We start from the raw sequence: 112856 nt of genomic DNA on the forward strand, positions 1-112856 counted from the left end.
CAAGCCAGCTCCCACAAGGATTTGAGGTGCGCTGCAAATTTTTGTCTCACCCGTAAACCTGTGGGAGCTGGCTTGCCAGCGATGAGGCCGGTGCAGACAAAGCAAAAATCACAGGTATAAAAAAAGGCCATCCGAGGATGGCCTTCAAAAAACTAGAGAGGTTTTTTACTTACACCGCCGCAACCGGGCGCATGTAAGAGATTGGTGCGGTGCTGGCGTCTTCGAACGTCACCACTTCCCACGCATCTGTCTGCTCAATCAATTTGCGCAGCAGCTGGTTGTTCAGTGCATGACCGGACTTGAAGCCTTTGAACTCACCAATCAGGCTGTTGCCCAGCAGGTACAGGTCGCCAATCGCGTCGAGGATCTTGTGTTTGACGAATTCGTCTTCATAACGAAGACCGTCTTCGTTCAACACGCCATCAGCGTCGACCACGATCGCGTTTTCCACGCTGCCGCCGAGTGCGAGGTTGTGCTTGCGCAGGTACTCGATATCACTCATGAAGCCAAAGGTACGGGCGCGGCTGACTTCTTTTACGAACGAAGTGCTGGAAAAATCCACGCTTGCACTCTGGGTGCGGTCCCGGAATACCGGGTGATCGAAATCGATCTCGAAGCTCACCTTGAAGCCTTCGAAAGGGACGAAAGTGGCGCGCTTGTCGCCATCTTCCACTGTCACTTCACGCAGGATGCGGATGAATTTCTTGGCGGCGTCCTGTTCTTCCAGGCCTGCCGATTGAATCAGGAATACGAAGGGTCCAGCGCTGCCATCCATGATCGGGACTTCGGACGCGGAGAGCTCGACGTAGGCGTTATCGATGCCCAGGCCAGCCATGGCCGAGAGCAAGTGCTCTACCGTGTCCACTTTGACGTCGCCATTGATCAGCGTCGTCGACATAGTGGTTTCACCGACGTTTTCCGCGCGGGCAGGAATCTGCACCACAGGGTCGAGGTCAGCGCGACAAAACACAATGCCAGTGTCGACAGGCGCAGGCTTGAGGGTCAGATAGACCTTCTCACCGGAGTGCAGGCCTACACCTGTGGCACGGATAATATTTTTCAGTGTGCGTTGTTTAATCATGGCTTGGGCCGCTTCAGCGCAAATTGCGAACTGGTATCAACAAAGGCTGGCGATGATAGCAGACCATGCCTTTGCTGAACACCAATCACCTTCATAGCCCTGATACATTCCATCAATCGGCCTGACGACGCAGGAATGCCGGAATGTCCAGGTAATCCAGGTCATCCTGCGGATTCATCTTCGCGGCAGCCGCAGCACCGGCCTGAGCCTGGTTGCGCATGACGGTCGGACGGTCCAGATCACGGTAGTTCACCGCTGGCTGCTCCTGACGGGCCGGAGCCGGTTGTTGCACCTGCGCCGAGGCCATGGAGGTGTGAACGGTGTTGTCGATGACCTTCACAGGCTTCTCGATTTTCGCGCCCAGACCGGTGGCAACCACGGTTACGTGCAGCTCGTCGCGCATGTCCGGATCGATAACGGTACCGACCTTGACCATCGCGTGCTCGGAAGCAAAGGCTTCGATGATCGAACCAACGTCGGAGTACTCACCCAGAGACAGGTCAGGACCGGCGGTGATGTTCACCAGAATACCGCGCGCGCCTTGCAGGTTGACGTCTTCCAGCAACGGGTTGCGGATTGCCGCTTCGGTGGCTTCACGTGCACGGTTCGGACCGCTGGCGCAGCCAGTGCCCATCATCGCCATGCCCATTTCGCTCATCACGGTGCGCACGTCGGCGAAGTCGACGTTGATCATGCCCGGACGCTTGATGATGTCGGAGATACCGCGAACGGCACCGGCCAGTACATCGTCAGCCTTGGCGAAAGCCGACAAGAGGCTTGCGTCTTTGCCGAGGATGGTCAGCAGTTTTTCGTTCGGAATGGTGATCAGCGAGTCGACGCTTTCGGAAAGCATGCGAATGCCTTCGTCGGCGATCTGCATACGCTTGCGGCCTTCGAACGGGAACGGACGGGTCACGACCGCAACGGTCAGGATGCCCATTTCCTTGGCCACTTCGGCGATGATCGGCGCTGCACCGGTACCGGTACCGCCGCCCATGCCGGTGGTGATGAACACCATGTTGGTGCCGGCCAGCACTTCAGCGATGCGCTCGCGGTCTTCCAGAGCGGCTTGACGGCCGACTTCAGGATTGGCGCCGGCACCCAGGCCCTTGGTCACGCCAGTGCCCAGTTGCAGGATGGTCCGCGCGCCGATGTTTTTCAGCGCTTGAGCATCGGTGTTGGCGCAGATGAACTCAACGCCTTCGATGTTGCTCTTGACCATGTGATTGACAGCGTTGCCGCCGCCACCGCCGACACCGATAACTTTGATTACCGGGCTTGCGGGGATGTTGTCTACGAGTTCGAACATTTTCCCTCTCCTTACATTCTCTAGTTTTTTCGCCTACTGCTGTTTGTTGCGGTGTATCTACTGCAGTTGCTTGCCGCTTGAAGCTTGTCGCTCCAGGCTGCTTTTAAAAATTGCCCTGAACCCACTTTTTCAGTCGGTCCAGCAGCGGCGCCTGAGGCTCTTCGCTGCTGTAGCTGTCGCGGCTGCCGATGCCGGAGAACGAAACTCCGTCGGACTGCTTCTGCAGGCCGTACATCAACAAGCCGACGCCAGTGGAATAAATCGGGTTGCGCACCACGTCATCCAGACCTTTCACGCCATGTGGCACACCGAGGCGCACCGGCATGTGAAAGATTTCTTCGGCCAGTTCAGTGGCGCCTTCCATTTTCGAAGTACCACCGGTGAGCACGATGCCCGCCGGGATCAGGTCTTCGTAGCCGCTGCGACGCAGCTCGGCCTGGATCAGGGTGAACAGTTCGTCGTAACGCGGCTCGACCACTTCGGCCAGGGCCTGACGCGACAGCTCACGCGGTGGACGGTCGCCGACGCTCGGCACCTTGATGGTTTCACCGGCACCGGCCAGTTTGGCCAGGGCGCAGGCGTAACGGATCTTGATCTCTTCGGCGTACTGGGTCGGAGTGCGCAACGCCATGGCGATGTCGTTGGTCACTTGATCACCGGCAATCGGGATCACCGCGGTGTGACGGATCGCGCCTTCGGTGAAGATCGCGATGTCGGTGGTGCCGCCGCCGATGTCGACCAGGCACACGCCCAGTTCTTTCTCGTCGTCGGTCAGCACCGAGTAGGCCGAGGCCAGTTGCTCGAGAATGATGTCGTCGATTTCCAGACCGCAGCGACGCACGCATTTTTCAATGTTCTGAGCAGCGTTGACGGCGCAGGTAACCACGTGAACCTTGGCTTCCAGACGCACGCCGGACATGCCCAATGGCTCACGCACGCCTTCCTGGTTATCGATCACGTAATCCTGCGGCAGGGTGTGCAGCACGCGCTGGTCAGCCGGGATCGCTACGGCCTGAGCGGCGTCGAGCACACGCTCAAGGTCAGCCGAGCTGACTTCGCGATCACGGATCGCAACGATGCCGTGGGAATTCAGGCTGCGGATGTGATTGCCAGCCACGCCGACGAACGCCGAGTGAATGCGGCAGCCGGCCATCAGTTGGGCTTCTTCGATCGCGCGCTGGATCGACTGCACGGTGGATTCGATGTTGACCACCACGCCCTTCTTCAGGCCGCGGGACGGATGCGTGCCGATCCCGACGATTTCCAGCTGGCCGTCGTCCGCGACCTCGCCTACCAGAGCCACCACTTTGGAGGTGCCGATATCCAGACCGACGATCATTTTGCCGCTTTGCACGTTTGCCATGGGTCCTGCCTCTTCTTAATTCTTTGCGACAGCGGGTTGGGCTGTCGTCGGCGCTACGGGTTCCCGCCAGCCAACAGCGAGGCCGTTGGCGTAGCGCAGATCGATGCGCGCAATGTTCGTAATCTGCTCTTTCAGCGTCTTGTCATAGATGGCGATGAAGCGGCGCATCTTTTCCACCAGGTTGCCGCGTCCCAGCAGCAACTCGATGCCGGGGCCGGAACTGCCGGCACCGGTGGTCAGGAACCAGCTGCCGCGTTCACGCAATTCCAGGCGTGCGATCGAAAAACCCAGCGGCCGCAGCATCTGGCTCAGCACCTGATACTGCTGCATCACCTGCTGCTGAGCCCGTTGTGGGCCGAACAGCTGCGGCAGGTGTTCATAATTCGCCAGTTCCTTGGGCGTGAACGCCTGGCCCTGGTTGTTGAGCAACGACTCGTCGCCCCAACGCGCCACCGGCAATTGCTCTTCGAGGCGGATCACTACCTGATCCGGCCACACCCGACGCACTTCGGCGTGGGCGATCCAGGGCATCTGCTCGAGCTCGGTACGCATACCGGCGAGGTCGATGGTGAAGAAACTCGACGCCACGAACGGCGCGATCCGCTGCTGCACCGCCTGCTGGCTGATGTAGCTGAGGTCGCCCTGCACCGCGATCTTGCTGATCGGCCGGTCGGCGTACGGCAGCAAACGCTGCGCGCCTTCGTACGTACCAAAGCCCAGCGCCACCAGCAGCACCGGCCAGAACAGGCTTTTCAGAAAGCCGAAATTGGCTTTCGGCAGGCGCGCGGACATCGGCTCTTTCGCCACCATTCGGCTGGCACCCCGCGGCACCGGCTTGCGGCCGGGTGCGGGTGGCTGATGTCTGAGATGAGCGCCTTGCATGGTCTTAACCTCGCGCCTCTGTTGCGCCTGCGTCTTCAACGCTGGCGGCCAGAATGGCCAGAACCAGTTGCTGGAAATCCAGACCGGCAGCCCGCGCCGCCATCGGCACCAGGCTGTGATCGGTCATGCCCGGTGCGGTATTGACTTCGAGGAACCAGAACTGCCCGTCGGCGTCCTGCATCACGTCCGCCCGGCCCCAACCGGCGATACCCAGCGCCTCACAGGCCTTGGCCGTGAGTTCCATGAGTTCCTGTTCCTTGGCCGCGTCGAGCCCGCACGGAATGCGGTACTGGGTATCGTTGGCGATGTACTTGGCGTCGTAGTCGTAGAACGTGTGCGGTGTACCCAGGGCGATAGGAGGCAACACCTGGTCACGCAGGGTGGCGATGGTGAACTCCGGACCTTGAATCCATTGCTCGACCAACACTTGCGAATCGTAGGTACTGGCCGCTTTCCATGCGTCGATCAACTCGGACGCAGAATTCACTTTGGCCATCCCGATACTTGAACCTTCATGCGCCGGTTTGACGATCAAAGGCAAGCCCAGTTCCGTCGCTGCCGAAATACAATCGGCTTCGCTGCACAGCACGGCGTGACGCGGCGTCGGAATCCCGAGGCTGTGCCAGACCTGCTTGGTGCGCAGCTTGTCCATCGCCAGTGCCGAGGCGAGGATGCCGCTGCCGGTGTACGGGATGCCGGCGCACTCGAGCAGGCCCTGCATGCTGCCGTCTTCACCGCCGCGACCGTGGAGAATGATGAACGCGCGGTCGATCTTTTCGCTGAGCAGACGCTGCAGGAAGTCTTCGCCCACATCGATGCCGAACGCGTCGACGCCAGCGCTTTGCAGCGCTTCGAGCACGGCGTTGCCGGATTTCAGCGAAACCTCACGCTCGGCACTCAGGCCGCCGAAGAGCACGGCGACGCGGCCGAAGTCTTTCGGCGCGATGGTGGAGAACAGCTTGGCGTAGGCAGCAGTCATTTCAACTTCCCCTCGACCGACGCCGCCACGGCGCCGGCGAACAATTCACTTTTCAACAGCTTCGGCGCGAGACCGCCGATATCACCCGCGCCCTGGCACAGCAGAATGTCGCCCGCGCGCAGCAGCGGCTTGACCAACGGCGCCAGGTCAACGCCACGCTCGATGTAGATCGGGTCGAGCTGACCGCGCTGACGGATGCTGTTGCACAGCTTGCGGCTGTCGGCGCCCGGGATCGGCTCTTCGCCGGCCGGATAGACTTCCATCAGCAGCAGCACGTTGGCGTCGGCCAGTACATTGACGAAGTCGTCGTACAGATCACGGGTGCGGCTGTAGCGATGCGGCTGGTAGACCATCACCAGACGACGCTCCGGCCAGCCACCGCGCACGGCTTTGATCACCGCAGCGACCTCGGTCGGGTGGTGCCCGTAGTCGTCGACCAGCATCACGTTGCCGCCGTCCACCGGCAGTTCGCCATAGACCTGGAAGCGTCGGCCAACGCCCTGGAAGCCCGACAGGCCCTGAACGATGGCTTCATCGCTGACGCCTTCATCGGTGGCGATGCAGATGGTCGCCAGCGAGTTGAGCACGTTGTGGTTGCCGGGCATGTTCACCGACACGTCCAGCGGCTCGCGATCCGGGCGCAGCACGGTGAAGAAGGTCTGCATGCCCTGCTGACGGACATTGATTGCGCGTACGTCGGCGTCTTCGCTGAAGCCGTAGGTCACGGTCGGACGTTTCACCAGCGGCAGGATTTCGCGCACCACCGGATCGTCCAGGCACATCACCGCCAAACCGTAGAACGGCAGGTTGTGCAGGAACTCGACGAAGGTTTTCTTCAGTTTGTTGAAGTCACCGTCGTAGGTCGCCATGTGGTCGGCGTCGATGTTGGTGACCACGGCCACCAGCGGCTGCAGATGCAGGAAGCTCGCATCGCTTTCGTCGGCTTCGGCGATCAGGTAACGGCTGGTGCCGAGCTGGGCATTGGTGCCCGCAGCATTCAGGCGACCACCGATCACGAATGTCGGGTCCAGACCACCGGCCGCGAACACCGAAGCGATCAGGCTGGTGGTGGTGGTTTTGCCATGGGTACCGGCGACGGCGATGCCGTGGCGATAGCGCATCAGCTCGGCGAGCATTTCTGCGCGCGGCACCACTGGAATGCGGCGTTCAAGGGCAGTCGCCACTTCCGGGTTGGACGTGTTCACTGCGCTCGACACCACCAGCACGTCGGCGGTAGCGGAGTTCTCAGCACGGTGACCGATGAAGATCTGCGCGCCAAACGATTCCAGGCGCTCGGTGACCGGCGAGGCTTTCAGGTCGGAACCGGAGACTTGATAGCCCAGGTTCAACAACACTTCAGCGATACCGCACATGCCCACGCCGCCGATGCCGACGAAGTGGATGCGACGGATGCGGCGCATTTCCGGTTGTGGCATGGCTTTCTGATTCTCAACCATGGGCCACCTCCAGACAGGTATCGACCACGCTACGGGTGGCATCGGGTTTGGCCAGTCGGCGGGCCGCTTGGGCCATTGCTTCGAGTCGTTGCGGTTGCATCAAGACCTCTGTCAGGCGCGCGGCAAGATCCGCGGCACCAGTCGTTCTTTGCGGCATCAGGAAGGCAGCGCCTTCGCGGGCCAAATAATCGGCGTTGCGGGTCTGGTGATCGTCGATCGCGTGGGGCAAAGGCACCAGCATCGAGGGCAGACCGGCGGCCGCCAGCTCACTGATGGTCAACGCGCCAGCGCGGCACACCACCAGGTCAGCCCAGCCATAGGCCTGGGCCATGTCTTTGATGAACGGCTGCACCTGCGCTTCCACACCCACGGCGCGGTAACGCTCGGCAGTCACTTCATCGTGATTTTTGCCGGCCTGATGAAACACTTCCGGGCGCAGGTCGGCAGCGACTTGGGCCAGGGCTTCAGGCAGCAATTTGTTCAACGGTTCTGCGCCCAGGCTGCCGCCAAGGATCAGCAAACGCGCTTTGCGCCCGGCCAGTGCCGGCCGCGATGTGTCGAGGAACAGCTCGCTGCGCACCGGATTACCGGTGGTACGGCGGCTGTCCGACAGAGTAAAGGTGTCGGGGAACGCTTCACACACTCGGGCGGCGAACGGCACCAGCAACCGATTGGCGGTGCCGGCGACAGCGTTCTGCTCGTGAACGATCACCGGCACGCCGGCCAGTTTTGCGGCAAGACCGCCGGGGCCGGTCACGTAACCGCCGAAGCCAACCACGCACACCGGTTTCAGACGGCGCATGATCGCCCGCGCCTGCCACACCGATTTCAGCAGCATCAGCGGCGCCTTGAGCAGCGACAGCTTGCCCTTGCCGCGCAAACCGCTGGCGTTGATCCGGTGCAGTTCAAGCCCTGCCGCCGGGACCAGTTCGTTTTCGATCCCGCGTGGCGTGCCGAGCCAGTGCACGGTGTAGCCGCGCGCCTGAAACTCGCGGGCACAGGCCAGCGCCGGGAACACGTGGCCGCCGGTACCGCCGGCCATGATCAATACGTTAGCGCCCATGAGTCGGCTCCTCGGCGAAGTCGCTCTCCTGGAATTCCATCTCTTCGCTGCCCAGGTGGGTTCGACTCTCCCACTCGATGCGCAGCAACAGGCCCAGACAGGCGCAGCAGATCACCAGCGAGCTGCCGCCGTAACTGAGGAACGGCAAGGTCAGACCCTTGGTTGGCAGCAGGCCGACGTTCACACCGATGTTGATCAGGAACTGACCAATCCACAGGAACGACAAGCCGTAAGCCACGTAAGCGGCAAAGAACTGCTTGGCCTTCTCCGCCCACAGGCCGATGTACATGCCGCGAATACACACGAACACGAACAGCGCGACGGTGCACAGCGAACCGACTGCACCGAGTTCTTCGGCGAGCACCGAGAACACGAAGTCGGTGTGCGCTTCCGGCAGATAAAACTGTTTCTGCACGCTGTTGCCCAGGCCGACGCCCAGCCACTCGCCGCGACCGAAAGCGATCAAGGCCTGCGACAACTGATAGCCGGCACCGAACTGGTCGGCCCACGGGTCGGCGAAGTTGGTCAGACGCGCCATTCGATACGGCTGCATCTGGATCAGCAAAACCACCGCGCCAACCGCCAGCACTACCATCAGCGAGAAGCGGAACAGCCCGACCCCGCCAAGGAACAGCATCGCCGCCGCCGCGCCCATCATGACTACGGTGGCACCGAAGTCCGGTTCCATCAGCAACAGACCGGCCATTGGCAGCAGAACGATGAACGGCTTGAAGAAGCCCATCCAGCTTTCGCGTACTTCTTTCTGCCGACGCACCAGATAACCGGCGAGGTAGATCACCACGAACACCTTGGCGATTTCCGACGGCTGCACGTTGAAGAAGCTGAAACCGATCCAGCGCATCGAACCGTTCACTTCGCGGCCGATGCCGGGGATGATCACCATCACCAGCAGGCCGAACGCACCGATCAGCATCATCCAGCCGAGGCGCTGCCAAGTGGCGATCGGGATCATCATGGTGACAATGCACGCGCCCAGACCCAGCACCACATATATAAGGTGGCGAATCATGTAATACAGCGGACTGCCCGACTGCGCCGCCGCCACTTCGGTGGACGCCGAGGCGATCATGATCAGGCCGAGACCGAGCAACGCCAGGCAACCGGCGAGCATCGGGAAGTCGAGGTCGATGCCACGCCCGGTGATCAGCGGCGACGGGTACGGCTTGATGATGTTTCTCAGGTTCATGCCAGTTCCTCCACAGCGCGGACGAACTGGTGACCACGGTCTTCGTAATTCTTGAACATGTCGAAACTGGCGCAGGCCGGCGACAGCAGCACCACATCGCCCGGCTGGGCAGCGGCGCGGCATTGCGCGACGGCGTCGACCAGCGAGGTCGCGCGAATCAGCGGCACGGCATCGCCAATGGCCTCGCCGATCTTGTCGGAGTCGCGGCCCATCAGCACCACAGCGCGGCAGTTGGCCGCCACCGGATCACGCAGATCGTTGAATTCGGCGCCTTTGCCGTCACCGCCAGCGATCAGAATGACCTTGCCATCGATGTCTGCGCCCAAACCTTCGATGGCGGCCAGAGCGGCGCCAACGTTGGTGGCTTTGGAATCGTTGTAATAGGCCACGCCGTCGAGATCGCGCACCCACTGGCAACGATGCTCGAGGCCGGCAAACGTACGCAATGCAGAGAGCATGGCGTCGAACGGCAGGCCCACCGCGTGACCCAGTGCCAATGCGGCGAGAGCGTTGGACTGGTTGTGCGCGCCGCGAATCTTCAGTTCACGCACCGGCATCAGGTTCTGGAATTCGAAGGCCAGGTACTTCTCGCCGTCTTCTTCACGAATGCCGAACGCTTTGAAATCCGGTTTGCTCAGGCCAAAGGTCCAGCATGGCTGGCCTTCGCCGATCAATGGACGGCTCAGGGCGTCCTGACGGTTGACCACAAACTGCTTCGCGCCCCGGAAGATCCGGTGCTTGGCCAGGTGATACGCCGGCAGACCGCTGTAGCGATCCATGTGGTCTTCGCTGATGTTCAGTACGGTGGCGACTTCGGCGTTGAGCTGGTCGGTGGTTTCCAGCTGGAAACTCGACAACTCCATGACGTACAGCTCGACGTCATCGCTGAGCAGATCCAGCGCCGGCGTGCCTAGGTTGCCGCCAACGGCGACGCGCTTGCCGGCCGCAGCCGCCATCTCGCCGACCAGAGTAGTAACGGTGCTTTTCGCGTTGGAGCCAGTGATCGCGACGATCGGCGCCCGCGCGTTACGCGCGAACAACTCGATGTCGCCGGACATTTTCACGCCACGGGCTGCGGCGGCTTGCAGGGCCGGGGTCGCCAGCGCCAGGCCGGGGCTCACGTAGAGCTCGTCGGCACGGCAGAGGAATTCGACGTCCAGCTCGCCACAACGCACTTCCACGTGCGGATAGTCACGCTTGAGCGTGGCCAGTTCCGGTGGATTTTCCCGCGTGTCGGCCACAGCGAACGACGTGCCCCGGTTCGCCAGGAAGCGAACCAGGGACATGCCGCTCTTGCCGAGGCCGACAACGATGCGGAAGTGGTCAGAAGCGATCAGAGACACTCGTTCTACCTCAGCTTCAGGGTGGCAAGGCCGACCAGGACAAGAATCACCGTGATGATCCAGAAACGGACGATCACGCGCGGCTCGGGCCAGCCCTTGAGTTCAAAGTGGTGGTGAATCGGCGCCATGCGGAACACGCGGCGACCGGTCAGCTTAAAGGAGGCAACCTGAATGACCACTGACAGGGTTTCCATCACGAACACGCCGCCCATGATGAACAGGACGATTTCCTGACGGACGATCACGGCGATGGTGCCCAGTGCTGCGCCAAGTGCCAGGGCACCGACGTCGCCCATGAACACTTGCGCTGGATAAGTGTTGAACCAGAGGAAACCGAGGCCGGCACCGATCAGCGCGCCGCAGAACACAATCAGCTCGCCTGCGCCCGGCACGTAAGGAATCAGCAGGTATTCGGCGAATTTCACATTACCCGACAGGTAGCAGAAAATCCCCAGGCCACCGCCGACCATCACCGTCGGCATGATCGCCAGGCCGTCGAGGCCGTCAGTCAGGTTGACCGCGTTGCTCGAACCGACAATCACGAAGTAGGTCAGCACGATGAAACCGGCGCCCAGCGGAATGCTGTAGTCCTTGAGCATCGGCAGAATCAGCGTGGTTTCCACCGGCGTGGCGGCAGTCATATAAAGGAAGATCGCTGCGCCGAGGCCGAACACCGACTGCCAGAAATACTTCCAGCGGCTCGGCAGGCCACGGGAGTTTTTCTCGATGACTTTGCGGTAATCGTCGACCCAGCCGATGGCGCCGAACAGCAGGGTCACCAGCAGCACCACCCAGACGTAGCGGTTGCTCAGGTCAGCCCAGAGCAGAGTGCTGACGCCGATCGACGACAGAATCAGCGCGCCACCCATGGTCGGCGTACCGGATTTGGACAGGTGCGATTGCGGGCCGTCGTTACGTACCGATTGGCCGATCTGACGGTTCTGCAGAGTACGGATCATCCACGGGCCATAGCACAGCGACAAGACCAGCGCGGTCAGCACACCGAGAATCCCGCGCAGGGTCAGGTACTGGAAGACCGCGAAGCCTTTGTAGAACTGTTGCAGATACTCCGCTAGCAGCAGCAGCATTAATGTTTCTCCAGACTGGACCCGCACAGAGCCGCAACGATGTTTTCCATCGCTGCGCTGCGCGAACCCTTGATCAAAATGGTGGTGTTTGTGTCCTGCTCGGCGGCGAGGGCCTGGATCAGCTCGGCCTGTGTGCCGAAGTGCTGCGCCTGCTCACCGAAAGCGTTTACCGCGTGGACCATGTTCGGCCCGACCGCGTAAAGCGCGGAAACCTTGCCTCGGGCGTACTCGCCCACGTCGCGGTGCCCCTGCTCCGCCCAGTCGCCCAACTCGCCGATATCCCCGAGCACCAGGACGGTGCGGCCGGAAAAGCCGGCGAGTATATCAACGGCCGCGCACATCGAGGTGGGGTTTGCGTTGTACGTATCATCGATCACGCGCATGCCGTTTTTCGCCAGTTGCGCGACGGTGCGCCCCTTGACCGGTTGCACCGCGCCGAGGCCGGTGGCGATGCCGAACAGCGACACGCCCAAGGCGTGAGCAGCAGCGGCGGCGGCCAGGGCATTGGCGACGTTATGAGTACCGAGCAGGTTCAGTTGCACGCGCTCGCTACCTTCAGGCGTGTGCAGGTTGAACGCCGGGCAACCACGGGCATCGGTGGCCAGATCGCTGGCGTGGAAATTCGCTTCGCTGTTGCTCAGGGCGAAGGTCAGCACCTGACGACCGGCAGCGCGGGTCTTCCAGATACCGAAGGCCTTGTCATCGAGGTTGAGCACGGCGATGCCATCGGCGGCCAGACCCTCGATGATTTCGCCTTTGGCTTCGACGATTTTTTCCGGACCGCCGAACTCACCGACGTGAGCGGTGCCGGCGTTGTTCAGGATCGCCACGTGCGGCTTGGTCAGGCCGACGGTGTAAGCGATCTCGCCCAGACGTGAAGCGCCCAGTTCGATGACAGCCGAGGTGTGTTCCGGCGCCAGCTCGATCAGGGTCAGCGGTACGCCGAGGTCGTTGTTCAGGTTGCCACGGGTCGCCAGCACCGGACCGCGCGTGCGCAGGATGCTCGCGAGCATTTCCTTGACCGTGGTCTTGCCACTGGAACCGGTCACCGCCGCTACTGGCTGGGTGAACGCAGCACGGTTCAACGCGCCGAGTTGGCCGAGGGCCTGACGGGTGTCCTTGACCAGCAATTGCGGCAGCGCGCTGTCGGCGACTTCGCGCTCGACCAGTGCCGCGACCGCGCCTTTGCCGGCGACGTCGTTCAGGTAGTCATGACCGTCGAAACGCGGGCCGGTCAGGGCGATGAACAACTGGCCGGGCTGGATTGCACGACTGTCGATACTGACGCCGTCGAAACTGGCATCAGCGCCAATCAGGCGGGCCTCGAGTACATTGGTCAGTTCGCTGAGGCTCAGGGCCTTAAGCATGGGCCACCTCCCACGCGGTCAGAGCATGATCAGCCTCGACCAGATCGGAAAACGCATGGCGCACGCCGTTGATTTCCTGATAGTCCTCGTGACCTTTGCCGGCGAGAACAATCACGTCGTCAGCGGTCGCGCCGGCAATCAATTGCGCAATGGCCTGGCCGCGACCAGCGACGAAAGTGACTTTATCCACAGCGGTGAAACCGGCGCGGATGTCGTCGAAAATCACAGCAGGATCTTCGGTGCGCGGGTTGTCGTCGGTGACCAGCACCTGGTCGGCGAGACGCTCGACCACTTCGGCCATCAACGGACGTTTGCCGCGATCGCGATCCCCGCCGCAGCCGAACAGGCACCGCAGTTGGCCTTTAACGTGCGGGCGCAGTGCTGTGAGAACTTTTTCCAGCGCATCCGGGGTGTGGGCGTAATCGACCACCACCAGCGGCTGCGTGCCGCCGCCCAGACGCTGCATGCGCCCGGCCGGGCCTTCGAGCTTCGGCAGCACTTTGAGAATTTCGTCGAGGGCGTAATCCAGACCGAGCAAGGCGCCGACCGCGGCCAACACGTTACTCAGGTTGAAACGACCAAGCAGCGTACTGCGCAGGTGATGCTCGCCCTGCGGCGTGACCAGCGTGGCGCGTACACCATGGTCGTCGAACTGCGCTTCGCGGCAGAACAGGTAGGCACTGCTGTCGAGCAGGCTGTAGGTGATCAAACGCGACTCGCGCTTTTCCGCCGCCAGTTGCCGGCCGAAATCGTCGTCGAGGTTGACCACGCGGCACTTCAGGTCATTCCAGGCGAACAGCCGGGCCTTGGCCTCGGCGTACGCCTGCATGGTGCCGTGATAATCCAGATGATCGCGGGACAGGTTGGTCATCACCGCCACATCGAACGCCAGCGCGGTGACCCGGCCCTGATCCAGACCGTGGGACGACACTTCCATGGCCACGGCTTTCGCGCCGGCCTTTTTCAGGTCACCCAGGGTCGCTTGCACGGCAATCGGATTCGGCGTGGTGTGCAGGCCGCTTTCCAGCGCGCCGTAGAAACCGGAACCCAGCGTACCGACGATGCCGCAATGCTGGCCGAGCAGATCCAGCGCCTGCGCGACCAATTGGGTCACGCTGGTCTTGCCATTGGTGCCGGTGACACCGATCAGGTTCAGGTGATGACTCGGCTCACCGTAAAAACGCCCGGCGATGTCCGACAGCTGCGCCGCCAGACCTTTGACCGGAATCAGCGGCACGTCAGTGATCGGCAATACGGTGGCACCTTCGACCTCATACGCCACGGCAGCTGCGCCGCGTTGCAAGGCATCGGCGATGTGCGCACGGCCATCGAAACGGCCGCCGGGCACGGCGAGAAACAGATCGCCGGCGCGCACGTTGCGGCTGTCCAGCGCCAGTTCACGGATCAACAGATCGTGGCCGGCGTGGGGAAATATCTTGTTCAGACTTAATGACATCAGCCGCGCCCTCCATTGGCTTTCAGCGGAACGACCGGGGTGGCATTGGCCTGTTGGGTGGTCGGCAGGTTGTCCGGGGTCACGTTCATCAGGCGCAGGGTGCCGGACATCACACGGCTGAACACCGGCGCCGACACCAGACCACCGAAGTAACCGGCCTTGGTCGGTTCATCGATCACCACAACAATCGCGTAACGCGGATCGCTCATCGGGCCGAAGCCGGCGAACAGCGAACGGTAGGAGTTTTCCGCGTAGCCCTTGGTGCCGACCGAGGTCTTGCGCGCGGTACCCGACTTGCCGCCGACGTGATAAGCCGGCACCTGCGCACGGAACACGCCGCGCGGCGCTTCGATTACCTGCTGCAACATGCCCTGCATGGTTTTCGCCACGGCTTCCGGCAGCACTTGGGTGGTCTGCGGCATCTTGTCGGTTTTGATCAGGGTCAGCGGCGCGAGTCGGCCGTTGTTGGCCAGTGCCGAGAACGCATGCACCAACTGGATCGCGGTCACGGAAATGCCGTAGCCGTAAGACAAGGTTGCAGTTTCAGCCTTGCGCCATTCGCGGTAGTTGGGCAGATTGCCGACACGTTCGCCGGGGAAGCCCAGGCCGGTGTCCTGACCGAGGCCGACTTTCTGCGCGAGACGGAAAATGGTTTCGCCGCCGATATCGAAGGCGACCTTACTCATGCCGACGTTACTGGAATTGATCAGGATGCCGGTCAGATCGAGCACTGGCCCTTCGGTCTTCGACACGTCTTTAATGGTGTATTTGCCGATCTGCAACGAGCCCGGATACACCTCGACGGTGTCGCTCGGTTTCCAGCGGCCGGTTTCGATCGCCGCGCTCATGGAAATGGCTTTCATGGTCGAACCCGGCTCGAATACGTCGATCATGGCGCGGTTGCGCATCATCGCCGGTTGCAGGTTGCGACGGTTGTTCGGGTTGTAGGTCGGCTGGTTGACCATGGCCAGAATCTCGCCGGTCTTCACGTCCATGATCACCAGACTGCCGGCCTTGGCGCCGTTCTCGATGATCGCGTTGCGCAGTTCGCGGTTGGCCAGGTATTGCAGACGCAGGTCAATCGACAACGCCAAGGGCTTGCCGGCCTTGGCGTTTTTGGTGACCTGAACATCCTTGATCAGCCGGCCACGGCGATCCTTGATGACTTGTCGTTTGCCCGGTACCCCGGCCAGCCATTCGTCATAGGCCAGCTCGACGCCTTCACGACCGTGATCGTCGATATCGGTAAAGCCGACCATGTGCGCGGTGACTTCACCGGCCGGGTAGAAGCGGCGAAACTCTTCGATGCCATAGACGCCCGGCACTTTCAGGTCGAGCACAGCCTGGCCCTGCTCGGGGGTCAACCCGCGCACCAGATAAATGAATTCTTTGTTGGCCTGGGCTTCGAGGCGTTCGCTCAGGGCTTTCGGGTTCTGGCCCAACGCGGCGGCGAGTGCCGGCCACTTCTCTTTGGCCGACTGCATTTCCTTGGCGTTGGCCCACAGCGTGGTCACCGGCGTACTGACCGCCAGAGGCTCGCCGTTACGGTCGGTGATCAGGCCACGGTGCGCCGGAATTGGAATGTGCCGAAGGCTGCGCGCATCGCCCTGCCCTTTGAGGAAGTCACGGTCGACCACTTGCAGGTCGATGATGCGCCAGCAGATCGCTGCGACCATCAGACCGAGCAGCGCCACCATCAGGCGGAAGCGCCATGGGAACATTGCGCCTTCGAGTTTCATCATGGCGCCACCATCTTCACGTCGGCCGCGCCAGGGATGTGCATCTTCAGTTGTTCGGTGGCCAGCACTTCGATGCGGCTGTGCGCGGTCCAGGTGCTCTGCTCGAGAATCAAGCGTCCCCACTCGGCCTGCGCCTTGTCGCGCACGCTGAGTTCGTTATAAAGCGTGTTGAGCAATTGCCGGTTCCAGTGCGCGCTGTACGACACGGCAATGGCCGAAAACAGCACGCCGATAAACAGCAGCAGCATCAGAAAGCTGCCGCCGGGCAGTGGTTTGGCGAAAAGCTTGCTCACCGCAACTTCTCCGCGACACGCATGACGGCGCTACGGGAACGTGGGTTGGCTTTGAGTTCGGCGTCGGAGGCCGTCTGCGCTTTGCCGTGGATTTTGATTTTCGGTTCGAAGGCGACGTGGCGAACCGGCAGGTTGCGCGGCAAATTGTCGGCCTCACCTTTCACCAGCTTGCGCATGAAAAGTTTGACGATGCGGTCTTCCAGCGAGTGGAAGCTGATGACCACCAGACGGCCGCCAACTTCCAGCGCTTCCAGCGCGGCGTCGAGGCCGGCTTCCAGATCGCCGAGTTCGTTATTGACGTGAATGCGCAAACCCTGGAACGCGCGGGTGGCCGGGTTCTTGCCCTTTTCCCACGCCGGGTTGGCGACTTTCAGCACTTCGGCCAGATCGGCGGTGCGCTCGAACGGCTTGATGTCACGACGCTCGGCGACCGCACGGGCCATACGCCCGGAGAAACGTTCTTCGCCGTATTCCTTGAACACCCGGGCGATTTCTTCCACTGGCGCGGTGTTGACGAATTCGGCAGCGCTGATGCCACGGGACGGGTCCATGCGCATGTCCAGCGGCCCGTCATTGAGGAAACTGAAGCCGCGCTCGGCGTCATCGAGCTGCGGCGACGACACGCCGAGGTCGAGCAGAATGCCGCTGACCTTGCCGGTCAGGCCTTGCTCGGCAACTACCGAACCGAGCTCGGCAAAGCTGCGCTGCACAACGACAAAGCGGCCGTCTTCGGCCGCTAGCGTTTGCCCGGTGGCAATCGCTTGAGGATCCTTGTCGAATCCGATGAGTCGACCGTCCGGCCCGAGCTGGCTGAGGATCAACCGGCTGTGCCCGCCGCGCCCGAACGTGCCGTCCAGATAGCAGCCATCAGGACGTACGGCGAGAGCCTCAACGGCTTCGTCAAGCAGTACGGTGATGTGGTTAAAGCCGCTATCAATAGTCACAGGATCAAATCACGCAGTTCATCAGGCATCGCGCCCGGTTGTTGAATAGCAGCAAGGTCAGCGGCAGATACCGCATTCCATGCATCCTCGTCCCACAATTGGAACTTGTTCAGTTGGCCGACCAGCATCGCGCGTTTATCGAGCTTGGCGTATTCGCGCAGACGCGGCGGAACCAGGAAACGACCACTGCCATCGAGTTCGAGGTCGACGGCATTACCAATCAATAAACGTTGCAGGCGACGGTTCTCTTCGCGAAGCGAAGGGAGTGCGCGCAACTTGGTTTCAATAATTTCCCACTCATCGAGCGGATAGACACACAGGCACGGATCAACGGCATCAATGGTCACGATCAATTGGCCGGAACTGCGCGAATCGAGCTCGTCACGGTACCGGCTCGGCATGGCGAGACGGCCCTTTGCATCGAGACTGATAGCGTTAGCTCCGCGAAACACGTCAGCGTTTCTCCAATTTTTATCGTTTTGAGCTCAAAAAACCCACTTCATGCCACTTTCCGCCACTTGCGCACACTATAGGAATGCGCCCACCACACCGTCAAGGCGCGGATTAAAGGAAAAGCCTTACAGAACGGAGATTTAGCGACGTAAAAGGAGGCTTAACGAGAATCTGACGTGAAGTTTCGACCAATAACTTGATGCAGCACTGAAAGCTGCGCTCGAAAGTTAAAGTAGTTTGTTAAGAGTAAGATTTTTTCGGTATTACAAAGGCGCTTCGGCTGTTGATTGAAGCAGGGTGGGAAAAGGCTATTACCGCGTTTGCCGCTGCCGGAATTTCAGACCAGGCCGGCTGATATTACACAGCCGCGTCTTCTTTGTTTCAAGCAGGGAAAGAAAAAGGTGGAGAGTCGATCTGTAAGCCGGGTTCTGTCTTGAACAGTCATTCGTCTACGATGGCCATCACTGGACATCTTTAGCAACCTACCCGGTCCCAGCGCGGGCCACGCCTTGGGACCCTATTTGGTCTTGCTCCAAGTGGGGTTTACCTAGCCACGAACTGTTGCCAGACGTGCGGTGCGCTCTTACCGCACCTTTTCACCCTTACCGGCGCTTGCGCGCTTAGGCGGTTATTTTCTGTGGCACTTTCCGTAGGCTCACGCCTCCCAGGCATTACCTGGCACTTCGCCCTATGGAGCCCGGACTTTCCTCCCCCCCCTAATTTTCATAGAGGGCAGCGACTGTCCGATCGACTCTCCGCCGCGAAGGTTAACGGCAGAGCGCCGGAAGAACAAGCGCTAAAACCCTCAGGAACGCCATGGGCGACGGCTTACACGCCTTTCTGTTTATCCAGCGCCACCTGATACAGCACGTTTTTACGCTCGCCAGTGATTTGCGCTGCCAGTGCGGCGGCGCGCTTGAGCGGCATTTCCTCCAGAAGCAAATCGAGGATGCGCATGGCTTCGCTGCTGACCGCGTCCTCCGACTCCGGCGCCGTCCAGCCGGCCACCAGAACCACGCACTCGCCGCGCTGCTGATTGCTGTCGGACTCGACGAACGCACGCAGTTCGCTGAGCGGCAGGCCTTTGAGGGTTTCGAAGGTCTTGGTGATTTCCCGCGCCAGCAGAGCCTGACGCTCGCCGCCAAACACCGCTTCCATATCCTGCAGGCATTCGAGAATGCGATGCGGCGCTTCATAGAAAATCAATGTGCGCGGCTCTTCTTTAACCGCTTCCAGACGCGCCTTGCGTCCGACCGACTTGGCCGGCAGAAAGCCTTCGAAGATAAAACGGTCGGACGGCAAGCCCGCCGCCGACAGCGCTGCGATCAACGCACAGGCACCCGGCACGGGCACTACGTTGATGCCGGCCGCACGGGCCTGACGCACCAGGTGATAACCCGGATCGGAAATCAGCGGCGTGCCGGCATCGGAGATCAGCGCGACGTTGTCGCCCGCCAACAACCGGGTAATAAAGCGGCTACCCTCATCCCGTTCGTTGTGTTCGTGACATGCGGCCAAGGGCGTGCCGATGCCGAAGTGCTGCATCAGGCGCGCCGAATGCCGCGTGTCTTCCGCTGCAATCAATGCCACTTCACGGAGGATTTTCAAGGCCCGGGCGCTGATGTCGTCCAGGTTGCCGATGGGCGTCGCCACCACATAAAGCGAGCCAGCAGCGGAATTCAAAGGACCTGGAGCAGTCAAAGCGCACACCTCGTGATCGGTAAAAGCGGCCATTGTAGCGCGTCATGAGGCTTGCAATGCGCTCCGGCCGAGTGCGGTTTTTCGCCCGGTTGTGCGCTTGCGCAACATTTACTCCAGCTAAATTGACCGATTCACGCCAGTAACATCGCGCCCCGGCCAGTGCTTGGGTACAATTCCACGCTAATTTGATCGAGTATCAGGAACACTTACATGATCGCTTGCCTGCGGCTGTTCACTGCCCTCTGCCTCGCTGCCTTGTTGGCCGCGTGTGCCAGCTCCCCTTCCTCCAGCCTTGGCGAACTTCCACGGACTCCGGACGCCAGCATCGAGCAACTGCTCGAACAGGCTGCGCAGGCTAAAACCCCGGAACAAGCCGCCCTGCTGCGCCTGAGCGCGGCGGACCAGGCCTACCGCCAAGGCAATGCCGGCCAGTCCGCGCAAATCCTGCAACAAGTGCCGGTGGAGCAACTCAAGCCAGGCCAGCAGATTTTCGCCAATACGCTGTCCGCCGAACTGGCCATGACGCGCAATCAGCCAAAAGCTGCGCTGACCGCCCTGAGCCATCCGAGCTTCCAGAAGCTCGGGGAAATGCCAGAAGCGCAGCAAGTGCGCACCGGCACCGTTCACGCCCGCGCCCTTGAAGCCGACGGCCAGACGCTGGCCGCTGCCCGTGAGCGTGTGTTCATCGCACCGATGCTGGAAGGCGAAGCGGCGAGCAAGAACCACGAAGCGATCTGGACCCTGATCGCGTCGCTGCCAACCGATCAATTGCAACCGAACAACACCGACGATCTCGGCGGTTGGATGGCTCTGGCGCAAGCGGTGAAAACCGCAGGCACGCTGGAACAGCAACAAGCCGCAATCGACAACTGGCGTGCGCAGAATCCAAAGCACCCGGCGGCTGTCAACCTGCCGCTGCCATTGACCAAACTCAAGGAACTGGCTAGCCAGCCACTGAGCAAAATCGCCCTGCTGCTGCCACAGGACGGCCAGTTGGCGTCGGTCGGCAAAGCGCTGCGTGAAGGCTTCATGGCCGCGCATTATCAGGCGCAACAGGCCGGCCAGAACCCACCTGCCATCGAGTTCTACGACAGCTCGAAGCTGACTTCGATGGACGAGTTCTATCGCAAGGCTCAGGCTGACGGCGTGCAACTGGTAGTCGGCCCGCTGGAAAAACCACTGGTCAAGCAACTGAGCACTCGCCCGCAACTGCCAATCACCACCCTGGCGCTGAACTACAGCGAAGGCGAGCAAGGCCCGGCGCAGTTGTTCCAGTTCGGTCTGGCGGCTGAAGACGAAGCTCGCGAAGTTTCCCGTCGCGCCCGTGCCGACGGCCTGCATCGCGCCGCGATCATGGTGCCGAAGGGCGAATGGGGCGATCGCGTCCTGCGTGCCTTCAGCCAGGACTGGCAAGCCAATGGCGGCAGTATCGTTGCCACCGAGCGTGTCGATCAGCCGGTGCAACTGGCCCAGCAGATTGCCGACATGTTCCAGCTGCGCCAGAGCGAAGCCCGCGCCAAGAGCCTGCAGAATGTTGCCGGCACCAATGTCGCCGCGCAGCCTTCGCGTCGCCAGGACATCGAATTCATCTTCTTGGCCGCCACGCCGCAACAGGCCCAGCAGATCAAGCCGACCCTGAACTTCCAGTACGCCGGTGACGTGCCGGTCTACGCGACTTCCCACGTGTACAGCGCCAGCGGCGACGTCAATCAGTACAACGACATGAACGGCATTCGCTTCTGCGAAACCCCATGGCTGCTGGAAACCAGCGATCCGCTGCGCCAGCAAGTGGCTGCGCAATGGCCGCAAGCCAATGGCAGCCTCGGTCGCCTGTACGCCATGGGCGCCGACGCCTATCGCCTGGCACCGCGCCTGGGCCAACTCAAGGCCCTGCCGGACAGCCGCATCGAAGGTCAGTCGGGCAGCCTCGGCATGACCCAGACCCAGCGCGTTGTGCGCCAGTTGCCGTGGGCACAGTTCGTCAGCGGTCAGGTGCAGCGTCTGCCGGACACCCCGCGCTGATGCCCGACAGGTCACGCTCGCAAAGCGGCAAGGATGCCGAGCGCCAGGCGCTCGAACATCTGCAACAACAAGGCCTGCGCCTGCTGGCGCAGAACTGGTTATGCAAACGCGGCGAGCTTGATCTGGTCATGCTTGATGGCGATACAGTAGTATTCGTTGAAGTTCGCTACAGAAAAAACACTCAATGGGGTGGCGCGCTCGCCAGTATCGACGAGCGCAAGCAGCAGAAACTGATCTTTGCAGCACAGTATTTTCTTCAGCGCGAGTCGCGTTGGGCCAATTCCCCCTGCCGCTTCGATGTGGTGGCGATCGACAGCCACCCGAATCAGCTGAACTGGTTGCAGAATGCTTTCGACAGTTGATCGCCTGCACCCTGCCCTGTTTTCGTCCGACACATTTTGCTCTTTGCTTTGCCGGCTGCACATTCACGTGCCGAACAGCCGCGCCACTTAAGGTCACACAGATGGACATGCAATCCCGAATTCGCCAGCTATTTCAGGCCAGTATCGACACCAAGCAACAGGCGATGGACGTACTTGCACCGCACATCGAGCAAGCCAGCCAGATCATGGTCAACGCCCTGCTCAACGAAGGCAAAATGCTCTCGTGCGGCAACGGTGGTTCGGCCGGCGATGCCCAGCATTTTTCTTCGGAGCTGCTCAACCGCTTCGAGCGCGAGCGTCCGAGCCTGCCGGCGATTGCGCTGACTACCGACACTTCGACGATCACTTCGATCGCCAACGATTACAGCTACAACGAAGTGTTCTCCAAGCAGATCCGCGCGCTCGGCCAGCCGGGCGATGTGTTGCTGGCGATTTCGACCAGCGGCAACTCGGCGAACATTATTCAAGCGATCCAGGCCGCACATGATCGCGAAATGATTGTCGTAGCTTTGACCGGACGCGATGGCGGCGGCATGGCGTCGCTGCTGTTGCCCGAGGACGTCGAGATTCGCGTACCGGCCAACGTCACTGCACGTATTCAGGAAGTCCACTTGCTGGCGATCCATTGCCTTTGCGATCTGATCGACAGCCAACTGTTCGGGAGTGAAGAATGACCCCTAATCGCCTTGGCCTTCTGGCCTTGACCCTGTGCCTCGGCATCAGCGGCTGCACCTCGGTGGTGAACGCCAGCCGTGAAGCGCCGATCGAAGACGACCGTGGCACGCGCACCTTCGGCAGCAAGATCGACGACTCGCTGATCGAAACCAAAGCAGGCGTGAACATCGCCAAGGCCGATCCGGCACTGGACAACGACTCGCACATCGTCATCACCAGCTTCAACGGCGTCGTCCTGCTCGCCGGCCAGACTCCGCGCGAAGACCTCAAGGCCAAAGCCGAACAGGCCGCCGCCAACGTCCAGCGCGTGAAGAAAGTGCACAACGAACTGCAAGTGCTGCAACCGTCCTCCCTGCTCGCGCGCCAGAACGATGCGTGGCTGACCACCAAGATCAAGACCCAGATGCTCACCGACGCCAGCATTCCTGGCTCGCGCATCAAAGTCGTGACCGAGAATGGCATCGTCTACCTGCTGGGCCTGCTGACCAAACAGGAAGCCACTCAGGCAACCAATCTGGTTCAGGGTGTGTCCGGTGTGCAGAAGATCGTGAAGCTGTTCGAATACATCGACTGACCGTAAACGTCAGGCACAAAAAAGGCGATCCATCCGGATCGCCTTTTTTTTATTTCACAACCTTCAAGCTTGGCCGACCACTCGGACGTGGCGGCTCGCTGCCCGGTGGCGGCGAGTCGTCATCCGGATCGATGTCTTCCTCGTCGTCCATTGGCAACTCGAGGTCAAACACCATGCCCTGGCCGTTCTCCCGCGCATAAATGCCCAAGATCGCGCTGATCGGCACGTAGAGACTGTGCGGAACACCGCCGAAGCGGCCTTCGAACGTCACCACGTCGTTATCCATGTGCAGATGACGCACGGCACTCGGCGAGATGTTCAGGACGATCTGGCCGTCACTGGCAAAACCCTGTGGCACCTGCACCGCCGGGTACTCGGAGTTGACCAGCATGTGCGGGGTGCAATCGTTATCCACAATCCACTCGTAGAGCGCGCGGACCAGATAAGGTCGACTGGAGTTCATAGCGGCTCCTTAAGCCTTAGCGCATATCGCGTTCGACACCAGACAGACTCGCCTGGAAAGCCTCACGCGCAAACTGACGCTCCATATAATCAAGCAGCGGCTTGGCCGGCCGCGGCAGTTCAATACCCAGAATCGGCAAACGCCAGAGTATGGGTAATAGGCAGCAATCCACCAGACTTTGTTCCTCACTGAGGAAGAACGGTTTGTCGGCAAACAGCGGCGAAACGCCGGTCAGGCTTTCGCGCAGTTCCTTGCGCGCCACGACCCGTGCAGCCTCTTTGCTCTTGGGATCCAGAATCAGATCCACCAACCCGCACCAGTCACGCTGAATCCTGTGGATCAGCAGACGACTGTTGGCCCGCGCCACCGGGTAAACCGGCATCAGCGGCGGATGCGGGTAACGCTCATCCAGATACTCCATCACCACGGTCGACTCCCACAACGCCAGGTCACGATCGACCAGCGTCGGCAGACTGCCGTAAGGGTTCACCTCAATCAGTTTAGGCGGCTGGCGGCCCGCTTCCACGTAAATGATTTCGGCGCTGACACCCTTCTCTGCAAGCACGATGCGCACTCGGTGGGAATAGTGGTCGGCGGGGTCGGAGTAACAGGCCAACCGATTGGTCACGCCCATGGCGATCCTCCTCGCTTGTTGAATTTGTCGGAACCGGAAAAACGCGCGCGCCCAGAGGGCACCTCCCGCAGGGTCTGACTGAGCAGACCCTGCTTTAGCGGAGGCGCCCTTGGGCGCGCGCGATTAACAGCAATGCTTGAAGCGTATCAGTGCACGTCTTTCCAGTATTCACGCTTGAGCAGGTAGGCGAACACAAAGAAGAACGCCAGGTACAGCAAGACATAAGTACCGATGCGCTGATGTTGCAGCTTAACCGGGTTAGCCGAGTAAGCCAGGAAGGTTACCAGATTCTTGACCTTCTCATCGAACTGCTCTTCGTTCAGAGCACCGGACTTAGGCACGATGGTCAACTGATCACACGCTTCATGGGTCAGCGGCGTGCCGGTCAGCGGATCGTATTGCTTCTTGCCGTCCTCGACGATCTGCACCTGTTTGCAGCCGACGACCTGACGACCCTGCAGGCCGACCAGCACGTTAGGCATGCCGACGTTCGGGAAGACCTTGTTGTTCACGCCCCATGGACGCGCCGGGTCTTCGTAGAACGACTTCAGGTAACCGTAGAGCCAGTCGGTGCCGCGTACCCGCGCTACCAGAGTCAGGTCCGGCGGCGCTGCGCCGAACCAGGTCTTGGCGTCGGCCGGCTGCATGCCGATGTTCATGTGGTCGCCAATCTTGGCACCGGTGAACACCAGCTTCTCCAGCATCAGCTCGTGCGGGATGCCAAGGTCATCGGCGACGCGCTCGTAACGCTGGAACTTGGCACTGTGACAACCCATGCAATAGTTGGCAAAGGTCCGCGCGCCATCCTGCAGGGCAGCTTTGTCGGAGACGTCGATATCGACACTTTCCAGTTCCGGACCATGGCCCCCGGCAGCAAAGGACAGGGAAGGCAGCGCAGTAAAAATCAGAGCAAGAAATAACTTTTTCATCAGCCAGTCACCCTTTCCGGAACCGGTTTGGTCTTCTCGAGCCGGGTGTAGAACGGCATCAGAATGAAGTAGGCGAAATACAGGAAGGTGCAGACCTGCGACAGCAACGTGCGCCCCGGCGTCGGCGCAAGAACGCCGAGGATGCCGAGAATCACGAAAGAAATGCAGAACACCACCAGCCAGATTTTGCTCATCCAGCCCTTGTAGCGCATCGATCTCACCGGACTGCGGTCCAGCCATGGCAGCACGAACAGCACCGCAATCGCCGCGCCCATGGCGATAACACCCATGAGCTTGTCCGGCACCGCACGCAGGATTGCGTAGAACGGAGTGAAGTACCAGACCGGGGCAATGTGCTCAGGCGTCTTGAACGGGTTAGCCGGCTCGAAGTTTGGTTTTTCGAGGAAGTAGCCGCCCATTTCCGGGAAGAAGAACACAATGAAGCAGAAGATGAACAGGAACACCACGACGCCGACAATGTCCTTCACCGTGTAGTACGGGTGGAACGCGATGCCGTCCAGCGGGATGCCGTTTTCGTCTTTGTGCTTCTTGATATCGACGCCGTCAGGGTTGTTCGAGCCCACTTCGTGCAGCGCCAGAATGTGCAACACCACCAGACCGAGAATCACGATCGGCAGCGCGACAACGTGCAAGGCGAAGAATCGGTTCAGGGTGATTCCGGAGATCAGGTAGTCACCACGAATCCACTGGGTCAGGTCATCGCCGATCAGCGGAATCGCACCGAACAGCGAGATGATCACCTGGGCGCCCCAGTACGACATCTGGCCCCACGGCAGCAGGTAACCCATGAACGCTTCAGCCATCAGCGCCAGGTAGATCAGCATGCCGAACACCCAGACCAGCTCGCGCGGTTTCTGGTACGAACCGTAGAGCAGACCGCGGAACATGTGCAGATAGACGACGATGAAAAACGCCGAGGCGCCGGTCGAGTGCAGCAGACGCAGGATCGAGCCGTACTCGACGTCGCGCATGATGTATTCAACGGAAGCAAAGGCCTCTTCTGCCGACGGCGTGTAGCTCATCGTCAGCCAGACACCGGTGACGATCTGATTGACCAGCACCAGCAGTGCCAGCGAGCCGAAGAAATAGAAGAAGTTGAAGTTTTTTGGTGCGTAATATTTGCTGAGATGGTCTTCCCACATTTTGGTCGCAGGAAAGCGCGCATCAACCCAATCCATGAACTTGCTCATCACGCCTTCTCCGTATCGACGCCAATGACAATCAGGTCATCGGTCTCATAGGAATGCGGGGGAACTGGCAGGTTCAAAGGCGCAGGTTGCGACTTGTAGACGCGGCCAGCCAGATCGTAGTGGGAACCGTGGCACGGGCAGAAATAGCCGCCTACCCAGTCTTTGCCCAGATCCGCAGGTGCCACTTCGGGACGGAAGGTCGGTGAGCAACCCAGGTGCGTACAGATCCCGATCAGCAGGAGAATTTCCGGCTTGATCGAGCGCACTTCCGGGTCGACATAAGTGGGTTGCGTGGAGTTTTTGGAGGTCGGATCGGAGAGTTGACCCTCGATCTTCTTGAGATTCCCCAGGATTTCCTCGGTACGGCGGACAATGAACACCGGCTGGCCGCGCCATTCAGCAATCATCTGCTGGCCTGGCTCGATTTTGCTGACATTCACTTTCACCGGTGCACCGGCAGCTTTCGCCTTGGCACTGGGAAACCATGACCCCACGAACGGGACCGCAGCCCCCACCGCTCCTGCAGCACCCACCACGGATGTGGCTGCCACCAGGAAGCGACGCCGGCCTGCATTCACGCCGTCATTGCTCATTCAGTCCTCTCCCATCAGCTTTTTTGGCCTGTTAAATCAGGCGTCTACTAAATAAATCAAATGTTACTTATAAAAATTTTGCCCGAATGGTAATGAAAACCCCCAATTCTGACAAGGTTAATTCCCCGGGGATCAACCCCTCAAGCCTTGGAGTATAGGGGGTCTACGGCTGTGGCAAGTTGTCACAACGCAATTCTTTGATAAATCGCACGCATAAAAAAACGCCCGCTTCCGTGAGGAGGCGGGCGTTCTTTTTTGAACGTGGAAGCGAAATTAACGCTTCGAGTACTGCGGACGCTTACGCGCTTTACGCAGACCAACTTTCTTACGTTCAACTTCACGGGCGTCGCGGGTAACGAAGCCAGCTTTGCGCAGAGCGCTACGCAGGGTTTCGTCGTAGTCCATCAGAGCGCGGGTGATGCCGTGGCGGATTGCGCCAGCCTGACCACTTACACCACCGCCGATCACGGTGACGTAGATGTCGAACTTCTCGACAGTCTCGGTCAGCTCCAGCGGCTGACGAACTACCATGCGGGCAGTTTCGCGGCCGAAGAAGTTATCCAGCGAACGGTTGTTGATGGAGATGTTACCAGTACCCGGACGCAGGAAAACGCGTGCGGTTGCGGTCTTGCGACGGCCAGTGCCGTAATTTTGAGTCGCCGACATAATGAACTATTCCGTTAAATCTTCAGTTCTTGGGGCTGCTGAGCAGTATGAGGGTGTGCAGCGCCCGCATAGACTTTCAGCTTACGGTACATGTCGCGACCCAGTGGGTTTTTAGGCAGCATGCCTTTAACCGCGGTCTCGATCACGCGCTCAGGGGCTTTGGCGATCAGCTTTTCAAAGTTGATCGACTTGATGCCGCCCGGGAAACCGGAGTGGGAGTAGTACATTTTGTCAGTGGTTTTAGCGCCGGTAACACGGATCTGCTCGGCGTTGATGACGACGATGTAGTCGCCGGTGTCAACGTGAGGAGTGTACTCAGGCTTGTGCTTGCCACGCAGACGGCTCGCGATTTCGGTGGCCAGACGACCCAGGGTCTGACCAGCAGCGTCGACGACAAACCAGTCGCGCTTTACTGTTTCCGGTTTAGCAGTAAAAGTTTTCATTCTTTATAGCCTCAGGGGCCGCCTGTAAATAAGACGGCGGATCTTACTGAATAGTGCGTACTTTGACAAGTCAAAGGCAGCCGGATACAGACGCTTTCGGGGGCTCGGGTCGGCGCGTCCGTTCAACGGCAAGATTCTTCGGCGGCGGCGCATCACTTCCACTGCAGAAAGAGGTCGGCAATTATGCAGATTGCGAAAAATTTTTCAACCTGCTTTTATGATTGTTTTGCCCAAGGAGCACCCGATGGACTATCGCCAGCTAGGCCGTACCGACCTGAACGTGAGTGCAATCTGCCTCGGCACCATGACCTGGGGCGAGCAAAACACTGAAGCTGACGCCTTCGCCCAGATCGAAAGGGCCAAGGAAGCCGGGATCAATTTCCTCGACACCGCCGAAATGTATCCGGTGCCGCCAAAAGCCGAAACCTACGCCACCACCGAGCGCTACATCGGCAATTACTTCAAGAGTCGCGGTGACCGTGCCGAGTGGATCCTCGCCAGCAAGATCGCCGGCCCCGGCAACACCATCGATTACATCCGCGACAAGAACCTGCGCCATAACCGCCAGCACATCACCGAGGCGCTGGACGGCAGCCTCAAGCGCCTGCAGACCGATTACATCGACCTGTACCAACTGCACTGGCCGGAACGCAGCACCAACTTTTTCGGACAGCTGGGCTACAAGCACAAGATCGAAGCGAACCTGACGCCGCTGGAAGACACCCTCGAAGCTCTCGACGAACAGGTGAAGGCCGGCAAGATCCGCCACATCGGTCTGTCCAACGAGACGCCGTGGGGCACCATGCGCTTCCTCGCTCTGGCCGAAGCCCGTGGCTGGCCGCGTGCGGTGTCGATCCAGAACCCGTACAACCTGCTAAACCGCAGCTTCGAAGTCGGCCTGGCCGAGATCGCCATTCGCGAACAGTGCGGCCTGCTCGCCTATTCGCCGCTGGCGTTCGGTTTCCTCTCCGGCAAGTACGAGGGCGGCGCCCGTCCACCGAAAGGCCGCCTGAGCCTCTACAGCCGCTTCAGCCGCTATTTCAACCCGCAATCCGAAGCGGCGTGCAGCCGTTACGTAGCCCTGGCCCGTGAACACGGTCTGGACCCGGCGCAAATGGCACTGGCCTTCGTGACCCAGCAACCTTTCGTCACCAGCAACATCATTGGCGCAACGACGCTTGAGCAACTGGACAGCAACATTGCCAGTTTTGGTCTGAAACTGTCCGATGAAGTGCTGGCCGGGATTGAGGCGATTCACAAGGATCATCCGAATCCGGCGCCATAACTGACCGCCAAAAGCTTCGCGAGCAGGCTCGCTCCCACAGTGGAATACTGTACCTGTGGAAGCGAGCCTGCTCGCGAAGGGGCCAGTCAGATTACCTTAACAGCGGAACGCGGAGCGTCCCCGGCGGCATTCCCACGCAGAGCGTAGAACTCAAAGCGACCGCGCAATAATCTCCTTCATGATTTCATTGGTGCCGGCGTAAATCCGCTGCACCCGCGCATCCGCCCACGCCCGCGCCACCGGGTATTCCCACATGAAGCCGTAGCCGCCATGCAGTTGCACGCACTCGTCGAGCACTTTGCATTGCAAGTCGGTGCCCCAGTATTTGGCCATCGCCGCCGTCGGCACATCGAGTTTGCCCTGCAGATGCAACTCCAGGCAGCGGTCAACGAAGACCCGGCCGATCTGGATCTCGGTAGCCATTTCGGCCAGTTTGAAGCGGGTGTTCTGAAAGTCGGCAATCGCCTTGCCGAACGCCTTGCGATCGCGGGTGTAATCCAGCGTCCATTGCAGCGCCGCCTCGGCCGAAGCCAGCCCGCCGATGGCCACGGTCAGACGCTCTTGCGGTAACTCCTGCATCAGATAGGCAAACCCGGCCCCCGCCTGCCCGAGAAGGTTTTCCTTCGGCACGCGCACGTCCTGGAAGAACAGTTCGGAGGTGTCCTGCGCTTTCATGCCGACCTTCTCCAGGCGCTTGCCCTTCTCGAAGCCCGGCGTATTCGCCTCCACCAGAAACAGGCTGGTGCCCTTGGCCCCGGCCTTCGGGTCGGTCTTGGCCACCACGATGACCAGGTCAGCCAGAAAGCCGTTGGTGATAAAGGTTTTCGAGCCGTTGATCACATATTCGTCACCGTCGAGCACCGCCGTGGTTTTCACCCCTTGCAGGTCGGAACCGGCGCCAGGCTCGGTCATGGCAATCGCCGTAACCATTTCGCCCGAGACCAGTTTCGGCAGGTATTTGTGTTTCAGCGCCTCGCTGCCGTAATGCAGGATGTACGGTGCGACGATGTCCGAGTGCAGGGAAAAGCCGATGCCGGTCAGTCCCAGACGCCCGACTTCTTCAATCACCACGGTGCTGTAGAGGAAATCCGCGCCGAGCCCGCCGTACTCTTCCGGCAGATGCGAACAGAGCATCCCCGCCTCCCCCGCCTTGTTCCACAGCGCGCGATCAATGTGTCCCTGCTTCTCCCACTGCGCGTGATACGGCACGGCCTCTTTTTCGAGGAAAGTTCGCACGCTGTCGCGGAACAATTCGTGCTCGGAGCTGAACAGAGTTCTGGGGATCATGCGGCACCTTTCTTTGTTGTTGGAGGGATACGGCTCTCAGAGACTAAGCCCGACTCCTGCTACGGGACACTGGACACATCCGACAAAAAATAAGACGATCCAGCCGTCTGGTGACCACTTTCCCTTATAAAAACAAAACAAAAGTTGAATTATGTCTAAGCATGTCTCCCCGCCTTTGCGGCGCGTCAGCATCCTGGCCATCGACCGGGTTTTCGCTTACACCCTCATGCAGGCCAAGGATTTTTTCCATGTGGCCAGCCTGCGTTACGGCAAACAACTGGGCCACGGCCTGACACCGGCGTTCGAAACGCGCCTGGTCAGCCCGGATGGCAAACCGGTAAAAAGCTTCAGCGACGTGGTCATGCCGGTCGACGGTGGCCTGGAAAACGCCGATGTGATCATCCTCCCGGCGTTCTGGGAAGACTTCGATACGCTGTGTGGCCGTTACCCGCAAATCCTGCCGTGGCTGCGCGAACAGCATGCGCGCGGCGCGGTGTTATGCGGCGAAGCCACCGGGGTGTTCTGGCTCGCCGAAGCCGGGCTGCTCAACGGCAAGGAAGCGACCACCTACTGGCGCTTCTTCAATGCCTTCGCCGAGCGCTTCCCCAAGGTCTATCTGAATCAGGACAAGCACCTGACCGACGCCGATAATCTCTACTGCGCCGGCGGTACTACCTCGGCATGCGATCTCTATATCTATCTGATCGAACGCTTCTGCGGCGCGAACGTGGCGCAAGCCGTCGCCCGCGACATCCTTTATGAAGTGCAGCGCAGCTATTCGCCGGGACGTATCGGTTTTGGTGGGCAGAAGCTGCATCAGGACGTGATCATCCTGCAGATCCAGCAATGGCTCGAAGAACATTTCGCCGACAAATTCCGCTTCGAAGACGTCGCCCGCGAGCACGGCATGAGCATCCGCAACTTCATGCGCCGCTTCCAGACCGCCACCGGCGACAAGCCGCTGCATTACTTGCAACGCCTGCGCATCGAGACGGCCAAGGGCCTGCTTTCGGGCACGCGCAAGAGCATCAAGACCATCAGTTATGAGGTCGGTTACGACGATGCGAGCTTCTTCGCGCGACTGTTCCGCCAGCACACCGAACTGTCGCCTAACCAGTATCGGCAACAGTTTCAGCAGGCTGCGTAAACTTCCGCCAGACTGACGTCCCTGTGGGTGTAGTCCTTCCACGGGGACCGGCTTGTAAGTTGTGATTCGTCCGACACAAATGAACGAAAACAGAACAGCGTCTGGCTGTGTTTTACGACTGTTCGGACGTGCCTGCGCCGACCAGACTACTTCCCAAGCACATCGCATCAGGGAAGATCAACAGTGACCATCGGCTCCAGCTACAACTATCCCTCACAGACTCCTGGCCTTGAAAAACGCAAAAAACGTTCGCCACAGGACAACTGGAAAGCCCGTTTCCCCAATCCGCCGGACCTGTGTTTTGACTATCGCGCGTTACTGGAGCAGCCAGGCGGAATCGCCCGAGCGACTGATTCGAGCCATCGAATCTGCATCATCGGCGCAGGCATCACAGGCCTGACGGCAGCGAGAGAATTGCTGCGCTGCGGCTTCACCCAGATCACGCTGATCGAACAGTCCTCGCGAATCGGCGGCAGGCACCTGACCGTTCCCGGCAGTCCTCAATCCAAGGCCAGCCATACCCCGTTCGAAATGGGTGCGATGCGTATGCCTTTATTCAATCGCGAAGGAGAATCGCCGAAGGAAGGTCGTTCGCTGATGGCCTACTACGCGACGATATTCGACCTGGCCCTTTCAGACTTTGCCAATCCCGGCAGCCAATGGGTCAAATCAACCGGCATCTATCTGCGCGAGGGCAGCCTGTCAGAGCAGGCTACACCGCAAATGCTTATCTGGAAAAACGCCGACGGTCAGACCCGCCCTCCCGGCGAGGAGCTACAAGCGGTGTATGCAAAATGGAGAGCGTTCGCCGACCGCATGACCCGGCACGTTTGCGACAGTTATGCGAGCGAGGAATGGGAGTCCGTGTGGGCAGCTATTGTCGCCAGGTATCACGCCATTTCCTTCCGTGATCTGGTGAGCATGCCGGTGCTGCAACGCTGGGAAAAAGACGCGCCGGGCGATTTTGGCGGGATGGGAATGTCGCCAGAGGAATCGGCCATTTTTTATGCCATCGGCATCGGTGACGGCAGCTGGGGCGCATTCTATGACGGCTGTGCACTCTACCCTCTGCGTACTGCCATCTTCGGGTTCAGCAGTCACTTGCAACTGGTGCTGGGTCGGGTAGATGAAAAAGGCGATCCTCTGCCTGACTCACCGCATATCCGCAGCAATGCGGTTTTCGATTCAACCGGGCTGCAGTTCGAAGGCCCGCGCTACCTAGGTCTCGCGGCGCTGAGTGAAAGCCTTATGTTCATCAAACCTGATGAAACAGCGATGTCTTTCCACGAACACAGCCTGCAATACCGCGAAGGTTTGCTGACTGATAGCTCCGTCACTCGGCTGAAAAAGCTCGACAGCGGTAAAACCCGTGTCTACTGCAACTGGAAGCAAAGTCGCCCCCATCAGGCCAAGGAACATTTCAGCGATTATGACTCCGTGATCATGACGCTGCCTTCGTGGTTGATCGAAACACGAATCAGGCTTGAAAACTTCACTGCACAAATGCTGCCGTTCGAAACGATCAATGCGTACAAGACTGCACATTGGGAAACCAGCTGCAAAGTGTTCGCGCCACTGAAGAAATCCTTCCTGTCCGGCAATGCCGCCATCCCCCAAGCGATCGTCACGGACAGTTTTATCCACGATGTTTATACCTACCGCTATAACGATCACTACAGCTATGACTGCATTCTTCTCAGTTATACCTGGGAAGATGACGCTACCAAACTCTGCTGTTTCAGCGACAAGGAGCTGGTCGCCAAATGTGCCGAAGAACTGGATCGAATCCTGATGAACTGCAGCAATATCGGGCAACGCATCTCGCCTTTCATTGGCCTCAATCAAGCCGTCGTACAGCGCTGGATCACCGACAAGAACTCGCTTGGGTGCGCCAAGCTTTACCGCCCCGGCGCCTACCACGACGCTGTAAGCCTGATGAAATACAACCGCGAATATTCCAGTGTTTCCGGGCTGTATCTTTCTGGCGAGTCGTTTTCAGTGGATGCCGGCTGGACCGAGCCCTGCTTTCGCGGCGCTATCGATGCGGTGATTCATATTTGCGAAAAAACCTCGGCGCAGTTCAATGGCGGCTTCCAGATAACCGACTATCCACACTACCAGGCCGGACCATGAAGCTTTCAGTCATGCAATTCGGCGTCCTGAGCGTGCACCGTCGATATGTGTTTAATCGTCCTAGGAGGTGTACTACAAGCTAACCGGAAAGCGCCGACTTACCTTCCACTGCTGACTCGACTCTTATGTTCCTCCGCCACCCAATGGCGTGAAAACAACAATAAGGGATCATGAAAAATGAGTGAGTCAACCAGCCCCGTTCGTGTCGCGGTCGTGCAATGTGATCCGCAGGTCGGTACGCAAAATCGTGCAGCGAATCTGAGTAATAGCCTGGAGTTGGCACTGCAGGCGGTCAATGGTGGTGCCAACCTCATCGTTTTGCCCGAGCTGACAAACACCGGTTATTTCTTTCGCACTCGACAGGATGCGTTCGATCACGCCGAATCGGTTCCGGATGGGCCGAGCGTGAGCCGATGGGAGGATTTTGCCCGCCAGCATCAGGTGTATCTGGTGGCAGGGCTGACCGAGCGCGAAGGGGCACGGTTGTACAACACAGCCGTGTTGTTGGGACCTGACGGTTTCATCGGCAAATACCGCAAGGCGCACCTGTGGAATCTGGAGAAGCTCTGGTTCACTGCAGGCGATAGCGGTTTCCCGGTGTTCGAAACGCCGATCGGTCGCATCGGTCTGCTGATCTGCTGGGACATCTGGTTTCCCGAAGTACCGAGGATCCTCAGCCAGCAGGGCGCGGACATCATCTGCAGCCTGAACAACTGGGTCTGGACACCACCGCCCTTGTTCGATGACGCCGGCAAGTGCATGGCTTCGTACCTGACCATGACCGCAGCGCACGTCAACAACGTGTTCATCGCGGCGGCCAGCCGAATCGGCGAAGAGCGTGGCGCTCGTTACCTTGGATGCTCTTTGATTGCAGGCACTAACGGCTGGCCGATTGGCCGCGTGGCGTCCGCCGACCAGCAGGAAATCCTCTACGCCGATATCGACCTGACCAGCTCGCGCAGTGCGCCAATCTGGAACGACCTGAACGATTTGCACCGTGATCGGCGCTGTGATGTCTACGATCGAATGCTCGGTTACACCCAGCATCCGTGCCTGCCGCGTTGACCGGAGGCCGGGCTATGGACATTCACGCAAAGCAACGCAAAACAATCGTGGCCAGAACCGCGATGGATAGCACCATCATCGGCCTGATTCTGGGTGCGGCCGCATTGATTGCCTGGCTATCGCTCACCCATCATTCGTTGTGGTCGGCACGCTGGCCGGATTACGGCCATATGGTCTCGAGCTTTCCCGACGCTGCTGCCTGGCTGCGCTGGGTGCTCGGGGATATCAGCGAGGTAGCATTCTATAAACACGAGTTTGCCTCGATCGGCCTACTGGCTGGTGCATATCTGGGCTATTGGGCGAATCGAACGGGAAAAGCCTGGCAAGGCTTCACCATCTGTTACGGCAGCGGGCTCTGGCCGTGGCTGGTCACAAGCTCATTGCTGGGCCTGGTGCTTAGCAATCTGCTATGGGGCTGGACTGTCACCGCGACCAGTTGGCAGCCCACCTTCGCGGCATTCGTGTCGTTGCCTGCCGCAATGGTATTGATGTTCGGTGCAGGCTGGAAGGTCGCGATCAACGGCGCCATCATGGGCGCCCTGTTCGTGACACCTCTGTGTCTGCTGATGGTCAATTACGTATGCAACCCACTCGGGCTGCCCGTGGTGATTGGCAATGTTTCGGGCATGGCCATCGCCAGCATCGGCGCCTTCGTGCTCTGTCGCTGTGTGCCGAGCCTGGTGAAATCCGCGGAACCCGAGCAGGTCGCCATGCAAGCCAGCGCCACCGTGCCCACCAAGGCGCCGGATTACGGCCTGGTGTGGAGCATGCGCCGGGTCTTGGCAGATTTTTCCGAAGCGCCTTTCTTCGGCAATGAGTGGGCCAGTCTGGGACTGATTGTCGGTGCGTTGCTCGCATTTACACTCAACCCGATGAGCCCGGTCTACGGCACCGGTCTGCTGCCGCAACTGCTGGCCGGTCAGGCGCTGACCTCGGCCTTGGGCGTGGTGATCTGGCGCAAGCAGTGGATGGCGCGCGGTTGGTATCCGACCTATGTACCGCTGGTGTCCGTTGTTCCGGCTGCGATCCTTACCTTCGGCGGCGCTTGGCAAGTGATCATCTCCAGTGCGCTGCTCGGCGCGCTGATCGCCCCGCCACTGGCCTGCGCCCTCGCGCAGCGGCTGCCAGGCTTCATGCATGGCTTTATCGGTAACGTGTTGTCGATGGCTCTCAGTACGCTATTGATCCTGCCAATCGTCGGATGGCTGGCCAGCCACTGATCTTTCCCCTGCCCCGGCTGGCATCTGGATAGTCCCCGGTACAGCCGGTCTTTCTTCGCGAGGTATCACATGGAACTGCCAAAACTGGCCATTGCCGCGCTCGGCGGTACTGTCAGCATGCAATCGACGCACGTCGATCGAGGCGTCGTCCCCGCGGTGTCCGGGGAAATGCTGCTGAACACCGTGCCTGAACTGAAAACGCTTGGGCAACTGACCGTCGAAACTTTCGGACTGTTGCCCAGCGCGTCACTGGATTTCGAATATCTCTTGAACGTGCTGGACTGGGCCAACGCGCAGATCAGCCGAGGCGTGGCCGCAGTCATCATCATCCAGGGCACGGACACCCTGGAGGAATCCGCCACTTTCTTCGATTACCTGTGGGCGCACGACGAGCCACTGGTGCTGACTGGCGCCATGCGCTCTGCCATGCAAGCAGGGGCTGACGGCCCGGCAAACCTGCTGGATGCCGGTCGCGTTGCGTTGGCGGCATGCAGTCATGGGCGCGGAGCACAGGTGGTTATCAACGGCGAGATTCACCGCGCCAGTAGCGTGCGCAAAGTCGATTCAATGGCCATGCACGCCTTCGCCTCGCCCTTGACCGGCCCTGCTGGCTTGATAGTAGAAGGCGCTCCGCGCTACTTCCATGCGCCGGTTGCGCGCCATGTTTTGCCGATCCCCCAAGACACCCGCCAGAATATTGCTTTGCTGGAAGCTTCGCTCGGTGCAGACAGTCTGCTGTTAGAGAAGGTTGTGGAGCTAGGTTACGCCGGCCTAGTGATCGCTGGCTTCGGTGCCGGCCATGTTTCAGCGAACTGGGCCAACGTCATCGAAGGCATTGCCCGACATATTCCAGTGATCATCGCCACCCGCACCGGTTGTGGCGCGACGGCGCAAGTGACCTATGGCTTCGTCGGCAGTGAAATCGATATGACGCGTAAAGGTGCCGTGATGGCTGGGTTCCTATGCCCGCGCAAAGCGAGAATTCTGCTCTGGCTTCTGGTTGGCTGCCAACAGCAATCAACGTTGGCAACCTGCCTCGCTGAACTGGCCCCATAAAAAAAGGCCTGCAATCGCAGGCCTTTTTTTTGCCGAGACTCCGCTTAAGGCTTGTGCGCCCGCGACAGAAACTCGTGAGATTGCATCTCCAGCAGTCGGCTCAGGGTGCGCTGGAACTCGAAGGTCAGGCGTCCGCCGGTGTACAGATCCTTCAGCTCGACTTCGGCAGAAATGATCAGTTTGACGTTGCGATCGTAGAACTCGTCGACCATGTTGATGAAGCGACGGGCGATGTCGTCGGTGGTGACGCTCATCTGCTCGACGCCGCTAAGCAGCACGGCGTGGAAGATCTTGCCCAGTTCGATGTAGTCGTTCTGGCTGCGCGGGCCGTCGCACAGTTCGCGGAAGTCGAACCAGGCCACGTCGTCGCAGGTGCGCAGAGCGCGGATTTCGCGGTTCTCGATGATCAGCACATCGTTTTCCACCGCTGCCGTGCACTCCGGGGTCAGTGCCTTGAAGCTCTTGCGCAGGCTTTCGTGCGCGGCTTCGTCGAGCGGATAGTGGAACAGCTCGGCTTGCTCGAGGTGACGCAGACGATAATCGACGCCGCTGTCGACGTTGACGATCTCGGTGTTCTGCTTGATCAGCGCGATGGCCGGGAGGAAACGCGCACGTTGCAGGCCATCCTTGTACAGACCGTCCGGAACGATGTTCGACGTCGCGACCAGGGTCACGCCGTTCTTGAACAGCTCTTCCATCAGCGTGCCGAGGATCATCGCGTCGGTGATGTCGGAGACGAAGAATTCATCGAAGCAGATCACCCGCGACTCGGCCGCGAAGCGCTTGGCGATGATGGTCAGCGGGTTCTTCTCGCCGCCCAGGGTTTTCATTTCTTCGTGCACACGCTTCATGAAGCGGTGGAAGTGCGTGCGGGTCTTTTCCTTGAACGGCAACGCTTCGAAGAAGGTGTCGACCAGGTAAGTCTTGCCGCGACCGACGCCGCCCCAGAAATACAGGCCCTTGACCGGTGCCTGATCCTTTTTGCCAAACAGCTTGCCGAGCAAACCCGGCTTGTTCTGGTCAGCGGCGATCAAGTCGTCGTACAGACGCTGCAAGTGACGCACAGCAGTTTCCTGCGCGGCGTCATGGAAGAAGTCCGGGCGTTTCAGATCAGCTTGATATCGTTCTAGGGGCGTCATAATTCGTTAGCAAGGCAACAAAAACGGGCCGTCACTGTAGCGACGGCCTGTGGGAATGGCAATCGGCCCTTGGTCGGGTCGTGCCGCCGATCAGTCTTGAGCTGGAGTCAGTGCGACGCGCAACGCCTCGATGGCGGCGTCCCGCGCACCGATGTCGGCAAACGCCGGGCTGTCGCCCACGCACTCACCGGCCAGCCAGACGCTGAAGCTCAGTTCTTCAGTACGCACATCCAGCGGCTCGCCGGACTGCAACTGTTTGGTCACCTGGCCGGCGGTTTTGCCGTCGGCGAAGTTACGCGACAGCAGCAATTGCTCGCCATCGGCCGCCAGCAGACGGAAACGGAAGCTGCCGTCGTCCTCGCGGAAGCTGACGAAACGCGCGGCTTTCGCGGCTTTTTTCTTGGTAGTCGCGGCCACCTGAACCTGATTGACGAAAGAACGCAGGCCGACAGCTTCGCGCAATTCATTGAGGAACGGCGTGGCCACGGCGCGGGCCTTCTTCGCACCGATCTGCAGGATGTCTTCCAGGTCCGCCGGACGCTCGATCAACTGGTGATACTTCTCGCGCGCCTCGCCCAACTCGCTGTCGAGCAACTGGAACAGGCGATTCTTCGCCTCACCCCAGCCCAGACCACCGAGCAGTTCGCTGCGGAATTCGTCAGCCTGCGCCGGAGTGGCGAAGGCCTGGAACAGGGTGAACAGGTGCGAGTTGTCCGGATCTTTCGCTTCGCCCGGGGCCTTGGAGTCGGTGACGATCCGCGAGATCGCGTCCTTCATTTCTTTCGCGCTGCTGAACAGCGGAATGGTGTTGTCGTAGCTCTTCGACATCTTGCGACCGTCGAGGCCTGGCAAGGTCGCCACGCTTTCTTCGATCAGCGCCTCGGGCATGGTGAAGAACTCTTTGCCCTGGCCGAACAGATGGTTGAAACGCTGACCGATATCGCGGGCCATTTCCACGTGCTGAATCTGATCGCGACCGACCGGCACCTTGTGCGCGTTGAACATCAGGATGTCCGCCGCCATCAGCACCGGATAGCTGTAGAGGCCCATGGTGATGCCGGCATCCGGGTCTTCACCCGTCTCAACGTTCTTGTCCACCGAGGCCTTGTAGGCGTGCGCGCGGTTGAGCAGGCCCTTGGCAGCGACGCAAGTCAGCAGCCAGGTCAGCTCGGGGATTTCCGGGATGTCGGACTGGCGGTAGAAGGTCACGCGATCAACGTCCAGACCACCGGCCAGCCAGGTCGCGGCGATTTCCAGACGCGAGCGCTGGATGCGCAGCGGGTCATCGCATTTGATCAGGGCGTGGTAGTCGGCCAGGAAATAGAACGAATCGGCCTGGCTGTCGCGGCTGGCGAGGATTGCCGGGCGAATGGCCCCAGCGTAGTTGCCCAGGTGCGGCGTGCCAGTGGTGGTGATGCCGGTGAGAATGCGGGTACGGTTGGTCATGGGTAATCGCTTGTCAGACTGCAATCAATTCGAGAGACGCGGCAGCAGCAGATCCTTGAGATCGGTCAGCTTGCCGTGAAAAAAGTGTCCGCATTCTGCCACTTTCAGCAGCTCATGGGGGCGCTGGAGTTGTTCCGACCACTGGTAGACCAGTTGCGGATCGATGACTTCATCGGTTTCCGGCTGGATCACGGTCAACCCGCCGTGCTGCGGCAGTTGATCCTGCTCGCCCAGACGCATCACCGCCGGGGCAACCATGAACAGGTGCTCAAGCTGCACGCCCTGGGCTTCGAGACGGCCGCCGAGACTTGCTGCAACAAATCCGCCGAAGGAGAAACCGAACAGGGTCAGCGGCAGATCCGGGTGTTTTTCCCGCAGCCATGTAGCGGCGGCCTGAGCGTCGTCAACTTCACCGGTGCCCATGTCGTGCGTGCCCTGGCTGGCGCCGACGCCGCGATAGTTGAAACGCAAGGTGATCAGGCCCGCGTCGCGCGCGGTGCGCTGCAGGGTCGAGACGACCTTGTTGAGCATGGTGCCGCCCTGCACCGGGTTCGGATGACAGATCAGCGCGATGCCGCGTGGCTGCTCGTTATACAGATACAAAGCTTCAATTTGGCCGACAGGGCCGTCAATCACTACAGGGGTTTCACGCATCAGCAAGGGAGGAACTCCGTGACCTCGAATCGGGTCGACTCGTCTAGCAAATTGTCTGTGCCAATCTATTGCGAGTGAATCGCGGTATACAGCGCAGGTTCGAGCCGTTAACGTAAAGCAAAGCCGTTTATAGAGGAAGGACTCGTGGAACACTCGCTCTTAGTTTGGTTGTTACCGACTCTTGCCCTGGTTGTGGGTGTCGCCATTGGATTCCTGATCGCGCGCGTTGCGCCGAACGCCGCACCGAGCCGCACGCAGCGTCAACTGGATGATATCCAGGAGCGTTTCGACAGTTATCAGAACGAAGTGGTCACCCACTTCAACAGCACCGCGATGCTGGTCAAGAAACTGACCCAGAGCTATCAGGAAGTGCAGGATCATCTCGCCGAGGGCGCCAATCGTCTGGCCCTGGACGAGCAGACCCGCCAGCGTCTGATCGCCGCCCTGCACGCCGACGCAGCGCAGGCACCACGTGAACGCCTGACGCCACCGCGCGATCAGGAACCACCGCGTGACTATGCACCGAAATCGCCAAATTCCCCTGGCATGCTTGATGAGCATTATGGTCTGAAGAAGTAATCGGGTTTCGCGCCCAACAAAAAGCCCCCGGACAATGCTGTTGTCCGGGGGCTTTTTTGTATCTGCAATCTTCGCTGCCCTCGCCGGCCTCTTCGCGAGCAGGCTCGCTCCCACAGGGGGAATGCATTTCAAATGTGGGAGCGAGCCTGCTCGCGAAAGGGTCCGCACCGATGAAACAAAAAAATGCCCGATCACAGGACCGGGCATTTCTTCATTCGGGCAATCGCTTATGGATACTGCTGCACCGTACCCGGCTGTTGCTGCTGACCACCATACTGCTGGCCCGGAATCGCCTTCAGGTTGACTTCGACCCGGCGGTTCTGCGCGCGGCCGTTGACGTCACCGTTACTGGCAATCGGGTTATCCGGGCCGGCGCCACGGGCCGACAGGTTGGCACCGCTGACGCCTTGCGAGGTCAGGTAGGTCGCGACGCTCTGCGCACGACGCTGGGACAGATCCATGTTGTGCTGGCGGCTGCCGGTGCTGTCGGTGTAGCCGACGATTTCGATCTGGTTCTGGCTGAACTCTTTCAACGAGTTGGCCAGGTTGTTCAAAGGCTGGTAGAAGCTCGGTGCGATGTTCGCCGAATCGGTGGCGAAGGTGATGTTGCCCGGCATGATCAGCTTGATCTGATCGCCCTGCCGCTGCACTTCAACGCCAGTGTTGGCCATGCTCGCGCGCAGTTTCTTTTCCTGCTGGTCGGCGTAGTAGCCGTAGCCTGCTGCGGAGGCACCGACGACAGCAGCGCCGATCAAGGCGCCCTTGCCCCGGTTGTCGTGACCGATGGCGGCGCCGGCGAGTGCACCGGCCAGCGCGCCGAGGCCACCGTATTTGGCGGTTTTGCTCATGCCTTGCGAGCCACCGTCGGCCTGACCCTGATTGTCATACGGATTAGGCGAGGCGCAGCCGGACAGCACGGCCACGGCAGTAGCGACAATAATCAAACGACGCGTGGTGAACATGGAGAGCTCCTGGTCTTTTTGCATTCTGTGGTGCAGCGGCCACTGATCAATCAATGGACCTGCGCGGGCGTTGGATCATGACAATGCCTAAAAATTCCGCCCGCTGCCCGTGACAAAAAATTCAGGCACGCACAAACGGGTTCTCGCGCATCTCATCACCCAGACGCGTATCCGGGCCGTGCCCGGTGACAACCGTTGCATCCTCGTCCAGCGTATACAGCCGCTGCTTGATCGAACGCACGATGGTCGCCTGATCGCCACCCCACAAATCCGTGCGCCCTACCCCGCGACGAAACAGCGTGTCGCCGGCTATCAACAGCTTAGCCTCGGAAAACCAGAAGCTCATGGAACCTGGTGTATGTCCCGGTGTGTGCAGTGCCACGCCACAACCGCAGGCGAGTTCTTCGTCATCGCTCAACCAGCGATCCGGCGACGGCACCGGGGTGTAAGGCACGCCGAACATCTGGCATTGCATTTCAAGGTTGTCCCAGAGGAACTGGTCTTCCTTGTGCAGATGCAGGGTCGCACCGGTTTTCTCCTTCATCTGCCCTGAAGCGAGAAAGTGATCAAGATGCGCGTGGGTATGGATGATGCTGACGACTTTCAGGCCATGGGCATCGAGACGCGCCATGATCAAGTCAGGGTTGCCGCCCGGATCGACGACGATGGCTTTTTTTGTGAGCGGGTCGCCGATGATGGTGCAGTTGCACTGCAATGGGCCGACGGGGAAGGTTTCGCGGATAAGCGCAGGGCTGGGCGTGGTCATGGAAAAATCCTGGACAGGGTCAACGCCGTTGGCAACGGCCGATGGCGAATTTTACCGTCGCTAGAGCAATAACCCCAATGCCTTCGCCCGCGCCACGGCCTGCGTACGCCGCTCAACCCCGAGCTTGCTGTTGATATGGCTGGCGTGGGTTTTCACGGTGTGCAGGGAAATGAACAACTGCTCGCTGATCTCCTGATTGGAACAGCCTTGAGCGATCAGGCGCAGCACGGCCAATTCCCGGCTGCTGAGTTGTTCGGTAGCGGAGCTTTCCACGGTCGGGCGTGGCGCGGCCGTTGGAAAATGCGTGAGCAATTGCTGGCCGACCGCGTTGCAAGTGAGCGCCTGCAATTGCCCGCGCAACCAGTCGGCATGACTTTTCAGCAGCGCATCAAAGGGTTGGTAGACGCCGCCGGCCGCCGCTTCCAGGGCGTGACTCAACACTTTGCGCGCCTCGGGCTCGCGTCCACTCGACAGCAACAGCGCCACCTTCTGCGTCAACGCCATCACACTGAGCAACTGCCGCCCGGTCCGCTGGCCGTTTTCATGCAACACGCTCAAGCGCCCTTCGGCAAGCATCGGTTGCCCCTGAATCACATCGAGCAGCGCCTGTTGCAGCTCCACATGCAACGGCAGTTGCGGATGGAATTCCGGTGGTGCCGCAGCGTGTTCGCCAGTGTAGGTCTGGCCCAGGCGTGCAAGCCACGCCTCGGCAAGATCAATGCGGCCCTGAGCCAGCCACAGTTCGCATTTGACCAGGGTGATCATCGCCAGATAGTAGATCGGCGGTACGTCCCAGATGTGCATCAGGCGTTCGGCTTCGGCGAGTTCGGCGAAGGCCTTGGCGAATTCGCCGCTGGCGCCGTCCAGGCGAGCGATCACGCAGTGGCCGATCAGCACGCTGATGTCGCGACAGGCCCGCGCTTCGCCAATGCCGGCCAGCAGGCGTACGCGTGCGGCTTGCGGCTGCAAACGCATCGCCAGCAGGAAACCTTCGTACAACGTCAGCCGCGCGCGCACGGCGTACAGGCGTTGCGGCGACAGACCGCGCAGCCGCTCCAGGCCCTGATGCACTTCATCCAGCGCGCGCAGAATCTCGCCCCGCGATTGCAGAACCCGCGCCCTGTCGTAATGCGCCAGTGCTTCGAATAATGGATTGCCGACCCGTTGCGCCAGCTCGAGGGATTCACGGTTCAGCCCACGGGCGCGCCACAGATCACCGTCGGCGATCGCCAGATTGGACAAGGTCGACAGGCACATCAGCCGCTGGCCATAACGTTTGGCCGGCAGGCTCTCCAGCGCTTCACTGCAATAGCGCAGGGTCAAATCGCGATGGCCGCGCCCGCGAGCGATGATCCCGCTAAGCGCCAGCCATTGCGCCAGCATGGATTTTTGCGCGGTGGCCGAAGGCGCCGGCAGGAAACGGCTCAAATGGCTGGCCAGCTCCTCAGCGGCGTCGAGCTGACAGGCCAGCCCCAGCGCCCAGCTGTAGAGCACAATCAGCCGTGGCGTGCTGATCAGCAGGCTGTCGGGCAAGTCCATTTTCCAGCGCAGCAGCATGCCGACGTTCTGCTCGGCGAGCAGCTGTTCTTCGGACAGGTTCTGTACCAGATTCGCCGCGACGTCGAGATGCCCGGCACGCAACGCCTGCTCCACCGCTTCGTCGAGCAGGCCCTGCGCATTGAACCAGCGGCAGGCGCGCAAATGCAGGGTGGCGTTGGGCACCATCGCTTGGGCGATTGGCCGGCTGCGCAACAAGTCAGAAAACAAATGGTGATAGCGATACCAGTGACCGTGCTCGTCCAGCGGCACCAGAAACACTTGGTGGGCGAGGAGAAAGCGCAGGATCTCGGCGCTGTCGTGGGCTTCGCGGACCGCATCGCACAGCTCGCTGCAAAAGCGTTCCTGCGGAGCGGTTTCGTAGAGAAACGATTGCACTTCGGCTGGCAGGCAATCGATGACTTCTTCGAGCAGATAATCGCGTATCAGCCCTTCGCCGCCGTTCAGTGCCTGCGGCAGCGCGGCATCGTTGCCCGCCTCGGCCACCGCCAGCAGCCAGAAACGCAGGCCGGCGACCCAGCCTTCGCTGCGCTGGATCAGGCTCTCCAGCGCTTCGCCGCGCAGTGAGCTGCTGTGACGATCGAGCAGAGTCAGGGCTTCGTCGTGGGTCAGGCGCAAATCCTGTTCATGCAGTTCGAGCAACTGCCGCGACAGGCGCAGACGTGCCAGATGCCAGTCCGGGCGCTGGCGGCTGGTGACCATCACCAGCAAGCCATCGGGCAGATGATTGAGGAAGAATTGCAGGCAACGATCCAGCACCGGACCTTGGGCGAGGTGGTAGTCGTCGAGGACCAGCAGCAACGGCGCGGCAGGATCGAGATGCAGCGCCAGCTCATCGAGCAGACCGTCGAGCCACTCTTCGAACGCAAACGGCTGATGACGCTGACGCATTTTCAACAGACCGAGAGCGCCAGCGCCCAAGGCCGGAAAATAGTCCTGCAGACCTTCGAGCAAGCGCTCAAGAAAACGTCCGGGATCGCTGTCACGCGGACTCAAGCCCAGCCAGAGACTTTGCCAATGCGCCGGCAGGCTCTGACAGAACTCCACCGCCAGCGAGCTCTTGCCGAACCCGGCCGGGGCGCTGACCAGCAGCAACCGACCTCCGAGCCCGGCCTGTAGACGCTGGCAAAGGCGCGGCCGCAAGACATAGCCGTCGGGCAGCGGTGGGCGGAAAAAACGCCCGTCCAGTGCTGCGACGGTGATGCTTGCGGGACCCGGAAGTGGGGACAGATCAGTCATGGCCGGCTCTTGTTCGAAGGCGATTGGCGGCGTTGCAGATGTCCGCAGCCTAGCCTTAAACGAAGAGGTAATGAAGGTCGCTGCTACAAATGGCTACAAAAAGGCTACAGACACAAAAACGCCCCGAACCGGTCGGGGCGTTTTCACGAGGATGCGGCCTCGGGTTTACGCAGGTTTAGCGAACACCATCCTGACGCAGAGCGGCCGGGGTGAAGTCGCTGGTGGTGGCGGTGAAGCCGAAGTCATACGCCTGCTTCTCTTCGTTCTTCATGCCCAGTGCCAGATAGCGGCCGGACTGCAGGTCGTAGAGGGTTTCGAGGGCGTACCACGGCACTTGCTTGTCGTAGTAGTTCTCGGCATGCGCCTCGGCTACACGCCACAGTTGGCCGCGACCGTCGTAGTGGTCGATGACCGCTGCCTGCCAGGTGTCCTCGTCGATGTAGAAGTCACGTTTGGCATAGATGTGGCGCTGGCCTTCCTTCAGGGTCGCGACGACGTGCCAGACGCGGCGCAGCTCGTAGCGTGCCAGGTCCTGGTTGATGTGACCGGCCTTGATGATGTCCGAGTACTTCAGTTTCGGATCGTCGAGCTTGTAGCTGTCGGAGGCGATGTACATCTCTTTCTTGCCTTCGAGCTTCCAGTCGTAACGATCCGGCGCACCGTTGTACATGTCGAGGTTGTCCGAGGTACGCAGGCCGTCGGCGGCAGTACCCGGGCCGTCATACGACACTTGTGGTGCACGGCGCACACGACGCTGACCGGCGTTGTAGACCCACGCCGAACGCGGTTCCTTGACCTGATCGAGAGTCTCGTGCACCAGCAGTACGCCACCGGCCAGACGCGCCGGCGCGGTCACTTTCTGCTTGAAGTAGAACAGGATGTTGCCCGGGTTCGCCGGATCGTAGTCCTTCATCTTGTCGCGGAACACGAACTGATCCTGGAAGTACACCAGGCTGTACGAGCCGTTCGGTTGCGGCGTGGCCTGGGTCACCAGACGGGTCACGCTGCCGCCGCGATAGCGGGTGATGTGGTTCCAGATCACTTCCACGCCGGTTTTCGGGATCGGGAACGGCACGGCGGTATCGAAGTTTTCCAGACCGTTGCCGCCGGACACCAGGTTGGTGCTGGTGGCGTTCTTCTTGATCGCGGCGAACACGTCATCCGGCACGGTGGCGCCACGATGGGACGGATAGACCGGCATCTTGAAGGTTTCCGGGTAGCGCTTGAACATCGCGTACTGGCCCGGCGCAAGCTTGTCCTTGTACTTGTCGACATCCTTGGCAGTGATGGTGAACAGCGGCTGCTCACTGGCGTAAGGGTTGGACAGGAAGCCTTTGCTGTCGACGCTGCCGGCATTCTTTGGCAGTGGTTTCCAGGCCGGGATCGAACCGTCGGCATTACCGGCCATTTCCGCGCCCATTGGCGTCAGGCTCTTGCCCAGTTTATCCGCTTCGGCAGCAGGCACCGCCGCCATGACGCTGGTCGCCAGCAGCGACAGGCCCAGAACACCGGCGTGGAACAGACTCTTTGTTATTTTCATAAATTCGTTCGTCCTGAAATGCAGTGCTTAGAAGTTCACGCCGAAGCTGAGCGCCACGAAGTCGCGGTCATCCACGGTGGTGTACTTGCCGTCGAAGAAATTGGTGTAAGCCAGGCTCGCGGTGTAGGTGTTCTGGTATTCGGCGTCGACGCCCAGGCTGACCGCTTTGCGACCTTCCTCGAAGTTGCCGCCAGGGCCTGGCGAGTAACCGCTGACGTCGTGGGACCAGGCCACGTTCGGCTTCAGGTTCACGCCGGCGAAGACGTCGTTGTATTCCCAGATCGCCCGACCACGGTAGCCCCAGGACATCGAGGTGGTGAAGCCGTCGTTTTCGCAATTGCGGCTGCGGTTGTTCTGCGGCGAACCCGGGCCTGCGCCGTTGATGGTGCTGTTGTTGAGGATGTTGGCGCAGGTATCGATACCGCCAGTGGCCGGCAACTCACCCGGACCGTAGACCGGGTCACGGCCATAGCGCTTGTCGGAACGGCTTTCCAGGCCACCGACGTAGGTCGCGCCGACTTCACCGACGAGGGTCAGACGGCTGGCGCCCATGACCTGATCGAAGAAGTGCGTGAAGGTCGTTTGCAGTTGGGTGATTTCCTTGCGCTCGTAACCGTGCAGATCCTGACCCGGCACGCCAGTGAGCAGCGAAGCGTTGGTCAGCGCGCCGCCCAGCGGACGCACACCGGCAAACAGGATGTCGGTGGAGTTCAGTTGCACAGGCGCGTTCGGACGGTAGCTGATCTCACCGCTCCACGCCGTACCGGTAGGCAGGGTGGTGGAGAAGCTCAGACCGTAGAGACGAATGTCTTCCGGGTATTCGATGAAGTAATTCGAATTGCCCGCGACCAGCAGCGGTGCGAGCGCGGCAAACGGCCCCGGCAGCGCGGCGGCAGTGTTGTAGACCGACTGCGGTGCGCCGGTTGCACTGAAGATCGGCGCACGGCTGTGGTAGTTCATGAAATAGGCGCCGAACTCGGTGTCGAGTGGCTCGAACATGTATTTGAGGGACGCGCCCCACTGACCGCTGTCGCGCGCGTCACGGTCCGGCCCACGGCGCACCAGCACGCCTTCTTGGTCGACGTTCACACCGTTGGCGGCCAATGGCCCCAAAGCGATCGCCGGAATCTGCGAACGCTTGTTCAGTACGCGCAAATTGTTGTCGCAACCGTCGGCAACGATGTCCGGCTGGGAGAAGAAGGTGCCGCAGTTGTCGACGACGGTCTGGTCCCATTCCAGCTGGTAGAACGCTTCGGCCGAGAGGTTATCGGTGAGGCTCTGCGACACGTAGAACATGTTGACCGGAATCAGGCCTTCCTTGATCTCGGCGCCCGGACGACGGAACGCGGAGACGTCGATCGGGTTGATCGAGTTGATGCCGCCGCCGATGAAGGTACTTTCACCCCAGCTCACTACCTGCTTGCCCAGACGCACGGAGCCCGGCTGATCGGCAATCGCGTAGTTGTGGTAGACGAAGGCGTCGAGGATCTGCCCGCCGGAGGACTTGGCGCCCTCTTTGCGGTTGCTGTCGCTGATGTCCTTGAACTCGCGGCTCTCGTCCTTCAGTTCGAAGTCGTACCAGTATTTGCCACGGACGAACACGCCGGTGTCGCCGTATTTCAATTCAAGGTCATGGATGCCCTTGAAGATCTTCGAGAAGGTTTCGCCGCTCTTGAAGTTGGCGTGACCGTCATCGGAAGTCTGCGACAGGCCGCGGCCGCCGTTGTTGACGCCGATGAGGTTCTTGTTCGGGCTCTGAGTAGACCAACTGGCACCGATCGACAGGGACGAGTCGAACTGGCCTTCGATTTCACCGACGTTGAAACTGACGCCGAATGCAGGCCCGGCGAGCGAGGAGGCAAGACTGACCGCCAGAGGCAGTTTCGCCCGGCGCCAGAACTGGTTAACTGAGGTCATCGACGCTACTCCATGTGCATTATTGTTATGGCAGTGAGTACTTTTAAAAACGCTGTGGAGGACCGGGCGCCAGGGCTGCCCGAAATCGTTCCAGAGTTGCTCGCCCCGTTCAGTGCGTGTGCTCCGTTTTCAAAAAGTCCTTGAGCGGACTATAGCCAGCGGGTGGTAGTGCTTGATCCCTCTAAAGTGTGATTTGCAGCCGCCAACCACTCTGGAACAGTCCTTTCGCCAGTCCGACACAAGTCGGCACGGCAAGGATGGCTGATTTTTTCGATTTCACAAGCCAAGCGCTTGCTTGGTGGGTCTGGCGCGCCGGTTTCGGCGCGCCAGCAGGCACTCAAAGTGTCGAAAGGAAGGTGCTGTTGTTGGCTTGCCACTCGGTGATGTCGAGGCGAATGCGCTTCTTGTCGAGCTTGCCGACACTGGTCTTGGGAATTTCGGTAACAAGGGCGATCTGACTGGGGATCGCCCACTTGCTCAGGTGCCCCAGCTCGACGAACGGCTTGAGGTGTTCCTTCAGTTCCCGTGCGCCGATCACCTGCCCTTCGCGGACCACCAGCAAGGCAAACGGGCGCTCGCCCCACTGCGGATCGGCGATGCCCACCACTGCTACTTCGCGTACCGCCGCATGCCGGCTGATCAGGTCTTCGAGGTCGAGGGAGGAGATCCACTCGCCGCCGGTCTTGATCACGTCCTTGATGCGATCACGAATATCGATCACGCCCATGCTGTCGAGCGTGGCGACGTCGCCGGTGTGCAACCAGCCACCGGCCCAGAGCTCGGCCCCCTTCTGCGGTTCATTGAAATAGCCTTCGGTCAGCCACGGCGCGCGCAGCACCAGTTCGCCCTGGGTTTCACCGTCGGCCGGAAGGAAATTGCCGTCGCCGTCGACAATCGCCGCTTCGACCAACGGCCCCGGTACACCGGCCTTGATCCGGTAAGTGGTGCGCTCGTCTTCGCTGCCGGCCATCAGTTCGTCGTTGAGGTGCGCGCAAGACACCAGCGGCCCGGTTTCCGACATGCCGTACGCGGCTGTCAGCTGAATGCCACGGGCCTTGGCGTTTTCATAGAGGCTGCGATTGAGTGCGCTGCCGCCGATGACGATCTTCCAGCCGCCGAAGTCGGCACCCTGCGCGGCCTTGGCGTTGAGCAGCATCTGCAGGATGGTCGGCACGCAATGGGAAAAGGTGACCTTCTCCTTGCGCCACAACTCCACCAGATACTCCGGGTCGTAGCGCCCCGGATAAACCTGCTTGAGCCCGAGCATGGTCGCCACGTACGGCAAACCCCAGGCGTGGACGTGGAACATCGGCGTGATCGGCATGTACACATCGTTGGTGCCGAGCAGCCGTACGCTGTCGATCGAACCCATGATCGTCGCCACGCCGATGGTGTGCAGCACCAATTGCCGATGGGTGAAATACACGCCTTTCGGATTGCCCGTGGTGCCGGTGGTGTAGAACGTGGTGGCGACCGAGTTTTCGTCGAAGTCCTGAAAATCGTATTGCGCACTCGCGGCGGCCAGCAGTTGCTCATATTCGCCGACGAGGTTCGGCAGCTCTGCGGTTTTCTCCGGGAGATCGCTCAGCAGCAGGGTTTTCTCCACCGTGGTCAGCTGCGGCGCGATGGCCTGATACAGCCCGACGAACTCACTGTTGACCAGCACGAAGCGGTCCTCGGCGTGGTTCATGGTGTAGAGGATCTGTTCTGGCGACAGACGCACATTGATGGTGTGGATCACCGCGCCGATCATCGGAATGGCGAACATGCATTCCAGGTAACGGTGGCTGTCCCAGTCCATCACCGCCACGGTGTCACCGGCCTTCACGCCAGCAGCCGTCAGCACGTTGGCCAGCCGCGCAACCCGCTCGATCAGGGTCGGATAGCTGTAGCGCAACTGGTCGCGGTAGATGATTTCGCGGGTTTTCTCGTAACGGGCGCCGGACATCAGCAGCCGTTTGATCAGCAATGGATACTGGTAGGCCCCATCGGCCGGCGGAATGACCCGAGTCTGCAACATAAGAATCCCTTTTCTGACTGCACGGTGTTGGCGGAGAGATTCGTACTCTAGTGCGCCTGCATGACAGTCAAATCAGCCAAAGGAATGATTTGCAGAGCCGTACAAATGCTAGCTTTGCGCCAGCATTTCGGGCCGAAGTTGAAGAAAACACGACCGGTGGGAGCGAGCCTGCTCGCGAAGGCGTCGGTTCAGTCGACATTTTTGGTGACTGTACTGGCGCTTTCGCGAGCAGGCTCGCTCCCACAGGGATTGATGTGTTCCAGTTCTCAATGCATCTCGGTGAACGCGATTTTCACGCCGAGAGCAATCAGCACGGCACCCATAGTGCGGTCGAACCAGTGGCCCATGCGGGCGAAGCCGGCGCGCACGCGGTGTTGGCTGAACAGCATCGCCACCAGGCAGAACCAGATCGCCGTCGCCACCGCCAGGTAAACGCCGTAACCGGCCTGCACGGCCAGCGGCGTGTGCGGGTTGATCACCACGGTGAACAGCGAGAGGAAAAACAGCGTGGCTTTCGGGTTCAGGCCGTTGGTGACGAAGCCCGAGGTAAACGCGCCCCGCGCGGTGCGTACGCCGGTTTCCCGGTGCAAGTCATCGGTGACGGTTTTCGCCGGTTGCGCGCGCAAGGCCTTGAAGCCGATGTAAAGCAGATACGCGGCGGCGGCCCACTTCAGCGCGTTGAACAGCACGATCGACTGCGACACGATCAGACCGATGCCGAGCAACGAATAGCCGACATGCAGGAAAATCGCCGAGCCCACGCCCAGCGCGGTCCAGGTGCCGGCGCGACGCCCATGGGTCACGCTCTCGCGCACGACCACGGCAAAGTCCGGTCCAGGGCTGGCCACGGCGAGCAGATGGATCAGGGCAACGGTCAAGAACTCGGTCCAGTACATGGGGGCTCCTTTGGGGCAGCTTGGTCAATAAAAAATCTGAAAAGAACGCAGTCCTGTGGCGAGGGGATTCATCCCCGTTGGGTTGCGCAGCAGCCCCAAAAACTTCTGTCTGGCCCGCAGGCAATGATTTTGCGACTGCTGCGCAGCCGATCGGGGCGGTGCGACGTTTCGCTAAATCCCCTCGCCACAGGGTTATGTGTCCGCTGCGGGGTCAGCGTAACGATTTGTTTCATCTGGTAGGCTCGGCAGGGTACGCCCTCCGCTCACAGCACAAAAGGTACAGTTGATGACGAACACGCGCCGCGCGGTATTCCTTGATCACCCTTCGCTGGATCTCGGCGATCTGGACCTCGGTCCGTTGCGCGAATGCTTCAGCGACTTGCAGCTGTTCGCCCAGACTCTTCCGGAACAGGTCAGCGAACGCCTGCACGGCGCCAGTGTGGCGATCACCAACAAAGTCGTGATCGACGCGGCCGCGATGGCTGCCAACCCGCAACTGAAACTGATCCTGATCAGCGCCACCGGCACCAACAATGTCGACCTCACTGCCGCCCGCGCTCACGGCATCACCGTGTGCAATTGCCAGGCTTACGGCACGCCGTCGGTGGCGCAACACACGATCATGCTGTTGCTCAACCTCGCCACGCGCCTGGCCGACTATCAGCAAGCTGTGGGCGCAGGCCGCTGGCAACAGGCGAAACAGTTCTGCCTGCTCGACTACCCGATCGTCGAACTGCAAGGCAAAACCCTCGGCCTGCTCGGCCACGGCGAACTTGGTGGTGCCGTGGCGCGGTTGGCCGAAGCGTTCGGCATGCGTGTGTTGCTCGGGCAGATTCCCGGGCGCCCGGCTCGGCCGGATCGCTTGCCGCTGGAAGAACTGCTGCCGCAGATCGACGCGCTCACCCTGCACTGCCCGCTCAACGAGCACACCCGGCATTTCATCGGTGCCCGCGAACTGGCCTCGATGAGGCCCGGCGCATTTGTGGTCAATACCGCTCGTGGCGGCTTGATCGACGAGCAAGCGCTGGCCGACGCTTTACGTAGCGGCCACCTCGGCGGTGCGGCGACCGATGTGTTGAGTGTGGAGCCACCGACCCAGGGCAATCCGCTGCTCGCCGCCGATATCCCGCGCCTGATCGTCACCCCGCATAACGCTTGGGGCAGTCGCGAGGCGCGCCAGCGTATCGTCGGGCAACTGAGCGAAAACGCCCAGGCGTTCTTCAGCGGTGAGGCGCTGCGGGTCGTCAGTTGATAAACTGCGGCACTTTTTTTCAAGGAGCAGTTATGGATCCGCGCAGTGAAGTACTGCTTCGTCAGGCCGAGTTATTCCAGGGTTCGCTGCTGTTGGTCGGCCTGCCCGCCGACGATTTGCTCGGGCGTCTGCCGAATGCGTTCGGCTGGTGCTGGCACGCTGGCGATCAAGCCGCACTGGACGCGCGTTTCGAAGGCCGCAGCCAGTTCGGCGTGAACGTGCCCGAGCGTGAGTTCGACGGCGCTGTGGTGTTCCTGCCCAAATCCAAGGACCTCACCGATTACATTCTTAACGCCGTGGCGTCGCGTCTGGCCGGGCGTGAGGTGTTTCTGGTCGGGGAAAAACGCAGCGGCATCGAAGGCGCATCCAAGCAGCTCAATCCGTTCGGCAAGCCACGCAAACTCGACAGTGCCCGTCACTGCCAGCTCTGGCAAGTCACCGTGGCCAATGCGCCTGAAGCGAAACCGCTGGAAAGCCTGGCGCAGACCTACGAACTGCCGCTGGCCGAAGGGCCGTTGAAAGTCATCAGCCTGCCGGGCGTGTTCAGCCACGGTCGACTGGATCGCGGCAGCGCCCTGCTGCTGGAGCATCTGGACAAACTGCCGAGCGGCCATCTGCTCGACTTCGGTTGCGGCGCCGGCGTGCTCGGGGCTGCGGTGAAACGTCGCTATCCGCACAATCAGGTGACGTTGCTGGATGTCGACGCGTTCGCCGCCGCCAGCAGTCGTCTGACCCTGGCAGCCAATGGCCTGGAAGCCGAAGTGCTGACCGGCGACGGCATCGATGCCGCGCCGATGGGTTTGAGCGCGATTCTGAGCAATCCGCCGTTCCATGTCGGCGTGCACACCGATTATTTCGCTACGGAGAACCTGCTGCGAAAAGCGGCGAAACATCTGAAAAACGGTGGCGAACTGCGCCTTGTGGCGAACAGCTTTCTCAAGTATCAACCGCTGATCGAGGAGCACTTGGGCGTGTGTGCGATCAAGGCTGAAGGCAATGGTTTCCGGATTTACCGGGCCAAGCGCGGCTGAAAATTTGTTCTTGCCCAATCGGATTTGCCTAGGCAGAATCCGCTCCGTCCTAGGGGAGTAGTCTCCCACGAGCGCCAAGCTCGTCCGGCATACGTCAACATACTTGATCCTCAGATCATGGCGTATGCGACCCAAGCGTCCGCACCAGACGGATCGCAGGGTTTGACAAGACCTATGACACGCACACCTTACCCGGGGCGGGAAGGCTGTACGTGTCATAGCCGTGTCGACCCGCCCCTTAGGAAATCCCTGATGCTGGACTCGTTACTCGTTCCCACCGCAATCGTTGCCTTGGCCGAAATCGGCGACAAGACGCAACTGCTCGCGCTGATTCTCGCCGCTCGCTTTCGCAAACCCTGGCCGATCATTGCCGGGATTGTCGCCGCGACTTTGGCCAACCACGCAGCAGCCGGTGCGGTAGGCGCCTGGGTCGGCAGTTTCTTCTCCGACGCCGTCCTGCACTGGATCCTCGCCGCCAGCTTCGCCGCCACGGCACTGTGGACGCTGGTCCCGGACAAAATGGATGACGACGAAGCCAGCACGGCGCGCAAGTTCGGGCCGTTCCTGACCACACTGATCGCGTTCTTCCTCGCGGAAATCGGCGACAAAACGCAGATCGCCACGGTGATGCTCGCTGCGCAATATCCGGAACTGTGGCTGGTGATTATCGGCACCACCGTGGGCATGCTGATTGCCAACGTGCCGGTGGTCCTGGCGGGTAACTTTGCCGCAGAGAAACTGCCGCTGACCTTGATCCGCCGCCTCGCGGCTTCGGCGTTCATGATTCTGGCGATTGTTGCGGTTTATAAAGCGATGCAGAGCAGCGGCTGGGTTTACCCCGTCTACTGAACTACCCAAAACCTGTGGTGAGGGGATTTGAAGGATCGTTCCCACGCTCTGCGTGGGAATGCCTCAAGGGACGCTCCGCGTTCCAATGGGACGCAGAGCGTCCCGGGCTGCATTCCCACGCAGAGCGTGGGAACGATCATTGGCTCAGGACTTCGGCGCTTTTTCGTACAGCGGCATCACCTTCGGAATCGCTGCCTGCAACGCAGCAATGCGGCTGCTGGATGCCGGGTGAGTGCTCATGAATTCCGGTGGCGCGCCTTCGGAAGCCTTGTTCATCTTGTCCCACAGGGTGATCGCCGCGTTCGGGTTGTAGCCGGCGCGGGCGGCCAGTTCCAGGCCGATCAGGTCGGCTTCGTTTTCGTTGGCGCGACTGTTGGGCAAGGTCATGCCGTAGTTGGCCACGGTGTCGGCCAGCGCCAAGCTGTCCTGGCCCAGACCGAACAAAGCGCCGGCGCCCTGCTTGGCCATTTCCATGCCATAGGCTTTGGACATCGCCTCACGACCGTGCTCGCGCAGGGCGTGGGCGATTTCATGGCCCATGACCGCAGCGATTTCATCGTCGGTGAGTTTCAGGCTGTCGATCAGCCCGGTGTAGAAGATGATCTTGCCGCCGGGACCGCAGTTGGCGTTGAGCTCATCGCTCTTGATCAGATTGACTTCCCATTGCCACTGCGCCGCGTCCGGGCGGAAGGTCGGCGCCTGGGCGATCAAGCGGTTGGCGATGGTCTGCACGCGTTTGGCTTCCGGGCTGGTCTTGTCCAGCACACCTTTGCTCGACGCCTCGCCGACGGTCTTCTGATAAGACTGCGCGTACATCTGGTCGACCTCTTGCGAGGACAGCATGCTGAACATGTACTGCTTGCGCTCTACGCCGACGGCACCGCCGCTGGTGGTGTTGACCGACTGACAACCGGCCAGCAACAGCGCTGCGCTCAAAGCACTTACCACTAATGTCTTGTTCATTCAAAAGCTCCCTGAAAACCTGAGGCGTATCCTAGGCGGCTAATTGTATCGGCGCCAGATACAACGGACGCATTGCGCGTACATCCACCTAAGGCCGCAAGTCTGGCTGGAAATTCCTCAACGCGCATTGAATCCGCCGTGCACCGATCCATCAGCGACATCGCTGGCCGATTCCGACCAACGTCTCTCATGGCCCTGCACACCCCGCCGATAAATCCCTCGCAGATTGTCCTCTTGCGTGCGGAGCTCCCATGAAGTTCAAGTCGATCCAGTTTTCCGTCGCCGCTCTGGCCGGCGCCATCGTTCTCAGCGTGGTCGCGGCGCTGGTGCTGTACGCGCTGTTCTCCGGCGCTCGCACGCAAGAAATGGTGCAACAGCGCACCCAGGCGCAGTTCGAGCAAGTCATCGAACAGCGCCTGACCTCGCTGGCGCAGACCCAGGTCAGCCAGATCCAGCGCGAACTTGAAGCGCCGCTGCTGATTGCTGGCGGCCTGGTGCGCGTCAACGCCCTGCTCGGTACAAACGGCACCGATGGCCAGCCGCGCCTGAGCGTCAGCCGCGAACAACTGATCAGCCTGATCAAGGAAAACGTCGAAAAGAACCCGAAGATTCTCGGCACCTACATCGGCTGGGAAAAAAACGCACTGGACCACAATGACGCGGCCTACATCGGCAGCGCCGTGGTCGGTATCGATCCAGCCAATGGACGTTTCCTGCCGTGGTGGTTCCGCAATACCGACGGCAGTCTGGGCGTAGACAAACTGGCCGATGTCGACGATCAGAAAACCTTGTCCACCGGGGTGCGCGCCAGCGAGTACTACCTGTGCTCGAAAGAGACGAAGAAAGCCTGCGTGATCGACCCGGCACCGTACAAGGTCGGCGACAAGATCGTCATGCTTGCCTCGTTCATTGAACCGATCATGGTCAACGGCGCGTTTCAGGGCATCGTCGGCGCCGACCTCTCGGTGAACTTCATTCAGGACATGCTCCTCGCCGCCAATCAGAAGCTTTACAGCGGCGCCGGTGAAATGGCGCTGGTCGGCGGCAACGGGCGGATCGTTGCCTACACCAAGGACTCGAGCAAATTTGGTGAAAAAGTCAGCGACATCCTCGACGCCGAACAAACCAGCAATCTGGCCAGTCTCAAGCGCGACCAGGTCACCTACTCGATGAATCAGGCCAAGGGCCGCATCGAACTGTACCTGCCGTTCGGCATCGGCCAGACCGACGCACGCTGGACACTGATGCTGCAATTGCCGCTCAACGCCGTCATGGCCGATCTGCAAAACCTGCAAGCCGACCTTGATGCCCAGCGCAAATCCGACACCTTCGGCATGGCCATGGTCGGTCTGATCATCGCTGGCATCGGCCTGCTGGTGATCTGGCTGGTGGGTCACGGCATCGCGCGGCCACTCAAGCAAATGGTCGCCATGCTCGATGACATCGCTCAGGGCGAAGGCGATCTGACCCGGCGTTTGAGCAGTGACCGCAGCGACGAATTGGGCTCGATTGCCAAGGGCTTCAACACTTTCCTCGGCAAGTTGCAGGCGATGATCACCCAAGTGGTGACCTCGGTGCAGAGCGTCAGCGATTCCTCGGAACACACCGCCGACATCGCCATCCGCACCAACATCGGCGTGCAGAAACAAATGGCCGAAATCGATCAAGTGGCGACAGCGGTGCAGGAAATGACCGCCACCGCCCAGGACGTGGCGCGCAACGCCACCCAGGCCGCACAGGCGGCAAGCCACGCCGATCAGGCCGCAAGCCAAGGCATGCAGATCGTCCGCGACACCTCGAATTCGATTGGCGTACTGGCGGTGGAAATCGGCAAGGCTGTCGAGGTAGTGCAGACGCTGGCCAAAGACAGCGAAAACATCAATGCCATCCTCACTGCCATTCGCGGCATCGCTGAACAGACCAACCTGCTGGCACTGAACGCGGCGATCGAAGCCGCGCGAGCCGGCGAGCAGGGTCGCGGTTTTGCCGTGGTCGCCGACGAGGTGCGCAATCTGGCGCAGAAAACCCAGAAGGCCACTGAAGAAATCCAGAGCATGATCCAGCAGTTGCAACAGGGCACGCGCGATGTGGTGCGCGTGATGGAAGACAGCCAGAACCGCACCGACGAAAGCGTGCAGCACGCGGCGAAAGCGGCCGAAGCGCTGGAGACGATCACCCAGGCCGTGTCGGTGATCAACGACATGAACACGCAGATTGCCAGTGCAGCCGAAGAGCAAAGTGCAGTGGCCGACGACATCAACCGCAATGTGATCAATATCGGTCAGGTGGCGAATGAAGTGGCGGGCGGTGCAGATGAATCGAGTTCGGCGAGCGCCGGGTTGACCAAACTGGCCGAGCAGCAGCGGCGGTTGATCAATCAGTTCAAGGTTTGATCTTTAGATCCTCATCGCGAGCAGGCTCGCTCTCACAGTTGGATTGCATTCCCCTGTGGGAGCGAGCCTGCTCGCGAATATGCCGGCACAGATCACTCATCAAGCCGGGGTCAGGCACTCCGGCCCGTTCAACTTCGGATCATTTACCAGATTCGCCAGCACCCGCTCGCGCAGCGCCGCCGGTTCACTGGCGAGCAAACCCTGCAACACATGCAGCGGCGTTTCAGGATCAAGCCAGGCAGCCTGCCCCGCTTCATCAAGAATCAACGGCCGCCGCTGACTCGCCGCCGATTGAGTGATCACCGCCGTGCTCAGCCAGACCTGTTCCTGCACCGGATACGCTTCCCAGATCGCGGCGAAAAACAACGACGAGCCCTCCCCCGGCGTCAACCAGTACGGTCGCTTGCGCTGGGTGCCGCGCCATTCGTAGAAACCATTGGCCGGCAGCAGGCAACGCCGCAGACGCAGCGCCTCACGAAACATCGGCTGCTCGGCCACGGTTTCGGCGCGAGCATGGGCCGGGGTCTTCGACAGATCGGTCAGCCACGGCGGTGTCAGGCCCCAGCGCGCACGGGCCAACGTGCGCTGGCCGTCTTCGTCGGCACGCAGCATCAACACCGAATCATTGGGGGAAATGTTCCACTGCGCCTGTTGATCGGCGGGAAAACCTGGCAGGGCCGCGAAGTCGCGGTTCCAGCGAAACAGGGCATAACGTCCACACATGGGGCAACACGACTCTGAATAAAACGAAGGCCAGCCTAACAGACCAGCGTGCCGGGAAAGCTTTCCGGTTCGTCGCCAGGCAACGGCAGCGCGGCATTGTACGCGGTGATCAGCTCGCGGGCGTATTCGGCCTGATCGTTATCCACCGACAGCCAGAGCAGGCCGAAGATCGGCAATTCACCCGCACCGCCCACCAGATCACGGCCAATCAAATGCGCCTCGATCCCCTCAGTGGCGAGCATGCCCTTGAGCATTTCGCCCTCCATCAGGTTCGCCGGTTCGTAGATGCGCTGCATACGCGGCCCTCACTCGTTTTCGCTGAAGACTTCCAGATGCCACTCTTCTTCATGCACCTGCAGGACGAACGTGATCGGACGACAGCACACCTGGCAGTCTTCGATATACGTTTGATCCCCACCGGACAAATCCAGAGTGGTCTCGACTTCCTCACCGCAATACGGACATTCATACAGTGCATTTTCCAGCATCGCGGTCTCCCCAGTGACTTGTGCGTATAATCGCCGGTCTATTTGCAGGGCTATTTTTGTCTGACTACTTTTCAGACCGTGCCCCGCGGGTTTTCGATCAAACCCTTTACTTACCCTAGCCGTTTCCAACAAGAGAGCATGATGGGCGAATTCGATGCCATCCGACCTTACGACGACAGCGAAGTACCTGCGGTACTGGCAAGGCTGCTCGGCGACAAGGCGTTTCTAGATATCCTCACCCACTTCCGCTTCCCGCGTTTTGCCGGTGCCTTCGGCTGGATGCTCAAACCTCTTATAGCCCATCGGCTGCGTCGTGAGTTTGCCGACGTGAATTCCGTGGCTACCTTACAGGACAAAGTCGAGTTCTACGTCGACCACACCATCGAGCGCGCCACCGACGGCGTGACGTATACCGGTGTCGAGCAGTTCAAGTCCGGCAGCGCCTACCTGTTCATCGCCAACCACCGCGATATCGTCATGGACCCGGCCTTCGTCAACTACGCCGTGTACCACGCCGGCCTGCCGACGCCGCGCATCGCGATTGGCGACAACCTGCTGCAAAAGCCGTTTGTCAGCGACCTGATGCGCTTGAACAAGAGCTTCATCGTCCACCGTTCGATCACCGGCCGTCGCGAGAAAATGGCTGCGTATCAACTGCTTTCGGCGTACATCAACCACTCGATCCGCAACGATTGCGCCTCGATCTGGATTGCTCAGGCTGAAGGTCGGGCGAAGGACGGCGACGACCGTACCGAGTCGGCGATCCTCAAGATGTTCCACATGAGCCGCAAGGACGAGCCGTTCGGCGAAGTGATCCGCTCGCTCAACGTGACGCCGGTGTCGATCAGCTATGAGTACGACCCGTGTGACCAGGCCAAGGCCCGCGAACTCTACATCCGCGCCACCACCGGCACCTACGCCAAGGCGCCGGGCGAGGATGACGTGAGCATCGCCAAGGGCATCACCGGCTACAAGGGCCGGGTCCACGTGAACTTTGCCGCGCCGATCACCGAAGTGTTCGAGGACACCAAGCAATTGGCGATCGAGATGGACAAGCAGATTCTCGGCGGCTACCGGTTGTTCCCGGTGCATTATCTGGCGTACGCGCAGTGGGCGGATGCCGATCCGCAACTGAATGTGCCGACGGCGGCCGAGGTGTTCCCGGCTGACGAACTGGCCAAGGCGCAGGATGAGTGGCAAAGCCGACTGGATGCCTGCCCCGCTGAGCATCGGCCGTACCTGGTGCTGCAATATGCGACGCCGGTGCGTAATCAATACCGGGTCAAGGCTGGGTTGCCGCTATAGGTAACAACTGTGGCGAGGGGATTTATCCCCGCTGGACTGCGTAGCAGGCCCTGTTTTTCTCAGGTAAAAACTTGGGAGCGCTGCGCACTCCAACGGGGATAAATCCCCTCACCACAGGTTTGCTATTGCTTCAGAAGCGCGTGCTGATCCAGGAGACGATCAAAGCAAGCCCCAGGCAAGCAAAACCAAAACGATAGAAAAACCGGTTCATGCGCAACGTCGCCCAATCGAGCATCGGCTCGGCATTGGGCTGCGCCTGGCGCTGGGCGGCGAGACTGGCCTGGGCGCGTTGCTCACGGCGGCGGGTCGCGTGCAGCAGCCAGCTGCCCGGAAAGGCCAGCAGCAAGGCCAGCAGGTTGATCAACTTGGCGGGATGGGCGGTAAACAGCGTCATCAAGTGCAGCGACATCAAGTGCAGCGACATCACAGACCTCGAACTTAACCGGTGTGGCAGACGCCAGACCGACGACCGCGGCGCGGATTCTACCCAAACCCTGACGCCCTGCCCCAGCCTTTGCGACAAATAACCTGACAATCGACCGATGGCTGTCCTGTGTCATGGCATCGTCATCTGGATGCTTCACCCTGCGCGCCTCGAAACCCGAATGGAATGCGACATGCTGCACGCGGAAAACCAGGATCGCCTGTACCTCATCACTCCTTACGACGACCAGCAAAGCCTGGTCGGCAGCCTTGCATTCAACGTGCAGGATCGGCACTGGCTGGTGTATTGCGCGCTGGGCGGGCATCAGCATGCGGACTTGCCCGAGACCGATTTGCTGACTGGCGTGAGCGTGCTTGATTTCTATTCCCAGGCTGCCTGAAACACAGCAGATCCCCCCGGTGGGAGCGAGCCTGCTCGCGAATGCATTGGGTCAGTCAACATTGATTCGACTGAGCCAGCGCTTTCGCGAGCAGGTTTATGCGGTATTCAAAACATGCGGCCACAAAAAAGCCCGGAACCATCACTGGCCCCGGGCTTTTTCACATTCGCTGCAAACTTACTCAGCGAGCACCTGACCCACGGTCGGGTCCTTGAACAGACGCGTCAGTGCGTCACTCAATACATCGCTGACCAGTTTGGTATTGGTCTCCTGATTCGGCGCCATGCCGAAGCGCTGGTCCAGCGACGCACCGTAACGGCCGCTGTAACGGCGGTTGGCGTTCTGCACGTCGGAGCGGAAGGTCGCGCCGATGGTGGCTTCGGTCACGTACATGCCTTCTTTCGGCGACTGGTATTTCAGCTCGGCCAGGGTCACGGTCAGCTGCGGCGCGTTAGGTGCGCTGGTGGTCGGGGTGAAGCCGAGCAGACGCACGGCGGCCTCGGCCTGGGCCTGCAGCTTCGGCAGGATCTGCTCGCGCTGTACGGTGATGGCGCTGGTTTCCGGGTACAGACCGCCACGGGTGCCGAGGGTTGGCGACGGACGACCGTCGACCACACGCACGATGACAGGCTGGCCGCGACCGACCGCTGGCAGTTGCGTGGTCAGCTTCGGCTCCGGATTCAGTTGTTGCGGGCTGTGGGCGCAGCCGGCGAGGGTCAAACCGGCGACAGTGATCAAACCGAACAACAGGCGTTGCAACATGCTCTTCTCTCCAGAATCAGGCACAAACAGGCCGGCAGTATAGCGGTGGGCCACTGCGCGTAACCAGCGCCGCACAGTGAATACTGAAATGTCAGACAAACCCCGCCGAAAGCGGTTCCTGTCACACATTCTTCACCGTCCATACACCGCGACGTCACGGCCCACCGGCAAGCTTCACAGCAGTCCTCCTTCAAGGAACTCTGCCATGCGTTATCTGATCTCACTGTTCGCCCCGCGCCCGCTGCATCGCAGCTTTGCCCTGCTCGACCGCAACGGTCATTGCCAGGCCTTCAAGCAGTGCAGCCTGCAACCGATGGGCGACGGCTGGGTGGAAATCGAAGAAATCCGCCTGACCTGGCTGAACCAGCCGCTGCCCGCCAGCGCCCGGGTCGTACCGCGACAAATGCGCGCACGGGGTCAGGTGCAGTTGAGCATCTGACCGGATGCCTAATAAAAGTCATTAAACACGAGCAACTGCGCGCATTTCTTCGCTACAATCTCCCCCCGATTATAAGGACGTCTCCTGATCGGGCCCCGCAACAGCGTCAATGCGCATGCATCGACATCAAAATCGCCCACAGAGAGCCGCCCACACAGATCGAGTGAAGTTGGCGCGCTTGCCTGTTCTTCCGGCAAAAACCCGCTTTTCGCGAATCTGCAGAGCTGTCATTCGCTCGGCCACCGCGTTGTTTTGCCCTAGCGGGCAGGTGCCAGGCCTAGGCAGCCCTTTTTTGAGGTTCACGTCTTCAAAAGAGCGTGAAAAAAACGGGTTTTCACAACTTCACAAGAGTGTGGCGAGCAAATGAATAGTTTTGCGTCTGAACATGCACCATTAGCGTCTGAAACAGCCCAACGACACAGGACCGGGTATACCTCGAACATCGGAGCCTGAAGCCTGTCCGCTACGGATTTGGTTGCACGAAAACGGATGACTCGACCATAAGTCGAATTGCCAGCCCTGCGTGAAAATGCGTTCATGGAACGCTTGAAACCAGGCCGCACGCATCCGTCGAAGTTGCGAAAAATTGCGAAGATTCGGACATGGCCAACCTGACCACGGATAGCCCGGGCCCACTGACCTGCCCTGGAACGCCTGGCAGCCATGCCGACAATTTGGTGCTGCAGATTTGGGAGACGCGTTAAATGGCGCATAACGAAGCAGTCGACGTAGTTCTGGTAGGGGCCGGCATCATGAGTGCCACCCTGGCCGTACTGCTCAAAGAGCTCGACCCCGCGATCAAGCTGGAAGTCGTCGAGCTGATGGATTCCGGCGCCGCCGAGAGTTCCAATCCGTGGAACAACGCCGGTACCGGTCACGCCGGCCTGTGCGAGCTGAACTACACGCCGCAGGCTGCCGATGGCAGCGTCGACATCAAGAAAGCCGTACACATCAACACCCAGTTCGAGGTGTCGAAGCAGTTCTGGTCGTACCTGACCAAAAAAGGCACGTTCGGCTCGTGCAAATCCTTCATCAGCCCGGTTCCGCACCTGAGTTTCGTTCAGGGCGAGAGCGGTGTGTCGTTCCTCAAGGAGCGCTTCAACGTGTTGAGCAAGCACCACGCGTTTGCCGACATGGAGTACACCGAAGACAAGGGCAAGATGGCCGAGTGGATGCCGCTGATGATGCCGGGCCGCTCGCCCGACGAGGTCCTCGCCGCCACCCGCGTGATGAACGGCACCGACGTCAACTTCGGCGCCCTGACCAATCAGTTGCTCAAGCACCTGAGCAGCGCCCCGGACACTCAGGTCAAATACTGCAAGCGCGTGACCGGCCTCAAGCGTAACGGCGCCGGCTGGACCGTCAGCATCAAGGACGTCAACAACGGCAACACCCGCGAAGTCGACGCAAAGTTTGTCTTCCTCGGTGCCGGTGGCGCGGCCCTGCCGTTGCTGCAGGCTTCGGGCATCGAAGAAAGCAAAGGCTTCGGTGGCTTCCCGATCAGTGGCCAGTGGCTGCGCTGCGATAACCCGGAAGTGGTCAAGCACCACCAGGCCAAGGTCTACAGCCAGGCGGCCGTGGGTTCGCCACCGATGTCGGTGCCGCACCTCGACACTCGCGTCGTCGACGGCAAGAAATCCCTGCTGTTCGGGCCATACGCCGGTTTCACCACCAAGTTCCTCAAGCATGGCTCCTTCATGGACCTGCCGATGTCGGTGCGCGCCGGCAACATCGGGCCGATGCTGGCGGTGGCGAAAAACAACATGGACCTGACCAAGTACCTGGTCAGCGAAGTGATGCAATCGATGGAACAGCGCCTGGAATCGCTGCGGCGTTTCTACCCGCAGGCGAAAGCCGAAGACTGGCGCCTGGAAGTGGCCGGCCAACGGGTGCAGATCATCAAGAAGGATCCGAAAAAGGGCGGCATCCTGCAGTTCGGTACCGAACTGGTCGCGGCGAAGGACGGCTCCCTCGCTGCCCTGCTCGGCGCTTCGCCAGGCGCGTCGGTGACCGTTTCGATCATGCTCGAACTGATCGAGAAGTGCTTCCCGGCCAAGGCGTCAGGCGAGTGGGCAAGCAAACTCGCGGAAATCTTCCCGGCCCGTGAAAAGGTTCTGGAAACCGATGCTGCGCTGTATCGCAAGATCAACACGCAGAACAACATCGCTTTGGAACTGGTTGAAGAAAGCAGCGAGACGCCAAGCTTCGCTTGATCTTGCGGCATAAAAAACGCCCCGTACTCGTTGAGTGCGGGGCGTTTTTTTTATGGCCAGGCAAGAACCAATACTCCTGGCTTGCAAAGCTCTGTGGCGAGGGGATTTATCCCCGCTGGGCTGCGAAGCGGCCCCAAAACCTGCTGACAAAGCGTGTCAGGCAAACCGCATTTTCTGGTTCTGCGACTGCTGCGCAGCCGAACGGGGCGGTGCGACGTTTCGCTAAATCCCCTCGCCACAGGTAGTTAGGTGCGAGCCTTGTCGATCAACTCGATGTACTCGGCGGCATTACGCTGATCCTTGATGTGATCAACAAAGGTCTGGCCCTGCTCATCCTTGCCATCAACGTCATAACCCGCCGCAACGAAGAAGCCCAGAAAGCGCTCGAAATCATCGATGCGCAAACCGCGATAGGCCTTGATCAGTTTGTGCAGCGACGGCGAAGTGGCGTCGACCGGCTCAAAATCGAGGAACAGCTTGATCTGCTCATCGCCGATCTCGTCACCAATCACTTGTTTCTTATCTTTACGCATTGCCGACTCCAGCTCGCAGACATGACACGGGGCGGGCAGTTTACCCCTGCCCGACCGCCCGGCTCAACGCGGACGAATCGCCCCGGTATGAAGATCGGCCCAGATATGGCCATTGGCATAACTGAGGAACTGCACATAAACAGTGTCATTGCGCAGCAGATCCATCACCACGCGGTACTGAGCGAGCGGATAGAACAGCGTCAGGGTTTTGCTTTTGTCGTCGTAGGCCGGTTTTTTCAGGCTTTTGCTTTCGCCGTCGAAACTCACCAACACCTGAGAAATGCTCGCGCCCTTGTTCAGCGATTTGCCTTTGAGGCGGATCAACAAGGATGAGGTGACCGGAATCGGCTGCTGATTGGACTGGCGCTGCGCACCGACCACCACCGAATACTCGCTGACCTGCAGCAGTTGCTGCTGCTCGGGTTCAGCGTCGCGCAGGGTCAGATCGTCCGGCGGCAGGAACTGGCTGTGCATCGGCGCGGCGGACAGCGGCAGGCTGAGGGACAGCAACAGGGCGGCGAGACTGCAGATCAAGAGGCGCATGACAGGCTCCGGGGGCGGGGCCGAGCACTCTAGCATGGCTGTCGCGCAAGGATCAGCACACACAAAAACAACTGTGGGAGCGAGCCTGCTCGCGAAAGCGGTGTGTCAGTTTTCAATGATGCTGACTGACACGACGCCTTCGCGAGCAGGCTCGCTCCCACAGGGGGCAATGCAGGTTCTTACATGCCTTTAACGGCGTAAATCCCGTTGGCGTTGCGCCAGTAGCCTTTGTAGTCCATGCCATAACCGAAGATGTAGCGGTCGATGCACGGCAGGCCGACGAAATCGGCTTTCAGGTCAGGACGTGCCTTGCGGTCGTGGTCCTTGTCGATCAGCACGGCGGTGTGCACTTTGCGTGCGCCGGCGTGTTTGCAGAAGTCGATGATCGCGCCCAGGGTATGACCTTCGTCGAGGATGTCGTCGATGATCAGCACGTCGCGGTCGATGAACGAGACTTCCGGCTTGGCTTTCCAGAACAGGTCGCCGCCGCTGGTTTCGTTGCGATAACGGGTCGCGTGCAGGTAGGACGCTTCCAGCGGGAATTGCAGGTGCGTCAGCAGTTTGCCGGAGAAGATCAGGCCGCCGTTCATCACGCAGAACACCACCGGATTGCTGTCAGCCAGTTGCTCGTTGATTTGTGCACCGACGCGGGCGATGGCCGCCTCGACTTCAGATTCGGTGTACAGGCAGTCAGCCTCTCGCATGATTTGACGGATATGCTCGAGATCAGCGGACATGGCGCTCTCCAGGGGGTTGGCGGAATTGGAAAAGCGGGCAAAGGTACGCATCCCGCGAGGTCGAATCAAGCTCTTATGGACTAACGTACAGAATGTCCTATAGGACATCACCCTCGGATAGATTAATCTAGGCCGGTTTTTTTGCCCGCCGCCGGAGCCTTTCCCATGCCCATCCTCGAGATCCGCCATCCGCTGATCCGTCATAAACTCGGCCTGATGCGCCGCGCTGACATCAGCACCAAGAATTTCCGCGAGCTCGCTCAGGAAGTCGGCGCCCTGTTGACCTATGAAGCTACAAAAGATCTGCCGCTCGAATCCTACGACATTGCCGGCTGGTGCGGCACCGTGTCGGTGGAGAAGATCGCCGGCAAAAAGATCACCGTCGTGCCGATCCTGCGTGCCGGTATCGGCATGCTCGAAGGCGTGCTCAGCCTGATCCCGGGCGCCAAGGTCTCCGCTGTGGGCGTTGCCCGCAATGAAGAAACCCTGCAAGCGCACACCTATCTGGAAAAACTGGTACCGGAAATCGACGAGCGCCTGGCGATGATCATCGACCCGATGCTCGCCACCGGCAGCTCCATGGTTGCCACCATCGACCTGCTGAAAAAGGCCGGTTGCCGCGACATCCGCGCCATGGTCCTGGTGGCCGCGCCGGAAGGCATTGCTGCCGTCGAGCAGGCGCACCCGGACGTGACCATCTACACCGCGTCCATCGATGAACGCTTGAACGAGCACGGCTACATCATTCCTGGGCTTGGCGACGCCGGTGACAAGATCTTCGGCACCAAGCAGAAGGACGCGTGACCATGCAGCAAGAGTTCAACGATCCGCTCTGGCGCACGGTGCTGTCCGGCGCGCAGATGCTGTTCGTGGCCTTCGGCGCCTTGGTGCTGATGCCGCTGATCACCGGCCTCGACCCCAACGTGGCACTGTTCACCGCAGGTCTGGGGACGATCCTGTTCCAGATCGTCACCGGGCGTCAGGTGCCGGTGTTCCTCGCGTCGAGCTTCGCCTTCATCACGCCGATCATCCTCGCCAAGGGCCAGTTCGGCCTCGCCGCGACCATGGGGGGGGTGATGGCAGCCGGTTTCGTCTACACCTTCCTCGGCCTGGCTGTGAAGATCAAAGGCACCGGCTTCATTGACCGTTTGCTGCCGCCGGTAGTGATCGGTCCGGTGATCATCTCCATCGGCCTGGCCATGGCGCCGATTGCCGCGAACATGGCGATGGGCAAGGCCGGCGACGGCAGCGAGCTGATCCACTATCAGACGGCGATGATGATTTCCATGCCGGCGCTGCTGACCACGCTGATCGTGGCGGTGTTCGGCAAAGGCATCTTCCGTCTGGTGCCGATCATTTCCGGCGTGCTGGTGGGCTTTGCCATGTCGTTCTATTTCGGCGTGGTCGACACAGCGAAAATTGCTGCAGCGCCATGGTTCGCCCTGCCGCACTTCACCGCGCCCGAGTTCAACTGGCAGGCGATTCTGTTCATCGTTCCAGTGGCGCTGGCCCCGGCGATCGAACACATCGGCGGCGTGATTGCCGTCGGTAGCGTGACCGGTCGCGATTACCTGAAAAAGCCGGGCCTGCATCGCACCCTGCTCGGTGACGGCATCGCCACCACTGCTGCCGGCCTGTTCGGCGGCCCGCCCAACACCACTTACGCCGAAGTGACCGGCGCGGTGATGCTGACCAAGAACTACAACCCGAAAATCATGACCTGGGCGGCGATCTTCGCCATCACCCTGGCGTTCATCGGCAAGTTCGGCGCGCTACTGCAGAGCATTCCGGTACCGGTAATGGGCGGGATTCTGTGCCTGTTGTTCGGTTCGATCGCGGCAGTGGGCATGAACACCCTGATCCGCCACAAGATCGACCTGGGCGAAGCGCGCAACCTGGTGATTGTTTCGGTGACGCTGGTGTTCGGTATCGGCGGCGTGCTGGTCGGCACCGGCACTGGTCCGGATGACTTCGGCCTCAAAGGCATCGCGCTGTGCGCGGTGGTGGCGATTGCGCTGAACCTGATCCTGCCGGGCAATGATGGCTGGAAGCAGAAGAAGGCGGATGAGCCGCTGATCTAAGGCTTTCAGATCTTCATCGCCTGACAGATAGCATTCGCGAGCAGGCTCGCTCCCACAGGTTGGAATGTATTTCCCCTGTGGGAGCGAGCCTGCTCGCGAAGCTTTTAAAGGGCCAGCGGCGCTCGTTCGCAGAGCGTGGCCAACGCCTTGGCCCATTGCGGGTCGTCGTTCAGGCACGGCACCAGCACCAACTCTTCGCCCCCCGCTTCGCGGAACTGTTCCTTGCCGCGATCGCCGATCTCTTCCAGCGTCTCGATGCAATCGGCGACGAACGCCGGGCACATCACCAGAATCTTTTTCACTCCGCTTTTGGCCAGTTCATCCAGCCGCGCTTCGGTGTACGGCTCGATCCATTTCGCCCGGCCCAGGCGCGACTGAAACGACACCGACCATTTGCCGTCCGCCAGGCCCATACTTTTGGCGAAGGCGGCGGCGGTACGGAAACACTGCGCGCGATAACAGGTCGCCAATACCGCCGGCGAGGCAGTCTGGCAGCAATCGGCGCCCTTGAGGCAGTGATTGCCCGTCGGGTCGAGTTTGCTCAGATGCCGCTCCGGCAAGCCGTGAAAGCTCAGCAGCAGATGATCGTAATCCTGCTGCAGATGCGGACGCGCGCTGGCGGCCAGTGCTTCGATGTATTCCGGCTGATCATAGAACGGCTGCAGGATCGACAACTGCACATCGAGCTTCTTCTCGCGCAGCACGCGCCGGGCTTCTTCAATCACGGTGGTCGTGGTGCTGTCGGCGAACTGCGGGTACAGCGGCGCCAGCGTGATCTTCTTATGTCCCGCTTTGACCAGACGCAGCAGACAGGTCTCGATCGACGGCTCGCCATAGCGCATTGCCAGATCCACCGGGCCGTGTTTCCAAGTCCGGGTCATCTGCTCCTGCAAGCGGCGGCTGAGCACCACCAGCGGCGAACCCTCCTCCCACCAGATCGAGGCATAGGCGTGTGCCGATTGCTCGGGACGCTTGATCAGGATCAGCGATACCAGCAGCCGCCGCAGCGGCCATGGCAGGTCGATCACGTAGGGGTCCATCAGAAATTGATTGAGGTAGCTGCGCACATCGGCCACCGAGGTGGAGGCCGGAGAGCCCAGGTTGACCAGAAGCAAAGCGTGATCGGTCATGCAACGTCCTATTTCAGAGGCGGCTGGAGAGGTCATCCAGAGCCGCGCGTAAATCCGTAAAGCGGAAGCTGAACCCCGCTTCCACCAGGCGTGCCGGCGTCGCACGCTGGCCGCCGAGCAATAACAGTGACAGCTCGCCGAGCATGACCTTTAGCGCCAGGGTCGGCATCGGCATGAACGCCGGGCGGTGCAACACACTGCCCAGGGTCTTGGCAAATTCGCGGTTGCGCACAGGTTTCGGCGCGCAGGCATTATAAGGACCGCTGGCCTGATTCCGGTGCAGAAGAAAATCAATCAGGGCGATTTGATCGTCGATGTGAATCCACGGCATCCACTGTCGACCATTGCCCAAAGGCCCGCCCAGCCCGAGCTTGAACGGCAGCAACAGCCGCGACAAAAAGCCGCCCTCAGCCGACAGCACCAGACCGGTTCGCACCAGCACCACGCGGATGCCGAGGTTCTCGGCACGCAGCGCGGTTTCTTCCCAGGCGATGCACAACTGACTGGCGAAGTCGTCGATGCCGGGCGGTGATTCTTCAGTCAACTCGCGTTCGCCACCGTCGCCGTACCAGCCGATCGCCGAGCCGGAAATCAGCAGCGACGGTTTCTGCACACGAGTTTCCAGCCACGCCAGCAGCGTTTCCGTCAGCGTGATGCGGCTGCTCCACAGCAACGCCTTGCGACGATGGGTCCAGGGGCGATCGGCAATCGGTGCACCAGCAAGATTGACGATCGCATCCAGCGGCTCTTCGCCGAGGTCCTCCAGACGGGCAATCCCGCGCACTTGCGCGCCGCAGATCTGCGCGACTTTTTCCGCGCGGCGACTCCACACCGTCAGCCGATGGCCCTGCTCCAGCCAGTGCCGGCAGAGCTGACGTCCGATCAAACCAGTACCGCCGGTCAGCAATATGTGCATGACATCTTCCTCGCGTGGCGTTTAACCCGGATCACTAGTCTATTTTTATAGGCAGGGATCTTTTCGATCGGGCAGGCTCTATGGTTTAACAATAGGCCAAGCTGTCAGAACGAGAACGCTAGAAGTTATACCAAAAAACAGAATTGTACAGGTTTGATCGACGGCGTAGTCTGTACAGAAAGGTAAACGAGGCCCCTATGACTGTACCTATCGCAATCATCGGCACCGGCATCGCCGGGCTCTCCGCCGCCCAGGCTCTGACAGAGACCGGGCATACCGTTCAACTGTTCGATAAAAGCCGCGGCAGCGGCGGGCGCATGTCGAGCAAGCGCAGCGACGCCGGCTCGCTGGACTTGGGCGCTCAATATTTCACCGCGCGTGACCGGCGCTTCGTCACCGAAGTGCAGCGCTGGCAGAGCCGGGGCTGGGCCGCCGAGTGGGCGCCGCAGCTGTACACCTTCCAGGGCGGCCAACTGAACATGTCGCCGGACGAGCAGACCCGCTGGGTCGGCACGCCGCGCATGAGCGCCATCACCCGTGGCCTGCTAGATGGCCTGGACGTGCAGTTTGCCTGCCGCATCACCGAGGTCTATCGCGGTGAAGAACACTGGCATCTGCAGGACGCCGATGGCTGCACCCACGGCCCCTTCAGCCATGTGGTGATCGCCACACCGGCACCGCAAGCCACCGCGTTGCTCGCCGCCGCGCCGAAACTTGCCGGCGTCGCTGCCGGGGTGAAGATGGAGCCGACCTGGGCCGTCGCTCTCGCCTTCGAAGCCCCGCTGGATACGCCAATCGAAGGCTGCTTCGTACAGGACAGCCCGCTCGACTGGCTGGCGCGCAACCGCAGCAAACCCGGGCGCGACAGCACTCTCGACACGTGGGTGCTGCATGCAACCAGCGCCTGGAGCCGGCAACACATCGACCTCTCCAAGGAAGCAGTAATCGAACATCTGCACGGTGCGTTCGCCGAACTGCTGCACAGCGCCATGCCTGCGCCGACCTTCAGCCTCGCTCACCGCTGGCTCTACGCCCGCCCCGCCACTGGCCATGAATGGACCACACTTGCCGATGTTGATCTGGGCTTGTACGCCTGTGGCGACTGGTGCCTGTCGGGCCGCGTTGAAGGCGCTTGGCTGAGCGGTCAGGAGGCTGCACGTCGCTTGCACGAACACCTGCAATGAATCGCATCAATCCGCGTAAATTGCTGCTGTCGAAGTGGACAGCAGCCCACCCGCAAAATCGCGAAAAACATTTTCTGGTCACCGAACTGATCCGCGACGAGGAAGGCACGGTGCTGGAAGTTGAATTGCAGGCGGTGCTGACCCAGCGTAGCGAGCGACTGGATTGGCAGGTGCTGAAAGACAGCGAGCACTGGTTACTCGGCTGGAAATAGATTTCCCTTGTGGGAGCGAGCCTGCTCGCGATAGCGCTGTATCAGATGCGAATTCCTTTACTGACCCACCGCTTTCGCGAGCCGGCTCGCTCCCACAGATTCAGCTCCGTACAAAAATCTTATACAAATCATTTGACTTGTACATCCATCGATCTATGCTGAGGAAAAGTTGTACAGCGATAACTCTCTGTACAGGTATAGATACGAGGTGCCCATGTCTACTGCTTCCCTGTCCAAGCCGAAGATCGCCATCAGCGCCTGCCTGTTGGGCGAAGAAGTGCGCTACAACGGTGGGCACAAGGAATCGCGGCTGTGCAGCCGTACCCTCACCGAATATTTCGACTTCGTCCCGCTGTGCCCGGAAGTCGCCATCGGCATGGGCATTCCCCGTGAGCCGATCCGGCTGGTCGGCGACCCTGAACAACCCGAGGCCGTCGGCACCGTCGACCGCACCATCAACGTCACCAGGCCGCTGGCCGAGTACGGCGAGAAAATGGCCGCCGAGTTGCAGGACCTGTCCGGCTACATCTTCATGCAGCAGTCGCCCTCCTGCGGGCTGGAACGGGTCAAGGTCTATCACGACAACGGCGCGCCAGTGAACGGTGGCGGACGCGGGATCTATGCGCAGGCATTCTGTGCACAGCATCCGGATCTGCCGGTGGAAGAAGCCGGGCGCCTCAACGATCCGGTGCTGCGGGAAAACTTCATCACCCGCGTCCTGGCCTACAGCGCCTGGCAGCAAGTGCTCGCCGAGGGCCTGAGCCGCCGCGCCCTTACCGAGTTCCATTCGCGCTACAAGTACCTGCTGATGGCGCACAACCCGCTGCAATACAAAAACCTCGGCAAGATGCTCGGCAACATGGCCGACAGCGATCCCGCCGAACTCGGCCCGCGCTATTTCAGCGAGCTGATGGCCGCGCTGAAGAAATGCGCCACTCGCGGCACCCACTGCAACGTGCTGCTGCACCTCAGCGGTTATTTGAAACAATCGCTGAGCGCCGAAGACAAACAGGAAATGCAGCAGATCATCGGCCAGTACCGCCAGGGCATCGTGCCGCTGGTGGTGCCGTTGACGCTGCTCAAACACCATTTTCGACTCCATCCGGACCCGTACATCGCGCAGCAGGTTTACCTGCAGCCGCATCCGGAAAACCTCAGTCTGCGAAACGCGATCTAATGAACGATAAAACCGACAGCAGCGCCCGGGAAGACCTCGGCGCCGACTTCAAGAAAGCCCTCGACGAGGGCTGGTTGCCGATTCGCGAAGTCGCGCGGCAGACCGGCGTCAACGCCATCACCCTGCGCGCGTGGGAACGTCGCTACGGGCTGGTGGTGCCACAGCGCACGCCCAAGGGCCATCGGCTGTATAGCGCTGAACATGTGCAGCGAATCATGGCCATCCTTACCTGGCTCAACCGTGGCGTTGCGGTCAGTCAGGTCAAGCCTCTGCTCGACGCGCCGCAGGCCTTCACGGAAACCGTGGAAAACGATTGGCAGCGTCTGCATCAGACGTTGCTGTCGGCGGTCACCGCGCTCAATGAGCGGGCGCTGGATGACAGCGTCAATCAGGCCATCGCCTTGTATCCGCCACGGACGTTGTGTGAGCAATTGCTGATGCCGCTGCTGGCCGAGCTCGAACAGCGCTGGCAGGGCCAGTTCGGCACACAGATGGAACGGACGTTTTTCTTTTCCTGGTTGCGCAGCAAATTCGGTGCACGCATCTACCATAACAACCGCCAGCTGCATTCGGCGCCGCTGTTGTTGATCAATCATTCCGACCTGCCGCTGGAGCCGCATCTGTGGCTGTGCGCATGGCTGATCAGCAGTGCCGATTGCCCGGTGCAAGTGTTCGACTGGCCACTGCCCGCCGGTGAACTGGCGCTGACCGTCGAGCATCTGCAAGCCCGTGGCGTGCTGCTGTATTCGAGCAAAGCCATGCAACTGGCGCAGTTGCCAAAGCTGTTGGCGAACGTCAATTGCCCGACCGTGATTGCCGGCCCCGCGGTGCACATCCACCACGACGAGTTGTCCGCACGCAGCGCCCAGACTGCCGGTCTGTTCCTGGCTGAAGATCCGCTTGCCGCACACCAGGCGCTGCTCGAGCGCGGATTGATTTGATGATGGGTTTAATCACATGCAACTGATCTGGCTGCGCAGCGACTTGCGCCAACATGACAACACTGCCCTCGCGGCCGCCGCAGCGCGCGGCCCGACCGTGGCGGTGTATCTGTTGAGTCCGCAGCAATGGCTGGAGCACGACGATGCGCCGTGCAAAGTGGATTTCTGGCTGCGCAATTTGCGCGAACTGAGCCAGAGCCTCGGCGCGCTGAACATCCCGTTGTTGATTCGCAGCGCACCGCACTGGGATCAGGCACCGGCAGAACTGCTCAAGCTGTGCCGGCAATTGAAGATCGAGGCGGTGCACGTCAACGAGGAATACGGCGTTCACGAAAGCCGCCGCGATGAAGCCGTGGCCGAAACGTTGCGAGCCGAGGGCATCGAATTCCACAGCTATCTGGATCAATTGCTGTTCAAACCCGGCACGATCCTGACCAAGACCGGCACCTATTTCCAGGTGTTCAGTCAGTTCCGCAAGGTCTGCTACGAACGCCTGCACCGCTCGATGCCGGCATTGATCAAAGCACCGGGCAAACAGGCCGCGCTGGATATCGAAAGTGACGCAATTCCCGAGGCGGTCAAAGGCTTCGCCACGCCAAGCGAATCCCTGCGCGCCTTGTGGCCGGCCGGCGAGCAAGAAGCGCGGCGCCGCCTCGACACCTTCACCGACGCGCAGATCGACTACTACCGCAGCGAACGCGACTTCCCGGCCAAACCCGGCACCAGCCAATTGTCGGCGTACCTCGCCGCCGGGGTGATCTCGCCACGCCAGTGCCTGCACGCTGCACTGCAAAGCAATCAGGGCGAGTTCGAAAGCGGCAAGGTCGGCGCGGTGACCTGGATCAACGAGCTGCTGTGGCGCGAGTTCTATAAACACATTCTGGTCGGCTATCCACGCGTCTCCCGGCATCGCGCCTTCCGCCCGGAAACCGAGGCGCTGGCCTGGCGCGATGCGCCGGAAGAACTCAAGGCCTGGCAGGAGGCACGCACCGGGCTGCCGATCATCGACGCGGCGATGCGCCAATTGCTCGAAACCGGCTGGATGCACAATCGCCTGCGCATGGTCGTGGCGATGTTCCTGACCAAAAACCTGCTGATCGACTGGCGCGAGGGCGAACGCTTTTTCATGCGCCACCTGATCGACGGCGACCTGGCGGCCAACAACGGTGGCTGGCAGTGGAGCTCATCGACCGGCACCGACTCGGCGCCCTACTTCCGTATTTTCAACCCGCTGAGCCAGTCGGAAAAATTCGATGCCGAAGGCGTGTTCATCAAGCACTGGTTGCCGGAACTGGCCGGGCTCAACAAGAAGGAAGTGCACAATCCGGCGGCAGCCGGAGGGCTGTTCGGCGTGGCCGGTTATCCGGCGCCGATCGTCAATCTCAGCACTTCACGCGAGCGTGCGCTGACGGCGTTCAAGAACCTGCCGTCGCGCCAGCCTGTGGGCGGCAGCGATGAGTGAATTCCTGCGCAGCTTCGCCCGCGAGTTTTGCGGGTTGAACAGAGACAACCTGTATCGCCTCGGCGAGCTGTACAGCGACGACATTCATTTCACCGATCCGCTGCACGAAGTTCAGGGCCTGGCGCAACTGCAGGATTACTTCAGCGAGCTGTACGCCAACGTCAGCGATCTGCGTTTCGATTTTCATGGTTTCGACCAGATCCGCGAAGGTGAGGGTTACCTGCGCTGGGTCATGAGTTATCGCCATCCGCGTCTGGCCAACGGGCGGGAAATCAGAGTAGGTGGCTGTTCGCACCTGCTCTGGCGCGACAAGGTTTATCGCCATCGGGATTATTTCGATGCCGGGGCGCTGCTGTATGAACACTTGCCAATATTGGGCCGGGTGATTGCCTGGCTGAAAAGGAGAATGGGATGAGTCGTACACCTCCACGGCGGTATTGGTTGACCGGCGCCAGCAGTGGCATCGGTGCAGCCTTGTGTGAGGACATTCTGAAAAGCGGCGCACACCTGGCGGTCAGCTCGCGCTCGGCCGCGCCGCTCAAGGTTTTGTCCCAGCGCTACCCGGGCCAGGTGCTGGTGGTGCCCGGCGATCTGACCAACAGTCAGACCGTGCGCGAAATCGGTGAGCAGATCACCGAGGCCTGGGGTTCGCTGGACAGCGTGATTCTCAACGCCGGCACCTGTGAATATGTCGACGCGCGCCAGTTCGACTCGTCGATCATCGAGCACGTAGTGCGCACCAATCTGCTCGCCAGCAGCTATTGCATCGAAGCCGCCCTGCCGCTGTTGCGCAAAGGCACCGCGCCGCACCTGGTCGGCATGGCCAGCTCGGTAACTTACCTGCCGCTGCCACGGGCCGAAGCCTACGGCGCATCGAAGGCCGGGCTGCGTTACCTGTTCGAGTCGCTGCGCATCGATCTGGCGGATGAAGGCATTGAAGTCACCATCATCAGCCCGGGTTTTGTCGAAACGCCGCTGACCGAAAGGAACGATTTCCCGATGCCGCTGAGCTGGCCTGCGGATAAAGCGGCGCGGCACATCTTCGCCAAACTCAAGGACCGTCCGCTGGAAATTGCCTTTCCGGGACTGTTCATGGCCGCGCTGTGGCCGCTGTCGAAACTGCCCGCCCGCGCGCAATTGGCGATCGGCAAACGCATGGTGCGCAAGAACCCACCGCAGCGGGACCCGATATGAAAATCGCCGTAATTGGCAGCGGTATCGCCGGGCTCACCTGCGCCTACCTGCTGAACCGCCGCCACGACATCACCGTGTTCGAAGCGAGTGACTGGGTCGGCGGCCATACCCACACCGTACCGGTCAGCGTGGCCGGGCAATCGTTCGCCATCGATACCGGTTTCATCGTGTTCAACGACTGGACCTACCCGAACTTCATTCGCTTGCTCAACCAGCTCGGCGTGGCGTTCAAGCCGACCGAAATGAGCTTTTCCGTAACCGACCCGGACACTGGCGTGGAGTACAACGGCAACAACCTCAACAGCCTGTTCGCCCAGCGCAGCAATCTGTTGTCGCCGGGGTTCTGGGGCATGCTGCGCGACATTCTGCGCTTCAACAAAGAAGCCCAGCGCGACCTGATCGAACTGCGCATCGCCGCCGATACCACGCTCGATGATTACCTCAAGGCCGGCGGCTACGGCGAGCGCTTCATCCTGCACTACATCGTGCCGATGGGCGCGGCGATCTGGTCGATGCCAATGGCGGAAATGCTCAATTTCCCGCTGCAATTCTTCCTGCGTTTTTTCAAGAATCATGGCCTGTTGTCGGTCAGTGATCGGCCGCAGTGGCAGGTCATCGAAGGCGGTTCCAGTGCGTATATCGCGCCGCTGACCGCTTCGTTCAGCGACAGGATTCGCCTGAACTGCCCGGTCAGCCGCGTCGAGCGCAACCAGCACGGCGTAGTTATCCACAGCCCGGCCGGCCTCGAACATTTCGACAAAGTGGTGTTCGCCTGTCACAGCGATCAGGCGCTGAACCTGCTGGCCAACCCGAGCGACGCCGAGCGCTCGATTCTCGGCGCCCTGCTCTACGCAGACAACGATGTCGTGCTGCACACCGACACGCGCCTGCTGCCGACGCGCAAACTGGCCTGGGCCAGCTGGAATTATCGCCTTGGCGGCGCCGGCCATACGCGCGCGGCGGTCACCTACAACATGAACATCCTGCAGGGCATCGAAAGCGACACTACGTTCTGCGTCAGCCTCAACCAGACCGCCGGCATCAGCCCGGACAAGGTACTGGCCCGCTACACCTACGCTCACCCGCAATACACCTTGGCCGCCGCAGCCGCGCAAAACCGATGGGGCGAACTCGATGGCGAGCAGCACACACATTATTGCGGCGCCTACTGGGCCAACGGCTTTCATGAAGACGGCGTGGTCAGCGGTTTGCGCGTGGCCGCTGCGTTCGGTGAAACCCTGTGAACAGCGCACTGTATAGCGGCGTGATTGGCCACCGACGTTTTGCGCCGCGCCGCCACGAATTCCGCTACCGCATTGGCCTGCTCTATCTCGACCTGAGCGAACAAGACGCCGTGCTGGCCTTGTCGCCACTGGCGGGGCGCAGCCGCTTTGCGCCGTTCTCGTTTCGCGAAACCGATTACCTGAAAGCCTTCACCGGCAAGGGCATGCGCCTGATTGACGCGGTGCGCCAGCAGGTCGGTGCAGCCATCGGTCATGAGCCGCAAGGCGCGGTGTGCCTGCTGACTCAGCCGCGCAGTTGGGGGCTGTCGTTCAATCCAGTGAGTTTCTTCTATTGCCATGAAGCCGACGGGCAACTGGCGGCGATCGTTTGTGAAGTGACCAACACGCCGTGGCGCGAGCGTTTTCATTACGTGTTGCCGGCGCAGACGCCGACCAGTCTGGTGGATTTCCACCAACATTTTGCTGTAGCCAAGGCGTTTCACGTCTCGCCGTTTCTGCCCCGTGACCTCGAATACCGCATGAGCTTCAGCCCGGCCGCGCAAAGCCTGGGTGTGCACATGGCCGATTGGCAGGGCAGCGAGAAACTGTTCGACGCCACACTGAATCTGCGCCGCGAACCGCTCGATCGTCGCAGCCTGCATCGCTATCTGCGGCGCTTCCCATGGATGACCGCAAAAACCGCTCTGGCGATTTATTGGCAAGCACTGCGACTGCTGCTCAAGCGCGCGCCGATCTTCCCTCACCAGGCTGCCGACGGCAGCTTTAAAACCGCCACTGTGCCTCCGAAGGAGCCGCACCATGAAATCCTCTAGCCTGCCGCTCGGTCGCTTCAGCACCAACGGTTTGACCGGCTCGCTGCTGCGCCGTGGCGTGTTGCGCCAATTGGCCCAGCTCAAACACGGACAATTGATGGTCGTCGAGGATGGCGAACAAATGCTTTTCGGCACCCCGGGCAGTGCTCTGCTTGGTGAAGTCCATGTGCTCGATCCGGCCCTGTGGGGCATGGTCGCCAGCAGCGGCTCGATCGGCGCCGGCGAAGCATTCATCCACGGCTATTGGAGTTCGCCGGACCTGACTGCTGTGGTGCGCGTATTCGTCAGCAATCTCGATGTACTCGATGCCATGGAGGGTGGCCTGGCGCGTCTGGGCCGGCCCTTCGTGCAAGGCCTGCACTGGCTCAACCGCAACACGCGCAAGGGTTCGCAGAAAAACATCGCCGCGCACTACGACCTCGGCAATGAACTGTTCGAACAGTTTCTCGACCCGACCATGATGTATTCCGCCGCCCAGTTCCTTTCGCCGAGCGACACCCTGGAACAGGCGCAACTGAACAAACTCGAGCGCATCTGCCAGAAACTCGCGCTCAAGCCCAGCGACCACCTGCTGGAAATCGGCACCGGCTGGGGCAGCATGGCGTTGTACGCGGCGCAGCATTACGGTTGCCGCGTGACCACCACGACGCTGTCGAAAGAGCAGTTCGCGTTCACTGCCAAACGCATCGAACAATTGGGCTTGCAGGACCGCGTCACCTTGCTGCTCAAGGATTACCGCGACCTGAGTGGCGAGTACGACAAACTGGTGTCGATCGAGATGATCGAAGCGGTCGGCCATCGGTTCCTGCCCACCTACTTCAAGCAATGCGCGCAGTTGCTCAAGAGCAACGGCCTGATGCTGCTCCAGGCGATCACCATTCGCGAGCAACGCTACGAACAGGCCAAGCGCAGCGTCGACTTCATCCAGCGCTACATCTTCCCCGGCGGCGCCCTGCCCTCGGTACACAAGATGCTCGATGTGGTCGGCCGCGAAACCGACATGAACCTGCTGCACATGGAAGATTTCGGCCTGCATTACGCCAAGACACTGCGCCTGTGGCACGAGAACTTTCGCCTCGCCCATGGTCGTCTGAACGAATTGGGCTATGACGATTATTTCCTGCGTTTGTGGGAGTTTTACCTGTGCTATTGCGAGGGCGGGTTCCTCGAACGCACCATCGGCACCGCGCAACTGCTGCTGGCCAAACCGGCGGCGATGACCGCGCCGCTGCTCGGGCGCTTCGATGCGTGAGCGAATCGCCAATGCCGTGCTGTTTCAGCTCGGCTGGCTGGCCTGCGTACTTGGCGGCAACAGTTTATGGCTGTTGCTGGCGGTGGCGGCTCTGGTGATTCATCTGCGCTGGATCAGCAGTTGGGCGGCAGAAGGTCGTTTGATTCTGTGCGTGGTGATTGTCGGCACGGCGGTGGACAGCGTCTTGCGTTACCTCGACGTGTTCCGCTTTGCAGACGCTTCACCGCTGATTCCGCTGTGGCTGATGCTGCTGTGGGCGCTGCTCGCCACCACGTTGCGCCACTGCCTGGCCTGGAGCGCGCGGCCATGGTGGCTGGCCAGCGCACTTGGCGCGGTGGGCGGCGCATTGTCGTACTACGCTGGCGGACGGCTGGCCGGCGTGCAATTTCCCTATGGCGATATCCCCACGCTGATCTTGATCGGGCTGCTCTGGGCCGTGCTGTTTCCATTGTTGCACTTGATGGCGCGGCGTCTGGCGCCGTGAGCGTCCGTCAGCGCTTTCACACCCACAGCGATCACTGCCTTACACTGCCACGATGAAAACCATCCCCCACACCCAAATTGCCGAACCGGCGGTCACCTGCTCGACCTGTGCGGCGTGCTGCTGCCAGCTCGAAGTGATGCTGATCACCGACACCGGCGTGCCTGATCGCTTTATCGATACCGATGAATGGGGCGGTGAAGTGATGCTGCGTCTGGACGACGGCTGGTGCGCGGCGCTGGATCGCGACAGCATGATGTGCACGATCTATGAACGACGCCCGCTGATTTGCCGCGAGTTTGAAATGGGCGCGCCGGAGTGCATCGAAGAGCGCCGGGGTATTGCGACAGCCTACCGCTGATTTGTTTGACGGCGCAGAAACAACTGTGGGAGCGAGCCTGCTCGCGAAGGCGATGTGTCAGCCACCATTTGAATTGACTGACACTCAGCTTTCGCAAGCAGGCTCGCTCCCACGTTGGTTCCGCGTAGCGGCGTGTTATAGCGGCATTGTGTAATGCAGCGCGTAGCTTTCTACACCATCGTTGTCGCTGGACAGGCCGGCGTTGGAATAGTGCGTGGCGCGGATGCCGACTTCGTGGCCGCCGTTGAAACGCAGGCCGACACCGATGCGGTCTTCAAACTGGAAGGAGCCGCCCAGGTTGTTGCTTTCGTATTCGGTGTTGGAGAACAACGCCACGCCGATACCCGCTTCCACGTATGGCTTGACCGACTGGCCGGCAAACTCGTAAACGAATACCGGTGAGAACGACAGGCTGTTGTTGCTGGAAGTCTTGTCACCTTCCCAGTACGTGTAGGCACCGCTCCAGTAGCCGGTCAGACGACCCACGTCGCTCTGCAGCCAGCTCTTGTCCCAGTCGAAATTCATCCCTAAGCGATACGTCATTGTCGAATCGCTGGTACCGCCGACGGCGAATTCAACGCCAGCGGCTTGTGCAGTAATGCTTTGCCCCATCAGTGCGGCCGCAATCGCGGCCAAGCAGAATAGTCGCTTCACTTTGAAACTTCCTTTTCCGGAACGATCGTTTGGTTTTTAGTTGCTGCTGTCGCTATAGAAATCCGCGCTTGGTCAGAAGTTCAGCGTTTTTTTAGTTATTTCACATTTTTTTTACAAGTCGAAGTTTTGCACATTCGACGCAGTTTGGCCCAGCAACGGTAGGATTTTTCTGAGGGATTGCGGATCGCCGCTGGTCCAGAACTTCACCGGCTGGCTCGGACGTTGCGCCAGCAGATCACGCTCGGCGAGCAAGCGCTGCAACTGCCGGGCCACGGCAGCTCCGGTATCGATCAGGCTGACATCGTCGGCGATCATCGACCTGAGTAACGGCTTGAGGAAGGGATAATGGGTGCAGCCAAGAATGATCGTATCGCAGTTTTGCGCCAGCAATGGAGCGACGTAACTTTGCAATAAAGTGCGTAATTCAGCGCTGTGCAGATCACCCGTTTCGATCAGTTCGACCAGTCCCGGACACGGCTGGGTGATGACTTTTATGTCAGCCGCGAAGCGATCGAGCAACGCGGCAAACTTCGCGCTCTGCAACGTGCCGGTCGTCGCCAGGACGCCAACCACGCCGCTTCGTGTGGCCGCTGCGGCCGGTTTGACCGCCGGTTCCATGCCGACAATCGGCCAGTCGGGAAAGTCGCGACGCAAGTCGGCAACGCCGGCCACAGTCGCGGTATTGCACGCCAGCACCAGAGCCTTGGCACCCTGCTCGCGAAAGAACCCGGCCATCACGCTGCAACGCTGGCGGATGAATTCCGGGGTTTTCTCGCCGTAAGGAATGTTCCCGCAATCGGCGACGTAAAGCAGCGATTCATTGGGCAGCAAGCGCTGGATTTCGCCGAGGACCGACAAGCCGCCGACCCCGGAATCGAACACGCCGATCGGCGCTTCACGCATGGCGGGCGCCACAGACGCTGCAGCCCGGATCGCGCTTGACCCGCAGCTCACGGAATCGCGAACCCAGGGCATCGATCAGCAACAACCGCCCCACCAACGGTTCGCCAAAGCCGACCAGCACCTTCAACGCTTCCAGCGCCTGCAAACTGCCAACCAGACCGACCAGTGGCCCGACCACGCCGGCCTCGCTGCACGTCAGTTCGGCTTCGCTGCCATGTCCGTAAAGGCAGTGGTAGCAAGGGCTGTCGGCACGTCGTGGATCGAACACCGACAACTGCCCTTCCAGACGAATCGCCGCGCCGCTGACTAATGGCTTGCGCGCGGCAACACAGGCGGCGTTGACCGCCTCACGGGTAGAGAAGTTGTCCGAGCAATCGAGCACCAGATCCACCGCCGCCACCGCTGCGGCGAGGGAATCGGCGTCCAGCGCCTGACGATGGGCGACCAGTTGAATCTCGGGATTGATCGCGCCCAGGCGCTTGAGCGCCGAGTCGACCTTGGACATGCCGACACTGTCGGTGTCGTGAATGATCTGCCGTTGCAGGTTGGTCAGATCGACCGTGTCGAAATCCGCCAGATGCAATTCGCCGACGCCCGCTGCTGCCAGATACAGCGCCACTGGCGCGCCGAGGCCGCCGAGGCCAACGATCAGCACGCGGCTGTCTTTGAGCTTCAGTTGCCCGTCGATGTCGATGTGTTGCAGCAGAATCTGCCGGCTGTAGCGCAGCAATTCCTGATCATTCAGCACGGCAGGCGCCCCAGACTGATGCGTTGATGGCCGCCCAGATCGGTGCGGCTGTGGACTTCTTCAAAGCCACGGGTAAGCAGCAGATCACGCACCGCTTCGGCCTGATCATAGCCGTGCTCGAGCATCAGCCAGCCGCCGGTTTCAAGATGATCCGGCGCCTGCGCAACAATCAGGCGCAGATCGTCGAGGCCATCTTCACCGGCGATCAGCGCACTGGCCGGTTCGAAGCGCACATCGCCCTCGACCAGATGCGGATCGGTGGCGGCAATGTACGGCGGGTTGCTGATAATCAGTTGAAAGCGCTGGCCTTCAAGGGCGCTGAACCAATGGCTGCTCAGCACCGTAGCGTTGTTCAGGTGCAGACGCTGGCGATTGCGTTCGGCCAGGGCCACGGCTTCAAGCACACGATCCACGGCGGTGACTTTCCACGCCGGGCGTTCGCTGGCCAAAGCCAAAGCAATCGCGCCACTGCCGGTGCCCAAGTCGAGGACCTTGGCCGGGGTTGCCGGCAGCAGCTCAAGGGCTGCCTCCACCAGCAATTCGGTGTCGGGACGCGGAATCAGCGTGTGCGGCGCGACTTCCAGATCGAGTTTCCAGAAGCCCTGCTGGCCGAGAATGTAAGCCACTGGCTCACCGCTACGCCGCCGTTGCAAATACTCGGCATAGGTCAGCGCAGCCTCGCTCGGCACGATGCGCTCGGGCCAGGTGTGCAGGAAGCTGCGCGACTTGCCCAGTGCGGCGGCGAGCAGCAATTCAGCGTCCAGACGCGCAGTCGGCGAGTCCGGCAACTCGGCAGCGCGCAAGAGGCTGGCGATGATGGTCATTTATTCACCTATCGCTGCGAGTTGGTCAGCCTGATACTCGGCCAGCAAGGGCTCGATCACGGCTTCGACGCCACCGGCGAGAATTTCATCCAGGGAATACAGGGTCAGGTTGACGCGATGGTCGGTGACCCGGCCCTGGGCGTAGTTGTAGGTGCGGATACGCTCGGAACGATCGCCGGAGCCGACCAGCAACTTGCGCTCACTGGCAATCGCGTTGGCTGCCGCTGCGTTTTGCTGATCGTTGAGCTTGGCCGACAGCCACGCCATCGCCCGCGCGCGGTTCTTGTGCTGGGAGCGCTCTTCCTGGCATTCGACGACGGTGCCGGTCGGGATGTGGGTGATGCGGATCGCCGAATCGGTGGTGTTGACGTGCTGACCACCGGCGCCGGAGGAACGGTAAGTGTCGACGCGCAGATCCGCCGGGTTGATCTCGATGGCTTCGCGCTCATCCGGCTCCGGCAACACCGCCACGGTGCAGGCCGACGTGTGGATCCGGCCTTGGGATTCGGTGGCGGGGACACGCTGGACGCGGTGTGCGCCGGACTCGAATTTCAGCTTGCCGTAAACGTTGTCGCCTTCGATGCGCGCGATGACTTCTTTATAGCCACCGTGTTCGCCTTCGTTTTCCGAGAGGATCTCTACGCGCCAGCCACGCCGCTCGGCATAACGCGAGTACATGCGAAACAGGTCGCCGGAGAAGATCGCCGCCTCGTCGCCACCGGTGCCGGCGCGGATTTCGAGGAACACGTTACGCCCGTCATTCGGATCTTTAGGCAGCAGCATGCGCTGCAGATCGGACTCCAGCGTGACCAGCAACTCCTTGGCTTCGCGAACTTCTTCCACGGCCATTTCGCGCATGTCCGGGTCGTTGTCCTTGAGCAGCGCCTGCGCGCCTTCAAGATCGCTTTGTACGCCGAGCAGCTTTTTATAGGAGGCCACTACCGGCTCGAGTTCGGCGTACTCCTTGGAATAGGCGCGGAATTTGGCCTGATCGGCAATGACTTCACCGTCGCCGAGCAGCGCGGTCAGTTCCTCGAAACGGTCCTGGAGAATGTCCAGCTTGTTGAGCAGTGACGCTTTCATTGCGGTTTTTTATCCGAAAAACTATCCGGTGAGCCCTCAAGGGCAAAGAGTTCCTGGGCCATGGCCAGCGCATCGAGGCGGCCTTCGGCAGACAGCTTTTTCAACTGCACGCTGGGCGCATGCAAGAGTTTGTTGGTCAGGCCACGGGCCAGTTGCCCGAGCACGTCTTCGGCGTTGCCACCGTTGGCCAGCAGACGCAGGGCCTTCTGCAATTCCTCGTCCCGCAGGCGTTCGCTCTGTTGACGATAGGCCTTGAGCACGTCGACCGCCGCCAGTTCGCGCAGGCGCACCATGAAATCGTCAGCGCCGACCGAGACCATTTCCTCCGCCGCTTGCGCAGCGCCCTGACGGCTCTTGAGGTTCTCGGCGACCACTTCGTGAAGATCGTCGACGCTGTACAGGTAAACGTCGTCGAGCTCGCCGACTTCCGGCTCGATATCGCGCGGTACCGCAATGTCGACCATGAAAATCGGCTTGTGCTTGCGCAGCTTCAGTGCACTTTCCACCGCACCCTTGCCGAGGATTGGCAACTGGCTGGCGGTCGAACTGATGACGATATCGCTGCGCACCAGCTCCGCCGGAATGTCCGAGAGCAGCACGGCGTGAGCGCCGAACTGCTCGGCCAACTGACTGGCGCGCTCCAGCGTGCGGTTGGCAACGACGATGCGCTTGACCCCCAGCTCATGCAAATGGCGCGCGACCAGCGTAATCGTCTCGCCGGCACCGATCAGCAGCGCCTGGCTGCGTTGCAGATCGCTGAAAATCTGTTTCGCCAGGCTCACTGCGGCAAACGCCACCGACACCGGGTTCTCGCCGATCGCGGTATCGGTACGCACTTGCTTGGCGGCATTGAACGTCGCCTGAAACAGCCGCCCCAGCAGCGGACCGATGGTGCCGGCCTCGCGGGCCACGGCGTAGGCCGATTTCATCTGGCCGAGAATCTGCGGTTCGCCCAGCACCAGCGAGTCAAGCCCGGAGGCGACGCGCATCATGTGACGAACAGCCGCATCGTCTTCATGCACATAGGCACTGGCGCGCAGCTCGTCCAGGCTCAGATGGTGATAATCGGCCAGCCAGCGCAGCACGACATCGGCCGAGAGCTGATCCTGTTCTATATAAAGCTCACTGCGATTGCAGGTGGAGAGGATCGCAGCTTCGCGGCTGTCGGTCAGTCGGCAGAGCTGCTGCAAGGCCTCCACCAGCTGCTCAGGGGTAAAGGCCACGCGCTCGCGGACGTCTACTGAAGCAGTCTTGTGGTTAATACCGAGTGCAAGGAAGGCCATTCAAGGTCGCTGGTGGTGACGTGAAGCCGGCAATTGTCCTACTTCGAAAGATTCAGAACAACTACCGCTGACTATTGTCCCAATCGTCAGCCCCTATAATGGCCACAATTGAGTCTCGGTTATGTTTGGCCGAAGGCTTGTGTCATGATGATCCGACCGCAGGTTAGTCGTCCTCTTCCTATATGAATAGATCTTCCGCGTTGCTCCTCGCTTTTGTCTTCCTCAGCGGCTGCCAGGCCATGGCGCCCGTTGCGCCGGACGGCACCCCGCCGGTCGAAGACACCACGCCCGCACCTGAAAAGCCCAAGGTTTACGGCTCATTCAGCGAGGAAACCGTGTTCAGCCTGCTGAGCGCCGAACTCGCCGGCCAGCGCAATCGTTTCGACATTGCCCTGGACAACTACGTGACCCAGGCCATCAACACCCAGGATCCGGGCGTCTCCGAGCGGGCTTTCCGCATCGCCGAATATCTGGGCGCCGATCAACCGGCCCTCGACACCGCGCTGATCTGGGCGCGCAACGCCCCCGACGATCTCGAAGCGCAACGCGCCGCCGCCGTGCAGCTGGCCCGCGCCGGGCGCTACGACGACTCCATGGTCTACATGGAGAAAGTCCTGCAGGGCAAGGGCGACACCCATTTCGATTTCCTTGCGTTGTCGGCCGCCGACACCGATCAGGAAACCCGCAACGGTCTGATGAAAAGCTTCGACCGTTTGCTTGAGCGCCACCCGAACAACAATCAGCTGATTTTCGGCAAGGCTCTGCTGCTCCAGCAAGACGGCGACAATCAAGGCGCGCTGACCCTGCTTGAAGACAATCCGCCGGAAGATGGCGAGATCGCACCGATCCTGCTGCGTGCGCGCCTGCTTCAATTGCTCAACCGTGGCGACGAAGCGCTGCCGCTATTGCAGAAAAGCATCAGGAAATACCCGGAAGACAAACGCCTGCGCCTGACCTACGCGCGCATGCTGGTTGAACAGGACCGCATGGACGACGCCAAGGCCGAATTCTCCACCCTCGTTCAGCAATACCCGGAAGACGATGAACTGCGTTATTCGCTGGCGCTGGTGTGCTTGGAAGCCAAGGCGTGGGAAGAGGCCAAGGGTTATCTGGAAGACCTGATCGCACGCGAAAGCCACGTCGATTCGGCTCACCTCAATCTCGGTCGGATTGCCGAAGAGCGCAACGATCCACAAGGCGCGCTCATCGAGTATGCCCAGGTCGGCCCGGGCAATGACTATCTGCCGGCACAGCTGCGTCAGGCCGATATCCTGATGAGCAACGGCAAAACCGCCGAAGCGCAGAGCAAACTGGCGGCCGAGCGTGACGAGCAGCCCGATTACGCGATCCAGCTGTATCTGATCGAATCGGAAACCCTGTCGGCCAACAAACAGGACGACAAGGCCTGGAAGGTTCTGCAACAAGCGCTGCAGAAATACCCGGACGATCTCAATCTGCTTTACACCCGCGCCATGCTCGCGGAGAAACGCAATGATCTGGCGCAAATGGAGAAAGACCTGCGCCTGATCATCAAGCGCGACCCGGACAACGCCATGGCGCTGAATGCGCTGGGCTACACCTTGTCCGATCGCACCACCCGCTACGCTGAAGCGAAAACGCTGATCGAGCAGGCGCACCAGATCAATCCGGAAGACCCGGCGGTACTCGACAGCCTCGGCTGGGTGAACTATCGCCTGGGCAATCTGGACGATGCGGAGAAATACCTGCGCCAGGCGCTCGAGCGTTTCCCCGACCACGAAGTCGCCGCGCACCTTGGCGAAGTCCTCTGGGCCAAGGGCAATCAACGCGAAGCCAAACAAGTGTGGGGCAAGTTCCTCAAGGATCAGCCCGACAGCACCATTCTGCGCAGCACCATCAAGCGCCTGACCGGATCCGAGAATCTTTAAACCATGCTTTTGCGCCACGTTATTGTTTTCAGCTTCATCGCCCTGCTCGCCGGCTGCTCGGGTTTCGGCACTCGCGAATCGGTCGAGGGCCACGGCAGCCCGGCCCAGTGGGCGGCAAACAAACAGCAACTGACCGGCCTCGACGGCTGGCAGATCGACGGCAAGATCGGCATCCGCGCGCCGAAGGATTCCGGCAGCGGCACACTGTTCTGGCTGCAGCGTCAGGACTACTACGACATTCGCCTGTCCGGCCCGCTGGGTCGCGGCGCGGCACGCCTGACCGGGCGTCCGGGCAAAGTATCACTGGAAGTCGCCAACCAGGGCCGCTACGAATCGCAATCGCCCGAAGCCTTGCTCGAAGAACAACTGGGCTGGAAATTGCCGGTGTCGAATCTGGCCTGGTGGGTTCGCGGCCTGCCAGCCCCGGAAAGCAAGAGTCGCCTGAATCTCGATGCCGACAGCCGTCTGGCCAGCCTTGAGCAGGACGGCTGGAAAGTCGAATACACCGCCTACACCGAACAAAATGGTTACTGGCTGCCCGAGCGCATCAAGCTGCACGGCACCGACCTTGACGTAACGCTGGTGATCAAGACCTGGCAACCGCGCAAGTTGGGGCAATAAAGCATGACCGCTGTACGCCTGACCCTGCCCTCGCCGGCCAAACTCAACTTGATGCTGCACATTCTCGGTCGCCGTGAAGACGGTTATCACGAATTGCAGACGCTGTTTCAGTTCCTCGATTACGGCGATGAACTCACTTTCGCCGTGCGCGATGACGGCGTGATTCAGCTGCACACCGAGTTCGCCGGCGTGCCCCACGACAGCAACCTGATCGTGCGCGCGGCGAAGATGTTGCAGCAACAGTCCGGCTGCGCGCTCGGCATCGACATCTGGATCGACAAAATCCTGCCCATGGGCGGCGGCATCGGTGGCGGCAGTTCGAATGCGGCGACGACTTTGCTCGGCCTCAACCATCTCTGGCAGTTGGGCTGGGATGAAGATCGTCTGGCGCAACTGGGCCTGTCACTCGGTGCCGACGTACCGGTGTTCGTCCGTGGCCATGCAGCATTTGCCGAGGGTGTTGGCGAGAAACTGACCCCGGTCGACCCCGAAGAACCGTGGTATCTGGTGCTCGTGCCGCAAGTCGCTGTTAGTACGGCAGAAATTTTTTCCGATCCTTTGTTGACACGTAACACACCGCCCATTAAAGTGCGCCCCGTTCCCGAGGGAAACAGTCGAAATGACTGCTTGCCGGTGGTAGCAAGGCGTTATCCAGAGGTACGTAACGCATTGGATTTGTTAGGTAAATTTACCGAAGCAAAGCTCACCGGAACTGGAAGTTGTGTGTTTGGGGGCTTCCCAAGCAAAGCTGAAGCTGATAAAGTCTCGGCCCTTCTGACAGAGACCCTTACAGGGTTTGTAGCGAAAGGAAGCAACGTTTCGATGTTGCATCGCAAGCTGCAAAGTCTGCTCTAAAGGAATCAAGTGCCCGGCACTTGAAAGCAACAGATACAGGGGCGTCGCCAAGCGGTAAGGCAGCAGGTTTTGATCCTGCCATGCGTTGGTTCGAATCCAGCCGCCCCTGCCATTTTCTCTACTCATCCAGGTTACCCTCAGCCTCTAGGTACTGCGCGTGTCCAAGATGATGGTCTTTACGGGGAATGCCAACCCCGATCTGGCTCGGCGTGTCGTACGTCAGCTGCATATCCCTCTCGGTGACATCTCTGTCGGCAAGTTTTCCGACGGCGAAATCACAGCCGAGATCAATGAAAACGTTCGCGGTAAAGACGTCTTCATTATTCAGCCGACCTGCGCTCCGACCAACGATAACCTGATGGAACTGGTAGTGATGGCTGATGCCTTCCGCCGCTCCTCGGCTACTCGTATCACTGCTGTTATTCCTTATTTTGGTTATGCCCGTCAGGATCGCCGTCCGCGTTCCGCACGTGTGGCTATCAGCGCGAAAGTCGTTGCTGACATGCTTACCGTAGTCGGCATCGACCGTGTTCTCACGGTTGATCTGCATGCTGACCAGATTCAGGGCTTCTTCGATATTCCGGTAGATAACATCTACGGCTCCCCGGTTCTGGTGGATGACATCGAAGATCAGCGCTTCGAAAACCTGATGATCGTGTCCCCGGACATTGGTGGCGTCGTGCGTGCACGGGCTGTTGCCAAGTCGCTGGGCGTCGATCTCGGGATCATCGACAAACGCCGTGAGAAAGCCAATCACTCTGAAGTGATGCATATCATCGGTGATGTCGAAGGGCGTACCTGTATTCTCGTCGATGACATGGTCGATACCGCCGGCACCCTGTGCCACGCGGCCAAGGCCCTGAAAGAGCATGGCGCAGCCAAGGTCTTTGCCTACTGCACACACCCTGTGCTGTCGGGCCGGGCCATCGAGAATATCGAAAATTCCGTGCTGGACGAGCTGGTGGTGACCAACACCATCCCGCTGTCCGCTGCAGCACAAGCCTGTGCACGTATCCGTCAACTGGATATCGCACCGGTTGTTGCCGAAGCGGTTCGCCGCATCAGCAATGAAGAATCGATCAGCGCGATGTTCCGTTAAGGGCCCTGCCCTTCGCGAAATGTCTCGTTGACGAAAAGCGCCCCGCCCCGGCATTCCTGTCGGGGCGGGGCTTTTTTGCCCATACCGTGTTCGGCGCTGGTCGCAAACGCCACTCGGTCATGGCTATTTTGGAGATACAAAATGAACGATTTTACTCTGAATGCTGAAGTGCGTTCCGACCTGGGGAAAGGTGCGAGCCGCCGCCTGCGTCGTCTCGCCGCTCTGGTTCCAGCTGTTGTTTACGGTGGCGACAAAGCCCCTGAATCCATCAGCATGCTGGCCAAAGAAGTTGCCAAACTGCTCGAAAACGAAGCGGCTTACAGCCACATCATCGAGCTGAACGTTGGTGGCACCAAGCAGAACGTCATCATCAAGGCGCTGCAGCGTCACCCGGCCAAAGGCCACGTGATGCACGCTGACTTCGTACGCGTTGTTGCCGGCCAGAAACTGACCGCCATCGTGCCTGTACACTTTGTTGGCGAAGAAGCTCCAGTGAAGAAAGGCGGCGAAGTTTCGCACGTTGTTGCTGAAATCGAAGTGACCTGCCTGCCTAAAGATCTGCCTGAGTTCATCGAAGTCGATCTGTCGAAAGCAGAAATCGGCACCATCATTCACCTGTCGGACCTCAAAGCTCCTAAAGGTGTTGAGTTCGTTGCTCTGGCACACGGCGATGACAAGGCTGTTGCCAACGTCCACGCTCCACGTGTTGCTGCAGAACCTACCGAAGAAGGCGAAGCAGAGTAATTCACTCTGTCATGCCGGAGTGAGCAAGTAACATCGCGGACTGGAACGTAGCGAGAAAGCGGGCGAGAACGCGGAGTTTACATCTATGGTAAATGAGCATTTTTCGTCCACTTTCGCCGCTTTCCCCGATCGCGGCGATGTTATCCACCACTCCAAGGAAGGGCCCCTATCGTGACTGCCATCAAACTGATCGTTGGCCTGGGAAATCCAGGCGCTGAATACGAACAGACCCGGCATAACGCAGGGGCCCTTTTTGTTGAGCGCATCGCCCACGCACAGAATGTGAATCTTGTGGCCGATCGCAAATATTTCGGCCTGACCGGGCGCTACTCGCATCAGGGTCAGGATGTTCGTCTGCTGATTCCCACCACCTACATGAACCGCAGCGGCCAGGCCGTGGCGGCACTCGCCGGTTTCTTCCGCATCAAGCCTGAAGAAATCCTCGTGGCGCATGACGAACTCGACTTGCCTCCGGGCGTTGCCAAGCTCAAGCAGGGCGGCGGCCATGGCGGTCACAACGGGTTGCGCGACATCATTGCGCAACTGGGCAATCAGAATACGTTCTACCGCCTGCGGCTTGGCATCGGCCACCCGGGCGTTGCCAGTATGGTTTCAAATTTCGTCCTGGGTCGTGCGCCACGCGCCGAACAGGAAAAACTCGATGCCAGCATCGACTTTGCCCTCGGCGTGCTGCCGGATATCCTCGCCGGGGAATGGAACCGCGCGATGAAAAACCTGCACAGCCAGAAGGCCTGACTTTTACCCGAGGGGAAACACCATGGGATTCAATTGCGGCATCGTCGGCCTGCCTAACGTCGGCAAGTCCACCCTGTTCAACGCCCTGACCAAATCCGGTATCGCGGCCGAGAACTTCCCCTTCTGCACCATCGAGCCGAACAGCGGCATCGTGCCGATGCCGGATCCGCGTCTGGAAGCTCTGGCGGCCATCGTCAATCCCAAGCGCATCCTGCCGACCACCATGGAATTCGTCGACATCGCCGGCCTCGTTGCCGGTGCCTCGAAAGGTGAAGGCCTGGGCAACAAGTTCCTGGCCAACATCCGCGAAACCGACGCTATCGCCCACGTGGTGCGCTGCTTCGAAGACGACAACGTGATCCACGTTTCCAACAGCGTCGACCCGAAACGCGACATCGAAATCATCGACCTGGAACTGATCTTCGCCGACCTCGACAGCTGCGAGAAGCAACTGCAGAAAGTCGCGCGCAACGCCAAGGGCGGTGACAAGGACGCCGTGGTTCAGAAGGCTCTGCTCGAGCAACTGATCGCGCACTTCACCGAAGCCAAGCCGGCGCGCAGCCTGATGAAGAACATGAGCGCTGACGAAAAGGCAGTGATCAAGGGCTTCCACCTGCTGACCACCAAGCCGGTCATGTACATCGCCAACGTGGCTGAAGACGGCTTCGAGAACAACCCGCACCTGGACGTGGTCAAGGCCATCGCCGAAGAAGAAGGCGCCATGGTCGTTCCGGTGTGCAACAAGATCGAAGCGGAAATCGCCGAGCTCGACGACGGCGAAGAGAAGGACATGTTCCTCGAGGCCCTGGGTCTGGAAGAGCCTGGCCTGAATCGCGTGATCCGCGCCGGCTACGAAATGCTCCACCTGCAGACCTACTTCACCGCCGGTGTCGAAGAAGTCCGCGCCTGGACCGTCAAGGTCGGTGCTACCGCACCACAGGCCGCTGGCGTGATCCACACCGACTTCGAAAAAGGCTTCATCCGTGCCGAAGTCATCGCCTACAACGACTTCATCCAGTACAAGGGCGAAGCTGGCGCCAAAGAAGCCGGCAAGTGGCGCCTGGAAGGCAAGGATTACATCGTCAAGGACGGCGACGTGATGCACTTCCGCTTCAACGTCTAAGCAACAGCCGCACAAGAAAAAGCCGCGTTTGATACGCGGCTTTTTTGTGCCTGAAATTCAGTGACTGAGTATATTTCCCCGTGGGAGCGAGCCTGCTCGCCAACGCGGCGTGTCAGCTAAGCATTCGTCAACTGACCCACCCATCGCGAGCAGGCTCGCTCCCACAGTTCGATTCGTCTGTTCAGGCCTTTCTGGTACGCGGTAAAAAGATCGCCAACACACCAAACAACGGCAAGAACGAGCAAAGGAAATACACGTACTCAATCCCGTGCACATCCGCCAGATGCCCGAGCAGCGCTGCGCCAATCCCGCCGAAACCAAACATGAGCCCGAAGAAAATCCCGGCAATCATCCCAACATTGCCTGGCACCAGTTCCTGCGCGTACACCACAATCGCCGAGAATGCCGACGCCAGAATGAAGCCGATCACCACGCTGAGAATGCTGGTCCAGAACAGATCGACATGCGGCAGGATCAAGGTGAATGGCGCGACGCCAAGAATGGAAAACCAGATCACTGCCTTGCGCCCGATCTTGTCGCCGATAGGCCCGCCGAAGAACGTCCCTGCCGCCACTGCGCCCAAAAACAGGAACAAGTGCAATTGCGAACTCGCCACCGACAGGTCGAACTTCTCGATCAGGTAGAAAGTGAAGTAGCTGGTGAAACTGGCCATGTAGAAATATTTGGAGAACACCAGCAGCCCCAGGACCACCAAGGCACTGGTCACCCTGCCCTTCGATAAGCCGTGCGTCGCGGCTTGGCCGGCCTTGAGCTTGAACAGGTTCAGGTGGTTGGCGTACCAACGGCTGATGCGGTACAGCACGAACAGCGCAAACACTGCGAACAGACCGAACCACGCCACATTGCCCTGGCCGAAGGGAATGATGATCGCCGCCGCCAGCAAAGGGCCAAACGCGGAACCGGCATTGCCGCCGACCTGAAAGGTCGATTGCGCCAGACCAAAACGGCCGCCCGAGGCCAGCCGCGCAACACGCGAGGCTTCCGGGTGAAAGGTCGACGAGCCAATGCCGATCAGCGCAGCCGCCAGCAGAATCAATGGGAAGCTGCCGACCACCGACATCATCAGAATGCCGATCAACGTACACACCGTGCCCGCCGGCAACAGCCACGGTTTGGGGTGGCGATCAGTGTGGTAACCGACCCACGGCTGCAACAGCGACGCGGTCAACTGGAAGGTCAAGGTGATCAGGCCGACCTGGGTGAAGGTCAGGCCATAGTTGGCTTTGAGCATCGGGTAGATCGACGGCAGGACCGACTGGATCAGGTCATTGATCAGATGCGCCAGCGCCACCGCGCCGATGATGCGCATCACCAAGGGGCTGCTTTGCGGAGCAGCGGTCGCCGAGGCAGCGGCGGTCTGGACGTTGCTGATAGCCATAGAAAATTCCGGACAGCAGATGGGTGCCCGCAGGCAGGTGCGTCAATGTGCCATTTTTCGGTGCGCTCGCGCTATCCCCTTAGGCAGCTAACTAACTGACTGGTCGTCGACTGTAAGGTGATAGCGCAACGCCATGGTCTGAATCTTGCCTTGCTTCTGCCCTTGAACACGATCGCCTTACAAAGGCGCTCGACAATGGGAAGTTTCGCCACAGAGCCGGCCTACAGAGCGGGCATGGGTGAACTTTCGAGGCCTTTTAGAGGGCACAGGTCGCAGCCGCAAGGTTCGCGATGCACGCCAATGGTGCGTGGTGTCCAGAGGAGTCATGAGGCATGCAGGCTTTCCTTTCACCGGGGATCAAATTGCTGGGGCGGTTTGGCTTCGCAGGTAAATTCCAATTATTGTTTCTGCTGTTCATTCTGCCGCTGGCCGGCAGCCTGTTGATGATCGGCCATGACTATCGCGAGAAGCTCAATCTGATCTCCGGCGAACGTGCCGGTGTGCGTCAATTGCTCGCGCTGGATGCGCTGGACAACCTGCTCGCCGCGCAACGCGACCGCGCCGCCCGCTGGCGCGCCACCGAGACCAATCGTCAGCCGACACCGGCCACCCTCGCCGCCATGGCTGCCTTCGACGGCGTGCAACCGGCAGTGCTGCAAGCCACCACAGAGCTGGGCAATGCCCTGAACCAGCAAGGCGCCGACGGCGCAATCCTCGAGCGCTTTCAGGCGCTGCAAACCGCACTCAATGGCCTGGATTCGAAAAGCCTTAGCAGTGTCGGCTGGTGGCCGGACGGTTATGACCGCTTCACCAATGCCCTGGGCGCGCTGCAAGCCTTGCGCGAGCAAATCGTCATGGACAATCGCCTGACCCTCGCGCCGTGGCTGGAAACCTACTTGCTGACGCAGATTTCCACGCAGCACGCGCCGGACCTGATCGAGCGGGTCGGCCGTCTCGCCGCAGTCGGCCAGGCTTCGGTGGTCTCCGGGCAGTTCACCCTGCAAAGCCGCTTGCAGTTGCGCGACCTGCGCAGTCGCATCGGCGACGCCCGCGAGCAACTGGTGAAAACCGCCGGCCTGCTGGAGGCGCGTCTGCCAGTCGAGCTGCAAGCCTGGGCCGGCCAGTATCACGACAGCCTGAAACACCTCGACAGCGGCCTGAAAGTCCTTGACGACGGTGTGTTTGGCGGCAGCATCAACCTCAAGCCAGAGGACTTCGAACGCAGCCTCGACGCGCTGCTCTCCGACCTCGCTTCCCTGCGCCAGCAATCCCTGGTCGCGCTGGATCAGCGGCTCGATGCGTATTACAGCTCGGCGATTCGCCAGTTCATTCTTGTCGCCGCAATTTTCGGTTGCCTGCTGCTGGCCGCGCTATACCTGTTCGTCTGCCTGCAAGCCTCGATCCGCCGTAGCGCCAGCGGCATCACCTTGCTCGCTGAGGCCTTGCGCGACGGCAACCTGAGCCTGCAAGTGCCAGTGGTGGGGCGCGATGAGCTGGCAGCGATCAGCACCGCGCTCAACGTCGCTGTGGTGCAACTGCGCAGCAGCATGCTCGGCGTCGACCACGAGACCTCGCAGTTGAGCAACGCGGTACGCAGCCTCAACCAACACTCCAGCGGCGCCCTGAGCGAAGTCGAGGCGCAGCAATTGCAGATCAGCCAGATCGCCGCTGCCGCCACGCAATTGGCCGCCACCTCGCAAGGCGTCGCGCAGAGTTGCGAACAGGCCTCCGGCAGCGCCCAGCAAACCCGGCGCATCGCCGCCGACAGCAGCCGCGACAGCCAGCGCACCACGGCGAGCATTCAGCAGCTCAATCAGCGCCTGAACGACACCGCCGCCGCACTCGGCCGGGTCAGCGAGCAAGGCCAGCAGATTCAACTGGTCGTGGACACCATTCGCGGCGTCGCCGAGCAGACCAACCTGCTCGCGCTCAACGCCGCCATCGAAGCCGCCCGCGCCGGCGAACAGGGTCGCGGTTTTGCCGTGGTCGCCGACGAGGTGCGCAGCCTCTCGCAACGCACGCAATCGTCCACCGCGCAGATCGCTGGCACCGTCGACAGCCTGCGCGCCACGGTCAACGAAGCGGTGAGCCTGATGGAAGCCGCCTGCGGCCAGGCGCAATCGGATGCCGAGGCGGTCACCGGACTCGGCGAACGCTTGGGAGAAATCGCCAGCGCCGTACAGAGCGTCACCGACACCCTGGCGCAAATCGCCACCGCTGTGGAAGAACAGGCCAGCACCGCCGACGAAGTCAGCGGCAATATCCAGCAGGTCGATCAGGCAGCGGTGCGTTTGCTCGAAGGCGCACGCGCCGTGAACCTCGCGGCCGACACCTTGAGCCAGGGCAGCGAAGCCCTGAGCGCCAATACCGCCAGATTCCAACTGCGCTGACGCCCTTCCCGGCCCCGATTTTCGGGGCTGGAGGATAAGCGGTTGAAAACAGGAAGAAATATTTTCGATTTACGCTTGACGCTTTGCCATTTCAGGGGAATAATGCGCGCCACTTGGCTACATAGCTCAGTTGGTTAGAGCATAGCATTCATAATGCTGGGGTCCGGGGTTCAAGTCCCTGTGTAGCCACCAAGTACCGATTTACAGATGTCTCAGGATGTCTATAAATCAAAACAAGAAGCCCGCCTCGTGCGGGCTTTCTTGTTTCTGGCTATCCCTCCTTGTATCCCCCTATACCTTCCCTCCGTGTATCCCACTGTGTATCCTCGACAAATAATTGAACCGAAGGGATACAGGTCAGATGAAGCGTTCAGAGATAAAGCGCCGCCCCCTCTCCGATACCGCATTGGCCGGCCTAGAGCCTGATGCCAAGGAGTATCGGGAACTCGATGGCAATGGCCTCTATTTCCGCGTGAAAACTGACGGCCAGAAGTCCTGGCAACTTCGCTACAAGAAGCCAGACGGCAAATGGTCTTGGCTCGGACTGGGCGGTTATCCCGATGTGAGCGGGTCGGTAGCAAGGCAGAAAGCTGCCGAGCTGCGCGCCGACGCGGCTGATGGAAAGAATCCGATCGTTACAAAGCAGGCTCGCAAGAAAGCGGAAAGGAGCACTGCCGCCGAAACATTCGAGCCGCTTGCAAGAGAGTGGTACACCTCAAGACTCACCAACTGGGACGCAGGCACGTCGAGGCGAATCATGGGCGCCTTCGAGCGTCATGTTTTCCCCGTGTTCGGTAAGCGACCCTACGCAGAGATCACCCCACTCGAGTGGATGGAGTTTCTGCGAGGCATGGAGCAGCAGGGAATCCTCGAGCAGATGAGCCGGGTTCGCTCGTACTGCAGAGACGTCTACGACTTGGCCAGGGTAACCGGGCGCGCGACTCACAACCCGCTTGAAGGCCTTCAGAAATATCTCAAGTCCGGCAAGGCCGAGAACTACGCGCACGTTTCCCCTGAAGAACTGCCTGGCCTGATCCGCGCCATAGCCGCTTACCCTCATGCCCACGACGTGCGCCTAGGCCTGCGCCTTCTGAGTCTCTTCGCCGTGCGCCCCAGCGAGCTACGCGAGGCGCGGTGGTCTGAGTTCGACTTTGCCAAAAAGATTTGGACTATTCCCGTCGAGCGCAAAGGTCGCAAGAAAGGCCTTGAGCATCTGGTCCCGCTTTCGTCTCAGGCGATCGAGGCGCTGGAGGAGTTGCGCAAATACACCGGCAGCTATCCCCTTCTCTTCCCAGGTCGCAGCGATCACACCAAACCGCGGAGCGACACGGTGTTCCTGATGGCACTGCGTCGGATGGGATACGAAGGTCGGCAAACCGGCCACGGCTTCCGGCACATCGCGTCAACGGTGCTCAACGAAAACGGATTCGACGAGAACCATATCGAGGCCCAGCTTTCGCACAAGAAACCCGGCGTCGCAGGTATCTACAACAAGGCCCAGTACCTACCCCAGCGCACGACGATGATGCAATGGTATGCGAACTACCTAGACGGACTGGCCGGCGGCATCGTTGTAAAAGGTGATTTCGGGCAGAGGGCCTGAAGGAGGCCTTCAGTCGCCGTAAGGCACGGTTATAGACTGAAGCCAATTGCAGCTAAGGTTCGCTGGCACCACATGGCTGATCGTGTGCGCCTGCTGACAGTCGAGTTATTGAACGATACCGGAGATCGGAACCTGTGAGAGACATTCCAACACCAGCGCAATTCGATTCCCTAGAAAAAGCGATCGAACAATTTATCCTCGTTCTTGGCCAAAAATTCGGCGAGATAACAGAGAAGGTAAGCAACGATCTGGACTACCACCTTCCTGACGGTTTGATTTCGGGACTTGCTGAAGAATTCAAGACGGCCAGATTGGAGGCAATTCAATCCTGCTTCAATGATGAAACAGACATCGCATACACCTGGCTTGATAGAGAACTGTCATTCCAGGTTGCTATGCAAAAACTGGGTTTCACTACTTCGACCAGCGAGAACCCATACGAGAAAATCATAGAAATCCACAACAATCGAACCAAGTGGCGATCGCACCATTTGAAGAAAAGCGTTCTTAGGCACGCGACTCTGCATTTAGCTTATGTGGGCGGAGTTGCGAGAGCATCCAGTGGATTCATTACTGGAAACCGCAGGAAGGCAGCAATCGAAGGCCCTAAGGCTATTCAACGAATGCTCGACCTAATGGAACAGATAGAGGAGATTCAAAAAAGCACGGACTTCTTGGGCCAGCCGATCGGCCTTGGCGGGCGCGTCTGGGAAAGGACGAAAAGCAATATGGAAGGGGCGCTGGAACACCTTTTCTCCACGACAAAAAGGGATGACAAGGATTTGGCCGCTCGGCTGATGGCGTCGGAGCTGATACGTCTTCATATAAAACTATTCTCTGCCCCGCACAAAGGCTCAGTGTATTCCCTCATGGGACTGCCTTTTATCGAAAGACCCATGGAGATGAAAACTATTGAGCGGCTAGTGGCGTTGGAGAATGTTCGTACTGAAAACCTGGATTCATCACAGCTGAGTATTTTTGGGAGAAAGATCATTTGCTAGTCAAAAAAACGTGATTAAACCTTCATTTTCTGTCCTTAGATAAGGTTCTGTTTCCTGTCATTTTTTGTCGACTAAACACAGCCCAATACAGCTTAGCTTCGTCGTCGCGCCAAGCATTTGTCTTTGCAATTCTATCTCCCGTCATCTCCAGTTATTACGGGAAACTTAATGGACACTATCCGCCCCCACCGCTCCCTTTCTGCCTCTGCATCGCAGACCTTCGATCCTTCAATCACTCTGATTCGCATGCCGGATCTGGAGGCCATTACTGGCCTCGCCCGCCCCACGGTGTACAAACGCCTCAAAGATGATCCAACGTTCCCGCGCCCAGTGCCCCTGAGTAACAGCAAGTCGCGCGGCTCGCCGGTTGGCTTTGTTTTGGCTGAGGTACAGGAATGGGTTCGTCAGCGCATCGCACTACGTGGGGAGGCGGCGTAAATGACAGACAAAAAAATGGCCGACCAACAGGCCAGCCACGAAAATACTCACGTAGAGAATACCAGCGGAACCGCTCAACGTGCTCGACTTTTGGAGCGACTGAGAGCCGGCCCGATTGATACGTTTACGGCTATTCGCGAGCTGAACATCGTTCGCCCTGGTGCCCGCATCAACGAGCTGCGCGCGCTCGGCCACAAGATCCTCACACATCGCGTGAGCCTGACCGACGATCAAGGTCGGAGTCACGGCCGTATGGCTCTGTACTACCTCAGCACTAATCCGCCTGCTGGAGTTTCCGTATGATGACTATGCTCATGCCAAGCGATAGTCGGTCGCAAACTTCGCTTGCTCGGATGGGGCGTCAGCGCTATGGTTCAAGGGTCGCGGTAAATCCCGTGACCGACCTTGGCCGGTCGAGTATCGTTAGGCGCACAAGCGCCCACCATCCGATTGCTGGCGCTTTTTTTGCGTCCGCACAATCGTGTTATGGCGGCTGTGCGTGGGACACCTTCGGGTGTGCCGGGTTCCTAACGTCCCGGTCGGCCAACCCGCGTACAGCTGCCACCCATCTTCGCTTGGCCGCGAAAAGTGGCAGCTCCTCAACGTTAGGAGCTACACCCATGAAACACGCCCTCACTCCATCAAAGATCCGCGCCTTTGCTCACCGCCGCATGGCCCTGAGCGCTCTCCGCGCAAACTCGCCCCTTTCCTCTCGCCTCGCCCGCTACAACGCCAATATGGCCATCGCCCGCAACCTAGAAGCTAAAGGGGGTGTGCAATGAACACTCATACCGAGCTGGAGGTTACTCCGCTGCTTACGAACGCCTCGGAGTTTCACACTACGGGCACGCGATCATTCTTTTCCGTCTCAGCCGGCATTTCTGTCGCCGATGCGCTGCACGAAGCGAGCTGCTTCCTCGCGGCGGGCGATGCAATGCTGACGAAATCCATGGATAGCGGCCTTGGTGTCGATGAGGTGTTTGGAATCAGGCTTTTGATGGCCGCAGCCAAGGCCTTGGTTGACTCTTCCACCGCTCCTATCCAGTTCGGCAATCGCCAAGGCGGTGCCGAATGAAAACCCCAGCTCTCGCAGCCGAAATCAGCGTTGAGGACATGCGGGACGTTCAGGAAATTCTGAAGCTGCTCGCACTTTCCTTTGCCCTGATCGCCTCACCTTCGATCAACATACTCGTGGCACGAGTTACTGCAGTTTTCGCTCAGCACACTGCTATGGCCTGGGCGGAACTTCTCGACGACTTGATCGCTGCGCAAGGGGGTGCCCAATGAGCAGCCTACTTTCAACTGCGATCAACGCCGAACGAGAACACGCATATCAGTGGTGGAGTGTTCTCAATCAGTTGCGCCTTTCCAACGAGTTGCCGGACTGGGTTCGCGCCAAAGACATTGGTAGCGATACCGACTATCAGAAAGCGCTGATCGCGAGAAGCGACGTCAATCAGGCTCTGTTTGGCGTCGACGAGATCGAACCGTCAGACGACCTCGAGCCATGCGCCTACGAGCGTCAGCGGCTCATTGATCTGATGGAGTTGGAGCGCACCCGCTATCTGACATGGTGGACCATGCTCAGCGAAATGCGGGCACGTAGGCAGCTACCGGATTGGGTTCTGACTAATCGCATTGGTAACGGTCCGGATCATGAGCGGTGGTCTGACAAATCGGCACAGGTCAACCAGATGCTGTTTGGACAATCACGCGTTCGCCACTTAGCGACGCAGCTTCGGTTGCCTGAGGGGCCACGCCCCGATTCGCGCCAGCGCACAGCGTCGGCGACTCCCGTGAATTGCTGATTCGATAAAGGTTTAAGCACATGAAAATTCAAAATGGCGCGTCGGCGCCAACGGGATCGGCTTGCCCGAAGAAAGCCACAGAGCTGTTCTATGTGACCCATCCGAAAGCGCTAAAGGCGTTGCTTGGCCCGTTCCTGACGGAGTCTGAAGCCGAGTGCGGGCGCGTTGTTATGGGTAGCCCTGACGCCCGAGTGACTGCCTGTCTCGTTGAGTCAATCGACGACATCACGCACTGGCACGCCGTGAACAATGGGCGGGTTTGCCGGGTCTTCGCAGGGAGCGCCAGTCATGGATGACGCAGCGATCTTGTTCCGTGATGCGCTCCAGGCGACTTATGGGCAGCTTGATTGGCTCCCTCTGCCCGATGGCAGCATCCACCGGTTCCGCGTTCCAGACGACAAGCCCGGCACTCTCAATGGTTGGTATGTCCTGTATCTGGATGGTATCGCCTCCGGTGCTTTTGGCAGTTGGAAGTCCGGAGCTGCCAGCACTTGGTGTAGCCGCGAACCGGTAGACGCTCGCGAGGCCGCGCAGATCCGCGAGCGAATTGAGCAGGCTCGGCGCCAGCGCGAGGCCGAACAACAACGGCGCCAGCAGCAAGCCGCAGAGAAGGCTAATCACTGGTGGCGCAATGCTCGGCGCGCATCGCCTGATCACCCATACCTCACAGCCAAAAGAGTTCGCTCCCACGGCCTGCGCCAGCGCGGCGCGGATCTGCTCGTACCGCTGTACCTCGACGGCCTCCTAGTCAATCTGCAGCGAATCGCCCCAGACGGCGCCAAGCGTTTCTTGCCCGGTGGGCGCGTGAAAGGCACGTACTCGCCTCTAGGCATCATCGAGCCCGGCGCCTTGCTCTGCATCTGCGAAGGATGGGCGACGGGCGCCAGTCTCCACCAACACGGTGGCTATGCCGTTGCCGCTGCCATGAACGCGGGAAACCTGTTCCCGGCGGCGATGGGGCTTCGTTCGCGCTACCCGGACCAGCCATTTGTTATTGCTGGCGACGACGACCGACTCACCGACGGAAACCCGGGACGCACTGCAGCGAACGCAGCCGCGGCGGCAGTGGGCGCTCAAGTGGCTTTCCCCGAATGGCCAGAAGGTGCGCCGGCTGACCTCACTGATTTCAACGACCTCGCAAACTGGAAGCTCGCCAATGGCCAAGCCTGATACCAACGTGATCAACCTTCGGCCAGAAGCCGCAACCATCGCGCCTGCTCGGCCTTGCTGGGCGGTGTATGAGCACTGGGTGACCAACGAGAACGGCCGCAAGTTGCGCCCTGGCGTTTACTGGCACAGCTTCAAGCGCACCGCTGCGGATCAGGACGACGCCGAGAACGACGCTACCGACAGGCCGATCAGCGATGAGTGGATCTCAAGCCCAGTCATGGTCGTGGCGCGTACCACCAATAGTGACGACGGCAGCGAGGGCCGGCTCCTGCGTCTGGTTACAGAGGGCGGGATCAAGGAATGGATCATTGCCATGGAAGTATTCGGCGGCAGCGGCGAGGACGCCCGGCGCGCGTTGTTCGGTATGGGCGTCATCATCGCTCTGAAGAAGCGCGGCACGTTCATGGAATACCTGCTCGACCAGCACCCCGCCGAAATATTCGCCACCACCAGCCGGCCGGGCTGGCACGAGTCGGGCGCATTCGTACTGCCCGGGCGAACGATCGGCGCCGCAAACGTGCGGTACCAAGCGAGCAACAAGGCTCAGGTGCTGTTCAGTCAGCGCGGCGAGTTAGCGCTATGGCAGTCGCAGGTGGCAGCCAAGTGCGCGGGTAATCCGGTACTGACTCTAGCGATTGGCTGCTCTCTGGCCGGCCCGCTGCTGAGTTTGGTCGGCGTGCTAGGTGGCGGGGTTCACCTTGTGGGTGACAGCTCAAGCGGCAAATCTCTGGCCCAACTGATCGGATCGTCGGTGTGGGGCGACCCGGGCGTATTTGCCGCTAGTTGGGACATGACCAAGGGCGGCCTTGAGATAGAGGCGTCGAGCCGTAACGACACCATCCTGCCGCTGGATGAGATCAAACGCGCCGACCCTAAGCGGGTGCAGGAAATGGCCTACTCCCTCGCCAATGGACAGGGCAAAGGCACCATGACCCGGGAGCGAGAAGCCCGAGGCAAACTAAGCTGGCGCCTGCTGACGCTCTCCAGCGGTGAGCGCTCACTCTCCGAGCACGCCGCCATCTCCGGCAACGCCGCCCATGCTGGGGCCGAGTTGCGCATGGTCGACGTGAACGCCGGCACCCGCACGCACAGAGCCTTTGACGAACTACACGGGCTTGAGGGCGCGGACTTCCACCGGCAGCTCACCGTCGCGGTCGGCGCCCACCATGGCCACCTTGGGCCAGCCTTCGTGGAGCGCCTTGTCGCAGCCGACGATAAGCCAGGCTTGCTCAGCGACTTTGACGGCATCCGCGCCCAGTTCGTCGAGGACAACGCCCAGGCCGGGCGCGTAGCTGATCGGTTCGCCGTGATCGCACTTGCGGGGGAGATGGCCATCGCTTTCGGCTTGCTGCCTTGGGAACAAGGGACCGCCCTCGCCGACTGCCGCCTGCTTTATGGGGAATGGCTCTCACGAGTAGGTGGCGGTAACGCAGAGGATCGCCAGATCCTGGCCGGCATCCTCGACTTCATCGACAAACACGGCAGCAGCCGGTTTTCCGATGTCGATGCCACGGAGGTGGATGCCAAGGTCTTCAACCGCGCCGGCTACTGGGAGCTGGTAGCGGGCAAGCGGCTCTACCTGTTCAACAAGTCCGCACTCGTCGAGGCCGCCCACGGATTCGGCCTCACTCGCGTGATCAAGGCACTGGAAGTTGGTGGGGCCTTGGCCAAGCGCGACACCGATCGCGATAGCCGCAAAACAAAAAAGTACCGCATCCCTGCCGGCGGGTCGGCTCGCCTGTACGTCATCGATCCCGAAGCAATGGACAGCGAAGGAGGCGGCGCATGATCACCATATCTACCAGGTACGAATGCCCGAGTTCACAGGAACCTATAAACGTGGGGAACAGGGGGAACGGGGGAACAGCCAGTAAAACCGTGGCCTGTAGCCGTTCCCCCTTATTGAATGTATGGGGAACAGGGGGAACACAAACATGTTTTTGAATATATGCATGCTCGCCTCCCCTAACGTTCGGTTATCACTGTTCCCCACAAAAAAACGTGGGGAACAGAATCCCCCTCTGGAAGCCCCGGAAACATTGGCTGTTCCCACTGTTCCCCCGTTCCCCCGATTTTTTTCTAGAGACACATATGGGCAATGGAGCAATCAGGCCGAGGTGACGACATGAGCCTCCTCTCCGGCCTGCTCGATCACATGCCGCCAGCCGTGAACGGTACAGACTCGCCAAGAGTGGATAGTCGACCTCGCCCGCTCCTGGTGCTGGCCACTCGGGTCGAACGCCCTGCTCGGATTATCACCGGCCCACACGCAAACGCCGCCACCGCTACGCCTGAGTGGCGCCACGCCCGTGACCTATACCTTAACCACATCATGGTGTGTAGAGCCTGCTACGCGCCCATAGCCCGCCATTGCACGGCTGGTTCTGATCTGCGAATGGACTACGAAAACACACCGATGGAAGCGCACTTCTAGGTGTAGGTGCGCGCGACAACGAGCAAAGCCACCGGGGCATTCCGCCCCTACTCAGCCAAAGCCCGCCGCAAGCAGGCGCCCTGTAGGAAACACATATGACTCTCCCCACCCCGATTAATCGCCTTTCGACTCCGCTCGGCATCACCGATCCTGTGCTACTGCGCGTGCTGCGTGAGCACGCCAACCAGGTTAATCAGCTCACAGAAGGACGTATTGCTGCCTTCTACTCTGCGCTCACTGCCGCGCCATCCAGCGGCCCTTGGATGCAGGGAGACTCCGTGAAGAACTCGGCGCCGTCGGAGTTAGGCACCGCCGGCTCCAAATACGTGATCGAAGGTTGGGTGTGTGTCGTCTCGGGCACGCCAGGAACATGGGTTCAAAAGCGCTTTCTGACGGGCAACTGATGAGCAACTCAATGCTGGTACTCGTTAACCAGACCTGAAAAGGAGGAGGAAAACCCCGGAGCTGGGGTGCTCGCCAGCTCCGTTTGCACACTCAGGATTCGACATATAGGACAGCACGACCGGCCTTCAAACCACTGTTCAAATATACAGATAAGGCAAAATCTGCTAATATTAGGTTATAACCTTGCATCGGAGAATGAGTTATGAGCAACAAGACCCGAGGCCATCAAACCAAGCCAACCCGCGCAGAGATCAGCGCCGCATATGAGCGCCTGCGTCTCGCAGCGAACTCTGGAAGCGTACAAGCGAATGCCGCACTGATTGCCTTGGCAGAACGCCGTCCTCTGCTACCTATGGAGGATTTAGTCGCATGAATGAAATCCGTTCCAGTATTCCGACGAGAGAATCCAGTATGGCAATTGATCCAAGCTCGATTCAGTGGGATGACGAACTGCAGATTGATCCGGCCGGCATCACGTGGGATGACGCACCTGATCAGGTGATGCCGGAGCAAGCCGTGCCAGAACCTGCCGCGCAAATGTCCGGTCTATCCCATCAGGCGGGCCGCTTCGGCAATCTGCCGGCACTGCCAGACAACGCCGGCAAGCAGCTGATGCAAGACGCTGGCAACATCCTCGGCGGAGCCCTGCGCGGCGCTGGCTCGATCGGCGCAACCATCGTCGCGCCCTATGACATCGTGCAGGACTTGCGGGCGGGCAAAGGGTTGTCGCTGGAATCCAACCGTCAGCGCCGGGCCGATATGGACTGGGCGCTTCAGGATCTCGGCGCGCAGCCTGACTCACTTGCGTTCAAGGGCGGCAAGCTCGGCGCTGAAATTGCCGGCACGGCCGGTGTTGGCGGCGCACTCGCCAAGGGCGCTGCAATGCTTCCGGGCGCCGCCAAGATTGCCCCGCTGATCGAATCGATTGGCTCCGGCGGGTTCCGCAATGGCGGCTTACAAGGGTTGACTGGGCTGGCGACTCGCGGCCTTGGCGGCGCTATCACGGGCGGCGCGGCGGCCGGGTTGGTCAATCCGGAAGATGCTGGGCTTGGTGCACTAGTTGGTGGCGCAATCCCAGGTGCCACGGCGGCTGTCGGTTCTACTACGCGCGGACTTGGCCGGGCCCTGCGAGGCGGAGAGGTTAAACCCGCCGTGAGCGCACTCGCACAAAGGGCTGAAGACCTTGGCATCAGCATCCCAAGCGATCGGATCGTCAACAGCAAGCCATTGAACGCCCTGGCCGCATCGCTGGAATATATGCCGCTCAGTGGTCGATCTGCAACGCTCTCGAACATGCAAAACCAGCTCAATCGCGCCGTTAGCCGAACGGTCGGCCAAGATTCGCCAGATGTAAATATGGCGCTTCGCAATGCTAGGCAAGATCTTGGATCGAAGTTCGAAACAGTGCTGCAGAGCAACAAGGTCAAGGTTGATGACCAATTTCTGCAAGATCTGGTAGAGCAGGGCCAGCGCGCCACAAGCGAACTGGAAACCGGACAGGCCAGCATCATTCAGAAGCAGATCGAGGAAATCCTTGGCAAGGCGCAGAACGGCGAGATCGACGGCCAAGCGGCCTACAACATCAAGAAGACACTCGACCGAATCGGCCAGCGCAACAGCCCGGAAGCCTACTATGCCAGCGACCTTCGCAAGTCACTGATGGGCGCGCTCAACCGCTCGCTGTCGCCGGCCGATGCGGCTGATTTCGCCACGGTTCGCCAGCAGTACGGCACGATGCTTGATCTGGAGAAGATGGCTCAGAACGGCGCAGAGGGGAACATCTCGATCGCCCGGTTGGCCAATATGAAGAACATCGGCAACCCTGAGCTGCAGGATCTGGCTGACATCAGCGCACAGTTCCTACGGTCACGGGAAAGCCCGCATGGCGCCATGCAGCGCTTGATGCTCGGCGGCCTTGGTGCTGCGGGCGCTGGCTCTGGATTCGTCCCACCGCTGCTGTTCGGTGGGGCCATGGTGGCAGGCCGGGGAGCCAATGCTGCCCTGAACAGTAATGCGTTGCGCGGCTTGCTAATGAGAGCGCCAAGCCAAGAAGGCGGTCTACTGTCTCACGGCGCGGAAAAGGCGAACAGGGTGTTTCCTCTTCTGGCGCCGCAACTGGTCAACGACCAGTAAGGCCGAGCCAGAAGCCGTAAATGCCGGCGCCGATCACGATTGCAACGCCTTTCCAGATCATGAAGTCGATCATCGTAAAGTCCGAGAAATCCACCAAGACCTCCAAGCCCGCCGACGCGGGCTTTTTTCTGAGGGGGCTAGAACATCATGGGCTACCGGAGCGGTCCCCAAGCCGTCATTGAGTCTAGTCGCTCCGCAGCGCTAGGAAGGTCAACTATCTTGACCGTTAATAAGGTATACACGCGTTGGTAACCACTTGCAGTAACCACCAAAATTAAGAACCAGAAACCGCCCAGTCTGAGAATTTGTTTACACTGAAAGTTCAGCCCCAACTCTGAAGTCGACCAAGGAACTTCTGCGTGAGCGTAAACCCGAATGAGAGGAAAGCCGCACTTAGACACGCCATCGTGATAGAGGATGAGATGGTCGTCCGAGTTCTTTTGGAAGAGGCGCTCGCAGAAATTGGATTTACATCGTCCGCCTTTGATAACGCCGCGGCAGCGCTCACCCATCTGGGAGATGTGAACGGCGAGTGCTCGCTGATCATTGCGGATCAGGGACTGCCAGGAGGCATTCAGGGGACTGACCTTATTCGCTTGGCAAGAGAAACTTGGCCAGACATTCCCTCAATTCTCACCTCTGGTTATCACGTCGACGACCAGATAATCCCTCCGTCGACCATCTACCTTCACAAACCTTACACACTTGAGGAACTGGAGCTGACTATCGCAGCAGTTCTTCAGGCGGATACCGGAGATAGTGACCAAGCGCGGTGACCAGCATCAGTGACCACCTCCGCTTTCCCTGTCATCGTCGGCACAGGTGCCCGTGACTTGGTTGCCACTCAGGTTGCCAGGGTATTCCGAGTTTTTGGGGGCCATAAAAAGGAACAGGCGCCCATACCGACGTCGTGTAACTGGGCAGGCTGTTACAGCCCCTGTTACAGCAAAACACGCTGTTTCACGCAGCGCTTCACGTGCAGATTTCGCGCACCCGAGCTGTGTAAAAAACCACAAAGTACGCAGGCTGGTACGCGCCATAAGTACGCGATCTGGTGCGCGTGCCGCTCAAGTTCGCACTCGAGGTTCGCACTTCTGGTTCGCACCCGCCAATGCGAACCCTGCTGTCGGTTACCAGCGCCGTTACCACGAAAAGTTACCAAAACGGTTTATTGCCAAGTGTCAGGTTTCCACGCGGTTTCCACAGTATCGCAGCGGATGACACTGGCAACCCTGCCACCGACCGATCCAGGCAGACAGTCGTTTGCTGGAAAACTTCGGTATTCTTCACAGGAATTGTGATTGTCAGCTCCATCCAATGCGCAGTCGACTCAACGAACAATAGGGAAATAGTTATGGGTGAGATCAACATCCCTCGCTCCGAGCGAGATGCTTTGAAAGCAGTTGATACCGATTTGTTGGATAAACTCATCGAGCAGTGCGTCGCAGACGAGTGCCCAGGCGCTTTGCAGCAACTCCGCCTTGAAGCCTGCGGGCCGTACGTCGCTTCGGAGTTCCGAACGTTCAAGAGGACGCTGACAGAACACGGCAACGCGAAAGCGCCGAAAAAGAGAGAGGAGACGGTATATAACGTTCGGCGTGCTGGCGATGATTTAGCACATGCTATCTCGCAGATGAAGTCCCGGCTGGAGACCGAAGAGAAAGAGGACCAACTCTTCTTCGTCGATGACCAGCTCATCGAGCCCTCCTATTTCGGCGAACGGCTAACTGTGCGAGTGGGCTATCGCTGGCGTCGAGCACTCACTGATGGGTGGGAGATCGGCAGCATTACCTTTATCCACAATGCGTGTTCTAGCCTCAGCTATGTAATGCCGGCCACTCAGCGTAAGCCGAGTACCGCCAAATTGAAGCAAGAGCTGCAGGACAAGCTCAGGGATGAGTGGAGGCATCTGATGAGCTTGGGGCTTCAAGCTGTCCGGCAGTATTTCAGGAACGGATGTGATGGCTCAGAGATTCCGGAAACATTCCACGTGAGCGCCGCGCGAGGACTGAACAACTACAGTGCAGACTTTTGGGCTGCAGCGTCTTGAGTGCCTTATCAAATAGCCACCGTTTGAAGGTGGCAGCATTCGGTCTTGGACGGCTGGTAACCGCTACGGCGGTTCCAGCCGTGGCACTCAGAGCTTGAAAAACTTGCGTGCTTTTTCTAACTGATCTTGCACATGAGCAGGTGTTGCTCCCTGCAGAATACGTGTGATCTCCCCTTCGATTTCTGCCCACAACACACCGTCACGCTTGATGATTTTGCGTGCTTCTCGTGCTTGCTGCTCCTCCATTGGATGCCCAGCAAAGCGCTTATCAACAAGGCCGAATGACTTTTTGAGATGAGTTTTCCACATAGCGATCCCCTTCCATTGAAAGGCAGCAGCATGACAGCTTCTTTCTGGCGATAAAACTGAGATTCAGAGGATCAGGGATTAACTGGGTTCAGTGTTGAAATCTACACTCCGTGTAGATTCCGACACGCAACGGCCGCGTCCTGAAAACAGGGTGAGAATGCCACAGTGTGGCGCTGTGACCACACTTTTGCGTTGGCGTGTAATCGGTCAACTCGGCACCTTCTCGCACCTCCGAAGCCGGCTATACACAACCCCCTAGGCATCGCTTAAACAATGGCTATACACAACCCCCTAGGCATCGAGCACTTCCAGTTACTCGAAACGCGTGTCGACGAGTGAGCAGTGAGCAGTGAGCAGTGAGCAGTGAGCAGTGAGCAGCTTGTGCCATGCGCTGGGTGTCAATGCCGATGACCGACGCTGCTACGCTTTCGTTTTCACGGTGGGAGTCGAAGCTAGGTTTCTTGCTTAACTGTATATTGGTACAGTACTTGCTTTGATTTTTTCAGGAACAAGAATGACAAGACCTGTCAACATAAATTTGACGATTAACCTTGACTTGTGCAGAATCGCGCCTCATTTTTGATATACGAATCCACGCAAACAAAGGAGGCCGCATGGAGTATCGCACTGCAAACGACGTCCTTTCAGCGCACTGGGATGGCCGTCTTCCGGTGAACCCTCAATCTATCGCCCAGGCTATGGGGATAGAAGTGAGGATGAGTAATCCTTTCGGCGGTGGGAATTCCACAGAAAGCGGCCATTACATGTACCGTAATGGCGCACCGTTGATTACTTACAACATGCTCGATGCCCCAGTAAGGCAGCGATTCACAATTGCTCATGAGATCGGACATCACGTCCATGGTGACTTGGATGCTCCACGTGATACCTCTGAGCAGTTCAGCGCTCGATCGCGAGACCCGAAAGAGGTCGCGGCAAATAGATTCGCCGCGGCCTTGCTTATGCCTGCTGCGCTTGTAAAGCACATGGTGCTTGAGCAGCGAGTAACTGATTTATCCAAGCTGGCGAGTACCTTTGGAGTTTCGACGGCTGCGATGGAGTTCAGGCTTAAAGCGATTGGGCTTTTATGACTGATGCTAGTGATGACCTCGCTAGTGGCGAAGCAGAAAATCCTGGTCTTATCGGAGACTTTCTGAGGAAGGAGGCTTGGCGCTTCCGCTGGGAAAAGCGTCTGACAAACGTCACGGTTTGCCTGATCATTATTTTCTACTTATCCCTGCTGGGTTTCGTCTTCTTCGGCAACATCCGGGTGACGGTCGGCGCTTGGTATTTCTTCAGTTCGGTGAGGCCCCACACCACAGGTGACATCCCTATTATCGTGTCACTCTCAACTGTGCCAACATTGCTGCTCATAGCGTTACTGAGAT

At 60.0% G+C, this 112856-nt stretch carries 112 protein-coding genes, 2 tRNA genes, 1 other RNA gene, 1 pseudogene and 1 riboswitch (1 of these 117 cut by a window edge); of the genes and pseudogenes, 61 read left to right on the forward strand and 55 right to left on the reverse strand.

Annotated features, from left to right (window positions below):
- Positions 1-169: 169 nt before the first annotated feature.
- The 18 genes from lpxC to rsmI all read right to left on the reverse strand — a co-directional run bounded on the left by lpxC (position 170) and on the right by rsmI (position 19758).
- Positions 170-1081, reverse strand: coding sequence for a UDP-3-O-acyl-N-acetylglucosamine deacetylase (lpxC, locus tag KVG87_RS15725; protein ID WP_007916984.1), 912 nt, complete (start codon positions 1079-1081; stop codon positions 170-172).
- Positions 1082-1193: 112 nt separating this feature from the next.
- Positions 1194-2390, reverse strand: a complete 1197-nt coding sequence (ftsZ, locus tag KVG87_RS15730) for a cell division protein FtsZ (RefSeq protein WP_016773283.1) — start codon at positions 2388-2390, stop codon at positions 1194-1196.
- 103 nt (positions 2391-2493) lie between these two features.
- The gene (gene ftsA / locus KVG87_RS15735) at positions 2494-3753 is read right to left on the reverse strand and encodes a cell division protein FtsA (RefSeq protein ID WP_016773282.1); all 1260 of its coding nucleotides are present in this window, start codon (positions 3751-3753) and stop codon (positions 2494-2496) included.
- Positions 3754-3768: 15 nt separating this feature from the next.
- Positions 3769-4635: a cell division protein FtsQ/DivIB gene (locus KVG87_RS15740; RefSeq protein ID WP_073473459.1), complete on the reverse strand. Its 867-nt coding sequence runs from the start codon at positions 4633-4635 to the stop codon at positions 3769-3771.
- A gap of 4 nt (positions 4636-4639) precedes the next feature.
- Positions 4640-5614 (reverse strand): D-alanine--D-alanine ligase, encoded by a 975-nt coding sequence (locus KVG87_RS15745; RefSeq protein ID WP_016773280.1) that lies wholly within the window; start codon positions 5612-5614, stop codon positions 4640-4642.
- On the reverse strand, positions 5611-7071 hold the full coding sequence (gene murC, locus KVG87_RS15750; RefSeq protein ID WP_217851471.1) for a UDP-N-acetylmuramate--L-alanine ligase: 1461 nt from the start codon (positions 7069-7071) through the stop codon (positions 5611-5613). Before murC ends, KVG87_RS15745 begins: the two co-directional genes overlap by 4 nt.
- Complete coding sequence (gene murG, locus KVG87_RS15755) at positions 7064-8134, reverse strand: undecaprenyldiphospho-muramoylpentapeptide beta-N-acetylglucosaminyltransferase (RefSeq protein WP_016773277.1); 1071 nt, start codon at positions 8132-8134, stop codon at positions 7064-7066. The genes murC and murG overlap by 8 nt, the downstream gene beginning before the upstream one ends.
- Positions 8124-9341, reverse strand: a complete 1218-nt coding sequence (gene ftsW, locus KVG87_RS15760) for a putative lipid II flippase FtsW (protein ID WP_016773276.1) — start codon at positions 9339-9341, stop codon at positions 8124-8126. Before ftsW ends, murG begins: the two co-directional genes overlap by 11 nt.
- Positions 9338-10684 carry a UDP-N-acetylmuramoyl-L-alanine--D-glutamate ligase gene (murD, locus tag KVG87_RS15765; RefSeq protein ID WP_076564071.1) on the reverse strand — a complete coding sequence of 449 codons (1347 nt, stop codon included), beginning with the start codon at positions 10682-10684 and terminating at the stop codon, positions 9338-9340. The genes ftsW and murD overlap by 4 nt, the downstream gene beginning before the upstream one ends.
- A 5-nt stretch (positions 10685-10689) precedes the next feature.
- Positions 10690-11772, reverse strand: a complete 1083-nt coding sequence (gene mraY, locus KVG87_RS15770; protein ID WP_016773275.1) for a phospho-N-acetylmuramoyl-pentapeptide-transferase — start codon at positions 11770-11772, stop codon at positions 10690-10692.
- The gene (locus tag KVG87_RS15775) at positions 11772-13139 is read right to left on the reverse strand and encodes a UDP-N-acetylmuramoyl-tripeptide--D-alanyl-D-alanine ligase (RefSeq protein ID WP_217851473.1); all 1368 of its coding nucleotides are present in this window, start codon (positions 13137-13139) and stop codon (positions 11772-11774) included. Before KVG87_RS15775 ends, mraY begins: the two co-directional genes overlap by 1 nt.
- Entirely contained in the window at positions 13132-14595 is a 1464-nt protein-coding gene (locus KVG87_RS15780) for a UDP-N-acetylmuramoyl-L-alanyl-D-glutamate--2,6-diaminopimelate ligase (RefSeq protein WP_217851475.1), read from the reverse strand. The genes KVG87_RS15775 and KVG87_RS15780 overlap by 8 nt, the downstream gene beginning before the upstream one ends.
- Positions 14595-16334 (reverse strand): peptidoglycan D,D-transpeptidase FtsI family protein, encoded by a 1740-nt coding sequence (locus KVG87_RS15785; protein ID WP_172834036.1) that lies wholly within the window; start codon positions 16332-16334, stop codon positions 14595-14597. Before KVG87_RS15785 ends, KVG87_RS15780 begins: the two co-directional genes overlap by 1 nt.
- Positions 16334-16627 carry a cell division protein FtsL gene (gene ftsL / locus KVG87_RS15790; protein ID WP_016773269.1) on the reverse strand — a complete coding sequence of 98 codons (294 nt, stop codon included), beginning with the start codon at positions 16625-16627 and terminating at the stop codon, positions 16334-16336. The genes KVG87_RS15785 and ftsL overlap by 1 nt, the downstream gene beginning before the upstream one ends.
- The gene (gene rsmH / locus KVG87_RS15795; RefSeq protein WP_024014247.1) at positions 16624-17571 is read right to left on the reverse strand and encodes a 16S rRNA (cytosine(1402)-N(4))-methyltransferase RsmH; all 948 of its coding nucleotides are present in this window, start codon (positions 17569-17571) and stop codon (positions 16624-16626) included. The genes ftsL and rsmH overlap by 4 nt, the downstream gene beginning before the upstream one ends.
- On the reverse strand, positions 17568-18023 hold the full coding sequence (gene mraZ, locus KVG87_RS15800; protein WP_007917012.1) for a division/cell wall cluster transcriptional repressor MraZ: 456 nt from the start codon (positions 18021-18023) through the stop codon (positions 17568-17570). The genes rsmH and mraZ overlap by 4 nt, the downstream gene beginning before the upstream one ends.
- 402 nt (positions 18024-18425) lie before the next feature.
- An RNA gene (rnpB, locus tag KVG87_RS15805) (RNase P RNA component class A) lies at positions 18426-18779 on the reverse strand.
- 73 nt (positions 18780-18852) lie between these two features.
- Positions 18853-19758: a 16S rRNA (cytidine(1402)-2'-O)-methyltransferase gene (rsmI, locus tag KVG87_RS15810; RefSeq protein ID WP_016773267.1), complete on the reverse strand. Its 906-nt coding sequence runs from the start codon at positions 19756-19758 to the stop codon at positions 18853-18855.
- Between the two features lie 177 nt (positions 19759-19935).
- On the opposite strand from rsmI, the gene KVG87_RS15815 reads away from it, so the two are divergent.
- From KVG87_RS15815 to KVG87_RS15830, 4 genes are all read left to right on the forward strand, one after another.
- Positions 19936-21747 (forward strand): penicillin-binding protein activator, encoded by a 1812-nt coding sequence (locus KVG87_RS15815; RefSeq protein WP_217851478.1) that lies wholly within the window; start codon positions 19936-19938, stop codon positions 21745-21747.
- A complete protein-coding gene (locus KVG87_RS15820) occupies positions 21747-22109 on the forward strand; it encodes a YraN family protein (RefSeq protein WP_016773265.1) in 363 nt (120 codons plus the stop codon). The genes KVG87_RS15815 and KVG87_RS15820 overlap by 1 nt, the downstream gene beginning before the upstream one ends.
- A gap of 101 nt (positions 22110-22210) precedes the next feature.
- The gene (locus KVG87_RS15825; protein WP_008082788.1) at positions 22211-22804 is read left to right on the forward strand and encodes a phosphoheptose isomerase; all 594 of its coding nucleotides are present in this window, start codon (positions 22211-22213) and stop codon (positions 22802-22804) included.
- Positions 22801-23379: a BON domain-containing protein gene (locus KVG87_RS15830; RefSeq protein ID WP_024014250.1), complete on the forward strand. Its 579-nt coding sequence runs from the start codon at positions 22801-22803 to the stop codon at positions 23377-23379. Before KVG87_RS15825 ends, KVG87_RS15830 begins: the two co-directional genes overlap by 4 nt.
- 49 nt (positions 23380-23428) lie before the next feature.
- Here KVG87_RS15830 and KVG87_RS15835 read toward each other — a convergent pair whose 3' ends face one another.
- From KVG87_RS15835 to rplM, 7 genes are all read right to left on the reverse strand, one after another.
- The gene (locus tag KVG87_RS15835) at positions 23429-23842 is read right to left on the reverse strand and encodes a ClpXP protease specificity-enhancing factor (RefSeq protein ID WP_016773263.1); all 414 of its coding nucleotides are present in this window, start codon (positions 23840-23842) and stop codon (positions 23429-23431) included.
- Positions 23843-23858: 16 nt separating this feature from the next.
- The gene (locus KVG87_RS15840) at positions 23859-24476 is read right to left on the reverse strand and encodes a glutathione S-transferase N-terminal domain-containing protein (protein WP_007961620.1); all 618 of its coding nucleotides are present in this window, start codon (positions 24474-24476) and stop codon (positions 23859-23861) included.
- A 146-nt stretch (positions 24477-24622) separates the two neighbouring features.
- The gene (locus KVG87_RS15845; RefSeq protein WP_076564076.1) at positions 24623-25405 is read right to left on the reverse strand and encodes a cytochrome c1; all 783 of its coding nucleotides are present in this window, start codon (positions 25403-25405) and stop codon (positions 24623-24625) included.
- Positions 25405-26616 (reverse strand): cytochrome b, encoded by a 1212-nt coding sequence (locus tag KVG87_RS15850; RefSeq protein WP_016773261.1) that lies wholly within the window; start codon positions 26614-26616, stop codon positions 25405-25407. Before KVG87_RS15850 ends, KVG87_RS15845 begins: the two co-directional genes overlap by 1 nt.
- Positions 26616-27209 carry a ubiquinol-cytochrome c reductase iron-sulfur subunit gene (gene petA / locus KVG87_RS15855; RefSeq protein ID WP_007917031.1) on the reverse strand — a complete coding sequence of 198 codons (594 nt, stop codon included), beginning with the start codon at positions 27207-27209 and terminating at the stop codon, positions 26616-26618. Before petA ends, KVG87_RS15850 begins: the two co-directional genes overlap by 1 nt.
- Before the next feature lie 273 nt (positions 27210-27482).
- Positions 27483-27875, reverse strand: a complete 393-nt coding sequence (rpsI, locus tag KVG87_RS15860) for a 30S ribosomal protein S9 (protein WP_003228056.1) — start codon at positions 27873-27875, stop codon at positions 27483-27485.
- Between the two features lie 14 nt (positions 27876-27889).
- A complete protein-coding gene (rplM, locus tag KVG87_RS15865; protein WP_003228062.1) occupies positions 27890-28318 on the reverse strand; it encodes a 50S ribosomal protein L13 in 429 nt (142 codons plus the stop codon).
- Positions 28319-28562: 244 nt separating this feature from the next.
- Between rplM and KVG87_RS15870 the strand changes: the two genes are divergently transcribed.
- Positions 28563-29603, forward strand: a complete 1041-nt coding sequence (locus KVG87_RS15870; protein WP_217851480.1) for an NADP(H)-dependent aldo-keto reductase — start codon at positions 28563-28565, stop codon at positions 29601-29603.
- A 150-nt stretch (positions 29604-29753) separates the two neighbouring features.
- Here KVG87_RS15870 and KVG87_RS15875 read toward each other — a convergent pair whose 3' ends face one another.
- A complete protein-coding gene (locus KVG87_RS15875) occupies positions 29754-30890 on the reverse strand; it encodes an acyl-CoA dehydrogenase family protein (RefSeq protein WP_024014254.1) in 1137 nt (378 codons plus the stop codon).
- Positions 30891-31140: 250 nt separating this feature from the next.
- Here KVG87_RS15875 and KVG87_RS15880 point away from each other — a divergent pair, with 250 nt between their 5' ends.
- The 5 genes from KVG87_RS15880 (at position 31141) to KVG87_RS15900 (ending at position 37511) form a co-directional block, all read left to right on the forward strand.
- Positions 31141-32037: a GlxA family transcriptional regulator gene (locus KVG87_RS15880; protein WP_217851575.1), complete on the forward strand. Its 897-nt coding sequence runs from the start codon at positions 31141-31143 to the stop codon at positions 32035-32037.
- Between the two features lie 183 nt (positions 32038-32220).
- Positions 32221-34170, forward strand: coding sequence for a flavin monoamine oxidase family protein (locus KVG87_RS15885; protein WP_217851482.1), 1950 nt, complete (start codon positions 32221-32223; stop codon positions 34168-34170).
- A 177-nt stretch (positions 34171-34347) separates the two neighbouring features.
- Entirely contained in the window at positions 34348-35235 is an 888-nt protein-coding gene (locus KVG87_RS15890; protein WP_038860996.1) for a nitrilase family protein, read from the forward strand.
- A gap of 62 nt (positions 35236-35297) precedes the next feature.
- Entirely contained in the window at positions 35298-36455 is a 1158-nt protein-coding gene (locus KVG87_RS15895; protein WP_225930904.1) for a hypothetical protein, read from the forward strand.
- A 69-nt stretch (positions 36456-36524) separates the two neighbouring features.
- Positions 36525-37511, forward strand: coding sequence for an asparaginase (locus KVG87_RS15900; protein WP_076564080.1), 987 nt, complete (start codon positions 36525-36527; stop codon positions 37509-37511).
- A 44-nt stretch (positions 37512-37555) separates the two neighbouring features.
- Here the strand turns inward: KVG87_RS15900 and zapE are convergent, their stop codons facing one another.
- The 3 genes from zapE to KVG87_RS15915 form a co-directional block, all read right to left on the reverse strand.
- Positions 37556-38650: a cell division protein ZapE gene (gene zapE / locus KVG87_RS15905; RefSeq protein ID WP_016773254.1), complete on the reverse strand. Its 1095-nt coding sequence runs from the start codon at positions 38648-38650 to the stop codon at positions 37556-37558.
- 90 nt (positions 38651-38740) lie between these two features.
- On the reverse strand, positions 38741-40096 hold the full coding sequence (locus tag KVG87_RS15910) for a tryptophan--tRNA ligase (protein ID WP_217851484.1): 1356 nt from the start codon (positions 40094-40096) through the stop codon (positions 38741-38743).
- A gap of 24 nt (positions 40097-40120) precedes the next feature.
- Positions 40121-40750, reverse strand: coding sequence for an alpha/beta hydrolase (locus KVG87_RS15915; RefSeq protein ID WP_217851579.1), 630 nt, complete (start codon positions 40748-40750; stop codon positions 40121-40123).
- A 144-nt stretch (positions 40751-40894) separates the two neighbouring features.
- On the opposite strand from KVG87_RS15915, the gene KVG87_RS15920 reads away from it, so the two are divergent.
- On the forward strand, positions 40895-41329 hold the full coding sequence (locus KVG87_RS15920; RefSeq protein ID WP_016773251.1) for a Z-ring associated ZapG family protein: 435 nt from the start codon (positions 40895-40897) through the stop codon (positions 41327-41329).
- Positions 41330-41556: 227 nt separating this feature from the next.
- Here KVG87_RS15920 and KVG87_RS15925 read toward each other — a convergent pair whose 3' ends face one another.
- From KVG87_RS15925 to KVG87_RS15955, 7 genes are all read right to left on the reverse strand, one after another.
- Positions 41557-42291 carry a YiaD family glycine zipper/OmpA-like lipoprotein gene (locus tag KVG87_RS15925; RefSeq protein WP_076564082.1) on the reverse strand — a complete coding sequence of 245 codons (735 nt, stop codon included), beginning with the start codon at positions 42289-42291 and terminating at the stop codon, positions 41557-41559.
- A 121-nt stretch (positions 42292-42412) separates the two neighbouring features.
- Positions 42413-43057: an MBL fold metallo-hydrolase gene (locus KVG87_RS15930; protein ID WP_041479973.1), complete on the reverse strand. Its 645-nt coding sequence runs from the start codon at positions 43055-43057 to the stop codon at positions 42413-42415.
- Positions 43058-43117: 60 nt separating this feature from the next.
- On the reverse strand, positions 43118-45853 hold the full coding sequence (locus KVG87_RS15935) for a winged helix-turn-helix domain-containing protein (protein ID WP_217851486.1): 2736 nt from the start codon (positions 45851-45853) through the stop codon (positions 43118-43120).
- A 175-nt stretch (positions 45854-46028) separates the two neighbouring features.
- On the reverse strand, positions 46029-47393 hold the full coding sequence (locus KVG87_RS15940) for a DUF1329 domain-containing protein (RefSeq protein ID WP_024014265.1): 1365 nt from the start codon (positions 47391-47393) through the stop codon (positions 46029-46031).
- Between the two features lie 27 nt (positions 47394-47420).
- Positions 47421-49310 (reverse strand): DUF1302 domain-containing protein, encoded by a 1890-nt coding sequence (locus tag KVG87_RS15945; RefSeq protein ID WP_076564086.1) that lies wholly within the window; start codon positions 49308-49310, stop codon positions 47421-47423.
- A 337-nt stretch (positions 49311-49647) separates the two neighbouring features.
- A complete protein-coding gene (locus tag KVG87_RS15950) occupies positions 49648-51330 on the reverse strand; it encodes a fatty acid--CoA ligase (protein WP_217851488.1) in 1683 nt (560 codons plus the stop codon).
- Between the two features lie 266 nt (positions 51331-51596).
- On the reverse strand, positions 51597-52226 hold the full coding sequence (locus KVG87_RS15955) for a LysE family translocator (RefSeq protein ID WP_056790244.1): 630 nt from the start codon (positions 52224-52226) through the stop codon (positions 51597-51599).
- 286 nt (positions 52227-52512) lie between these two features.
- On the opposite strand from KVG87_RS15955, the gene KVG87_RS15960 reads away from it, so the two are divergent.
- The 3 genes from KVG87_RS15960 (at position 52513) to KVG87_RS15970 (ending at position 55358) form a co-directional block, all read left to right on the forward strand.
- Positions 52513-53478, forward strand: a complete 966-nt coding sequence (locus tag KVG87_RS15960; RefSeq protein ID WP_217851490.1) for a 2-hydroxyacid dehydrogenase — start codon at positions 52513-52515, stop codon at positions 53476-53478.
- Between the two features lie 32 nt (positions 53479-53510).
- Positions 53511-54509 carry a methyltransferase gene (locus KVG87_RS15965; protein ID WP_217851492.1) on the forward strand — a complete coding sequence of 333 codons (999 nt, stop codon included), beginning with the start codon at positions 53511-53513 and terminating at the stop codon, positions 54507-54509.
- Positions 54510-54548: 39 nt separating this feature from the next.
- A riboswitch (yybP-ykoY riboswitch) is annotated at positions 54549-54673 on the forward strand.
- Positions 54674-54761: 88 nt separating this feature from the next.
- Positions 54762-55358, forward strand: coding sequence for a TMEM165/GDT1 family protein (locus KVG87_RS15970; protein ID WP_217851494.1), 597 nt, complete (start codon positions 54762-54764; stop codon positions 55356-55358).
- 144 nt (positions 55359-55502) lie between these two features.
- Here the strand turns inward: KVG87_RS15970 and KVG87_RS15975 are convergent, their stop codons facing one another.
- Positions 55503-56321, reverse strand: a complete 819-nt coding sequence (locus KVG87_RS15975; RefSeq protein WP_217851495.1) for a M48 family metallopeptidase — start codon at positions 56319-56321, stop codon at positions 55503-55505.
- Between the two features lie 1340 nt (positions 56322-57661).
- Here KVG87_RS15975 and KVG87_RS26245 point away from each other — a divergent pair.
- Positions 57662-57859 (forward strand): annotated as a pseudogene (locus KVG87_RS26245) (HAMP domain-containing protein); the annotation flags it as partial.
- A gap of 111 nt (positions 57860-57970) precedes the next feature.
- On the forward strand, positions 57971-58714 hold the full coding sequence (locus KVG87_RS26250; RefSeq protein ID WP_371915155.1) for a methyl-accepting chemotaxis protein: 744 nt from the start codon (positions 57971-57973) through the stop codon (positions 58712-58714).
- A gap of 99 nt (positions 58715-58813) precedes the next feature.
- On the opposite strand, the gene KVG87_RS15985 is transcribed toward KVG87_RS26250, so the two are convergent.
- From KVG87_RS15985 to KVG87_RS15995, 3 genes are read right to left on the reverse strand one after another with little or no spacing between them, the layout of a single operon-like run.
- Positions 58814-59437, reverse strand: coding sequence for an SOS response-associated peptidase (locus tag KVG87_RS15985; protein WP_039761324.1), 624 nt, complete (start codon positions 59435-59437; stop codon positions 58814-58816).
- Between the two features lie 35 nt (positions 59438-59472).
- Positions 59473-59733 carry a putative signal transducing protein gene (locus KVG87_RS15990; protein ID WP_016773239.1) on the reverse strand — a complete coding sequence of 87 codons (261 nt, stop codon included), beginning with the start codon at positions 59731-59733 and terminating at the stop codon, positions 59473-59475.
- Positions 59734-59742: 9 nt separating this feature from the next.
- Positions 59743-59925 (reverse strand): CPXCG motif-containing cysteine-rich protein, encoded by a 183-nt coding sequence (locus KVG87_RS15995; protein ID WP_024014273.1) that lies wholly within the window; start codon positions 59923-59925, stop codon positions 59743-59745.
- Positions 59926-60063: 138 nt separating this feature from the next.
- On the opposite strand from KVG87_RS15995, the gene KVG87_RS16000 reads away from it, so the two are divergent.
- Positions 60064-61230, forward strand: coding sequence for a 1-acyl-sn-glycerol-3-phosphate acyltransferase (locus KVG87_RS16000; protein ID WP_041479984.1), 1167 nt, complete (start codon positions 60064-60066; stop codon positions 61228-61230).
- 130 nt (positions 61231-61360) lie between these two features.
- Here KVG87_RS16000 and KVG87_RS16005 read toward each other — a convergent pair whose 3' ends face one another.
- Entirely contained in the window at positions 61361-61639 is a 279-nt protein-coding gene (locus KVG87_RS16005) for a hypothetical protein (protein WP_016770663.1), read from the reverse strand.
- A 208-nt stretch (positions 61640-61847) separates the two neighbouring features.
- On the opposite strand from KVG87_RS16005, the gene KVG87_RS16010 reads away from it, so the two are divergent.
- Entirely contained in the window at positions 61848-62054 is a 207-nt protein-coding gene (locus KVG87_RS16010; RefSeq protein WP_016770662.1) for a hypothetical protein, read from the forward strand.
- 177 nt (positions 62055-62231) lie between these two features.
- Here the strand turns inward: KVG87_RS16010 and KVG87_RS16015 are convergent, their stop codons facing one another.
- Positions 62232-62816 (reverse strand): YajG family lipoprotein, encoded by a 585-nt coding sequence (locus tag KVG87_RS16015; RefSeq protein WP_039761315.1) that lies wholly within the window; start codon positions 62814-62816, stop codon positions 62232-62234.
- Between the two features lie 205 nt (positions 62817-63021).
- On the opposite strand from KVG87_RS16015, the gene KVG87_RS16020 reads away from it, so the two are divergent.
- On the forward strand, positions 63022-63255 hold the full coding sequence (locus KVG87_RS16020) for a hypothetical protein (RefSeq protein ID WP_039761314.1): 234 nt from the start codon (positions 63022-63024) through the stop codon (positions 63253-63255).
- 704 nt (positions 63256-63959) lie between these two features.
- Complete coding sequence (gene mqo, locus KVG87_RS16025) at positions 63960-65468, forward strand: malate dehydrogenase (quinone) (protein ID WP_024014277.1); 1509 nt, start codon at positions 63960-63962, stop codon at positions 65466-65468.
- Between the two features lie 245 nt (positions 65469-65713).
- Here the strand turns inward: mqo and KVG87_RS16030 are convergent, their stop codons facing one another.
- The 3 genes from KVG87_RS16030 to KVG87_RS16040 form a co-directional block, all read right to left on the reverse strand.
- Positions 65714-66001, reverse strand: a complete 288-nt coding sequence (locus tag KVG87_RS16030; RefSeq protein WP_217851497.1) for a PA4642 family protein — start codon at positions 65999-66001, stop codon at positions 65714-65716.
- A gap of 63 nt (positions 66002-66064) precedes the next feature.
- Positions 66065-66544: a hypothetical protein gene (locus KVG87_RS16035; RefSeq protein WP_016773232.1), complete on the reverse strand. Its 480-nt coding sequence runs from the start codon at positions 66542-66544 to the stop codon at positions 66065-66067.
- Positions 66545-66723: 179 nt separating this feature from the next.
- A complete protein-coding gene (locus KVG87_RS16040) occupies positions 66724-67281 on the reverse strand; it encodes a hypoxanthine-guanine phosphoribosyltransferase (RefSeq protein WP_016773231.1) in 558 nt (185 codons plus the stop codon).
- A gap of 165 nt (positions 67282-67446) precedes the next feature.
- Between KVG87_RS16040 and upp the strand changes: the two genes are divergently transcribed.
- Together upp and KVG87_RS16050 are read left to right on the forward strand one after the other, a co-directional pair.
- Positions 67447-68085 carry a uracil phosphoribosyltransferase gene (upp, locus tag KVG87_RS16045; protein WP_024014279.1) on the forward strand — a complete coding sequence of 213 codons (639 nt, stop codon included), beginning with the start codon at positions 67447-67449 and terminating at the stop codon, positions 68083-68085.
- A 2-nt stretch (positions 68086-68087) separates the two neighbouring features.
- A complete protein-coding gene (locus KVG87_RS16050; RefSeq protein WP_071173568.1) occupies positions 68088-69362 on the forward strand; it encodes a uracil-xanthine permease family protein in 1275 nt (424 codons plus the stop codon).
- A gap of 104 nt (positions 69363-69466) precedes the next feature.
- On the opposite strand, the gene hemH is transcribed toward KVG87_RS16050, so the two are convergent.
- Both hemH and KVG87_RS16060 read right to left on the reverse strand, forming a co-directional pair.
- Complete coding sequence (gene hemH, locus KVG87_RS16055) at positions 69467-70492, reverse strand: ferrochelatase (protein ID WP_122507857.1); 1026 nt, start codon at positions 70490-70492, stop codon at positions 69467-69469.
- Between the two features lie 13 nt (positions 70493-70505).
- Positions 70506-71408: a TIGR01777 family oxidoreductase gene (locus KVG87_RS16060; RefSeq protein ID WP_217851498.1), complete on the reverse strand. Its 903-nt coding sequence runs from the start codon at positions 71406-71408 to the stop codon at positions 70506-70508.
- Positions 71409-71605: 197 nt separating this feature from the next.
- Here KVG87_RS16060 and KVG87_RS16065 point away from each other — a divergent pair, with 197 nt between their 5' ends.
- The 12 genes from KVG87_RS16065 (at position 71606) to KVG87_RS16120 (ending at position 81728) form a co-directional block, all read left to right on the forward strand.
- Complete coding sequence (locus tag KVG87_RS16065) at positions 71606-72592, forward strand: NAD(P)/FAD-dependent oxidoreductase (protein ID WP_217851499.1); 987 nt, start codon at positions 71606-71608, stop codon at positions 72590-72592.
- A complete protein-coding gene (locus KVG87_RS16070; RefSeq protein ID WP_076564097.1) occupies positions 72589-72804 on the forward strand; it encodes a TIGR02450 family Trp-rich protein in 216 nt (71 codons plus the stop codon). Before KVG87_RS16065 ends, KVG87_RS16070 begins: the two co-directional genes overlap by 4 nt.
- 214 nt (positions 72805-73018) lie before the next feature.
- Positions 73019-73981 (forward strand): YbgA family protein, encoded by a 963-nt coding sequence (locus KVG87_RS16075; protein ID WP_041479992.1) that lies wholly within the window; start codon positions 73019-73021, stop codon positions 73979-73981.
- Complete coding sequence (locus KVG87_RS16080) at positions 73981-74922, forward strand: MerR family transcriptional regulator (RefSeq protein ID WP_217851500.1); 942 nt, start codon at positions 73981-73983, stop codon at positions 74920-74922. Before KVG87_RS16075 ends, KVG87_RS16080 begins: the two co-directional genes overlap by 1 nt.
- A gap of 16 nt (positions 74923-74938) precedes the next feature.
- Positions 74939-76384 carry a deoxyribodipyrimidine photo-lyase gene (gene phrB / locus KVG87_RS16085; RefSeq protein WP_217851501.1) on the forward strand — a complete coding sequence of 482 codons (1446 nt, stop codon included), beginning with the start codon at positions 74939-74941 and terminating at the stop codon, positions 76382-76384.
- Positions 76377-76799, forward strand: coding sequence for a nuclear transport factor 2 family protein (locus tag KVG87_RS16090; RefSeq protein ID WP_217851502.1), 423 nt, complete (start codon positions 76377-76379; stop codon positions 76797-76799). Before phrB ends, KVG87_RS16090 begins: the two co-directional genes overlap by 8 nt.
- On the forward strand, positions 76796-77578 hold the full coding sequence (locus KVG87_RS16095) for an SDR family NAD(P)-dependent oxidoreductase (RefSeq protein WP_041479996.1): 783 nt from the start codon (positions 76796-76798) through the stop codon (positions 77576-77578). The genes KVG87_RS16090 and KVG87_RS16095 overlap by 4 nt, the downstream gene beginning before the upstream one ends.
- Positions 77575-78822, forward strand: a complete 1248-nt coding sequence (locus KVG87_RS16100; RefSeq protein WP_217851504.1) for an NAD(P)/FAD-dependent oxidoreductase — start codon at positions 77575-77577, stop codon at positions 78820-78822. The genes KVG87_RS16095 and KVG87_RS16100 overlap by 4 nt, the downstream gene beginning before the upstream one ends.
- Positions 78819-79634 (forward strand): DUF1365 domain-containing protein, encoded by an 816-nt coding sequence (locus KVG87_RS16105; RefSeq protein ID WP_056790285.1) that lies wholly within the window; start codon positions 78819-78821, stop codon positions 79632-79634. Before KVG87_RS16100 ends, KVG87_RS16105 begins: the two co-directional genes overlap by 4 nt.
- A complete protein-coding gene (locus tag KVG87_RS16110; protein WP_150638780.1) occupies positions 79621-80886 on the forward strand; it encodes an SAM-dependent methyltransferase in 1266 nt (421 codons plus the stop codon). Before KVG87_RS16105 ends, KVG87_RS16110 begins: the two co-directional genes overlap by 14 nt.
- On the forward strand, positions 80879-81370 hold the full coding sequence (locus KVG87_RS16115; RefSeq protein WP_206421574.1) for a DUF2878 domain-containing protein: 492 nt from the start codon (positions 80879-80881) through the stop codon (positions 81368-81370). The genes KVG87_RS16110 and KVG87_RS16115 overlap by 8 nt, the downstream gene beginning before the upstream one ends.
- A gap of 52 nt (positions 81371-81422) precedes the next feature.
- Entirely contained in the window at positions 81423-81728 is a 306-nt protein-coding gene (locus tag KVG87_RS16120; RefSeq protein ID WP_024014290.1) for a YkgJ family cysteine cluster protein, read from the forward strand.
- A 135-nt stretch (positions 81729-81863) separates the two neighbouring features.
- Here KVG87_RS16120 and KVG87_RS16125 read toward each other — a convergent pair whose 3' ends face one another.
- From KVG87_RS16125 to hemA, 6 genes are all read right to left on the reverse strand, one after another.
- On the reverse strand, positions 81864-82382 hold the full coding sequence (locus KVG87_RS16125; protein ID WP_076564104.1) for an acyloxyacyl hydrolase: 519 nt from the start codon (positions 82380-82382) through the stop codon (positions 81864-81866).
- A 111-nt stretch (positions 82383-82493) separates the two neighbouring features.
- Complete coding sequence (gene murI, locus KVG87_RS16130; RefSeq protein ID WP_217851506.1) at positions 82494-83285, reverse strand: glutamate racemase; 792 nt, start codon at positions 83283-83285, stop codon at positions 82494-82496.
- Positions 83278-84033 (reverse strand): molybdopterin-synthase adenylyltransferase MoeB, encoded by a 756-nt coding sequence (locus KVG87_RS16135; protein ID WP_217851508.1) that lies wholly within the window; start codon positions 84031-84033, stop codon positions 83278-83280. Before KVG87_RS16135 ends, murI begins: the two co-directional genes overlap by 8 nt.
- Entirely contained in the window at positions 84027-84857 is an 831-nt protein-coding gene (prmC, locus tag KVG87_RS16140) for a peptide chain release factor N(5)-glutamine methyltransferase (protein ID WP_217851510.1), read from the reverse strand. Before prmC ends, KVG87_RS16135 begins: the two co-directional genes overlap by 7 nt.
- Positions 84858-85940 (reverse strand): peptide chain release factor 1, encoded by a 1083-nt coding sequence (gene prfA, locus KVG87_RS16145; protein ID WP_217851512.1) that lies wholly within the window; start codon positions 85938-85940, stop codon positions 84858-84860.
- Positions 85937-87223: a glutamyl-tRNA reductase gene (gene hemA, locus KVG87_RS16150; protein ID WP_016773209.1), complete on the reverse strand. Its 1287-nt coding sequence runs from the start codon at positions 87221-87223 to the stop codon at positions 85937-85939. The genes prfA and hemA overlap by 4 nt, the downstream gene beginning before the upstream one ends.
- A 182-nt stretch (positions 87224-87405) precedes the next feature.
- Between hemA and KVG87_RS16155 the strand changes: the two genes are divergently transcribed.
- The 8 genes from KVG87_RS16155 to ychF all read left to right on the forward strand — a co-directional run bounded on the left by KVG87_RS16155 (position 87406) and on the right by ychF (position 94328).
- Entirely contained in the window at positions 87406-89130 is a 1725-nt protein-coding gene (locus tag KVG87_RS16155) for a tetratricopeptide repeat protein (RefSeq protein WP_207809679.1), read from the forward strand.
- A gap of 3 nt (positions 89131-89133) precedes the next feature.
- The gene (lolB, locus tag KVG87_RS16160; RefSeq protein WP_016773207.1) at positions 89134-89751 is read left to right on the forward strand and encodes a lipoprotein insertase outer membrane protein LolB; all 618 of its coding nucleotides are present in this window, start codon (positions 89134-89136) and stop codon (positions 89749-89751) included.
- A gap of 3 nt (positions 89752-89754) precedes the next feature.
- Positions 89755-90606, forward strand: coding sequence for a 4-(cytidine 5'-diphospho)-2-C-methyl-D-erythritol kinase (gene ispE / locus KVG87_RS16165; RefSeq protein ID WP_217851514.1), 852 nt, complete (start codon positions 89755-89757; stop codon positions 90604-90606).
- Between the two features lie 37 nt (positions 90607-90643).
- Positions 90644-90718: transfer RNA gene (locus KVG87_RS16170), tRNA-Gln, on the forward strand.
- A 45-nt stretch (positions 90719-90763) separates the two neighbouring features.
- Positions 90764-91705, forward strand: a complete 942-nt coding sequence (locus KVG87_RS16175; RefSeq protein WP_003171603.1) for a ribose-phosphate pyrophosphokinase — start codon at positions 90764-90766, stop codon at positions 91703-91705.
- 141 nt (positions 91706-91846) lie between these two features.
- Positions 91847-92449 (forward strand): 50S ribosomal protein L25/general stress protein Ctc, encoded by a 603-nt coding sequence (locus KVG87_RS16180; RefSeq protein ID WP_024014298.1) that lies wholly within the window; start codon positions 91847-91849, stop codon positions 92447-92449.
- Between the two features lie 171 nt (positions 92450-92620).
- Positions 92621-93205, forward strand: coding sequence for an aminoacyl-tRNA hydrolase (pth, locus tag KVG87_RS16185; protein WP_016773203.1), 585 nt, complete (start codon positions 92621-92623; stop codon positions 93203-93205).
- A gap of 22 nt (positions 93206-93227) precedes the next feature.
- A complete protein-coding gene (ychF, locus tag KVG87_RS16190) occupies positions 93228-94328 on the forward strand; it encodes a redox-regulated ATPase YchF (RefSeq protein WP_016773202.1) in 1101 nt (366 codons plus the stop codon).
- 181 nt (positions 94329-94509) lie between these two features.
- On the opposite strand, the gene KVG87_RS16195 is transcribed toward ychF, so the two are convergent.
- Complete coding sequence (locus KVG87_RS16195) at positions 94510-95727, reverse strand: MFS transporter (protein ID WP_073473520.1); 1218 nt, start codon at positions 95725-95727, stop codon at positions 94510-94512.
- Between the two features lie 332 nt (positions 95728-96059).
- On the opposite strand from KVG87_RS16195, the gene KVG87_RS16200 reads away from it, so the two are divergent.
- The 17 genes from KVG87_RS16200 (at position 96060) to KVG87_RS16275 (ending at position 111159) form a co-directional block, all read left to right on the forward strand.
- Entirely contained in the window at positions 96060-98117 is a 2058-nt protein-coding gene (locus KVG87_RS16200) for a methyl-accepting chemotaxis protein (protein ID WP_073473522.1), read from the forward strand.
- A gap of 115 nt (positions 98118-98232) precedes the next feature.
- Positions 98233-98309 (forward strand) — tRNA-Met (locus KVG87_RS16205).
- A 169-nt stretch (positions 98310-98478) separates the two neighbouring features.
- Positions 98479-99720, forward strand: a complete 1242-nt coding sequence (locus tag KVG87_RS16210) for a tyrosine-type recombinase/integrase (RefSeq protein WP_217851516.1) — start codon at positions 98479-98481, stop codon at positions 99718-99720.
- Positions 99721-99854: 134 nt separating this feature from the next.
- Positions 99855-100721 (forward strand): hypothetical protein, encoded by an 867-nt coding sequence (locus KVG87_RS16215; RefSeq protein WP_217851518.1) that lies wholly within the window; start codon positions 99855-99857, stop codon positions 100719-100721.
- Between the two features lie 168 nt (positions 100722-100889).
- Complete coding sequence (locus tag KVG87_RS16220; protein ID WP_217851520.1) at positions 100890-101159, forward strand: helix-turn-helix transcriptional regulator; 270 nt, start codon at positions 100890-100892, stop codon at positions 101157-101159.
- On the forward strand, positions 101160-101462 hold the full coding sequence (locus KVG87_RS16225; RefSeq protein ID WP_217851522.1) for a helix-turn-helix domain-containing protein: 303 nt from the start codon (positions 101160-101162) through the stop codon (positions 101460-101462). It begins immediately after the preceding gene.
- A gap of 317 nt (positions 101463-101779) precedes the next feature.
- Complete coding sequence (locus KVG87_RS16230; RefSeq protein WP_217851524.1) at positions 101780-101941, forward strand: hypothetical protein; 162 nt, start codon at positions 101780-101782, stop codon at positions 101939-101941.
- Entirely contained in the window at positions 101938-102234 is a 297-nt protein-coding gene (locus tag KVG87_RS16235; protein ID WP_217851526.1) for a hypothetical protein, read from the forward strand. The genes KVG87_RS16230 and KVG87_RS16235 overlap by 4 nt, the downstream gene beginning before the upstream one ends.
- Complete coding sequence (locus tag KVG87_RS16240) at positions 102231-102446, forward strand: hypothetical protein (protein WP_217851528.1); 216 nt, start codon at positions 102231-102233, stop codon at positions 102444-102446. Before KVG87_RS16235 ends, KVG87_RS16240 begins: the two co-directional genes overlap by 4 nt.
- Entirely contained in the window at positions 102443-102967 is a 525-nt protein-coding gene (locus KVG87_RS16245; RefSeq protein WP_217851530.1) for a hypothetical protein, read from the forward strand. The genes KVG87_RS16240 and KVG87_RS16245 overlap by 4 nt, the downstream gene beginning before the upstream one ends.
- A 20-nt stretch (positions 102968-102987) precedes the next feature.
- Complete coding sequence (locus tag KVG87_RS25900) at positions 102988-103263, forward strand: hypothetical protein (protein ID WP_225930905.1); 276 nt, start codon at positions 102988-102990, stop codon at positions 103261-103263.
- Positions 103256-104137, forward strand: a complete 882-nt coding sequence (locus KVG87_RS16250; RefSeq protein ID WP_217851532.1) for a toprim domain-containing protein — start codon at positions 103256-103258, stop codon at positions 104135-104137. The genes KVG87_RS25900 and KVG87_RS16250 overlap by 8 nt, the downstream gene beginning before the upstream one ends.
- Positions 104124-105926, forward strand: a complete 1803-nt coding sequence (locus KVG87_RS16255) for a DUF927 domain-containing protein (RefSeq protein WP_217851534.1) — start codon at positions 104124-104126, stop codon at positions 105924-105926. Before KVG87_RS16250 ends, KVG87_RS16255 begins: the two co-directional genes overlap by 14 nt.
- A gap of 740 nt (positions 105927-106666) precedes the next feature.
- On the forward strand, positions 106667-106975 hold the full coding sequence (locus KVG87_RS16260) for a hypothetical protein (RefSeq protein ID WP_217851536.1): 309 nt from the start codon (positions 106667-106669) through the stop codon (positions 106973-106975).
- Between the two features lie 370 nt (positions 106976-107345).
- A complete protein-coding gene (locus tag KVG87_RS16265; RefSeq protein ID WP_217851538.1) occupies positions 107346-109109 on the forward strand; it encodes a hypothetical protein in 1764 nt (587 codons plus the stop codon).
- 359 nt (positions 109110-109468) lie between these two features.
- Positions 109469-109885, forward strand: a complete 417-nt coding sequence (locus tag KVG87_RS16270; RefSeq protein ID WP_217851540.1) for a response regulator — start codon at positions 109469-109471, stop codon at positions 109883-109885.
- Between the two features lie 578 nt (positions 109886-110463).
- Positions 110464-111159: a hypothetical protein gene (locus tag KVG87_RS16275; protein ID WP_217851542.1), complete on the forward strand. Its 696-nt coding sequence runs from the start codon at positions 110464-110466 to the stop codon at positions 111157-111159.
- Between the two features lie 87 nt (positions 111160-111246).
- Here KVG87_RS16275 and KVG87_RS16280 read toward each other — a convergent pair whose 3' ends face one another.
- Positions 111247-111468: a hypothetical protein gene (locus KVG87_RS16280; RefSeq protein ID WP_217851544.1), complete on the reverse strand. Its 222-nt coding sequence runs from the start codon at positions 111466-111468 to the stop codon at positions 111247-111249.
- Positions 111469-112082: 614 nt separating this feature from the next.
- Here KVG87_RS16280 and KVG87_RS16285 point away from each other — a divergent pair.
- Entirely contained in the window at positions 112083-112559 is a 477-nt protein-coding gene (locus tag KVG87_RS16285; RefSeq protein ID WP_217851547.1) for an ImmA/IrrE family metallo-endopeptidase, read from the forward strand.
- A protein-coding gene (locus KVG87_RS16290) for a hypothetical protein (RefSeq protein WP_217851549.1) crosses the window boundary here: on the forward strand, positions 112556-112856 show its 5' portion. It continues 113 nt past the right edge of the window; the window shows 301 of its 414 coding nt (coding positions 1-301); the start codon lies at positions 112556-112558; the stop codon falls past the right edge of the window. Before KVG87_RS16285 ends, KVG87_RS16290 begins: the two co-directional genes overlap by 4 nt.

This window comes from Pseudomonas siliginis, from assembly GCF_019145195.1.
Taxonomy (GTDB): Bacteria; Pseudomonadota; Gammaproteobacteria; order Pseudomonadales; family Pseudomonadaceae; genus Aquipseudomonas; species Aquipseudomonas siliginis.

Coding starts and splice junctions, on each gene's coding strand:
- KVG87_RS16195 (WP_073473520.1), bottom strand. CDS start 95,727: ATGGCTATCAGCAACGTCCAGACCGCCGCTGCCTCGGCGACCGCTGCT.
- KVG87_RS15940 (WP_024014265.1), bottom strand. CDS start 47,393: ATGAAAATAACAAAGAGTCTGTTCCACGCCGGTGTTCTGGGCCTGTCG.
- KVG87_RS16060 (WP_217851498.1), bottom strand. CDS start 71,408: ATGCACATATTGCTGACCGGCGGTACTGGTTTGATCGGACGTCAGCTC.
- rpsI (WP_003228056.1), bottom strand. CDS start 27,875: ATGTCGGCGACTCAAAATTACGGCACTGGCCGTCGCAAGACCGCAACC.
- KVG87_RS15785 (WP_172834036.1), bottom strand. CDS start 16,334: ATGAAACTCGAAGGCGCAATGTTCCCATGGCGCTTCCGCCTGATGGTG.
- ftsW (WP_016773276.1), bottom strand. CDS start 9,341: ATGAACCTGAGAAACATCATCAAGCCGTACCCGTCGCCGCTGATCACC.
- KVG87_RS16010 (WP_016770662.1), top strand. CDS start 61,848: ATGCTGCACGCGGAAAACCAGGATCGCCTGTACCTCATCACTCCTTAC.
- KVG87_RS15850 (WP_016773261.1), bottom strand. CDS start 26,616: ATGAGCAAGTTCATGGATTGGGTTGATGCGCGCTTTCCTGCGACCAAA.
- KVG87_RS16030 (WP_217851497.1), bottom strand. CDS start 66,001: ATGCGTAAAGATAAGAAACAAGTGATTGGTGACGAGATCGGCGATGAG.
- KVG87_RS15895 (WP_225930904.1), top strand. CDS start 35,298: ATGGATAGCACCATCATCGGCCTGATTCTGGGTGCGGCCGCATTGATT.
- KVG87_RS15950 (WP_217851488.1), bottom strand. CDS start 51,330: ATGTTGCAGACTCGGGTCATTCCGCCGGCCGATGGGGCCTACCAGTAT.
- KVG87_RS16235 (WP_217851526.1), top strand. CDS start 101,938: ATGAACACTCATACCGAGCTGGAGGTTACTCCGCTGCTTACGAACGCC.
- KVG87_RS15925 (WP_076564082.1), bottom strand. CDS start 42,291: ATGTTCACCACGCGTCGTTTGATTATTGTCGCTACTGCCGTGGCCGTG.
- phrB (WP_217851501.1), top strand. CDS start 74,939: ATGCAACTGATCTGGCTGCGCAGCGACTTGCGCCAACATGACAACACT.
- KVG87_RS16225 (WP_217851522.1), top strand. CDS start 101,160: ATGACAGACAAAAAAATGGCCGACCAACAGGCCAGCCACGAAAATACT.
- KVG87_RS15955 (WP_056790244.1), bottom strand. CDS start 52,226: ATGTACTGGACCGAGTTCTTGACCGTTGCCCTGATCCATCTGCTCGCC.
- zapE (WP_016773254.1), bottom strand. CDS start 38,650: ATGACGCCCCTAGAACGATATCAAGCTGATCTGAAACGCCCGGACTTC.
- KVG87_RS16245 (WP_217851530.1), top strand. CDS start 102,443: ATGAGCAGCCTACTTTCAACTGCGATCAACGCCGAACGAGAACACGCA.
- KVG87_RS16200 (WP_073473522.1), top strand. CDS start 96,060: ATGCAGGCTTTCCTTTCACCGGGGATCAAATTGCTGGGGCGGTTTGGC.
- KVG87_RS16180 (WP_024014298.1), top strand. CDS start 91,847: ATGAACGATTTTACTCTGAATGCTGAAGTGCGTTCCGACCTGGGGAAA.
- KVG87_RS15915 (WP_217851579.1), bottom strand. CDS start 40,750: ATGCGTGAAACCCCTGTAGTGATTGACGGCCCTGTCGGCCAAATTGAA.
- KVG87_RS16250 (WP_217851532.1), top strand. CDS start 103,256: ATGGATGACGCAGCGATCTTGTTCCGTGATGCGCTCCAGGCGACTTAT.
- KVG87_RS26250 (WP_371915155.1), top strand. CDS start 57,971: ATGGCCGAAATCGATCAAGTGGCGACAGCGGTGCAGGAAATGACCGCC.
- KVG87_RS16115 (WP_206421574.1), top strand. CDS start 80,879: ATGCGTGAGCGAATCGCCAATGCCGTGCTGTTTCAGCTCGGCTGGCTG.
- upp (WP_024014279.1), top strand. CDS start 67,447: ATGCCCATCCTCGAGATCCGCCATCCGCTGATCCGTCATAAACTCGGC.
- KVG87_RS15740 (WP_073473459.1), bottom strand. CDS start 4,635: ATGCAAGGCGCTCATCTCAGACATCAGCCACCCGCACCCGGCCGCAAG.
- KVG87_RS16110 (WP_150638780.1), top strand. CDS start 79,621: ATGAAATCCTCTAGCCTGCCGCTCGGTCGCTTCAGCACCAACGGTTTG.
- KVG87_RS16120 (WP_024014290.1), top strand. CDS start 81,423: ATGAAAACCATCCCCCACACCCAAATTGCCGAACCGGCGGTCACCTGC.
- KVG87_RS16005 (WP_016770663.1), bottom strand. CDS start 61,639: ATGTCGCTGCACTTGATGACGCTGTTTACCGCCCATCCCGCCAAGTTG.
- KVG87_RS16240 (WP_217851528.1), top strand. CDS start 102,231: ATGAAAACCCCAGCTCTCGCAGCCGAAATCAGCGTTGAGGACATGCGG.
- KVG87_RS16065 (WP_217851499.1), top strand. CDS start 71,606: ATGACTGTACCTATCGCAATCATCGGCACCGGCATCGCCGGGCTCTCC.
- KVG87_RS15935 (WP_217851486.1), bottom strand. CDS start 45,853: ATGACTGATCTGTCCCCACTTCCGGGTCCCGCAAGCATCACCGTCGCA.
- KVG87_RS16040 (WP_016773231.1), bottom strand. CDS start 67,281: ATGTCCGCTGATCTCGAGCATATCCGTCAAATCATGCGAGAGGCTGAC.
- hemA (WP_016773209.1), bottom strand. CDS start 87,223: ATGGCCTTCCTTGCACTCGGTATTAACCACAAGACTGCTTCAGTAGAC.
- KVG87_RS16100 (WP_217851504.1), top strand. CDS start 77,575: ATGAAAATCGCCGTAATTGGCAGCGGTATCGCCGGGCTCACCTGCGCC.
- KVG87_RS15830 (WP_024014250.1), top strand. CDS start 22,801: ATGACCCCTAATCGCCTTGGCCTTCTGGCCTTGACCCTGTGCCTCGGC.
- KVG87_RS15890 (WP_038860996.1), top strand. CDS start 34,348: ATGAGTGAGTCAACCAGCCCCGTTCGTGTCGCGGTCGTGCAATGTGAT.
- KVG87_RS16275 (WP_217851542.1), top strand. CDS start 110,464: ATGGGTGAGATCAACATCCCTCGCTCCGAGCGAGATGCTTTGAAAGCA.
- KVG87_RS16075 (WP_041479992.1), top strand. CDS start 73,019: ATGTCTACTGCTTCCCTGTCCAAGCCGAAGATCGCCATCAGCGCCTGC.
- KVG87_RS15945 (WP_076564086.1), bottom strand. CDS start 49,310: ATGACCTCAGTTAACCAGTTCTGGCGCCGGGCGAAACTGCCTCTGGCG.
- KVG87_RS15975 (WP_217851495.1), bottom strand. CDS start 56,321: ATGAACAAGACATTAGTGGTAAGTGCTTTGAGCGCAGCGCTGTTGCTG.
- rplM (WP_003228062.1), bottom strand. CDS start 28,318: ATGAAAACTTTTACTGCTAAACCGGAAACAGTAAAGCGCGACTGGTTT.
- KVG87_RS15970 (WP_217851494.1), top strand. CDS start 54,762: ATGCTGGACTCGTTACTCGTTCCCACCGCAATCGTTGCCTTGGCCGAA.
- KVG87_RS15900 (WP_076564080.1), top strand. CDS start 36,525: ATGGAACTGCCAAAACTGGCCATTGCCGCGCTCGGCGGTACTGTCAGC.
- KVG87_RS15985 (WP_039761324.1), bottom strand. CDS start 59,437: ATGTGTGGACGTTATGCCCTGTTTCGCTGGAACCGCGACTTCGCGGCC.
- KVG87_RS25900 (WP_225930905.1), top strand. CDS start 102,988: ATGAAAATTCAAAATGGCGCGTCGGCGCCAACGGGATCGGCTTGCCCG.
- KVG87_RS16000 (WP_041479984.1), top strand. CDS start 60,064: ATGATGGGCGAATTCGATGCCATCCGACCTTACGACGACAGCGAAGTA.
- KVG87_RS15875 (WP_024014254.1), bottom strand. CDS start 30,890: ATGATCCCCAGAACTCTGTTCAGCTCCGAGCACGAATTGTTCCGCGAC.
- KVG87_RS15990 (WP_016773239.1), bottom strand. CDS start 59,733: ATGCAGCGCATCTACGAACCGGCGAACCTGATGGAGGGCGAAATGCTC.
- KVG87_RS16285 (WP_217851547.1), top strand. CDS start 112,083: ATGGAGTATCGCACTGCAAACGACGTCCTTTCAGCGCACTGGGATGGC.
- KVG87_RS16265 (WP_217851538.1), top strand. CDS start 107,346: ATGAATGAAATCCGTTCCAGTATTCCGACGAGAGAATCCAGTATGGCA.
- KVG87_RS16015 (WP_039761315.1), bottom strand. CDS start 62,816: ATGTTGCAACGCCTGTTGTTCGGTTTGATCACTGTCGCCGGTTTGACC.
- KVG87_RS15910 (WP_217851484.1), bottom strand. CDS start 40,096: ATGACCAACCGTACCCGCATTCTCACCGGCATCACCACCACTGGCACG.
- KVG87_RS15840 (WP_007961620.1), bottom strand. CDS start 24,476: ATGGGCGTGACCAATCGGTTGGCCTGTTACTCCGACCCCGCCGACCAC.
- KVG87_RS16070 (WP_076564097.1), top strand. CDS start 72,589: ATGAATCGCATCAATCCGCGTAAATTGCTGCTGTCGAAGTGGACAGCA.
- KVG87_RS15825 (WP_008082788.1), top strand. CDS start 22,211: ATGGACATGCAATCCCGAATTCGCCAGCTATTTCAGGCCAGTATCGAC.
- ychF (WP_016773202.1), top strand. CDS start 93,228: ATGGGATTCAATTGCGGCATCGTCGGCCTGCCTAACGTCGGCAAGTCC.
- KVG87_RS16155 (WP_207809679.1), top strand. CDS start 87,406: ATGAATAGATCTTCCGCGTTGCTCCTCGCTTTTGTCTTCCTCAGCGGC.
- KVG87_RS16210 (WP_217851516.1), top strand. CDS start 98,479: ATGAAGCGTTCAGAGATAAAGCGCCGCCCCCTCTCCGATACCGCATTG.
- mqo (WP_024014277.1), top strand. CDS start 63,960: ATGGCGCATAACGAAGCAGTCGACGTAGTTCTGGTAGGGGCCGGCATC.
- KVG87_RS15995 (WP_024014273.1), bottom strand. CDS start 59,925: ATGCTGGAAAATGCACTGTATGAATGTCCGTATTGCGGTGAGGAAGTC.
- murC (WP_217851471.1), bottom strand. CDS start 7,071: ATGGTTGAGAATCAGAAAGCCATGCCACAACCGGAAATGCGCCGCATC.
- hemH (WP_122507857.1), bottom strand. CDS start 70,492: ATGACCGATCACGCTTTGCTTCTGGTCAACCTGGGCTCTCCGGCCTCC.
- KVG87_RS16095 (WP_041479996.1), top strand. CDS start 76,796: ATGAGTCGTACACCTCCACGGCGGTATTGGTTGACCGGCGCCAGCAGT.
- prfA (WP_217851512.1), bottom strand. CDS start 85,940: ATGAAAGCGTCACTGCTCAACAAGCTGGACATTCTCCAGGACCGTTTC.
- ftsZ (WP_016773283.1), bottom strand. CDS start 2,390: ATGTTCGAACTCGTAGACAACATCCCCGCAAGCCCGGTAATCAAAGTT.
- KVG87_RS16230 (WP_217851524.1), top strand. CDS start 101,780: ATGAAACACGCCCTCACTCCATCAAAGATCCGCGCCTTTGCTCACCGC.
- ftsA (WP_016773282.1), bottom strand. CDS start 3,753: ATGGCAAACGTGCAAAGCGGCAAAATGATCGTCGGTCTGGATATCGGC.
- KVG87_RS15745 (WP_016773280.1), bottom strand. CDS start 5,614: ATGACTGCTGCCTACGCCAAGCTGTTCTCCACCATCGCGCCGAAAGAC.
- murI (WP_217851506.1), bottom strand. CDS start 83,285: ATGCGTGAAGCGCCGATCGGCGTGTTCGATTCCGGGGTCGGCGGCTTG.
- KVG87_RS15820 (WP_016773265.1), top strand. CDS start 21,747: ATGCCCGACAGGTCACGCTCGCAAAGCGGCAAGGATGCCGAGCGCCAG.
- KVG87_RS16020 (WP_039761314.1), top strand. CDS start 63,022: ATGCGTTATCTGATCTCACTGTTCGCCCCGCGCCCGCTGCATCGCAGC.
- KVG87_RS15815 (WP_217851478.1), top strand. CDS start 19,936: ATGATCGCTTGCCTGCGGCTGTTCACTGCCCTCTGCCTCGCTGCCTTG.
- ispE (WP_217851514.1), top strand. CDS start 89,755: ATGACCGCTGTACGCCTGACCCTGCCCTCGCCGGCCAAACTCAACTTG.
- KVG87_RS15965 (WP_217851492.1), top strand. CDS start 53,511: ATGGATCCGCGCAGTGAAGTACTGCTTCGTCAGGCCGAGTTATTCCAG.
- KVG87_RS16035 (WP_016773232.1), bottom strand. CDS start 66,544: ATGCGCCTCTTGATCTGCAGTCTCGCCGCCCTGTTGCTGTCCCTCAGC.
- prmC (WP_217851510.1), bottom strand. CDS start 84,857: ATGACCATCATCGCCAGCCTCTTGCGCGCTGCCGAGTTGCCGGACTCG.
- petA (WP_007917031.1), bottom strand. CDS start 27,209: ATGAGCAATGACGGCGTGAATGCAGGCCGGCGTCGCTTCCTGGTGGCA.
- KVG87_RS15845 (WP_076564076.1), bottom strand. CDS start 25,405: ATGAAAAAGTTATTTCTTGCTCTGATTTTTACTGCGCTGCCTTCCCTG.
- KVG87_RS16220 (WP_217851520.1), top strand. CDS start 100,890: ATGGACACTATCCGCCCCCACCGCTCCCTTTCTGCCTCTGCATCGCAG.
- KVG87_RS15775 (WP_217851473.1), bottom strand. CDS start 13,139: ATGCTTAAGGCCCTGAGCCTCAGCGAACTGACCAATGTACTCGAGGCC.
- KVG87_RS16280 (WP_217851544.1), bottom strand. CDS start 111,468: ATGTGGAAAACTCATCTCAAAAAGTCATTCGGCCTTGTTGATAAGCGC.
- KVG87_RS16080 (WP_217851500.1), top strand. CDS start 73,981: ATGAACGATAAAACCGACAGCAGCGCCCGGGAAGACCTCGGCGCCGAC.
- KVG87_RS15780 (WP_217851475.1), bottom strand. CDS start 14,595: ATGTCATTAAGTCTGAACAAGATATTTCCCCACGCCGGCCACGATCTG.
- KVG87_RS15930 (WP_041479973.1), bottom strand. CDS start 43,057: ATGACCACGCCCAGCCCTGCGCTTATCCGCGAAACCTTCCCCGTCGGC.
- KVG87_RS15960 (WP_217851490.1), top strand. CDS start 52,513: ATGACGAACACGCGCCGCGCGGTATTCCTTGATCACCCTTCGCTGGAT.
- lpxC (WP_007916984.1), bottom strand. CDS start 1,081: ATGATTAAACAACGCACACTGAAAAATATTATCCGTGCCACAGGTGTA.
- murG (WP_016773277.1), bottom strand. CDS start 8,134: ATGGGCGCTAACGTATTGATCATGGCCGGCGGTACCGGCGGCCACGTG.
- KVG87_RS16090 (WP_217851502.1), top strand. CDS start 76,377: ATGAGTGAATTCCTGCGCAGCTTCGCCCGCGAGTTTTGCGGGTTGAAC.
- KVG87_RS15870 (WP_217851480.1), top strand. CDS start 28,563: ATGGACTATCGCCAGCTAGGCCGTACCGACCTGAACGTGAGTGCAATC.
- KVG87_RS16050 (WP_071173568.1), top strand. CDS start 68,088: ATGCAGCAAGAGTTCAACGATCCGCTCTGGCGCACGGTGCTGTCCGGC.
- KVG87_RS16255 (WP_217851534.1), top strand. CDS start 104,124: ATGGCCAAGCCTGATACCAACGTGATCAACCTTCGGCCAGAAGCCGCA.
- KVG87_RS16260 (WP_217851536.1), top strand. CDS start 106,667: ATGACTCTCCCCACCCCGATTAATCGCCTTTCGACTCCGCTCGGCATC.
- rsmI (WP_016773267.1), bottom strand. CDS start 19,758: ATGGCCGCTTTTACCGATCACGAGGTGTGCGCTTTGACTGCTCCAGGT.
- KVG87_RS15835 (WP_016773263.1), bottom strand. CDS start 23,842: ATGAACTCCAGTCGACCTTATCTGGTCCGCGCGCTCTACGAGTGGATT.
- lolB (WP_016773207.1), top strand. CDS start 89,134: ATGCTTTTGCGCCACGTTATTGTTTTCAGCTTCATCGCCCTGCTCGCC.
- mraY (WP_016773275.1), bottom strand. CDS start 11,772: ATGCTGCTGCTGCTAGCGGAGTATCTGCAACAGTTCTACAAAGGCTTC.